This window comes from Sporosarcina sp. P25, assembly GCF_002743235.1.
GTDB classification, from domain to species: domain Bacteria; phylum Bacillota; class Bacilli; order Bacillales_A; family Planococcaceae; genus Sporosarcina; species Sporosarcina ureae_B.
Genome location: NZ_PDYV01000008.1, coordinates 1 through 115,343, shown reverse-complemented (window position 1 = coordinate 115,343; position 115,343 = coordinate 1). Strand labels below are relative to the sequence as shown.

Genomic DNA, 115,343 nt, shown 5'->3' with positions numbered 1-115,343 from the left:
TCATGGCGTCTTTACGTGAAATATGTTGATCGGCCATCGAGACACCTGCTTTCTTTCAGTCATTTTATTTATTATACCAAAAAAACAACAAATAAAAAAGACGGAATAGTAAAATAAATCAGTTTGAGTGTATATGCCCATAGAATACAACTATTTCTGAGCTGTTTTACTATGGGTACGCACTCAAAGATTAGCAAGTGAACAACTGATGCCTAAATGAAAACGCGTTAGCGGGCACCAATTGATTTTTCAAGATCATCCAATGCGGTTTGAATAGCAGAAATTTCTTTCTCTAATCGCTTCTTATTATGTTCGGTCGAGCGTTTCCAGTCCGCTACAGAAACTTTCATTTCTTCAACAGTCTCTGGTACAAGCTCTTTTGCTTCTTTTGTTAGGTCGGTTACAGAATCTTTCAGATCGGCAACTTGCCCTTTGACGTCTTTCAACTTATCCTTCAATTCAAGTGATGCATTTTTGACGCTGTCACGCAGTTCACTTCCCGCTTTTGGTGTAGAATATAGAACAGTTACCGCAGAAGTGACAGCACCTGCCGCCAGACCAATAAAGAATGTGGACGCTTTCATAATAGAGAACACTCCTTTTGTATAGTTATTATTTTATTAAAGCATGTTAGTACGTAGTTGAGCAAGAAAATGAATGAAATATTATACTGTCGAAAGTTTTATTCTAATGGTTTGGAGAAGTGGACAGAAAAGTAGGTCTCATTTCGGGTGATGAAGAAAAACACTATACTCTTCTGCCTACAACTTCCGCGTGTTATTCTTGCAGATGTCTTGAAATATTCGTAGCCAATTCAGATACTACGTCCATTGGGAACTGCTCTACTTTTGTATCGAATTCTACTTTCAGGCCATCTGATTTATCATAGCGTGGAATTAAATGCATATGGAAATGATAGACTGATTGACCTGCGAAAGATCCGTTGTTTTGTAATAAGTTCATCCCGCACGGTTGAAATTCTTCTTTTAGTGCATTAGCGATTTTTGGCGCCACTTTAAATAGATTCGCAGCTTCATCTTCAGTTAATTCATACACATTTTCACGATGTGTTTTTGGAATTAGGAGTACGTGTCCTTTCGTGACAGGCATAATATCCATAAAGGCGATAACGTGATCATCTTCGTAGATTTTTTCTCCTGGAATCGTTCCTTCTACAATCTTGCAGAAAATACATGAGGTCATTTCTACACATCCTTTCATGTTTGGATGTATTGTAGCATATTTTCAGATAGTTAACGAAGGCGGATAAAGCAATTTTACAATTTCTTTGCTAAAATAATAACAGAAGATAGGGGGAAATATAATGGCAATCCTAGAACTAGAACACGTTACGGGTGGTTATACGCGCAAGCCTGTTTTACATGACCTTTCATTTCAGCTAGAAGAGGGGGAACTGGTCGGATTAATCGGTCTAAATGGCGCAGGAAAAAGTACGACAATTAAACATATTATCGGTGTGATGAATCCGCTTGAAGGAATAATCAAAATTGACGGGGCGACGTTTAGTGATAAAGAACATTACCGCCAATCATTCAGTTATATTCCAGAGACACCGGTATTATACGAAGAACTTACATTACAAGAACATTTGGAACTGACTGCGATGGCATATGGACTGGACAAGCAACAATTTGAAATACGTACCGAACAATTACTAAAAGAGTTCCGTATGGAAAAACGTTTAAAGTGGTTTCCGGCTCACTTTTCTAAAGGTATGCGGCAGAAAGTGATGATCATGTGTGCTTTTTTGGTGGAACCGAAATTATATATTATCGATGAGCCATTCGTCGGATTAGATCCGTTGGCGATTCGCGCTTTGCTTGATCAAATCATTGAACGAAAAAATGCGGGTGCTTCTATTTTGATGTCGACTCACGTATTGGCGACGGCTGAGAAGTATTGTGATCGTATTATTTTATTGCACGAAGGGCGAGTACGTGCGAATGGGACGATGGACGACTTGCGCAAAGCGTTCGGACGACCAGATGCAACACTTGATGACTTATATATTGCAATGACTGAGGAAACTGACTATGAACAACATGCATGAAATCTGGGGACAGCGGTTCTTCCATTACATCAATGAACTACAGAAATATATGCGCTATGTATTCACTGGACATTTGGCTATCGTTTTCATGTTCGCCATTGGAGCCGGGGGCTATGCATATAGTGAGTGGTTGAAAGAAGTGCCTGTTTCGTTCCCTTCTGTCTTCATCGTATCCGTAGTTATTGCGCTCTTGTTAATGAAAGCTGCACCGACCACGTTACTAAAGCCGGCAGATATTGTTTTTTTTCTACCATTAGAAAATCAATTGCCGAGCTATATGAGACGCTCGATCACTTGGTCGTCGTTTTCACAACTTCCTTTGCCATTGATTGCTATGGTCATTGCATTGCCATTGTTGAAGGCAACAGAAGTGGGGACGGGCACTGATTATATACTCATTATGTTGATGATCGTTGCCTTTAAAGGCTTGTTTGTAAGGACTGAATACAACGTCCGTATTGCGAATCATGCTTTCGTTTGGCCGGATCGTGTTCTGCGACTGGTTTTCACATTTCTCACGATTCAATTTGCGCTTACATGGAGTACAGTGACAATCTTTATCGGAATTCTTATCGCCATGCTCTATGCGAAGTTTTGGGAAAAACAAGCTACACATTATCCGTTTCCGTATGAGCAGTTTATTGAATTGGAGCAAAATCGTATGATGCGTTTCTATCGATTTGCGAATTACTTTACGGAAGTTCCGCATCTGGTTGGATCAGTGAGTAAGCGTAGCTGGTTAAAGATGGCTATGAAACGTTCTACGTTCATGCGCAAGGATGTACAAAAGTACTTAATCGTCAGGACATTCATTCGTACAGATGATACATTTTGGTTGTGGGTTAGATTAACGGCGTTGGCTGCATTGGGTGCGTTCTTAATACCGTTACCGATTGTATCGTTCATCTTTGTAGGGGCTTTGGCATTTGCGACTGCTGTTCAGTTAATATTGGCACTTGAAGGTGGCGACGAGTTCACTATGGATCAGCTGTATCCTGAAGAACATGAAAAATCTCAAATCAAAGCAGTCCGTTCATTAGTCCGAAAGTTAATTTGGCTACAAGCAATTATTCTATTACTGGCGGCATTACCGTTGTATGGACTAAGTGTCACACCACTCCTAATCGCGGCTATAGCACTCATTATAGGTGAAGCGACGATTCGATTGACCAAAGAGCAAATGAAAGAAATATGACGATACGCAATAGTGAAGTTGTACTTAAGTCAGTAATTTAATTTTTGTCTCCATGTTGGCTGAATATATGTACCTAGTAAATATTTTTCTAACTACATTAAGATAATTCAAAAGTTCGAATAGTTAGATTAATGGTTGCAATTTGTATTCCATTGCATATATAATTACTAAAAGGTATCAGGGGTGAGAGAGATGAATAATAACAACTCATATGCTGAATTTTTGAAAGCGGTAGGTAGTAATAGCACTTCTCTCCAAGCAGAAAAGCTGCTGAACGAAATCTATTGGGATCTGTTTCTACAACACATTCATTGGGAACAAACACAATCGCGAATCATGCTATTGATTGACGATGCGCTAGATCAAAATGACAAAGAAGCATTCGACCTGTATACACAACAATTACTCGACATGTCACAAGAACATGGATATGAACTTAAAACCAACTAATTTAATTTATTCATAGACACTGCTAGGGAAAAATCCTGGCAGTGTTTTTTATTGTATAGAATGTCCTAGCTGTAAGTTTCTTTCCCAAAGTACAAGGGTACAATAAAGTACATAGAGAGTTGGCTTAAAACGTACGTTCGTTATTTCTTTAGAAAAAACAGTAGTTGTGGTAAAATAGAAGGACAGGTGTTTAAGAAGAGGAGTGGAACCATTTGAACGAAACATTTCAATTGCAAGCACCATATACGCCGCAAGGAGATCAGCCAAAAGCGATCAACAGCCTTGTTAACGGCATAAAAGAAGGTAAGAAACATCAAACATTACTTGGTGCAACGGGAACGGGTAAAACATTTACTGTTTCTAATGTACTGACGGAGATCAATAAACCTACACTGGTCATCGCCCACAATAAAACGTTGGCTGGCCAATTATATAGCGAGTTCAAAGAGTTTTTCCCAGATAATGCAGTAGAATACTTTGTCAGCTTCTATGACTTTTATCAACCGGAAGCGTATGTACCGCAAACCGATACTTTCATTGAAAAAGATTCATCGATCAATGATGAAATCGATAAACTTCGCCACTCCGCAACGAGTGCTTTATTCGAACGAAATGATGTATTAATTGTGGCATCCGTTTCGTGTATTTACGGTCTGGGTTCACCAGAAGAATATAATGACATGGTTTTTTCATTGCGCAAGGGAATGGAAATACCGCGTAATCAACTTTTGCGTACGCTAGTGGACATTCAGTACGAACGCAATGATATTAATTTCACACGTGGGACGTTCCGTGTTAGAGGCGATGTAGTCGAAGTCTTCCCGGTGGCACGTGACGAGCGTTGTATACGTCTCGAGTTTTTCGGAGATGAAATTGAACGAATCCGTGAAGTGGATGCCTTAACGGGTGAAGTCATCGGTGATCGTGATCACGTAGCTATTTTCCCTGGATCTCACTTCGTTACACGCGAAGAAAAGCTATTAAAAGCGATTGAGAATATTGAAATAGAATTGGAAGAACAGCTGAAATATTTACGTGATAACGATAAGTTATTGGAAGCGCAACGCTTGGAACAACGGACGCGCTATGATCTAGAAATGATGCGGGAGATGGGCTTCTGTTCCGGTATTGAGAACTATTCTAGGCATTTGACGTTGCGTGAAGCAGGTGCAACTCCTTATACGTTGCTGGATTATTTCCCTGACGACTTTTTGATTGTCGTAGATGAGAGTCACGTATCGTTGCCACAGATTCGCGGTATGTACAATGGAGACCAAGCGCGTAAAAAGGTATTGGTGGAGCATGGTTTCCGCTTGCCGTCCGCATTGGACAACCGTCCATTAATGTTCGAAGAATTTGAAAAGCATATTCGACAGGCGATGTATATTTCAGCTACTCCAGGCCCTTATGAAATTGAGCATACGGACGTGATGGTAGAACAGATTATACGTCCTACAGGATTACTTGATCCAATCATTGAAGTGCGTCCAATTGAAGGACAAATTGATGACTTATTGGATGAAATACATCTTCGAATCGAGCGAAATGAACGTGTCTTGATTACAACTCTCACGAAAAAAATGTCAGAAGATTTGACGGATTATTTAAAAGATATTGGGATTAAAGTGCAGTATCTCCATTCGGACGTCAAGACATTGGAACGGACAGAAATTATTCGTGAGTTGCGTGTCGGAACGTATGACGTACTGATCGGAATCAACTTGCTGCGTGAAGGCATCGACATCCCAGAAGTTTCATTAGTCACGATTTTGGATGCGGATAAAGAAGGATTCTTGCGTTCGGAACGTGCGTTGATCCAGACAATTGGTCGTGCAGCACGTAACTCAGAAGGACGCGTCATTATGTACGCAGATAAAATAACAGATTCTATGAGGAAAGCTATTGATGAAACGGAACGTCGTCGTGAAATTCAGATAGCTTATAATGAAAAACATGGTATAACGCCAACGACAATTGTCAAACCGATACGTGAATTGATTCGTGCCACTCAAGTGGCTGAAGAAACGGAATCGTATTTGCAAAAGGTGACGAACGGCAAGAAGTTATCGAAAGACGAGAAAGGCTTATTGCTAACCAAATTGGAAAAGGAAATGAAAGATGCAGCAAAAGCTTTGGACTTCGAAAGAGCTGCAGAGTTACGCGATACCGTACTAGAACTGAAAGCAGAAAGGTAGAGTCCGCATGAAAAATAAAGAACTTGTAATACAGGGAGCGAGAGCAAACAACCTGAGGGACATTACCGTGAAGATACCGCGCGATAAACTAGTAGTGCTTACGGGTCTATCGGGGTCTGGAAAATCCTCATTGGCTTTTGATACGATCTACGCGGAAGGACAGCGCCGCTATGTGGAATCATTATCCGCATATGCGCGTCAGTTCCTTGGACAAATGGATAAACCAGACGTGGATTCAATAGAAGGACTGTCGCCCGCTATTTCCATTGATCAAAAGACAACGAGTAAAAATCCGCGATCTACTGTAGGAACAGTGACAGAAATCTATGACTACTTGCGTTTATTATATGCGAGAGTTGGGAAACCACATTGTCCGTACCATGGCATTGAAATTTCTACGCAGACGATTCAACAGATGGTGGATCGTGTAGTTCAGTTGCCTGAGCGTACGCGAATTCAAATTTTGGCTCCTATTATTTCAGAACGTAAAGGGACGCACGCTAAATTATTTGAAGATATCAAAAGACAAGGGTATGTGCGTGTTCGGGTCAACGGTGAAACGATTGATTTAGATGATAATATAGAGCTAGATAAAAATAAAAAACATACGATTGAAATCGTCATCGATCGAATTGTCATGAAGGAAGGCGTTGAAACACGTTTAAGTGACTCATTGGAATCTGCCTTGCGATTAGCCGACGGTAATGTTCTGGTCGATGTAATCGGTGAAGAAGAACTGTTTTTCAGTGAACACCACGCGTGTCCTATTTGTGGATTCTCTATTGGCGAACTGGAGCCGCGCATGTTTTCATTCAACAGTCCATTTGGCGCTTGTCCTGAATGTGACGGACTTGGTATGAAACTCGAAGTCGATCCAGACTTAGTCATCCCAAATAGTGACCTAACGCTAAAAGAACACGCTATTGCACCATGGGAGCCAACGAGTTCACAATATTATCCAGAACTTCTTAAGACGATTGCGAAGCACTACAAAATCCCAATGGATGTACCGGTTAGTGAATTAGCTGACTCGGACATTGAAAAACTGATGTTAGGATCGAAAAAAGAAAAGATTCGCTTCCGCTATACAAATGAATTCGGTAATACCCGCGATAGTGATATTTATTTCGAAGGTGTTTTGCGCAACGTTGAACGTCGTTATCATGAGACATCATCAGACTATATCCGCGAGCAGATGGGTAAATATATGACGGAAAAGTCATGTCCTACTTGTACAGGCTACCGCTTAAAGCCTGAATCACTATCGGTATTAGTGAATGGCCAGCATATCGGGAAAATAACAGAACGCTCGATTGTTGAAACAACAAAATTTTTTGAGGAACTAATTCTTTCTGAGAAAGACACGCAAATCGCAGATATGATCCTAAAAGAAATCCAAGAGCGTTTAGGTTTCTTGGTAAACGTCGGTCTTGACTATCTGAATCTATCTCGTTCAGCGGGAACATTATCTGGCGGAGAGGCACAACGAATTCGTTTAGCTACACAAATCGGATCACGTTTGACGGGTGTTCTATATATACTGGATGAACCTTCCATTGGGCTTCACCAGCGTGATAATGACAGATTGATTGGCACGCTCCAAAGTATGCGAGATATCGGAAATACGTTGATTGTCGTAGAACATGATGAAGACACGATGATGGCTGCAGACTATTTAATTGATATCGGTCCTGGCGCTGGTGTAGCAGGAGGAGAAGTGGTAGCTGCAGGTACTCCCGCGAAAGTCATGAAAAACAAGAAATCGCTGACTGGACAATATTTAAGCGGAAAGAAATTCATTCCACTTCCGATTGAACGAAGAGCACGTGATGAGCGAAGTATTATCGTCAAAGGTGCTTCAGAGAACAACTTGAAGCATATTGATGCAGAATTCCCTCTCGGCCAATTTATCGCAGTCACTGGAGTATCCGGTTCAGGTAAGAGTACGTTGGTCAATGATATTTTGCATAAAACTTTGGCTCAGAAATTGAATCGATCCAAACAACGACCTGGAAAATTCGATAGTATCAGTGGTGTGGAACATTTGGAGAAGATTATCGATATCGATCAATCACCAATCGGTCGTACACCACGGTCCAATCCCGCTACGTATACAGGCGTCTTTGACGATATACGCGATGTTTTTGCAATGACGAATGAAGCGAAAGTTCGTGGCTATAAAAAAGGCCGCTTTAGTTTCAATGTCAAGGGTGGACGGTGTGAAGCATGCCGCGGAGATGGAATCATCAAAATCGAAATGCATTTCCTTCCGGATGTATATGTACCGTGCGAAGTATGTCATGGCAAACGATATAACCGGGAAACACTGGAAGTAAAGTATAAAGGAAAGAATATTGCGGATGTATTGGCGATGACAGTGGAATATGCAGTGGTGTTTTTCGAGAATATCCCGAAAATTCATCGTAAATTGCAGACGATTGTTGATGTAGGTTTAGGTTATGTTCAATTAGGTCAACCTGCAACGACATTGTCGGGTGGGGAAGCCCAACGTGTGAAATTGGCTTCCGAATTGCATAAACGTTCCACAGGTAAATCGTTTTATATTTTGGACGAGCCGACAACAGGTTTGCATGTACATGACATTGCTAAGTTACTTGAAGTTCTTCAACGTCTAGTTGATGGGGGGAACACAGTTCTCGTTATTGAACATAACTTAGATGTCATTAAGACAGTCGATTATATAATTGATATCGGTCCGGAAGGCGGAGACAAAGGCGGAGAAATTGTGGCAACGGGGACACCCGAAGCGATAGCAGAAGTCAAAGAGTCCTACACAGGTAAATATTTGAAGACCATCTTAGAAAGAGATCGAAATCGGATGAAAGAACAAATAAAAAAAGTAGTAAAGAAATAGAAAATGAAACTTTTGTTCCGCAGAACCGTATAAATAGATAGCTACTGAAAAGATTGGTCAAAACGAGGAGGAATCAGGAAATGCAAAATGAACGCATACGAATACTAACGATGCTTGAAGAAGGTAAAATCACAGCAGATGAAGCATTGAAGTTACTGGAAGCCATGGGTAAAGAATCTGAAAAAGCAACAGCAGAAGAGAGCTCATCAGCTGATGCTTTCTTCGAAGATATCCGCAAAGAATTCGTCACGGCAGGTGACCGTTTCATGCGATTTATGGATACGGCAGTACACCGCGTGAAAGAATTCGATTTCGAAGCACCATTCAGCAAATCTGTCTCCTTTACACATACTGAAAGTAAATCGGTAGAAGATGTTGAAGAAATCATCATCCATATCGATCATGGTACTGTAGAAGTTCATCCTTCAGACAATGATGAGATCATGGCGAAGTTCTCTGTAAAGCATTTTAATCATGATTCTGAAGAAGGTGCACTTAGCCAGTTCCTTGAAAAGTTATTGTTCGTAAAAGACGGTAATAAGTTGCGCATCGGAAGCGACTTGAAGATGTTACAAGTAAATGTCGATCTATACGTACCGACTTCAACACCGTATAGTAAACTCTCTGTACGTTTGTTGAACGGTGGATGTTCAGTAGAAGGCGTGGATTTTAAAGATCTACGTATTAGAACGGCAAATGGCAAAATTGAATGTGCAGATATCAAATTCGATGAAGCAGAGCTAGAAACCGCAAACGGTCTGGTACGTTTGTTAAAAGTTACTGGCGAAAAGCTAGAAGCCGAAACATTAAATGGTCGAGTTTATGTAGATGGCGCGGTAAATGATGTAGATGCAAAATCTCTAAACGGAAACGTGACATTGACGACGTCATCTGCTGATGCAAGAAGATTAGAAGCCAAGTCTATCAGCGGTACGGTTGAAATTTACTTCCCATCCTCTGTAGGTCTAAAGGGAGAGATTTCATCCAACATGGGTAAGCTAGACTTACAGTTGAAGGACGTATCACGTGTGGAAGAACAGGAACAATTCTTGCACCGTACGATCCGCTTCAGCAAGAATGTTGAGGATGCAATGAAAGAACCGTTGCACGTTACTGGTGAGTCCAAGACGGGAACTGTCATGGTTCGCTATAACACGGTCGATATGGATTGATAGCTTAATGAAACACCTGCATTGCCATTTTTGGCGGTGCAGGTGTTTTTGTGTGTTTGGTTTGCATGTAAAGTGGATAATAGCTCGTGCGCTCATTATATTGGTCTAAGCGCTCTTTGTTCTTGCGTAAGCGCTCTATGAAGACAACTACCCGCTCAATCCTGTTCTGTACTCGCTCATACTTACGCGATATCCGCTCTATCATACCCCATATCCGCTCATTGCCCCTCGTCGAGAAGACAATCGCTCGTGCGCTCATTATATTGGTCTAAGTGCTCATTGTTCTTGCGTAAGCGCTCTATGAAGACAGCTACCCGCTCAATCCTGTTCCGTACCCGCTCATACTTACGCGATATCCGCTCTATCGTACCCCGTATCCGCTCATTGCCCCCTCATCACCCTCCCCCCCTCACCCCCCACAATTCATCTCCCATACTCCCAACACAACACCCCAAAAGCTATAGCTCGTGCGCATTGGAGTTGATACGTTTTACTTTGCAATAGAGTAGCCTCTGTCTGGTTCGACATGAAACCACACTCTACTAAAATCGCCGGCATATTTGTGTCACGCAAGACCGCGAAATCTGCTTTCTTCACGCCGCGGTCGGGACGCTGGCAAGCAGATATTAAAGCTTTTTGCACTGCAGAGGCAAGCACTGCGGAACTTTTGCTTGCTTGCGGATAAATATACGTTTCAATCCCTTGTGCCGTATTCCAACCATTGCCGAAAGCATTTGCGTGAATCGAGACAAACGCATCCGCTCTCATACGGTTAGCTGAAGCCGTTCGTTCGCCTAGTGGTACGTCGCGTGTAGACGCATGTGTATATTTTACTGTTATGCCCTCTTTCGTTAAAAACTCTCCGACAAGTACAGCTACAGCTGCATTAAAATCGTATTCACGTAGTTTTCCATCAGGCGTTCTTTTGCCGGGTGTATCTGGTCCGTGACCCGCATCAAGAATGATTAGTGTCAATTCTGTCCACTCTCCTTTATCCTCTATATAGAGAAGACTTTTGAAAAGGATACAAAAAGAGAATGTAGATCAAGAAGTAATCCATTTCTTTTCAATTCCTTCATGGTAAAATAGGTTTGAATGATGTGTATATAAGCGCAAGAAACGATGATTCGGCAAAAGACTGCCGGTATACGTACATCGTAGCAGAAAGTGAGGAACTTCATGGGTGAATTAACAGTAGAAGATATTATGAACCGATTTGGATTGGAATTGATCGCTGGACACGCGGGCATTCATAAGCAGATCCTAATGAGTGATATTTCACGGCCGGGGCTTGAGATGGCTGGCTATTTTGATTATTATCCTGCCGAACGTGTGCAGTTGATCGGGCGTAAGGAGATGTCCTTCCTTGAAACATTGTCTGCCATTACGCGAAGAAAGCGTTTAGAGCGACTTTGTTCGGGTGATACGCCGGCATTCATTATTGCTCATGGCGAAGAAGGTCCAAAAGAATTGAGCCAATTAGCAGAAGAGAAAAACATTCCTGTTCTCCGGACGGATTATAAGACTACACAGTTTTCCGGAATGCTGACGAATTACTTGGTCGGACAACTCGCTCCGATGACGACGGTTCATGGTGTGCTAGTCGATGTGTATGGTGTAGGTGTTTTAATAACAGGAGGTAGTGGAGTAGGAAAAAGTGAAACGGCGTTAGAGCTTATTAAAAAAGGGCATAGACTAGTAGCGGATGACTCTGTTGAGATTCGTCAAGTATCCGATAACATCTTAATCGGAACGTCACCGAAACTGTTGAAGCATATGCTAGAAATTCGCGGTGTCGGTATTATCGATTTGATGACGTTGTTTGGTGCGAGTTCCGTGAAAGACGATAAGCGTGTACTGTTAGCGGTCGACTTAGAGATTTGGGACGATAATAAGCATTATGATCGTCTTGGTATCGATGAAGAGAAGGTAGAAATACTGGATTCGCAAATTACGAAACTATCCGTTCCCGTTAGACCAGGGCGGAATATCGCGGTTATTATTGAAGTAGCGGCGATGGATTATCGAATGAAACGTCTTGGAATTAATGCGGCAGAGGAATTTACCAAGCGTTTGGATCAAGCAATCGCAGACAATGCGGAACTATTAGAAGAAGAGGAGCGCGACTAAGTGAATGTATCTATGCTAGCGATTAACCCAGTCGCGATCAGTATTGGCAGCTTAGAAGTTCGCTGGTACGGTATTTTGATCGCGCTTGGAATTATTTTAGGGTTTATGGTAGTTCAACGAGAAATGCTGAAGCGGGGAATGCACCCTGACTTACTAACGGACATGCTTATTTGGGCGATTCCCATTTCAATTATCAGTGCACGAATTTACTATGTTATTTTCACATGGGATTATTATCGTGATCATCCAGAACAAATCATTCAAATTTGGAATGGTGGAATTGCCATCCACGGTGCGTTGATCGGTGCGGTCATTACAGCAGTGATTTTCTGTAGGAAGCGTGGGGTATCTTTCTGGAAAGTTGCAGATATTACAGCACCTGGTTTATTAATTGGGCAAATTATCGGACGCTGGGGGAACTTCATGAATCAGGAAGCTCATGGTGGACCGGTTTCAGAAGCGTTTAAAGAAAATACGATCATTCCTGACTGGATTATGAATCAAATGACGATTGAGGGTGTAACGTATCATCCGACATTCTTATATGAGTCGTTATGGAATGTGGTCGGACTCATTTTGATTTTAATTATCCGAAGAATGGTGAAGATAAAACGCGGTGAAGTATTCTTGTTTTACATCATCTGGTATTCGATCGGCAGATTCTTCATCGAAGGGATGCGGACGGATAGTCTATATGTCATCGGAAGTTTGCGTGCAGCACAGTTAGTATCTGTAACGGGAATTATCGTAGGTATTATCATCTTGTTGTATCGTAGATATGTAATGAAAGTGAAAGAGAACTATGATGACAAATCAAAATAATATCGCATTATCCAATACGTTGAAAAATGGTTTGCAAGTTGGATTCAAAACGACATGGTCACTCGGTAAGATCATCTTTCCTATTACTTTGCTTGTAACCATTTTGCAGTTTACGCCTATCTTACCTTGGCTTGTGCAATTGGTTGAACCGATTATGCATCTTTTTGGCTTGCGCGGTGAAGCAGCTGTGCCCATCGTGCTTGGCAATGCATTAAACTTATACGCTGGAATTGCCGGTATCATTTCATTAGAATTAACGGTTAAAGAAGTATTCATCATTGCTGTTATGATCAGTTTTGCGCATAATCTGTTCATTGAAACGGCCGTCGCTATAAAAGTAGGCGTCAAACTATGGACAGTACTTGTCGTGCGACTTGGATTGGCTGTGTTGGCTGGAGTGCTGATCAATTTATTCTGGACGGGCGGCAATGAAATCGCGCAATATGGTCTAACGCCGCAAGCGGAAGTTGTACCGGAAGGCTTTGTGCAGATTTTCTTGCTTGGACTTGAAAAGGCAGCATTTGGTGTCTTGCAGCTGGCATTGATCGTCATTCCATTAATGTTGTTTGTGCAGTATGTGAAAGACCGTAATTATTTAGAGCGTTTTTCTACTGGCTTGGCACCGTTCACAAAAATGATTGGTGTGAAACCCAATGCGTCGATGACACTCGTTGCGGGATTATTAATTGGTTTGGCATACGGTGCAGGCGTCATGATTCAGGCAGTGCGAGAAGATGGTGTGTCAAAACGAGATATTACATTAGCCTTTATTTTCTTGATGGCATGTCATGCGGTGATTGAGGATACACTGTTATTTCTGCCACTCGGTATACCGATTTGGCCATTATTGATAATACGGCTTGTGACCGCCATTGTACTGACGATTACAGTGAGTATTTTATGGAAGCAGCCGAGAGAGAAGGGGGAAGCCGTTATTGACTAATCAACCGATTACTACACTACTATTTGATTTTGACGGAACGCTTGCAGATACAAATGAGTTAATACTCTCTTCTTTCGAGTATGTATTGGAAAAACATTTCCCTGGACGTTTCCAACGAGAAGAGATGCTACCGTTTATCGGACCTACATTACATGATACATTTTCTTCGATTGCACCTGATATGACAGACCAATTGGTAGAAGAATACCGTGAATGGAATTTGGCTCATCACGACGATTATGTAACTGAATTCGAAGGTGTGACAGATACGCTTCGTAAATTATATGATCTAGGTTTGAAGATGGCAGTCGTTTCTACAAAGAAGCGCGATATGGTAGAAAGAGGGATCAACCTTCTAGGTATCGCACCTTATTTTGAGACGGTGATTGGACTGGATGATATAACGAATCCTAAACCGGATCCAGAGCCGATTTTACTAGCATTGAGCCGTCTTGATCGGACAGCTGAAGAGTCACTCATGATCGGGGATAACTTCCACGATATACTCGGTGGACAAAATGCAGGAACACGAACTGCGGCAGTTGCATGGGCACTAAAAGGGGAAGAATATTTGCAGACATTCAAACCTGACTTCATGTTGCAACATATGTCCGACATACTTAAAATCACTGCGGGCATTAAGCTATGAGACGCACAGAGCGGCATCCTTCCAAAGGAGATGCAAATTCACTTTGGCATATTTACCGTACGGTCTCGATTTTTAAAGTAGCTAAGAATTTTATCGTCATCCAAATTGCGCGATATACGCCGTTTGTTTCATGGAAAAACGTTCTTTATCGAACGTTCTTGCGGATGAAAGTCGGAAAACATACCGCTTTTGCGCTGATGGTTGTACCGGATGTCATGTTTCCGGAACGAATCTCCGTTGGTGAAAACTCCATAATTGGGTTTAATACGACGATTTTAGCGCATGAATATTTGATAGATGAATACCGTATTGGAGACGTGGATATAGGTAATAATGTACTGATTGGAGCCAATACAACAATTTTACCGGGTGTTAAAATTGGTGATGGTGCCATTGTTTCTGCTGCATCACTCGTCAATAAGGATATTCCGGCAGGTACATTTGCTGGCGGTAATCCAGTGCGTATCATATATACAGCCGAACAAATGGTGGAACGTGCAGCACGTGAAAGCAAATGAATGACGGATCATGTAGTTGTGATATACTAGAGGATACATTGCAGAGGGACGTCAAGTGCGTTCCTCTTACTTTTTCGGAGGAGTTCGATTGAAAAACAACCAACGTTTTATAAAAGATAAAATTATATCATTCCTGCCTGACGGTGATTTTTATCGTAAACGCGCGATGCAAGCTATGCAGCGTGAACAATTTTCGGATGCGGAAAAATATTATAAACGTGCATTGGATTTGAATCCAGATGACGCACTGACACATATGGAATACGGTGTGTTTATAATGGAAGTCGGCCGCTTTGAAGATGCCTATGAACTTCTACAAACAGCTGATGACCTGGATCCAAACAATGAAGAGACGACTTTCTATTTAGCGGAAGTTCATGCACATCTCGGTCTACTGCGTGAAGCGAAGCAGTATGCATTGAAATATGTTGCTATAGCACCAGATGGCGTATTTGTGGAAGAAGCCCATGAAATCTCTGAATTCGCGGATCAAGAAGAAATGTTCGTTGAAGAAGGCGAACAGCTCGATGGGGAAGTCATATTTCGGCAAGAAAAAGCGCGTCGCATGATGGAGCAAGGGGATTTTGAAGACGCCATTGAAGTGCTTGAGGATTTATTAGTGGATTATCCAAAAACGTGGGCGGTTCATAATAATTTGGCTCTTGCGTATTTTTATATTGGTAAAGAGAAACATGCGGAAGATATTCTGTACAATGTCTTACGTGAAGAAAAAGGCAATATCCATGCGCTGTGTAACTTGGCGGTGTTCTTTTATTACAATCGGGATGAAAAGCGTCTGAATAGTATGATGGAGCTGTTGTCGAAGATCAAACCCTATCAATTCGAACAGCGCTATAAATTAGGTGCGACATTTGCGTTGACAGGTCGTTATGAAGAAGCGTACCACTGGCTTCGTAGTCTGCAAAAACGCGGATTTGAAGGAGATGTCGGCTACTACTTCTGGCTAGCTAATGCTGCATATTTTACGGGTCACCGAAAAGTCGCGGAACAGGCAAATGAAGCCTTGTTGAAATTGGACCCTACCAAAGAAGGATTCGAACCTTGGAAGTCATTGGATGAAGAATTGGACATAGATTCTTACGAAGAGGATGTTCCGTTCTTGATCGAAAAGATTTCGAACCCTTATCGCAGTGAGCGAATGTTCGGTTTGTATTTAGTAGGAAAGTCGTCACACTTACAGGAAATCCTTTCACATCCCGGCTATATAGATGTTGAAAAATTGACTGCTGCGGAACAATTGTTTTTAGCACACAGCCTGAACTATTCATTCAAAGTGACTAATCCATTTGAAAAAGCTTTGAAAAAAGCGCTGGCTATTTGTGATCTATTGTATGAAGAGTATAAACCGCTTGATGAGCGAAGTGTACAATTCTTTCAAATGTGGTTCACGCTATGTGAAAATGCGCTTGAACAGAAATATATGTTCAGTAATGTGCAAGCAATTGCTGCTGCTGCAGATTATATGTTCCAATCTTCACATGACGAAAAAGTGACAAAGAAGTCTATAGCTGAAAACTATAGTGTATCCGTTACAACGCTATCCAAGTATATTCAGGAACTGCTTCAATTTCTGCCTTATACAAAAGAATAACTACTTGTAGATGTTGCATTTAAGTTGAAATTCGAGTGTAATTCTCGTACGATTTTATATAGCGATAGTTTTATCTGCCAGTCAGATGAAATCTTTGGTGAAGTGAATGACACCAAAGGGTGCATATTTTGAAGGAGGAAAACTACAATGACGACGGAAGAAAAGGTTTATGATGTAATCATCGTTGGAGCAGGGCCGGCAGGGATGACAGCGGCTGTTTATACATCACGTGGAAATATGTCTACACTGATGTTAGAAAGAGGCGTACCAGGCGGTCAAATGGCCAACACAGAAGAAATAGAGAACTATCCTGGATTTGAAAGTATTTTAGGTCCGGACATCTCGACAAAAATGTTCGATCATGCGAAACGTTTCGGAGCTGAATATGCTTACGGTGACGTAACGAAAATCGAAGACGGCCGCGAATTCAAAACAATTTATGTAGGCGAGAAACAATATAAAGCACGTGCAATCATCTTGGCAACGGGTGCAGAATACCGCAAGATGGGCGTGCCAGGTGAGGAAGAATTGACTGGTCGTGGCGTGAGTTATTGTGCGGTATGTGACGGCGCATTCTTCCGTAATAAAGAGATCGTCGTAATTGGCGGCGGTGACTCTGCAGTAGAAGAAGGTTCATACTTAACACGTTTTGCTAACAAAGTGACAATCATCCACCGTCGCGATACATTGCGTGCGCAAAAAATCGTACAAGAGCGTGCATTCGCAAATGAGAAGATTGATTTCATTTGGAATTCAACAGTTAAGCAAGTGAATGAAAAAGACGGCAAGATCGGTTCTATAACGCTAGTCTCTACTGAAGACGGTTCAGAACGCGAAATGGAAACGGAAGGTATGTTCGTTTATATCGGACTAGATCCTATAACAGAGCCTTTCAAAGATCTTGGCATTTTGGATGAAAACGGCTATATTGAAACGAATGATATTATGGAAACAAAAATTCCAGGTATTTTTGCTGCGGGCGATGTGCGTGAGAAATTATTACGCCAAGTCGTGACGGCTACAGGAGACGGAAGTATTGCAGCTCAAGCAGCTCAGAAGTATATCGAAGAGTTGATGGAAGAAGTAGAAGCAAAGGCGTAAACAGGTGATGAACTTGTAATGTGTCTGTAAACGTTCTGCAATATAAAAAGGGGATAATAGGTAGAAGAAAGACACCCCTTTCATAATATAGCAACTTTGTGGCTATTTACGGTATAAACTTCCGTGAATAGCCGTCTTTTTTTTTCGTTTTCAATGAAAGCATTGTATACTATACATACATACTTGAAAAGTGGGGAACAACATATGCAAAAAATTGCTAACTTGCTCATGGTGAAAGACGGTCAAGTCCTATTACTAAAAAAGCCGAGGCGTGGATGGTATGTGGCGCCGGGAGGAAAAATCGACGAAGGTGAGTCAGTCTATGAAGCAGCTACTCGTGAATTTCTCGAAGAAACCGGTGCGCAGGCGATTGCGCCACATATAAAAGGCATATATACGATGATGATTATGGATGATGAGGGAAAAGAATTATTAGACGAATGGTTACTCTTCACATTTGTCGCACATGATTATTCCGGAGAATTGATGAAGACTACCATTGAAGGTGAACTAGAATGGCATCCGCTAGAAAGTTTGCATACACTACCGATGGCGGAAGGTGATCGCAAGAATTTGCTCTTTGCGGTGAATCAGAAAGGTATGCAGTATGGAACATTCTATTATACAGAGCAATTCCGCTTCTTGCGGGAATCACTTCAACAATCAATGGAAGGTGAATAACATTTATGGATCAACCACAAGTGGTAAATGAATATGAAGTGGTAATTATTACGGGGATGTCAGGTGCAGGCAAGACCGTCGCTATGCAATGCTTTGAAGACATGGGATTCTATTGCATCGACAACTTGCCGCCCGAACTATTTGTAACATTCCTCGATTTGATGATGAAGTCGGATAATCAAATGAGACGTATTGCCGCAGTGATGGATACGCGCGGAGGAAGTTTATTTGATTCTATGATTACCGCACTCGAAGGATTATTCAAGATGGAAGATGTCAAAACAAGTTTGTTATTCCTGGATTCAGATGACGAAGCACTAGTGAAACGTTATAAAGAAACACGTAGATCACATCCGTTATCTGAAGGTGGCGTGTTACTCGAAGGGATTCGAAAAGAACGTCATTTGCTGACTGAAATAAAAGGACTTTCACGTTCTATTATTGATACATCGAAATTAAAGCCCAAGCAATTACGGGAAAAAATCACACGTGAGTTTTCTGAAGCAGGTGAACCGAACTTCACTTTGAACTTTGTATCATTTGGATTCAAGCATGGTATGCCGATTGATGCAGATGTAGTATTTGACGTTCGGTTTTTACCCAATCCGTTTTATCTGGAAGAATTGCGCCCGTTGACAGGTTTGAATCATGAAGTATCGGATTACGTATTGAAATGGGCGGATACGAAAGAATTAATTGAAAAACTAACGGACTTATTCAAATTCTTAATTCCACAATATAAACAAGAGGGAAAAGGTCAGGCAGTTATAGCGTTCGGGTGTACAGGTGGGCAACATCGTTCTGTTACACTGGCTGAGTACTTTACAGGCGTTTTTAAAGGCGATTATCCAACACATGTATCGCATCGGGATGTTGAAAAAAGAAAGGGTTGACATGAATATGCAATCCACTACGATGAAAAGTGTTGTTGTATTTGGAGGCGGCACAGGGTTATCTAATATCCTTCGAGGGTTAAAACGGTATCCGATCGAATTGACAGCTATTGTGACGGTGGCGGATGATGGAGGAAGTTCAGGTCGTTTATTCGATCAGTATAACGTCCCGCCGCCTGGAGATATAAGACAGGTTATGGCAGCGCTTTCAGATGTTGAGCCAATGATCGAGAAGATGTTTCAGCATCGATTTGAAGGATCTGATGGATTGAAGGGACATTCTCTTGGGAATTTGATGCTTACGGCCTTAACAACTATTACAGGCGATTTCGCTCGTGCAGTCGAGCAGATGGGCGTTGTTCTGAATATTAAAGGAACAGTATTACCGGCAGCAAATCAGCGAATTACCTTGCATGCCGAGCTTGAAGATGGTTCAATCATTACAGGCGAATCGAAAATTCCTCTCTATGGAAGGAAAATCCGTAACGTTTTCATCACGCCTCAAGATGTAAAACCATTACCGGAAACAGCGGATACGATAAAAAATGCAGATTTAATCGTATTTGGACCGGGAAGCTTGTATACTAGTACTTTGCCAACACTTTTAGTGCAGGATATCCGCGAAGCAATCCTTGAAAGTGCTGCAAAAAAGGTATATGTCGGAAATTTAACTACACAACGTGGCGAAACGTATCGCTATACTGCTTCTGAGCATGTTCAGGCGCTCTATGATCATGCGGGAGAACCATTTCTCGATGCAGTTCTAGTGAATAATGCAGAAGCGTTCAGACGTGTGCATAACCTCAGTGAAAATGAAGAGCCTTGGCTTGTGGAGAATGATTTGGAGATGCTACAAGCACTAGTGCCTGAGGTATTTGTACAAGAGATCGCGACCATTAACGATGGGACGATTATGCATAAAACGATGGAAGTGTCAGATATGTTGATGCGTTATATAGAGAGAACGTAGAAGGCGGATAGATATGAAAATCGCCGAAGAGGGGGAATATCATGTCTTTTGCATCTAAAACGAAAAAAGAACTGACGCAGATTGAGACGGATGATTGCTGTACGAAAGCAGAAATTGCGGCATTCATACGGATGAATGGTGTTATGTCTTTTTCAAATAAACAACTTAGTCTTGATGTTCAAACGGAAAATGCCTCTATTGCGCGTCGTCTGTATTCAAATGTGAAGGCGTTATATCCATATAAAGTGGAATTGCTTGTACGCAAAAAAATGCGTTTAAAGAAAAATAATGTCTATATTTGCCGGATTCGTGATGGAGCCAAGCACTTGTTGGAGGAACTATCCATCATGACGCATGACTTCCAAATGATTAATACGATCGATCCACAGCTCATTGAAAAAGACTGCTGTGCACGCGCATACTTACGGGGAGCTTTCCTGGCAGGAGGTTCCGTTAATAACCCGGAGACGTCTTCTTATCACTTGGAAGTCTTCTCGAGCTATCAAGAACATAGTCAATCACTTGTTGAGTTGATGAACCATTTTCATTTGAACGCAAAATCTATTGAACGTAAAAAAGGATTTATCGCGTATCTAAAAGAAGCAGAAAAAATATCCGATTTCTTAGGCATCATCGGTGCACATGTATCCCTTATGAAGTTTGAGGATGTGCGGATTATGCGGGATATGCGCAACAGTGTGAATCGGCTAGTGAATTGTGAAACCGCGAATCTGAATAAAACGATCGGTGCGGCACAAAGGCAAGTAGAAAATATTAAGTTGATTGAGCGCACGATTGGGTTAGATCAATTACCGGAACGTCTGCAAGAGATTGCTCAATTACGTGTTACTCATCAAGATGTGACGCTAAAAGAGCTAGGCGAGCTGGTAACGGGTACTCCGGTTAGTAAATCGGGTGTCAATCATCGTTTGCGTAAGATTGAAGAAATCGCAGATCGATTACGGTAAATTATTAGTAGATCCTTCTTAAGAAGAGGAAGAAAAGGAGCACACAATATGGTAGAAAAAACAGTGAAAGTAGGAATTAAACCTGGTTTGCAAGCGAGGCAGGCGGCATTATTTGTACAGGAGGCCAATAAGTATACGGCTGATATTTATTTGAAGAAGGATAATCGTCAGGTGAATGCGAAGAGTATCATGGGGATTATGAGTTTGGCGATTGCGAAGGGGACGGAGATCACGTTGATTACAGACGGGATTGATGAAGATTTGGCTCTTCAGAATTTGGCTGAGATAGTGGAAGATGAGCAGTAAGTTGAATAGGGGTGGCGATGACCTTGTGGGGTTTCGTCATCTTTTTTTGTTTTTGGCTTAGTGAGGGAAGCCGTTGATCTGCGTTTTAGGCGGACGCTTTCCTGCGGGCATGGCTTGAGCCTCCTCGTCACTGCGTTCCTGCGGGGTCTCAAGGCTCATGCTTTTCCCGCGGGAGTCGCCGCCTAAAACACAGATCACCTAGTTTACGTTTCTTTCTGGAGTTAGAAAGCCGGTACATTTGTTTGGTAAAGATTAATCCTAAACCCAAATCCATATAAGAATACAAAATAAAAAGGTTGTCACGGAAGGCCATTTGGCTTTCCGGACAACCTATGGTTATTATTTCTTTTCGATTTCGTTGCGTTCTAGAACGTGGTCGATTAGGCCGTATTCTTTAGCGCGTTCGGCAGTCATGAAGTTATCGCGGTCTGTATCTTTTGCGATGACGTCGATTGGCTGACCTGTGCGATCTGAAAGGATTTGGTTTAGTTTTTCACGTAGGTGCAAGATGCGTTTTGCAGCAATTTCGATCTCAGTTGCCTGACCTTGTGCGCCACCTAGTGGTTGATGGATCATTACTTCTGCGTTTGGCAAAGCGTAACGTTTACCTTCTGTACCAGCTGTTAGCAAAAATGCACCCATAGATGCTGCCATCCCTACACAGATTGTGCGGATGTCTGGTTTGATATATTGCATTGTATCGTAGATTGCCATACCTGCTGTGATACTTCCACCTGGGCTGTTAATGTAAATGGAGATATCTTTTTCTGGATCTTCAGCTTCCAAGAATAGCAATTGTGCAACGATAGAGTTTGCCACGTTGTCGTCACTGCCGCTCCCGAGCATGATAATACGATCTTTCAATAGACGAGAGTAGATGTCGTACGCTCGCTCACCACGGTTTGTTTGTTCAATAACTGTAGGAATTAGATTCAATTAGACTTCCTCCTTTAATCACTTCATAATATTCGTTCCGTTGAAATCATTTCGTATTTCAACTATAACTGTATTTTACCTATTAAGGTCAACAAAGGTCAAATCATTTGCCTTAAAAATACACATTGCTTTTCATTATATTCTACGATATAATGGAAGATGTCTCTTACAGAAGAAAAGCTTTTTTCTGTAGTCGAGTAAATTATAGTTAAAGCTTGATACTACACGTTTAGTCCTCGTGGTGCAATGGATAGCACGCAAGCCTCCGAAGCTTGAAATGTGGGTTCGACTCCCGCCGAGGGCATCATAGTGAAGCGTTTGAACAGTTCGCATTTTGCGATCATGTTCAAACGCTTTTTTATGTTCGGATTTCTATTGCTCACGACTTTCTATTCTACATTTTCCCCGCATAGACCTTCTTTTAAACTTCATTGTTAAATATCTCTTGGCAGTCTTTAGTCTCGTATGGGTATTCCACAGTCAGAAAATGTTCTTTCTCTTGCGTAAAATGAGGGGAGACAAACAGGCTTTCTTTGTCTAACTGACAATCATTTTAAGAAACCGAAAGCCACCACCATAACCCCGTCAGCGTAATGAGAAGTGTAGGCACGGTCAATACAACACCTACTTTAAAATAATATCCCCATGAAATGCGCACACCTTTTAACGATAGCACATGCAACCAAAGCAACGTCGCAAGCGATCCGATCGGTGTCATCTTCGGACCTAAATCAGACCCGATCACATTCGCATAAATCAAAGCTTCCCGAACATTAGGCGGAACCGAGGCATCCTGGATCGCTAACGCATCAATCATCACAGTCGGCATATTATTCATGATCGACGACAGGATGGCTGCGATAAAGCCCATGCTAATCGTTGCAACATACAAGCCATGACTTGATGTCCACTCGATCAAGCCTGTCAATATAGACGTTAATCCTGCATTGCGCAACCCATAGACGACTACGTACATCCCGATGGAAAAGAATACGATAGCCCATGGTGCTCCTTTGATGACCGTTTTAGTCTGCACCGCTTCGCTCGTCCTCGCGATCAGCAAGAATACGATCGCAATGGAACCCGCGATGAAGGAGACGGGTAAACCTAGTGATTCGCTTATGAAGTAACCGAACAGTAATACGCCGAGTACTACCCAGGAAATGCGGAACATTTTATGGTCCCGTATCGCGCTGGCGGGTGTTCGCAACAACTTTTCATCAAAACGTTTCGGTATAGATTTACGGAAATACATATACAATACGAGAATACTTGCGCCGAGACTGAAGAAGTTCGGGACAATCATCCGGCTTGCGTATTCAGCGAAACCGATACCGAAGAAATCGGCAGAGACGATGTTCACGAGATTACTAACGACAAGTGGCAGAGAAGTAGTATCCGCAATGAATCCCGACGCCATGACAAAGGGTAAGATCATCTTTTCTTTGAAATCAAGTGCACGCACCATTGCGAGGACAACGGGAGTGAGTATTAATGCGGCCCCATCATTAGCAAAGAAAGCCGACACACCGGCGCCAAGTAGGATGACTAGTAAAAACATTCGCACGCCGCTTCCTTTTGCAAAGCGCGCCATATGTAATGCAGACCACTCGAAAAATCCAATTTCATCGAGGATCAATGAAATGATAATCAGCGCGACGAATGTCAATGTAGCATTCCATACGATAGATGTTACGTCGATGACATCAGTAAAACTAACAACGCCCGCAAGTAGAGCGAGAACTGCCCCAGCGATGGCAGACCAGCCGATCGATAGGTTGCGTGGCTGCCAAATAACAAAGACTAGTGTGAGGAGAAATATAAGAGAAGCTAGTATTATTTGCATGGGTTCTCCTCCTTGCTACATTCAATAGTAGGAACCGGTAATAGTTTCAATAATTCCAGTAATAACAAGTAGCGGGGATGGGAGCTATTAAGTGACCAATATACCCAGCGTCCGCGTCGTTCATTCAGTACGATTTCATCACTTTTTAGTCTGTGCATATGCTGACTAATTGCAGGTTGTGATACATCTAGTAGAGTATTTAAATCACAAATGCATAAAGGCTTTTGCTCCAATGCTTTCAACAATTGTAATCGGGATTGATCCCCAATTGTTTTTAAGTAACGTTCCATTTGCTCAGGGTTCATAAAATTCTCCTTTATTTTTAGTATCTATATCATATAAGTCCAGACTTATATATTCAATACATGTAGACAAACAAAAAAGAAACCACAGGGGAGTGTGGCTTCCTTTTTGTCTCAAGTTGGTTGACCGAGAGGATTATCGTTCTTTGCTTAACTCATCATGGATGAGATTCATATTGTAGTTCAAGTATTTTATATACGTATCGATCGCGTCACCAGGGTTACCAATTTCATCAGAGTAGATAGGCTTTTCAGCAATTGGAACACCGGTCTCTGCGGAAACAGTTTCCATTGGGCGAGTATCTACATTAGATTCTACGAATAAAACAGGAACTTTGTGTTCTTGGATATAGTGAATGAGTTCTTTGATTTGTTTTGGGGAACCATTCTCTTCGGTATCGATTTCCCAGATAAACGCTTCTTTCAAACCATAGTGGTCATTCAAGTATTGGAATGCACGTTCACTTGTGACGAGCACACGGTTTTCTTCAGGTATCGTTGATATGCGTTCTGCGAATTCATCGTCTAATTCTTGTAGACGTTGTACGTACTCGTCACCTTGTTGTTTAATCTTTTCACTCTCTGTCGGGTGTCTTTCGATCAATGCATCGCGCATAGCTTCTGCCATCTTCACACCAACAGCTGGATCGATAAACGCGTGTGGGTTGATTTCCTCATCACTGCCGTCTTCTCCACCGATATACTTTGGTTCTACTTCTTCAGTCAAGCTATATATGTTTTCATCTTTCTGACCAACCGAATCCATCATTTTGAAGAACCAGCCTTTTTCTCCGCCTTCAAGGTTTAAACCGTTGTAGAATAATACATCTGCATCGGTTGCGGCTTTAATATCATTTGGCAAAGGCTCATATTCATGAGGGTCCGTTCCAGTTGGTACTAAGTTATATACATCCACATAGTCCCCACCGATTTCGCGTGCCATATCCGCAATGATGGTAAATGATGTAACGACTTTTAGCTTGTCGCCTGTTTCCGCCGTTTTATCATCATCCTCTGTCTTCTTACCTTCATCATTACCACATGCTGCTAACATCAATACAGCGAGCAATGATAGTGTAAGCCATTTTGCTATGTTCTTCATATACTACATTCTACTCCTTTACGAATACTAAATTTTTATTTTTGTCGAGGTGGTTAAACGTTTAATTGGTTGCCCCTGTAATCGATTTACGTTTGAACTTTTTACGGAACATCCCCACAATAACACCTTGCTTAGGTGAGAATAAAAATGCCAAGACGAAAATGGCTGTTGCTGCCAAGGCGATCACGGGTCCCGAAGGCATATTGTACAAGAAACTGAAATACAGTCCAGTGATGGAAGACACAGCACCGAAAAATGCTGCCAGTGCGACCATGACCGATAGTCGATTCGTTAACAGATACGCTGTCGAAGCGGGTGTAATCAATAAAGATACAACAAGAATCACACCGACAGTCTGTAGTGAAGCGACTGTCACCAATGTCAGTAAAAACATAATCGTGTAGTGAATCAAACGTGTTTTCAAACCGTATGCCGCAGCCATCGTCTCATCGAAACTGGAAACGAGTAGTTCTTTAAAGAACAAAACGACTACTAAAATCACAATGGCACCGATGATCAATGTCAGCCACATATCGGAACTGCGCACAGACAACACGTTACCGAATAAAATCTGCGTCAAATCTGTCGCACTTTTCGCTTGTGTGATTAAAATAATACCGAGAGCGAAAAACGCTGAAAAGACAATGCCGATAGAGGAGTCATTTTTGATTCGACTATTTTGAGATATGGCACCGATACTGAATGCTGTAAGAACACCCGTAAACACTGCCCCATAGAAATAACTAATTCCAAGCATATAAGAAATGGCAACACCTGGTAGAACCGCGTGGGAAATCGCATCGCCCATCAAAGCCATACCCCGAAGGACAATGAAACTTCCAATCACTCCACAAATGATGCCGACCATGATCGACGTAATCAATGCTTTCTGTAAGAAGTTGTACGTCATTAAGTCTTGAATGAATTCCATTACATAGAAACCTCCAAGCCGTCGATCATAAATTCACGGTTATATGCTTTTGCCATATTGCTTGACTGGAATACTTTATTCGTGGGACCTGCATCGATTAACTCTTTATTAATAAGGATAAGCCCGTCAAAATATTTTTTCACTTTTGATAAGTCATGGTGAACAACGAAAATCACTTTGCCAGTAGCTTGCATTTCACGCAATATCCCAATAATGATTTCTTCACTAGATACGTCAATTCCTACAAATGGCTCATCAAGGAAGAAGTAATCCGCCTTTTGCGCTAATGCACGTGCGAGGAATACTCGCTGCTGCTGGCCGCCTGATAACTCACCGATTTGGCGATTTGCAAAGCTTTCCATTCCTACTTGCTTTAAACACTCCATTGCCCATTCTTTATCTGCTTTACGCGGACGTCTTAGCAAGCCAATTTTCGGATAGGTTCCAAGCAAAACCGTATCTTTTACGATGATAGGGAAGTTCCAGTCGATATTGGAACGTTGCGGAACATAAGCAATTTGCTTACGCATGGAATCCACCGTCTTGCTACCGATTTTTACATCTCCATGATCTTTATGGATTAAGCCAAGCATCGCTTTCATTAATGTAGATTTACCCGCACCATTGGGCCCGAGAACACCAATCAAACTACCAGCCCCAAATGAAAAAGAAACATCTTTTACCACTTCATGGCCGTCATACGAAACCGTTATATTATTGACTGATATCGGATCTATCATCTAGTTTCCTCCTCTTTTCTTTCCCTAGTGCAACTTTCAGATAAAAGGAATACAACTTTTATTTTAGTCAAGAAGCAGTATAGTTTTTTATAAGTAATAATATAAAACAATAGTTTCCCTTACGCAACTCTAATGCATGATTGGTACTATATTGTTTCCTTCGTGCAACTTTTATCAGTATAGCGTACTCAAAATTATCTGTAAAGTAGTTCTTGAAAAAATCCTGTAAATTTTATCTACGAGCACCTGTAATTGAATAAATGCATCATATTGTATGTAGTTTATGCTTATACATAGGAAGTAAATGGGGGATAGACCCAACCATTCACTTTTAAAATATTGCTTCAGGAAGTTTGGCGAGTGAAAGAAGTAGGGTAAGTACATACTAATGAAATGATGAGAGGAGTAGTGATGTATGAAGAAATTAGCTGGCCCGCTTATAGCCATTATAGTGTTAGTAATCATCGCAGCGATTATGATCGTTCCTTCCTACAACAAGTTAGTGAACTTGGATGAAGACGTCAACCAGTCGTATGCACAGATTGAAACGCAATTACAACGTAGAGTAGATTTAATCCCGAACTTAGTCAATACGGTGAAAGGATACGCCTCACATGAAAAAGAGGTGCTTGAAAACATTGCGAACGCACGGAGTAAAATGGCGGGTGCACAAGGTCCTGAAGAACAAGCAGCAGCAGATTCAGAACTATCGAGCGCATTAAGTCGTTTATTAGTAGTGGTAGAAAATTATCCGGATTTAAAAGCAAACCAAAACTTCCAACAGCTAATGGATGAATTAGCTGGGACAGAAAATCGTATCGCAGTTGCACGTAAAGATTATAACGATGTCGTATCTGTCTTCAATAGAACCGTTAAACGATTCCCTGGTAAAATCGTAGCTTCGATCTTTGGATTCGATGAAAAAGAATACTTCAAAGCGGTCGAAGGGGCGCAACAACCGCCATCAGTCGATTTTGGGGATGACGTGAAGTGATGCACCGCGTCTGCATGTTCTTCGTAGCGCTACTAGTAGCCCTAACTGGTACGACGACCGTTCATGCGATTACAGATGTGGTAGTGGATGATGCAGATATTTTAACACCCGCTCAAGAAGCGGAAATAGAAGAGTATGGCATGCGCTTGCAAGCGGCCACGAAAGCAGAACTTGCTGTTCGTACAGTGTATTCCCTCGAAGGCGAGCCCGTTGAGGAGTATGCACTGCGCTTGCTTCGTGAATTGCAATTAGGCGATAAAGAAATGAATAATGGTGCATTGCTTGTCGTTTCCACAGAAAAAAATGAAGCGGCAGGTATTGAACGTAAGTTCTATTTAACAACTGGCTACGGTTTGGAAGGAGCACTTCCTGACGGCAAAGTAGGACGTTATATCGATGAACTCGCGATGCCATATTTAAGGCAAGAACAACCAGACCTCGCGATTATGGAAGCGTACAAAGCATTCTATAATGAAATAGCCGCGGAATACGGACTCGAAGGCGATGAGTTGCCAGTCGTATACCCCGAACAAGGTGAAGAAGACGTCGGCATTCCATCGTTTGTTATTGTGATCATCGTTCTCTACATTATCTTCCGCGTCTTTTTCGGCGGCGGAGGAAGAGGCGGTGGAGGCGGTCCACGTGGTCGATCTAGCGTCGGACCGATATTCTTCCCTGGTTCCGGCGGTGGCGGCTTCGGAGGTGGAAGTAGCGGCGGCGGAGGCTTTGGTGGCTTCGGCGGCGGTGGTTCCGGTGGTGGTGGCGGAGCAGGACGAAGTTGGTAATAGCTTGTTTCGCAGAAAGTGACGATGACTCGATTGGTGAGTTATCGTCACTTTTTTTGTGGTGTAATGGAGTTACGCATCGGCTCTATGCCCGCGGCACGATTTAGTCTTTGGCATTAGCAGCTTCCGCTCAATGAATCATGCTATCCGCTCTATATGCCTCGGCAAGTGCTCTATGCGTAGCGTTATCCGCTCTATCACGATCCGCAACCGCTCATAGTTCCACGTTGCCCGCTCTATGTAGCCTCGCATCTGCTCTATGCCCGCGGCGCTACACCTGGTATCCCGGTATTCTATCGCCGCGCCATCTAGTCTTTGGCATTAGCGGCTTCCGCTCAATGAATCCCGCAATCCGCTCTATATGCCGCGGTAAGCGCTCTATGCGTAGCGTTATCCGCTCAATCGCGATCCGCAACCGCTCATAGTTCCACGTTGCCCGCTCTATGTAGCCTCGCATCCGCTCTATGCCCGCGGCGCTACACCTGGTATCCCGGTATTCTATCGCCGCGCCATCTAGTCTTTGGCATTAGAGGCTTCCGCTCAATGAATCCCGCAATCCGCTCTATATGCCGCGGTAAGCGCTCTATGCGTAGCGTTATCCGCTCTATCACGATCCGCAACCGCTCATAGTTCCACGTTGTCCGCTCTATGTAGCTTCGCATCCGCTCTATGCCCGCGGCGCTACACCTGGTATCCCGGTATTCTATCGCCGCGCCATCTAGTTTTTGGCATTAGCGGCTTCCGCTCAATGAATCCCGCAATCCGCTCTATATGTCGCGGTAAGCGCTCTATGTTTAGCGTTATCCGCTCAATCGCGATCCGCAACGGCTCATAGTTCCACGTTGCCCGCTCTATGTAGCCTCGCATCCGCTCTATGCCCGCGGCGCTACACCTAATATCCCGGTATTCTATCGCTGCGCCATCTAGTCTTTGGCATTAGCGGCTTCCGCTCAATGAATCCCGCCATCCGCTCTATATGCCGCGGCAAGCGCTCTATGCGTAGCGTTATCCGCTCAATCGCGATCCACAACGGCTCATAGTTCCACGCAATCCGCTCAATCCAACCCCATAACCGCTCATAACCCACCCAACCCCAACCCCCTAAAAAATCAAATCCCTAGAAAAATAACCAATTCCATGTAATCATAAATAAAAACGAGGTGACCTACATATGAAAATTCAATTCTACACGAAACCTAATTGTGGACTGTGCGGAGAAGCGGAACGAATGCTTCGCTTGGTCGCGGAAGATTATCCACTCGAGTGGCAGACGTTCAATATAGAAGAAGATGACGACATCCATGAAAAATATATGCTAATGATCCCTGTCATCGAACACGAAGGACAGGTGTTGGCATTTGGAAATATCGGCTATATCGATCTTTTGGAATTAATCGAACAATGAAAACGCTTTCTCGTTGTGTTTCATTTCTGAGTATGCTATACTTCACGTATAGTATTTTTTTACCCTAGGTGGGACAATATTAATTATACGGGATCAAATATAACCCACTTGAAAAGAGGGATGTAAGTGAACTTATCATTTTATGAAGCACAACTCGCACTTATACCTGAACTTCCACTGTTGATCGAGCAACGTTATCATATGTTGAAACTAATCAAAGCGTCGGGGCCTGTTGGCAGACGCACGCTTAGTTCTATGTCTGGTTATTCCGAAAGGGAAACACGGACGATGCTCGATTTATTGAAAGAACAAGAACTGGTGCATATTGCGAAAGAAGGCGTGTCGACTACGGAAAAAGGTATAGAAGTGCTCTTTGCATTGCATGATACGATGGAGGAAAGATCGGGAAGACGACAACTTGCGAATGAGTTGGCGGAGCGCCTCGGCATTCTACAAGTACATGTAGTGGAAGGGGATTCCGATGATTCACCTTTGACGAAAAAGTTGCTCGGTATGCAAGCGGCGAAGCAATTTCGCTCCCGCATTAAGGGAAAGGAAATTGTCGCAGTAACTGGCGGTAGTACAGTAGCCGCGATTCCATCGTTTATGCAGCAAGATGAGTTGCCTGATGTGCAATTTATCGCAGCAAGAGGTGGCGTGGGGGAAGAAATTGGGCTGCAGGCGAATATGATCGCTGCTTCATTTGCAGAAACATGTCATGCAACATACAAAGCGTTTTATTATCCAGATACTTTGAGTGAAGAAGCACATGCGGTGTTCCAGCATGAGCCCGCCGCGAAAGAGATGTTGGCGTTATATAGTCGCACCGACTGCGTGATCCATGGTGTCGGGAATGCGACGAAAATGGCTGTATTGCGAAACTCTCCTGACGAAGAACAGCAGATTCTACAAGATCGGCAAGCAAAAGGAGAAGCATTCGGCTTTTATTTTAATCAACAAGGTGAAATTGTCCATCGTATCCGTACAGTTGGGATTCAGATGGAGCAATTGCAAGACGTTCCGCTCGTGCTCACAGTAGCCGGTGGGGCGAGTAAAGCGGAAGCACTGCTGTCGTATTTAGCAAGTGCACCGTCCCAGACTATTTTAGTGACAGACGAAGGCGCAGCGGAGAATATGCTGTCGTTAATGTGAAACGCAGATACAATGCCTAGAAGGCGAAAAGGTTACAACTATCTTAACGGAGGCGATTTAGTATGACAGTGAAAATAGCGATTAATGGATTTGGACGAATTGGACGATTGGTACTACGTGAAGCATTCGCAACAGAAGATGTAGAAGTAGTGGCGATCAATGATTTGACAGACGCAGCGATGTTGGCTCATTTATTGAAATATGATTCCGTGCACGGCATTTTCGATGCAGACGTGCAATCAGATGAATCTTCAATTCGTGTAAATGACAAAAAGATCAACGTGTTTGCAGAAAAAGATCCTGCGAACCTACCTTGGAAAGACCTTGGCGTAGATATCGTGATCGATTGTACAGGTGTCTTCCGTTCGAAAGAAGGATTGCAAAAACACCTCGATGCAGGCGCGAAGAAAGTGATCTTGTCTGCTCCAGCGCAAGGCGAAATGACTACACTTGTGATGGGTGTCAATGAAGGAACGTACGATCCAGCGAACGACCATATCGTATCGAACGCGTCTTGTACGACGAACTGTTTAGCACCTGTCGTGAAAGTGTTGAACGATTCATTCGGCGTTAAGCGTGGTATGATGACGACTATTCACTCGTATACAAACGACCAGAAAATTCTCGACCTTCCACACTCCGACTACCGACGTGCGCGTGCGGCTGGCGTGTCGATGATTCCAACGACAACGGGTGCAGCTTCTGCTGTAACGAAAGTAATTCCTGAATTGAAAGGGAAATTAGATGGAATGGCAGTACGTGTGCCGACTCCAAATGTTTCCCTTGTAGACTTTGTGACGGAATTAGAAAAAGACGTAACGGTAGAAGACGTCAACGCTGCATTGAAGAAAGCATCTGAAGGCGAGTTAAAAGGACGTCTATTCTTCAGTGACTTGCCGTTAGTTTCTGTTGATTACAATGGAAACACGGCCTCTTCCACAGTAGATGGTTTGTCTACAATGGTCATGGAAGGCAATATGGTAAAAGTCATTTCTTGGTACGATAATGAGTCTGGTTACTCCGCTCGTTGTATCGATCTTGCACGATATATGAACAAACAAGGCCTATAAGACGAGAAAACCATCAATTCTGTTATAAATCGTAGCCATTCCACAAGTAACCGATTATAATGAATAAATATGGGTGAGAGGAACGGAGAAACCCGTTCCTCTTTTTGTATTTATGCCGAGGAGGACTTATTGAATGAACATGAAAAAGACAATCAGAGATATTAAATTGAACGGCCAGCGCGTATTTTGTCGCGTGGATTTCAACGTACCGATGGAAGATGGAAAGGTAACGGATGATACACGTATTAAAGCGGCACTACCCACAATTGAATATATGACAAATGCGGGGGCAAAAGTAATATTAGCTAGTCACCTAGGACGTCCTAAAGGTGAAGTGCAAGAAGATATGCGTTTGACACCTGCAGGCGATAAATTGTCTGAGCTTCTAGGTAAAACAGTGAAGAAACTCGATTCATCAATCGGTGAAGAAGTGGAAAAAGCGATTGCAGAAATGAAAGACGGCGACGTGATTTTGCTTGAAAACGTTCGCTTTAATCCAGGCGAAGAGAAGAATGATGCGGAACTATCCAAGCAATTTGCCGCTCTAGCAGACGTTTTTGTGAATGACGCATTTGGAACAGCGCACCGCGCACATGCTTCCACTGCTGGAATTGCAGAGTACATACCCGGTGTTCTTGGCTTCTTACTCGAGAAAGAATTAGATGTTCTCGGAAAAGCATTGTCTCATCCCGATCGTCCTTTCACGGCAATCATAGGCGGCGCGAAAGTAAAAGACAAAATTGGCGTCATCGATAATTTGTTGGATAAAGTCGATAACTTGTTGATTGGTGGCGGATTGTCGTATACATTCACCCGCGCACAAGGTCACGAAACTGGAGATTCACTAGTAGAAGAAGATAAAGTAGAGTTGGCGAAGTCTTTCATTGAAAAGGCGAAGCAAAAGGCAGTCACTTTATACTTACCGACAGATGCAGTCGTTGCGAATAAGTTTGCTGCTGATGCAGAAACTAAAACGGTTTCAGTCGATGCCATTACAGAAGGCTGGATGGGTCTCGATATCGGACCTGAAACAGCAGAGCGTTACGAGCAAGTCATTAAAGATTCAAGGTTCGTCATTTGGAACGGGCCGATGGGTGTGTTTGAAATGGAAGCATTCGCAAACGGCACGAAAACAGTGGCGGACGCGATGGCTGAAACAGCTGCTTATACAGTAATTGGTGGAGGCGACTCTGCGGCGGCTGTTGAAAAGTTTGAAGTCGCGGAAAAAATGGACCACGTATCTACAGGTGGCGGCGCTTCACTCGAATTCATGGAAGGCAAAGAATTGCCAGGAGTAGCTGTATTACAAGATCGAGAATAAGGAGGAATTCTTTTGCGAAAACGAATCATTGCGGGCAACTGGAAAATGTTTAAATTATCTGGTGAAGCTGCAGAATTTGCGGAACACATGAAAGAACAACTCACGGCGTCAGATCAAGTCGAAGCGGTGATCTGCCCGCCTGCATTGTATCTAAACGACTTACTACAACGTTTTGAAATGACTGCGATCAAAGTAGGCGCTCAAACGATGCATGATACAGATGAAGGGGCATTTACAGGTGAAATCAGCCCAGCTATGCTTGAAGACGTAGGTGTACAGTATGTCATTTTGGGACATTCTGAGCGTCGTCAGTATTTCAATGAAACCGACGAAACGGTGAATAAAAAAGTACTTGCAGCGTTCAATCATCACCTAGTACCGATTGTTTGCGTAGGAGAAACATTGGAACAGCGCGAAGCACTTGAAACGGTTTCGATCGTTTCAGCACAAGTGGAAAAAGCGTTTTTCGGCGTCACAGCGGAACAAGCGAAACAGTCCGTCATTGCGTACGAACCTATCTGGGCGATCGGCACAGGCAAAACTGCAACGGCTGACGATGCCAATGAAGTATGTGCCGCAATCCGTCATAAGATCGAAACACTTTATTCATCAGACGTGGCAGATGCAGTCCGTATTCAATACGGCGGTAGTGTAAAGCCAGAAAATATCGCTGAATTACTTAGTAAAGACAATATTGACGGTGCGTTAGTCGGGGGAGCAAGTCTCGATCCAGCGGCATTCGTAAAATTGGTGGAGGCTGGAACTCATGGCGAATAAACCAGTCGCGTTAATTATCCTGGACGGTTTCGGCTTACGAGACGAAACGTATGGAAACGCGGTAGCACACGCTAACATCCCGAACTTTGATTTGCTGTGGGAAAACTACCCGCACGCAACATTGACGGCGTGTGGAGAAGCAGTAGGGTTACCAGAAGGACAAATGGGGAACTCTGAAGTAGGTCACTTGAACATTGGTGCTGGCCGTATCGTCTATCAAAGCTTAACGCGCATCAATAAATCCATTCGTGAAGGTGAGTTCTTTGCTAACGCGACATTGCTTGAAACGATGGAGCATGTCAAAACGAAAGGCTCTGCACTTCACGTCATGGGGCTACTGTCTGACGGAGGCGTTCACAGTCATTATGAGCATTTATTCGCTTTATTGAAAATGGCCAAAGAACACGGTATAGAACGTGTCTACTTACATGCATTCCTCGACGGTCGTGACGTAGGACCGACGACGGCACTTCCATATATTAAACGTACAGAAGATGTGATGAAAGAAGTCGGTGTCGGCCAGATCGCGACTGTGTCCGGCAGATATTTTGCGATGGACCGCGACAAGCGTTGGGAACGTGTGCAGAAAACGTATGACGCAATGGTATATGGAATCGGACCACATTGTCATTCAGCAGAAGAAGGAATCCGAGCTTCTTATACCGAAGAAATACATGATGAGTTTGTCGAGCCATTTGTCGTTCAACAAGACGGCAAGCCGGTGGCGACGATTGACAATGGAGATGCGGTGATTTTCTTCAATTTCCGTCCAGACCGTGCGATTCAATTGTCACGTGCTATTACGCAACCGGACTTTGATGGTTTCGATCGAGGCGTGAAAAAATTTACGGACTTACATTTTGTCGGCTTTACGCATTATAATGATGATGTAGTAGCGGACATTGTATTCCATAATGTCAATTTAACCAAAACAATCGGTGAAGTGCTTGAAGACCAAGGCAAGCGTCAGTTGCGAATTGCGGAAACGGAAAAGTATCCACATGTGACGTTCTTTATGAGTGGCGGACGCGAAGAAAAGTTTGAAGGGGAAACTCGAATTCTGATCAATTCGCCAAAAGTCGCAACGTACGATTTGAAGCCGGAAATGAGCGCATACGAAGTAACGGATGCGTTAGTGGCCGAAATCGAAGCGGAACGACAAGATGCCATTATCCTAAACTTCGCGAATCCGGATATGGTCGGCCATAGCGGAATGCTAGAGCCAACTGTAAAAGCGATTGAAACGGTCGATGCGTGTTTAGGCCGAATCATTGACGCTTTATCAGCAAAAGGCGGATCGGCTATCATCACAGCGGATCACGGCAATGCGGATGAAGTGACGACAATCGGTGGACAACCGATGACAGCGCACACGACAAATCCTGTACCTGTCATTATCACGAATCCTGATGTCGTGTTGCGCACAGACGGTATTCTTGCAGACTTGGCACCGACGATGTTGAAAATGTTAGGAATTCCACAACCGGTTGAAATGACCGGAAAACCATTATTCTAAGGAGAGATTTTCATGCCAATCATTACCCACATTCAAGCTAGAGAAGTATTGGATTCACGAGGCAATCCAACTGTAGAAGTAGAAGTATTCACAGAAAGCGGTGCCTTTGGACGTGCCATCGTACCATCCGGTGCATCTACTGGGGAGTATGAAGCGGTAGAACTACGTGACGGCGACGAAAATCGTTATAACGGTAAAGGCGTATTGAAAGCAGTAGATCACGTCAATGAAGTGATCGCTTCAGAATTCGAAGACAACTACTCGGTATTGGATCAAGTGGTTATCGACAGAGCATTGATCGAACTAGACGGTACGGAGAATAAAGGGAAACTCGGCGCTAACGCGATTCTTGGTGTGTCTATGGCGGTTGCACATGCAGCAGCAGACTACTTAGACGTTCCGTTGTACCAGTACCTTGGCGGCTTCAACGCGAAGCAACTACCGGTACCGATGATGAATATCTTAAACGGTGGAGAGCACGCAGATAACAACGTCGACATCCAAGAATTCATGATCATGCCAGTTCGCGCAGAATCTTTCCGTCATGCACTTCGCATGGGTACGGAAATTTTCCACAGTCTAAAATCAGTTCTTCATGGCAAAGGCTTGAACACTGCAGTTGGAGACGAAGGCGGATTTGCTCCGAACCTGGCTTCTAACGAAGAAGCACTTACTACCATTATCGAAGCCATCGAAAAAGCCGGTTACAAAGCGGGCGAAGACATCTTGCTTGCTATGGACGTAGCTTCTTCTGAGTTCTACGATAAAGACCAAAACAACTACTACCTTGCAGGTGAAGATATTCGTAAAACATCTGAAGAAATGGTTGCTTGGTATGAAGAGCTTTGTGAAAAGTACCCAATCGTATCGATCGAAGACGGCTTGGACGAGAACGACTGGGATGGCCACAAACTATTGACAGAGCGTCTTGGCAACAAAGTGCAATTGGTGGGTGACGATCTATTCGTTACAAACACAGAGAAATTATCACGTGGCATCAAAGAAGGAATCGGTAACTCGATCCTGATCAAAGTGAACCAAATCGGTACATTGACTGAAACATTCGATGCGATTGAAATGGCGAAACGTGCAGGCTATACAGCTGTCATCTCTCACCGTTCTGGTGAATCAGAAGACGTGACGATTGCGGACATCGCAGTGGCGACAAACGCTGGTCAAATCAAAACAGGTGCACCTTCTCGTTCGGATCGTGTCGCGAAATACAATCAATTGCTTCGTATCGAAGATCAACTGTTTGAAACAGCTCAGTACCTAGGCAAAGATACATTCTATAATTTGAATAAATAATAGCCACTATATAAATTGAATTAAAGATTTCAGGATATACTAAGTTGATTGGAGAGGAAGGCGGCGACTCCAGCGGGAACAGCACGAGCTGAAAGCCCTGCAGGAAGTGTAGCGGACGAGGAGATTGAAGCCGTGCCCGCGGAACGCGTCCGCCTGGAACGGAAATCAACGGTTCCCATGAGATGATTACTTTTTAAGTTCAACTTATATAGTTCAGTCAATCGGCATAATTCGTAACAAAAGGTTGTGCCGAGAGACTTGCTTTGGTAGAATAGAAATGTTGTAACTTGCTATTTTTGGAGGTGGAAAAACATGCATGCAGTTTTCACAGCATCGCTGATAGTCGTAGCTATAGCATTAATAGTAGTCGTTTTATTGCAATCCGGTAAGAGTGCGGGACTGTCAGGGGCCATCTCCGGAGGCGCAGAGCAACTTTTCGGAAAACAAAAAGCACGTGGATTAGATCTCGTTCTACAAAGAGCGACGATCGTCTTATCTGTCTTATTTTTTGTCCTAACCATTGCGATCATGAAAATATAAAATGCAAGCGCCTGACCATGTTTGAACGGTCAGGCGCTTTTCGTAGAAAGGAACGAAAGACATGCGAATTGCCCAACCGAAACCATTCTTCTTTCAACATGGAAAACGTGCGGTATTACTGTTGCATGGGTTCACAGGAACATCCGCGGATGTGCGGATGCTTGGCCGCTTCCTTGAAAAGCACAATTATACGTCATTGGCACCGCATTACCGCGGTCATGGTGTGCCGCCTGAAGAATTGATCAAGACGAATCCTGACCAGTGGTGGGAAGATGTATTAGATGCATATAATCAGCTAAAAGAGGCAGGATATGATGAGATTGCTGTGGCGGGATTATCACTCGGTGGTGTATTTTCATTGAGACTCGCAGCGCAATTTCCGCTAAAAGGCATCGTGACAATGTGTGCACCGATGACGATGAAAACGACGGACTTGATGTGGTCAGGCGTGCTAAAGTACGCACGAGACTACAAAAAGTTCGCAGGTCAATCAGACGAGCAAATCAAATTAGAAATGGACGACTTGAAAACGAAGTCTATGCCGGGCCTTGACGGTTTACAATCCATGGTCCAAAACGTGCGCGATCAAGTCGACTGCATCTACACACCATTACTCGTTGTGCAATCACGTCACGACGACGTAATCGATCCGAATTCCGCACAAATTATTTACGACGAAGCACAATCTACAGAAAAAGAACTACAATGGTACGAAGAATCAGGACATGTCATTACATTAGGTCCTGAAAAAGCACAACTTCACGAAAACGTACTACAATTTTTAGAATCCCTTGATTGGCAAGAGTGAAATTAGGGGAAGATATAACTAAAGAAGTTGAACTTCAGTCCTAACCAAAAATCGAGTTTTAAAAGGACACTCAGTTGATTTTCGTTTCAGGCGGCGACTCCCGCGGGAAAAGAAATTACTTCTGCGATTAAAAGCGAAGCGTTATGAGCATGAGCCTTGAGACCCCGGCCAGATGCCTTAATTTCTGCAAAGTACACAGAAATACGGCAAAGCGAACCCTTCGCTGTTCGCTTGGCTCAAGCCATGCCCGCAGGAAAGCGTCCGCCTGGAACGGAAATAAACGTGTATACCAACTTACTTTATAGAAGCAAAAGGAGGAGATGATTGTTTGGAACCAAATATAAAAGAGTTACAAGAACGGGTTTTGTCTTTATTAAAAGAAAAATCCTATATGCCGTCCACTGTCCACGAGATTCAAGAAGCACTCAACTTAGAACAGGCGGACGAATTTAAAGAACTAGTGAAAATGCTCGTACAATTAGAACAGAACGGGAAAATCGTTCGTTCACGCAATAACCGCTACGGCTTACCAGAACAAATGAATCTTCTTCGCGGAAAATTCATCGGTCACGCCAAAGGCTTCGGCTTTGTCGTACCAGAAGAAGTGGAAGGTGATGATGTCTTCATCCCACCTCATGAAGTAAACGGCGCGATGAATGGCGATATCGTCCTCGTACGCGTATCTGGCAGCTCATTCGGAGATCGTCGCGAAGGCGTCATCACGAAAGTCGTCGAGCGTAAAACGACGCAAGTTGTCGGAACGTATCAAGCACATGAAGGATATGGTTTCGTCTTGCCGGACGACAAGAAATTACCGATGGATTTGTATATCGAAAAAGGTCATTCATTGGAAGCGGTAGACGGTCAAAAAGTGATCGCGGAAATCACTAACTGGCCAACCGATGAAAACAATGCAACTGGCATGATCACACAGATTCTCGGGCATAAAAACGACCCAGGTGTAGACATCCTGTCGATCATTCATAAGCACGGCATAGCGATCGAATTCCCTGAAGACGTCATGGAACACGCGAACAGTGTACCGACGACAGTTCAGCCAGAAGACTTCGAAGGCCGTAGAGATTTACGTAAAGAATTGACGATGACCATTGACGGTGCCGATGCAAAAGACTTGGATGATGCGATTTCAGTCTTCAAAGAAGACAACGGATCCTATCGTCTATTTGTGCATATTTCGGACGTTAGCTATTATGTCACGGAAAACTCTCCAATGGACGTTGAAGCCGCAGACCGTGGCACGAGTGTCTATTTGACAGACCGCGTCATTCCGATGTTACCGCATCGCTTGTCTAACGGCATTTGTTCAATCAATCCAGGAGAAGACCGCTTGACATTGACATGCGAAATGAAAGTAGATGCCAATGGTAAAGTGATTGACCATGATATTTATCCGAGTGTTATCAACTCAAGTTACCGCATGACATATGACGAAGTATACCAAATCATCGATCATCAAGACGAAGAACTATCGAAGAAATACGAAGAAATTGTACCGATGCTAAACGATATGGCGAAACTAGCTAGTAATTTCCGTCAAAAGCGTAAAAACCGTGGCGCCATCGATTTCGATTTCAAAGAATCAAAAATTCTCGTAGATGAAGAGGGCTGGCCGACAGACGTTATCATTATCGAGCGTACCGTTTCTGAACGTTTAATCGAGGAATTCATGTTAGCTGCCAACGAGACCGTTGCAGAGCACTTCGACCGGATGAAAGTACCTTTCTTATACCGAATTCACGAAGATCCAAAAGAAGAGAAATTACAACGCTTCTTCGAGTTCCTTACGACATTCGGAATCGTCGTCAAAGGAACGGGTAAACAAGTAGATTCAGGTGCGCTGCAAGAAATTGTTGAATCCATCGAAGGACTGCCAGAAGAATCTTTAATCTCGACGATGCTATTGCGTTCGATGCAACAAGCGAAGTATTTCCAAGATAGTATCGGTCACTTCGGTTTAGCGACGGAGTTCTATACGCACTTCACCGCACCGATCAGAAGATATCCAGACTTAATCGTTCACCGTCTCATTCGCACGTATTTATTCAATAAAGACGTGTCGGCACAAACGATTGCCCATTGGTCTGCCGAACTGCCTGAAATCGCTCGACATACGTCTGAACGGGAACGTCGTGCAGTAGATGCAGAGCGTGATACGAACGCATTGAAGAAAGCACAGTTTATGGTCGATAAAGTGGGGGAAGAGTTTGAAGGAGTCATTTCGTCTGTTACGAACTTCGGTATCTTTGTTGAACTTGCGAATACGATCGAAGGACTTGTGCATGTCAAGAACATGAACGACGACTATTATCGCTTCGATGATCGCCAAATGATGATGATCGGGGAACGTACAGCGAAACAATACCGTATCGGGGACGAAGTAAAAGTGCGTGTGACATCTGTTAAACCAGAAGAGCAAGCAGTAGACTTCGAAATCGTGGGAATGAAAGAAAACTTCAGAGGCTCTCGTAAAGAGACACCAAAAGTCATCCAAGCTAGCAGAGGAAAAAGCAGAGGCCAAGGCGCAGGTAGAGGAAGAAGCCAAGGGTCTAATAGTAGTTCAAGTGCGGGTGGCGGAGCGAAAAGTTCGAGCGACAAGCGCAATAAAAAGTATGAAAAGCCAAAGAAGAAGTTTTATGAAGGTATGCCAAAGAAATCTAAGAAACGTCCGAAGAAAAAATAAGACTGGAGCGTGTCTCCGGTCTTCTGTCAGGGAGGAAGTTGCATGGCCAAAGGAACTGGAAAAGTACTTGCTGTCAATAAAAAGGCGAACTTTGATTACGCAATTGAAGAAACGATTGAAGCAGGAATTGTGTTAAAAGGAACGGAAATTAAATCGATCCGCAAAGGGAAAGTCCAGTTGCGTGACGCGTTTATATTAATCCGTAATAACGAAGCATGGCTGTCGAATATGCATATCAGCCCTTATGAACAAGGGAATATCCATAACCATGATCCGGTTCGTGTGCGAAAATTACTGTTGCACAAAAAACAGATTGCTTCACTCGCAGGCACGATGAAAGAACAAGGTTATTCAATCATCCCGTTGAAAATGTATATTAAAAACGGCTTCGCTAAAGTATTGATCGGCGTAGGTAAAGGGAAGAAACTCTATGATAAGCGCCAAGACTTGAAAGAAAAAGAGCATAAGCGCGATATGCAACGAGCATTCAAAGCCAATCAACAAGATTGATAATCCTGCCGATTTATTGTATACTAGATGAAGTATCAAGTACGACCCGCCGTTTTAAGTGAAACGGGCCTGGGTTCCGAACTTTCCTTCGGGGACGTTACGGATTCGACAGGGGTGGTCTGGGCTTGAGCCGCGCGTCGGAGGGATCGTCTCCGTCAGAAACGACAGTTAATAATAACTGGCAAAACAAACAACAACCTAGCATTCGCAGCATAAGCTGTTGAATCTACCTTCCGTTTCCATCGCTCATGTGGAGGCGTAAGGTTCACTTATAGTGAGCTACGATGACATCTGCATTCTGAGGCTGTCATAAGAGATTCCCGGAATAGCGCACAGGAAGCCCTGATTGATGGCATAATGCTTGCGCGAAACCAAATGATCAATCTACACGCGTAGACGCTGAAGTAGCAGAGCCTTTGGACGTGGGTTCGACTCCCACCGTCTCCATTATGAGATTAAGGTGTAATAAGATGTAAGGGATATTGTACAAGAGAACCTCTTGTGTGATATCCCTTATTTTTAAAATAAAGTAAAACGATGTTTAAATCATCATGCTCATTACATACTTAAACATATACATAATCTGAAAGGATGTGGTATGTGTGGATGAGAAGGAGGAAAATGAAATGGCCATTTTAAAAGACAATCAGGCAGATAGTAAAAAAATACTGACAGAATCTATAAAAGAAGTAGACCAAATGAGAAAGGGAAAGCTACCCAAACATTCATATAAGGATATGATGAACCGAGTGAGGAAGAGCTTAGAAGAAAAATAATGGAGTATAAAGTGCTTGGCGTTAAAGCGTTCGAAAAAGAGCTTTTAAAAATCGCTAGAAAATATCCAGTAGTGGTTGATTTAGTCGATTCCCTTTTTGCGGATTTTGAAGAAGGTAAATTATATGGGGACCGAATTCCCAGAACCAAAGGAAATGTCGTATATAAAACCAGATTGAGTAATCCAAATGCAAACAAAGGAAAGAGTGGCGGATTTCGTGTAATATGGTATTTAGTCACAGCCGACTTAGAAATATATCCGTTAACCATTTACTCTAAAAACGAACAAGAAGATATATCTGTAAACGAAATCATACGAATAATAGATCGAATTTTAGAAAATGAATTGTAGTGAAGCAGCTATACGAAGACGTTGAATACATCTGAAAATATATCCAGTGATGAATCGGTTTTCTATACTTTTTCGATGAAGGGATATTGTACAAGAGTGAGCTCTTGCACAATATCCCTTATTTTAATAAAGGGGATGTAACCTGTGATAGAAAAAAACGGATCGACTTTCACTGTTAAAAAAGAATGTCGATCAACGACGACCAATTTCAAAAGGGCTTATTCGTAGCTTGAAAGAAGACTTTTTAATTAAAAATACATATCACTCCAATGCGATTGAAGGAAATAGGTTAACGATTTATGAAACGAAAGCAGTGCTAGATGATGGCATAGTCATTGCCGGAAAATCCATGAGAGAGCACCTAGAAGCTATTAATCATAAAGAAGCAATTTTAGTTGCCGAAGAAATGGTGCAGCGAGATCAACCGTTTTTGGAAATAGTGATTAAAGAATTGCATGGCATCGTCTTGCATTCAATAGACAGAGCAAATGCCGGGAAATATAGAGAGCAGAATGTGATCATTTCAGGTGCCTCTCATACGCCACCTGATGCTGTAGTAGTTCCGCAGATTCATGATGAACTAATTCTACTTGCCATCGACGAAGGGCATATCAGCGATGAATATGTCGCCTTCGATGCCACACATTTTGAGGCAAGAGATCGAGTCCAAGCCGCCAAAAAGAAAAAGAAGCAGGTACCGAAAAAGCGCGGACGGAAGCCGAAGGTCGAACGTGAACAATGGTTAAAGGAAAAGCAGGCTGAAGAAGACGCACGTCCGATTAATGAGAAAGAGATTGAAATAGGAAGAATTAAAGGTTTTGCCTTTTTGAATTTGCATCCGTCAAAGGAGTAATATTAATATTGTATTTTATCTTAATGTCCATCTTCTTGAAAAGTTCAATCCATTTTTTTTCATCCATTGGTTTTGAGAATGGCTTTAATGTATGAATGCCTAGCTGTAATGGATCCACATTCAATTCTTGCATCTTTTTTACTAGTTCTTGTGTTTGTTTTTCAAGATTGGATTGGATATCTTTTTTAAAAACTTCTAAATCCTTTGGGTCAAATAATTGCTTTTCTCCCCGGTATTCTTCAATTCTTGAGTCTATATTCACTGTATAGGTCATTGTAGACAAGCTTTTATTGATATCCACTTTCGTTTTAGACCTAACATGACCTAGAACAACTTGTAATTCTGGGATCGGTAAAACTGCTAAGTAGTGATCGTTGTGTAACAGTTGGAAGATACGATCATCATAAGTTGTTATTATTTCAACTAGTTTATCATTTTGAAACAGGGCTGTACCTTCATAGCTGATAGCGTCATTTTCTATTTTGAATACAGGTAAGAAAGGATCTGAATAAGGAGTATATAACAATTTTTTAAATTCATGTAGATTAACGACACTTAATTCTCCCTGATTTTTTTCCTCATAGTGCTTCAGCATTCGGTAAAAAGAGTAATCAAGATTTTCTTGTTTGTCCAATTGATTTTCCAAGTATTCTTCAAAATTTCCTTTTACGATAACTAAATAGATTCTCAAAGAAATATCCGGATCAGTCAATAACACATTAATAATGGACATAATCCCCTCGTTTCTTCCGAGGTCTTCATTAATTATCAGCATTCGCATTTGCCCAAATTTCATTTCCTGGTAGAAGTTTAAATTAAAACTCCTTAGTACCTCCTTTATTAAGCTTACTTCTTGCGTTATTACACTCTTTTTTTCTTTGCTTAGAGAAGGCAAAATCGTACTGATTTTTATTTTACCTTCATCCCCTTTACTAAGTGATAAAAATGTGACTGGAGTAAGCTCTTCAATAATATTATTTTCAGTAAAAGGGGCACATCCAGTTAACCATAATGCCATAAATATGATTGACAATTTTTTAGCCATCTTCTTTCGTAGTCTCATGTTTATTAACCCCCTTTATCTTCATCACTACGATCATAGTAATTGGAACCACTAAGTAACTTAAGCTTCCTGCTAAAATTTGAAGATTAAGTAAAATAATCTGCTTTTCATCTGACTTCCAAATCCATTCATTTACAAGAATCATTCCAATTAAAATAATGAATACACTGAATAAAAAGCCTACTCGACTGGGTGGTCTCTCCATTTTCCCACTAGCTATTTTAGATGCTCCATAAAACAACAGTAGAAAAATTGAAACCGCAAAGACGATGTTAAATAATTCTAAAGAAAGCATGACCATATCAATACGTTCAATTACTGGATTTTGAAAATAACGAGCCATAGTGACAATTGGAAATTGACTTTTGCTTAAATAATTGGAACCGAAATAGAATAAGGACGCCATATATAAGAATACATACTCTATAACGGTTAGAGCATTGCCATAAGACAAATAGCGAAATGTCTTATTATTTGTTTTAAACCAAGGTCCCAAAAATACCAGAAATTCAGGCCCTGAAAATGAAGATAAAATTAAAAATATTCCTTTCCAGGAATTCACACTTAATTCCATTGGAATAATTGGATACAAATCACTGAGTTGAGCTATTGGAGGAAAGAAGAAAAAAGCAAAGAATAAGAACATCCAAAATGTACACAAAAATGAAATCACGACAAAACGTATAGTTTTTTCAACGCCCTTCCATGCTACATACAAACAAGACAACAGAATAAAAAAGATCAGCCAATTTGAATCTGTAGCTGGAAACATAAATATTTGAACCATTTCCGAGAATCCTAACAAAATCACGAAAAGTTTAAGCAGGATAAAGAACAACCCGATGAATGAGAGGAGACGTACAAGTTTTTTTCCGAATAATTGGACAAATCCGTTGTATCCTTCGCTAGAAATCCGGGTTAAAAACCATTTGGATAAAAGAAGAATGTTTAGTTGAGACAATATACCAACCGCTATAATCACCCAAATCATATATGAATGGATCAAAAACCTTGGCATAATCAAAAAAAAGTAAAGCATTTGGAGGCGATTTACCATCAACATGACATAGAACCCATTATAGGTTTCATTCTTATTAAATAATTGAAGGGCTTCCATCAGTTCATCTCCTAGTTTGATATCTCTTCATCTTCAGCGGTTTAAGATGTTCTGGACGCTCTTTCATTTTGACTAAAGGCCCTCGAATGAATAGGTCAAGCCAATCTTTTCCGTAGAAAGGGGCAACAGGAGATAAATATGGCTGCTTGAGTGAAGACAAGCCATTAAGGTGGGCTAAAATTACAATCATTGCCAAAACAATCCCTACTATCCCAAGAAACGAAGAAAATATAAGAAGAATGAATTGAATCAATGAATTTGCCTTTGTCACAAGGTAATTAGGAACAAGAAAAGATCCGATAGTTGAAATCCCTACCATGACAATTAACACCTGACTTGCCATACCAGCCTCAACTGCTGCTTGACCAATTACAATGCCCCCAATAACCCCAAGCGTTTGACCAGTCTTTGTTGGCATCCTTAAACTTGCTTCTTTTATAATTTCAATAAAAATCAACATGATAAATGCTTCCCAAAAAGGAGTGAACGGAAGCTTGCTCCTTGACTCCACCAAGACGAAAAGTGTTTGTAAAGGAATCATTTGATAGTGATGAGTTGTTAATGCCACGTAGAATGGGATCAATGTGATAGACAGAATAAAACTTACATATCGGATGATGCGCAAAAAACTGGCAACTACCCATCGATTAATATAATCCTCTGGTGATTGGAACAAATGAAAAAAAGTAATTGGGGCAACGAGAGCAAAAGGTGTATTGTCTACCAGAATCGTAATTTTTCCTGATCCCAGAGAATAAGCAACAACATCAGGTCGGTCAGTTTGCTGAAACTGAGGAAAAATACTATCTTGATGTTCCTCCATGAATTCCGCTACTTGAGAAGAATCAGATAAGAGATCATAATTAATTTCCGAAATCTTCTTTTTGGCGGTTGAAACAAATTCTGGATTGGTCAGCCCTTCTATGTACAATAAAACCACATTTGTCCTACTTAAAGAACCAACGGTGAACTTCTCTGTTTTCAGATCATGTGTTGGAAGACGCCTACGAATGAGCGTAATATTTTGTTCTAGCTGTTCACTGAAGCTGTCTTTTGCTCCTAAAAGGATGGTTTCAGTATCGGATGGTTCAATTGCACGTCCAAGTGGATTTTCTAAAGGGATAGCGAACCAAAGATTTGACGAAGAGTCAAATAACAAAACAGAACCTTTAAACAGCTGCTTTTTTGCCTCATTAAAAGTGGAAATGGGGTTTATTGTTGAGTGAACATTGCATTCCTGAATGGATTGTTTGGAACAGTTAGATAAAGGTTTTAGAATGCTTTCATTTAATCTTTCTTGGTCAATCAGAGTTCTTACGTAGATAAGATCAACATGTTGATTTTCAGAAATGTTAATTTCCACAAATTCCGCATCATCCATTTGAACGAGGGCTTTTTTTAGAGTCTCTATTGATATTTCTGATTCTGCGTTAGATTGAGAAACAGGCTTATTTTCATCCTGTTGTTTTTTCCAAAACATGTACATTCCTCACTTCTATATGTTAAAAAGCATTTTTGGAAGAACGGTAAAATTCGGTATTAATTCCATTGTTGGCTTTTTAAGCTTTAAATATACGAAACTAAATTAATAAGATGCAGAGGCACAAGTAGACATTAAAGAAGCGATAATGTGAGCGGACTCGATTGAATTGGAGTTGTTATTGTCTAATATTTTCGGTTATGAATCTGTGGAAGATGTTTGGAATTATATTCAGTAAGGGTTTAGATGAGAGTTCTTTTATGAAAAACAAGTAACCGATCTATAGTTGTGTACGAAGCTGCAATTCTCCATAGCGGGTTGGAAAATACCTTCACTGATGGCAATGGAGCTCGTTTGTTGTTGAGGAAGGTATTTGTGCTTTATTAGATAGAGCTCAACATAATTAAAGGTACCTGTATAACACAGGTACCTTTTTGTCGTTAAACCTCTATCCCCGCAATCCCAAATCCTCCAGGACCAGAATGTGACGAAATCATAGCGCCCGCTTCCATCCAAAGAATATTTTCGAATCCTTTTTCCGATGCGATTTCATTGATTCGTTCTTTGATAGTTTCACTAAGTCCGATTGAGTATATGAAATATATTTGTTGTCGATCAATATCGTATTGCTGTAAATAATCATGCAGTAAAGTTTCAGCAACTTTATTCATTTTCCCACGATATTTTTTAGTGGAAACGAGCTTTCCTTCCACTAATTCAATACATGGTTTGATTTTTAACAAAGCCCCGCCAAGATACGCCATATTGCTGACTCGTCCGCCAGCTCGTAAAAAATCTAAGCTACCCGGAAGGAAGGCAAGTCTCGCTTTTGGAACCTTAGCTTCGATTTTTTTTAGCAAGTGGACAGGATCCATTTCAGGTTCTTCCTCCAGCAAAGCAACCGCATACATAATCACCGCAGTTAATCCGCCTGTAACGTTTAATGTATCGATTAAATAAATATCCTCTATATCTTCCGCTGCTGTTAACGCATTTTGATAGGAAATAGATGCTTTTGATGTGTAGCCTATATGAACGATTGTACGATCAGGAAATTCCGTTCGAATCCTTTTGAAGAACTCTTGGTACTCGTGAGTATTCGTGGCAGCGGTAGAAGGTATTTTCTTTGTGCGATCATAAAAATCAAATATTTCTTGTACAGGCAGATGACCATCTAAGTAGTCCTGGCCATCCATGATGACGTGCATGGGTACTACATGGATGTTGTGTTTCTTTGCTAGAAAATCCGGTAAGTCGGCACCGCTTTCGGTTGTTAGGATGATTTTATTCACTGTGGGTCGCCTCCTGATTATGTTTTATTGGTTGTGTGGTTATTGAGTTTAGTTTAACTATACAGGATAGATGGGTGATGTATGCTTAGATTAATGGAATATGTAAAACGTTTTTTGTTCAATATACTGATTATTTTGTAAAAAACAGTACCTATTATATGAAACTTTCATGTCTGTTTCTAGTATAGGTATTTTGATTTTGAAACTATTACACCATTTCCGCGTCTATACGTTGAATACACGAATAGATTCTATAATTTAGAGAGGATGAGAGTAAATGAAAAGAAAATTACTGGCGATAGTCGGTGCATTGTTGATTGCGTGCAGCTCGCCTTTATCCAGCGTGGCCGCAAGCAAACAACCATTTCCTGATGTGCCAGCGACGAAGCACTTTGCGAAAGCAGTCAATGAATTGGCAGAGCGCAATATTATAGGAGGCTATTCGGACGGTACGTTTAAGCCAGGGAATAATATTACAAGAGGACAGGCTGCCGCGATTATTGCGAAGATGATTAAACTAGATATGAACAATGTGAAAAATCCAGGCTTTAAAGATGTAACGAAGGCAAATGGCTACTACAACGCCATTGCCGCACTTGCGGAAGCCGGGATTATCGGCGGATACGAAGATGGACGCTATGGACCCAATGATCCTGTTAAACGAGGCCAGTTTGCGTCCATTCTCGTCAAAGCGTTTGATTTGCCGCGTTATAGTCCATTTGAAATCCACAACCCATTCAAGGATGTCAGTTTCCTGCAATCCCATGGCCAAAACATCTTGATTCTTTATAAAATGAAGATTACTACGGGCACGTCGCCTGACAAATTCAGCGTGAATGAACCTGTGACTAGAGGACAGGCTGCGAAATTAATCAAAACGACAGAAGAGGTAAAACCCGCGATGACGACTATAAGCGCTGCCGATGTGGGAGTGGATATACTCTATGATGTGATATGGAAGACGGACACGGATTTGTACGAGTCGATTACCGTCTATGGCAAGCCCGGTTACACCAAAACGAAAATTCAACTCCTTCCGTTGAAAGAAGGAAAAGGAACACTTAATATTACGGGCGCCATGTTGCAGAATGACTCTTCCACAAGCAATGAAAAAAGAGTCGATAAAAAATTCTTCGTGCACACTAAACTAGTGAACGGTAAACTGCAACTCACATTGGAAGAGACGGAGGATTATTTGCCGACAGAAGCGGAGCTGGAAGTGGATACGGGTGAAAAAGTTAAAAGCGTCCGTCTTTCCACTGTAGAAGGAAAATTGATAGCTACTGATGCCACTTTCAATAAATGCTCCTCTAGCGATGAAACGTGCATCAAGATCAATCAGCCAGGAGAATATATTGCAACTGTGCGCTTCGCTGGAGGCAATGAAGTACGCTATGCCATTGAAGCCAAACTACCAAAATATAATTACTTCAATTATGAGATCAAGACATTAAGAGAAAGATTGTCTTATACATTTGATGCAGAAAAGATATTTGAACACGACTATTCCTATGATCACGAAGCCGCAAAAAATATCGGTAAGCATACGATCTTGACAAAGAATGCGGAAAGTATTGCTACGGTGACCCGAACGCCTGGCACAAATGTGTTTCATGCTACAGCCAAGAGTATAGGTACCGTTGAAATTAAGTTTGAAAACATCGTTTCGGGTATTCTAGGACAGCCGGGTGATGGATTGGCTGGTTATACAGAGGGGATGTACATTCATGTTCAGGAAATGTATGGCATAGTGAATGTTTCTGCGGAGAAAGTATTTGTGTATTATTCTGATCAGTGAATGAATTCGAGTAGGTAAATGATGTATCTGTGTGGGAAACAAACGTGAATGTTTGTTTCTTGCATGGGTATTTTTGTTTTACTAATATAGTAGGATATTTTGATATGGTATCATAAGGATAGATGGATTTTACATCAAAAGACAGAAAAACAATTACAGAAAAGCGAGGAACAAAAAATGGCTGAATTGAACACGATATTATTTAGTGCTGCCGACAACTTGCGCAGTAAAATGGACGCATCAGAATACAAAAACTATCTATTAGGCTTAATCTTCTACAAATACTTGTCCGATCGTTTGTTGGTAAAAGTAGTGGAGCTAGCTGATGAATCACTAGAAGAATACGATACAGCAGATAAGCAAACTCAGTTATATAGAAATCTACTGGTAGATGAAGACGTAAAAGATGACTTGATTGAAACACTGGTGGATACATTAGGTTACGACATTGAACCGGACTTCCTGTTCAACGTCCTCACCAATCAAGCGAAACAAAACACATTCCAATTAAACGACTTGAACAAAGCGTTTATCGACTTGTCTACAAAGTACGAACAATTCAATGGTTTATTCGATGACGTAGACTTGACGTCTAAAAAGCTTGGATCAGATCCACAACAACGCAATATTACGATTACAGAAGTGATCAAGAAGCTGAATCCAATCAATCTATTGGGACATGGTGGAGATGTAATTGGGGATGCTTATGAGTTCTTGATCAGTCAGTTCGCTTCCGAAGCGGGCAAGAAAGCAGGAGAATTCTATACACCACACGAAGTATCCGTCATGATGGCACGTATTGCGGCATTTGGACAAGAGGAAAAAAAGTTATTCAGCGTATATGACCCGACAATGGGATCCGGCTCGTTGATGTTGAACGTCCGGAACTATATCAATCATCCCGAAAGCGTCAAATATCATGGACAAGAGTTAAACACGACCACATACAACCTGGCAAAGATGAACTTGATCTTGCATGGCGTAGACAAGGAAGACATGCGTTTAAGCAACGGGGATACGCTGAACAAAGACTGGCCAACAGAAGAACCGTATACGTTTGATTCAGTGTTAATGAATCCACCGTATTCAGCGAAATGGTCAGCAGATGAAACATTCCTGGATGATTCTCGTTTCAATCGATACGGAAGACTCGCACCGAAATCGAAAGCAGACTTTGCGTTTTTGTTACATGGATTGTATCACTTGAAAGATTCAGGAACCATGGCGATCGTTCTTCCACATGGCGTGTTGTTCCGTGGCGCTGCGGAAGGTGTTATTCGTAAGAAGTTATTGGAAGACGGCAATATAGATGCGGTAATTGGTATGCCAGCAAATATGTTTTTTGGAACGAATATCCCAACAACAGTAATTATTTTAAAAAAGAACCGTATTAAACGTGATGTATTATTTATTGATGCGAGTAAAGAGTTTGTAAAAGGTAAGAATCAAAATAAACTTAACAATGAAAATATTAACAAGATTGTTGATGCGTATAACAAAAGAGAAGACATAGAGAATTATGCATATCTTGCGGAGTTTGAAGAAATTGAAGAAAATGAATTCAATTTAAATATACCTAGATATGTTAATACTTTTGAAGAGGAAGAATCGATAGACATGGCGCTAATTGGTTCAACTATCAGCGATATTAGGAAAGAAAAATCAGAACTTAAACATAGTATACATGAGCTGATTTCTACACTTGACTTTGATTTAAAGAATGAAGATTGGATTAAAGGTGCAATAGAGGTGTTTGATGATGAAGAATAATTTATCCCCTGAAATAAGATTTCGAGGCTTTACTGATGAGTGGAAGAATCAGAAATTAGGAGAAGTGTTTGAACAAACTTCGGAATATGTTAATCCTAAAGTAGAAAATTTAGAGCTGTGGAGTCTTACTGTTGAAAAAGGACTAACGCCAAAAACTGCACGCTATAACAGAGAGTTCTTGGTGAAAAAAGAGGATCAGTTTAAAGCTGTTTCAGAAAACGAGTTTATTTATAATCCAATGAATGTGACGCTAGGCGCAGTAGATTTGAATCTAACGGGTAAAAAGGTCGCTGTATCAGGATATTACATCACTATGAAAAGTATTATCAACTACAATAAAGAATACTTTAATATTTGGCTTAAGTCACCTTTAGCGATAAAGAAGTATAAATCTTATGCGACTGGCTCGTTAATTGAAAGACAGAGAGTACAATTTCCAACATTGGCACAAATAAAAGCTTCGATACCATCACTAGAAGAACAAACTAAAATAGGAGAGTTCTTCAAACAATTAGATGACCTTATTGCGCTTCAACAGCAAGAACTAACCATCCTCAAACAAACAAAACAAGGATTCTTGCAAAAAATGTTTCCAAAAGAAGGGGAAGCAGTGCCGGAAGTTCGGTTTCCGGGGTTTACTGAAAGTTGGAAGTATAGCAGAATTGGAGAAATTACCGAATCATATTCTGGTGGAACGCCTAGTGCAAAAAATAAATTATACTATGGTGGAATCATTCCATTTATAAGATCGGGAGAAATTAATGCAAGTAATACTGAATTATTCTTGACAGAAAGTGGATTTAATAATTCTTCAGCTAAAATCGTTGAAAAAGGTGACATATTATATGCATTGTATGGTGCTACTAGTGGAGAAGTTGGTATATCACAAATAAATGGAGCGATTAATCAAGCTATTTTAGCTATTAAGCCAAGGTCAGACAATAATTCGAATTTTATTATGCAATGGCTTAAAAGACAGAAAAGATCAATTATTAGTACTTATTTACAAGGCGGACAAGGAAACCTATCAGGTTCTATAGTAAAAGATTTAATAATTCCAATACCGCAAAATATTGAAGAACAAGTGGTTATCGGTACCTTCTTCAAACAACTAGACAAAGTAATCACCCTACACGAACAAGAACTAGAAGCCCTACAACAAACCAAAAAAGCATTCCTGCAAAAGATGTTTGTCTAAACAGCTAGAAAGGAGGAACAAGCATGACGAAAATTCCTCATAACGATGAAGAAGAAGTAGAACGTCGCCTGATTGAAGTCTTGGGAGAAGGACACAACCAATGGAATTACCGTCCGGATCTCAAGTCGGAAGACGATCTATGGAAGAACTTGCGGCAGAAGATTATCCAGAACAATTTAGCGGAGATCGGTGGAACGCCGTTGACCGATACGGAGTTCGATACGATCAAGACCGAACTCCTGCTAAAAACGAAGACGCCTTTTGAAGCGGCGAAGTGGCTGAAGGGAGAGAACGGCATTGCCCGTATTACGATCGAACGTGAAGATGTTTCGATCGGGGCGATGTCATTGGTTCTGTACTCCAATCAAGATATAGGAGGCGGGATCTCTACATACGAAGTCGTTCATCAGATTGCGAAAGGGAAAACGAGTGTAGAGGACCGGGACCGTCGATTTGATGTCACGTTGTTGATCAATGGATTGCCGATCGTGCAAATTGAATTGAAACAAGCGACTGCGAAAGATGGTGTCTATCAAGCCTATAATCAAATCAAGAAGTATGCAGAAGAAGGACTGTTTCGTAATAATATCTTTTCTACATTGCAGATGTTTGTCATATCGAATGAACAAACGACGCGTTACTTTGCGAATGCCATGCCAAAAGATATGCACAAGAAGTTCGTCTTCAGTTGGCGTACGACAGACAATCGGAAAGTGGACAATCTCTATGAGTTCGTCAAGCAAGTTCTCAATATACCGGACGCTCATCGGTTAATCGCGAACTATACGATCGTTAGTGAAGACCAGGACAATAAAGCGTTGATGGTGCTGCATTCGTATCAAATTCATGCGATTGAGGCGTTGTTCACGTCGGCAATGAAGCATCAATCGGGCTATGTCTGGCACGCGACAGGTTCGGGGAAGACGTTGACGAGCTTTGTATCGACCAAGCTACTAGCGAGAAAAGCGGGCGTCGATCGTACCGTTATGTTGATTGACCGGAAAGACTTGGACAATCAAACGACAAGTGAATTTACGAAATTTGCTTCGGAATATAATACTGGTATTTCATCCGGTACGGCGAAGTCGAATAGTTTAATTGTCGGGACAGGCAGCTCCAAAGAATTGAGTGACACGTTGCTGTCGAGTGCCAATTCCAATACGGTCATTATCACGACGCGTCAAAAGTTGGAAGCGGCTTTGCGCTATGCGGAAAGACAAGAAGAACAGAAAGGGTCGCAACGTTTCAAGAAACTGATGGGCCAACATATCGTATTCATTGTCGATGAATGTCACCGTGCATTAAGTGCTGAGGGAATGGAAGCGATCAAGGAATTCTTCCCTAACTCTACATGGTTCGGCTTCACGGGCACCCCGATCTTTGAAGAGAACAAGAAACAAGCAAAAGGTCGGTTAGCGCGTACAACACGTGACCAGTACGGTGAAGTGCTGCATACGTACACGATTAAAAATGCCCTCGATGATGGAGCAGTGTTGGGCTTCCAAGTCGAACATGAAGACACGATTGAGCCTGTCTCGTTGACTAACTATATCTTTGCCCAATTGCGTGCGAAAGATAAATACGCAGCGCTAAGCGACAATGAAGTGAATGATGAAATCGATAAAATGACCGGAATCGAAAGGGAAACGTATATTGAACCTTCATCTTATGAACAAGACGAGCATATTCAAAAGGTCCTGCATAAGATATTCCGTCCCGATAATGCCTACACGAAATTTGATTTTGAAAACGGGAGACCCCAGAAGTCTGCCATTCTAACAACTAGCTCGATTGCGATGGCGAAGCGATACTATCATGCGATCAAGGACATGACGCGTGATCCGGATTGGCTGACGAAGGAGTTCGCTGGGCATCCGATCCGAACAGGTCGTACCATTGACGATCCTGATTTCCCGCGAGTGGCGATCACGTATTCATTGCAGGAAAATGAAGAGGATTCCAAAGAGAATCAAGACGAGATGAAAGAGATCATCAAGGATTACAACGCGTATTACGGAACTTCTTGGTCGATAGAAGACATTAATCGGTACAATGGCGATATCAACAACCGACTGGCACGCAAGAGAGCTGAATTTAAACAGTTGGGAAAACAGGTCGATTTGGTCATTGTCGTCGACCGACTGTTGACCGGTTTTGATGCGCCTACGGTCCAAACGTTATTTGTAGATCGCAATCTCAGCTATGCGAATTTGATTCAAGCATTTTCCCGTACGAATCGCACCTATCCAGGGAAAAAGAAGGGCTTGATTGTCACATTTAGAAAGCCCGCGACGATGGAATACAATGTGAACGAGGCAACAAAGCTGTACTCGCGAGCACAAGAAGAAACCAACCTGGTGTATCCGTCGTACAAAGACTCGAAGAAACGCTTCAAGAAAGCACATTCGTCCTTCACTGCTTCAGTACCGAATCCTGAAAGTATCGACGAGCATTCACCGATTGCAGAACGCATTGAGTTCGTAAAAGCCTTCCAAGAGTTGAACAATGCCTATGAAGCGCTGGTTACCTACGATGACTACAATGACGATATGGAGAAATCACAAGCACTTCAAGATCAAGTGAAAGTGCTGGTGGAATATGTCGGGATCTACAATACCGTAAAGGGTTCATTGACAGATGAAAGGGAACCGGGAAATCCCGATGACAATCCCGACTTTTCAGGAATCGAGTTCTATGGAGATAACGCGATTAAGTTGTATGACATCGACTCGACCTATATTGACCGCTTACTGGAAACCTACGCAGCGAACAGCCCAGACATCCGGGAAGAAATTGAAAAAGCTCTCCAGAAACTAAATAAGACGGATGTCGTAAAAAATGTCTATATGGATATTCTAAATGCCATTGACGCCAAGGAAGTAGAAGAAGATGAAGACATTTTCGCAGTCAAGCGACGCTATTTCACATCGGCATATGACGAAGCGATAGAAAATCAATCGAATACATGGTTTGTAAAAGAAGATCAACTTCATTTATCGGCCCTTCAATACACCGTTGGATCAGACACCATTCCAAATATCCGGGGCATCCTCGATAGTAAGGAATTTGATAAGTATAAAGCTGAAAATCCAGGCGCAAAGCCGTTGAAGTACGGTCCGGAAATGAAGCGTGATTGGATTCATGTGTTGAATGAGGTTATTGTTCCTTTGGGGGATGAGTTGAGGTAAGTGGTGAATGTATAGATGGGGTGCCCGTGCTAAAAACTAACGTGTATGTGTAAACGATCATAAATTTTTCGTGCGCAGATACTTTTGTTTTAGACAATCAATATAATCGAAAATGAAGCTGTTAACTAGTATACAAAAGTTTTAGGTGAAAATCGTAAAGTCTTCACACTTCAATTCAGTCTAATTGACGGATTCAATTGCCAATCACCTGAATTATGTTTTTTGAAGGAGTCAAAGTCTATGTAATTTTTAATAGTATGTCCGAAAGAGATAGACTTCAAAAAAGCTTCCAATTTATTGAGGAGCTTTTTTTGATTAAAAGTGAGAGGATGAATAGATATAAATAGAAATATAGGGGGATGCTCGGATTGAAAGTTGCAAGAAATTCTATTATTGGTTACTCGTATCAAAAACTAGTGGCCTTTTATATATTAGCTCTGATGGATGTAGAAAGAGAAATTTTAGGGATAGAAATAGAAGCAGATGTTGAACATAAATTTGACGATTTAGTAATCGTTAATAAAGATGGTACTAAAACTTACTGCCAAATGAAAGATTTTAAAGCAATACAGATATCTGACATTACTGTAAGTGAGGGAATAGCAAAAATTAAATCCAGTCCTCACTCAATGGCGGATACTGGAAATATTATCTTTGTTAAGCAAATTGATATTGAGTGTAAATCTGAAATACTAGGCTTACCAAGCTATTTGATTGATAATGTTTATATAATTTCTTTATCTAGAGAAGAAATTAGGGAAAAAGTGGAAAGACTCTATGAAATAGACTTACCGAGGATGACTCTTATCGAATCATTTTTTGAAAAGAGATTTGATGAAAGAGAACTTGTAATAAATCTTCACGATCTACCTGTTTTACAAATCTATTCTAATCAACTAGTAGATCCAACTATTGAGGTCAGGGAATTTCATATTGATAAAGAAAAGGCATTATTTATTGAAGGAAAGCCTGGTATTGGTAAAAGTCACTTAGTTAATAATATAAAGGTAAATGGAGAAAAAATAATCTATAGATTTTGGATATCGAATCAAGATTATGATTATCAAAATAGATTACTCTATGACAATTTTATAAGTGATTTAATAAAAGGAATTTTTGAGAAGCTAGTCAAAAAAGACATTTATGAAATTATTTCCAAATTAAGAATTAACAATATAACCTTAATTCTAGATGGGTTAGATCATGTAGAAAATTACAATCCTTATGAATTGGAAAAGTATATTCAATTTATAAATAGTATGGAGGCTGACGGGGCTAAGGTAATAATACTATCTAGACCATTAAAATATACCGTGAATTGGGAAATCTATAAATTACAAAACTGGAATTTTGATCAAACTTGTCATTTTTTAAATGAGCAGTATCATTTATTTGATTATACAGTGTGTAAAGAAATATATAGAATAACTCAAGGCTATCCGATTTTAGTGAGGTTTACGGCTGATTCATATAAAATAAATAAAACATTACCAGATTTACCCCAATTAGATACTATTAATGAATACTATGATGTCATAACAAAGAAGTACAGTAATAAAGAAACCTTAGGATTGTTCTTATCATCCAATTCATATTTTATGATGTCAGAATTGAAGATTTTATTAGGGCATTTTTCCATTTTTATTAAGCAAATAATAGATGAACATCCATATTTATTTGAAATCAAATTGAATAGAATCTCCTTGCTACATGATAGTTTGAATACTTATTTAAGACTTTCTTTATCTGGAAATACTAATGTCGAACAAATTATAGATGAAATTAAAAATAAGGTTTATGAATCTATTATATCGGGGGAAAAACAATTTATAAGCCGATATTTATATTTTTCTTTTGACGAGAATGAAAAATTAGGTATTATAAGAAAATATGCAGACATTAATTTCTTTGAAAACTGGTTTAAAGGAACAATTGATATTGAAGCGGTTCAGGAGTTCTACACTCAATTGAGATTTACATTGAAAAATATTGTTCCTAACGAATTAACAATAAATAATTATTATGATATTAGTTTAATTATAAATATATTGGCTAGGGATCACATCACTAATTTAAAAGAGTTTTTACATATTTATATTAAATCTTTAATATTTAATGGTTACACTGAAGAAGATATTACAAGTACTGGCTATCTTTTTGGAATGCTATATTTTGTTAAGGAAGGAAACTATGTTTCCCTTGAAATTGTTGAGGCTAATAATCACTATGATACTTCAGATTTTTATTTAAATATTATAGATGAACTTGAGTCAGAAGATCGATATTTTGATGTATTTAAAAATTCATTTGATTTTAATAAAGCACAAATGTTACTACATCAAAGTAGTGAATTACAATTTAAAGATTTAATAGAAAAAATATTTGTAGCACTTTATATTAATGAGATTCCAAAAGAATCGGAATTTGAGTTATGGAGGAACAAAATACACGACTACATTGATCACAAAGAAGATATAACGACATTTGTAAAAAGAGTCTTTAGTGACTACGGTCATCGGGAATTTTTTGCTCTATCAGTAATGCAATCTGTAAAATATCAATTAAAAACATTGGGTTTACTAGAAGAAGAGAATGAATTATTAAACCTTTCATTAGAAGAATTTATCATTCACTTTAAAGAAGAGGATTCATTTCAATTAATAAGCTATATAAAAGACTATTTAAGGTTGAACTTATTTTTGAAAAAATATATAGATGTTAACTCTATATATAGACTGTTTACGAGTTATTATGCGAGGAAAGATTATACAGTTAATAATATTTGGAAGCCTCTAATTGTTTTTCAAAGAAAAGGATATTTGAAAATCAAAAAGAGTGTTGGAATTATTAAAGAGTTCCAATCAAAATCAGAAAAAGGAATAAGGGATATTCTTAATGATTATGTGGATAATTTAAATAATCAAGACTTTAGTTATTTTATTCAAGAAATATATCCTAAGAATGAAGATTTAAATTTGAATATTTTTCAATTAGCACCAGAAAAAATAAATATGCTGAATTCTGAGCTTGTTGAGAGAGAGTTTTTTGAATCATTACGCATTCATAGTTATAGTAAAAGTTTTGAATATTACAAATTGAAGAATCTGTTATATTCTAAGTATTCAAAGGAAGTATTATGTTTATTAGAAAAACATCAATATAAAGTATTGGTGCAAAATGGAACTTTTGATATCGAAGATTTTAAAGAGTATAAAGGGGTTTTTCAAATAACTGGTAAAATAGATTTTGATGAAAAAAATCATGCCGTTAGTAATTATGAAAAAGGTTATTTAACACAACAAGATATACAATTTATAATCAATGAAAATCTATCTCCGATAGAAATAGCAAGTTTACCAGATGGATTTCATGATGCTTTTAGTGAATTAGAATTATATCAACATTTTAATCAGGAAATATTATTAACTAATGTGCATTCTATTTTACACGCTGCAATATGTAGTAAGATTTACAGTATAGGGATGCCTTCGAATTTATTTGAAATGCTAGGAAACGTTCCTATATTTCTTGATGAATTAGATATCGCTAGTGAGAATTTTGACGAGATTTTTTCTAGTTTTTCGAAATTTATAGAAATATCGGGAGTTTAATGCGAAGACTTATACAAATATAAAATGGAATCTACAATCTATATTAAATTAGAAAAATGATGATTACACCCCAAGGTACTTTGCTGATTTATAAAATTTAAACAGAGTTCCCACTAGCGTTGTAAAGATTATAATAAAACCAATTTAATACAAAATAATACTTTTATAAAAACAAAAGGTCTATCACTCTGCTAATTTAAAATTGTTAGATTTTTAACACTATTTTTCCTTGTTCAAATAATATTCCTTACTTTTAGGCATCACGATGGCAAAGTCTTCACCATATTCAATCATGATAGGAATGCATTCTGGAAACTTCTGCCTACCTTTGCTTTTCTTTAAACGACCATTACAAATTCTCAGTAATTGACTGATTGGCTGAAAAATATATAGGCGGACTTTAAGAAGAAAACCCCAAACAGATCTTTGTGGTTGATGTATTAATCGAATGATTTAAATCAATGCAAACGTGATTAAAGTGATAAACATTTGATTCCAAATGCCCTTAGGAGAGTGGCTGAACAGATGATTCACTCTCAAATGCTGCTTGATCCATTTAAAAAACAGCTCGATATACCAACGATTCTTGTACGTTTCTAGTATTTTAGTTTCGCTTAAATCCAATCGATTGGTGAGCAGGTGGAATGTGGTTCCTTCCTCATCTACAAATTCAATGTATTGACAGATTTCTTTTCTTGTTAGGATAGAAACCAAATTATTTCGTTTCACATAGGGATGTGTAGGTTTATAGGCCCTTATGGTCTCCACACGAAATGTTTTCCTTACACGTAAGAGAAATTGAATGTTCCTTTGAAGCTAACCACCTATTTTTGTTTTGTGTGCATATCCCCGATCCATAACATATAAAGCATCCTCATCGATGATATGATTCACGGCATCTGAATCTGCTAAATCCGCTGTATTTAGATTAATCAATCGACGACTAAGTTGTGAGTAGCTTATGGATTTCAGCTCTAGTTCTCTCTGCATTGGTTTTTTCGAACGAAAGCCTTCTTCGATTTCACGAAGGCTTTCCCATTTGCATAAAGTGCTTATGACAAATATTTTGACCAAGTTAAAGTCTGTTAACTTTTTCTCTTCGTAATTCATCAAAGGACACGCTAATCTGTTTTCTGGCAGTAAGGATAGATATTGACGAAAGACTAAGTTGTGGTATGTTATTTTCGTAAGGAGTCTCCTTTCTGTAGATTAAAAGCTAATTAGTCGTCAGTTCTAATTTTACAGGAAAGAGCTCCTTTTTTATTTTTCAAACAACTCTCATCAATTATTTTTACTATTTACCACATATTTTACAGCTATGCAACGCTAGGGGGCACTAAGATAATTAGATAGCTTATATGCAACTACTCCGACTGGACGTGCTATGTTGCGGATGCTTGTCGTCTTTGCCGAATTTGAGCACGATATTATTCAGCAGCGTATAAAAGCTGGATTGGAGGCTGCTCGTAAGCGCGGGCGCATGGGTGGACGACTTGCCATAGATGCCGACACGAAACGACATGTTGTAAAGTTGTTCAGCAGTGGCGAAAGTGCCTCAGATATTACGAAAGAGTTTGGGATTGGACGTAGACGATTTATAAAATTTTGAACAAGGGAGAGAGATGATTAAGGAAAAACATCTCCCTGTGGACTGATAATGTTGCACTCACCGTAAAAATATTGCCGATTTCTAATGAAATTAAGCATACGCAAGCAGACTAGTTTATTTAATAAGAGAATAGGTGAATATACATGATTTCTAGTTTCAAGGATTTTACTATTGGCGTCATTGCTTCTTTATTCGCTTCATTCCTAACTACATATGCTCTTCAATTTATCCAGCTTGGTAAAGAGTTCAAACTAAAAGAATTTTTAACCACAATTGTTAACTATAGATTTTTCATATATTGGGGTTTGTTATTAGTTGTTTTTATTTTAATACGTTGGTTTATTAGAAAAAAGATTGAGCAGTTACAAATGCCCTACCCAATGGTTAATAGTATCGGAGGTAATTATGATTTAGAAGCTGATGTAGAAGGTTATGGATTTAAATGGAGAGTACATGCTTATGTTAGGCGTAAAAACAATGTCTCTAACGAAATTTTAGATATTAACGCAGGGATAATAAATGGACCATATTGTAAAAATGATTACAGAGAAATGAAAGTATACAAGACATACTTTGGAAGATATAAGTATAAGTGCCCCAAATGCGGTTATAAAAGGATTCTTTTAAAAAACGCTTGGACATTAGAGTGCGAAGTTAAAGATGAATTGGAAGCTGAATATAGAAATAATAGAGGTAACAGTTAGTTTGCAAATTTTAGAAACAGATATCTGTGTGAAACAACCGAGAATGTTTAAACAATCATGAAGTTTTCATAGCATTGAAATAGGGTATATTTCTCCAAAATTACGTAAGAACCGATTCTACTTGATGGTTACAGTGCCTTTATAGCATTTAAGTAAAAATTAGTTATATCGCTCTTTCGTAAGTAAATGCGTGCTTTCGCATGAACGATAAATTGTAAATTATTTTATCAGCCTAAACCTTTTTAAAAATAAACTACTTAGCCTTAATTAAAAGTAGGAAATTAAAATGCTAAAGATATAACATCACTCTGTTAATATAGTGAAAAGTAGAGGAATATCACTTTACTTGACGAATATTGTAAGGGGGGTGATGATATGAGTGAAAATAAATTAGTGGCTGCCAAGCTTTTGGGTGAAATTTATCGAATTCAAAAGAGGTTGCCAGACAATGCTTGTTTCGTGGGTAATGATGTTATTTACGGTTTACTAAATGGGGTTGAACGTGTGGTTAATTCCGAACTAGAAGATTTAGGTTTCATTTCTCAAGGAAAAGAAGATGCTGCAATTGAGGTTCTAAACGAGTATTTTACTGATAATAAGATGTTAAGTGAACTTAAGGGTTATTATGATATTGAGGATAAACTTGAAGAATGCGGAATTGATAGAAGTGACGCAATAAGAATATTTACGTTACTCAAAGCCGAAGGTAGATTTGAAAGAGTGATCGAGAAAATGGATTCCTCGCACTCTCCTAGTGAATGTAGAACGTTTGATATTTCACATTGGGATATTTAATAAGTCTGCGTTAAAGGTCGTTCTTAATTGAACGGCTTTTTCTTTGCGGGAAATTACGGAAGTGTTAAAGTATGAATGGAGAATACATCCAGAACGATGCCATAGTGAAAAGATTGTCGGTATGTAAACACCAAAGAAGTTAAATACTTATAAAGGAGCTGATTTGAATGAAATGGCGACATGACTTGCCAGGGAAGACTATGCAGCAACGGGTAATCATTGATAAACAAAATAAGGCATCTCGGGTCGAACCGAACACTAAAGATCCTGTACCTCCAAAAGAAGTAATGCAGTTGTATGATCACGCGTTTGAGGTTCTGGTTCATCGTGAAACCACATCAATAAATGAGAAGTATCGTGCGACTGTTAATTATGAAGGCTACCCAGAGCTGATCTCGATTAAGATGGGCAGCACAAAAGAAGAAGCGGTAGACAATGCAGTTAGAAACTTGTTAGAAGAGAACCCTTTTGATAGTGTCAAAAATCTATGATTCAAAACGAGGTACCTGTGTGATGAGAAAAAAACGTGAATGTTTATACAATCATGAAAGTTTCACGCACAGGTACCATTATTTGACGCAGGGCATCTATAAAAACAGACAGAAATTCTACAATCCAATACGGCAGAATTACGGTCATATTGAAGCGCTCAAAAGCCTTCTTAACTTGTCTAAGAACAACATTTGATTGCGGCATGAAGCTAGGTCATCTTGTATTCTCTTTTATTTCTTAATTTATGGTCACAAATTAGAGGAAGAGTGAAATGAAGAAATCTTTAAGGTGATTAGTTAAAAAAGCTTGTACTATCACCGATACGATTTGATATGTATACGATAGCTAACATATGTACGAGTGTTAAATAGAGGTAATTCATTTTCTTTGCCGAATGTTGTCAGATGGAGGTGAATACTTTGAAAAAAAATACTAGAGAAGAAGATGGCGCAAGACAATTAAAAGCTAACAAAAGAAAAATGCTCAGAAAGATGTTACTTAACGAATTATATGATAATCATTTCGATTCGGAAGGAAAAGCGAAGGAAGTATCTAAAGAAAGTTTAGATTCTGAATGTGCATTGGCGTATGATTATTTAAGAGATCGGGGTTATATTACTCTTGTTTCAAGAGGTGATGGAGTTATCGCTTTGAAAATAACAGCTAGTGGAATTGATTCGGTAGAACGACCCTGATATAAAAATAAGGTACCTGTGTAAAAAACAAAAATAACTGTTTAAACAGTTATGAAATTTACACAGGTACTTATCATTGATGTACATGACCAACCCACCAGCATACAGTTGCTGGTGGGTTTTTCAATCTGAATTAATACATGAGGGAGATCTAGTATGCAGTAGATGGTGGGGTTCTAGGGAGGAAGAAAGATTCACGCAATAAGCTGTAGCCCCCGGTCCAACGTGATGGAATAGATAGCGAATATCCAATAATCCATCACTTACGAACAATAATCTCATTAGAAAACTGAAGAGTGATATCAATAAAGTCTTGAATAGGAGGGGGGAGATAGCGTTCAGGCTGATAGACTAAATATACTGTTCTCTTGGAAGCGAAGTCTTTTATGAAGACTACGTTTCTTCTTTTCGATGGATTTAGGGCGAGAAAGCTTTCTGGAACAACGGATATGCCCAGTCCATTCTCCACAAGGCTGCATGCAGTTTCTAAGCTTTCTGTTTCGAATTCTACTGACGGTGAAAAGCCTACATGCTCGCATGCTTTGATAAATGTTTCTCTAATTTTAAAACCTTCCAGGCTATGAATAAATGTTTCGTTTTTCAAATCGATGATTTCAATACTGTTCAGGTTTTTAAATCGATGGTCTGGAGGTGTTAGTAATACGTAATTTTCCTGGAAGATAGGTATATATTTGAAGTTGTTGTGATCATTAGCTATAGAAGTGATTCCTAAATGAATGTCATAGCTTTCTAAACTTTTTACAATATCGTTCGGTCCTAATTCCCGCACTTTCATCGATACAGCAGGGTATTTGCTCTTGAAAATTCCAATCATATGGGAAATAAAGTAGCGGTATGATTCAATCATTCCTAGATTGATCTTGCCTTTACCTACATTTCTTGCGTCTTCCATCTCTTTATAAATTTTATCAAATAACTCCAATACATCCTCCGCATGTTTATACAAAATCTCTCCTGGTTCGGTCAATTTCAAACTTTTCGTACTTCTTTCAAACAATGTACAACCCAGTTCTTTTTCTAATGATTTGATGGTATTGCTCAAAGCTGGCTGTGAAATATGTAACTGTATCGCGGCTTTTGTAAATTGTCCGCATGCTGCAATAGTATGAAAATGCTTTAAAGAGCGAATGTCCATTTTAACACCTCTTCTTTATAACTATAAGTTATCAATTTATAATATTTCGATATTAGACATTATATATTTACTATTATACAATTTCAACTAGATGGAGTGTTTAGAAAGTTCTAATTCATTTAATTTCATTTTTTATGAAATTATCTTTAGCTCCTGAGCAAAAAGCGATGTTTAGCGTCAAATTGAAAGGAGGAACTGCTATGTCATCGAGTAGAAGTGAGAATGGAATGCTAATCCTGGATGTCGATATGATTACGTTTACTGCTATCGGGGCAGTGTTACTAATCTTGGGAACATGGATTGTAAGGAGATATGAAATTCTTTGGAAGTATTCCATTCCAGGGCCTGTAATTGGAGGTTTTGGATTTTCACTATTAATGTGGGGAGCTTATGAATTAGGGCTTTTTGAGTTTCAATACGACAATACACTCTACGATTTATTCATGTATGTTTTCTTTGTAACCATTGGATTGTCTACCGGCGTGTCGATTTTGAAAAAAGGCGGTAAATTGCTTTTGATTTACATGTTGGTTTGTTGGTTCCTGGCTATTTTGCAAAACGGTATTAGTGTCGGTGCAGCATGGCTGACAGGCATTAATCCACTCTCTGCATTAATGGCAGGACAGGCATCTATGCAGGGCGGTCATGGCATGGCAGCCTCACTGGCTCCATTAATTGAGTCATTCGGTGAATCAAATGCACTGACAATTGGTATGGCGGCTTCAACCTATGGACTCATAGCAGGCTCGTTAATCGGAGGACCTGTCGGCAATTGGCTGATCACTAGAAAGAATTTGAAAATCCAAACTGACACGGATGATTTGAATGCGCTTGCAAGTGAGATTGAAGAGAAGAAGACGGCGATTACTTGGCAAAATGTGCTCATAGAAGGTTCTTTAATCTTTGTAATATTGTCCATCGGTTTGCCTACAGCACAGTGGATTACAAATGTCACTGGCTTCTCCATCCCAGGTCATATATTTAGTCTTTTCCTAGGAATTATTTTCCGTTCAATCAATGAGCGAACGTCATGGGTGCCTATGACAGACACGGCAATGGATATGATTTCAAATGTTTCATTGAATATGTTTTTAGTAATGGCCATGATGAAACTGAAATTATGGGAACTGTATGATCTGGCTCTTCCTTTAGCTGTAATACTTGTTTTGCAAACATTAGCGACAATGGGAGTTGCAGTATTCATCCTATATAGATTACTTGGGAAGAACTATGACGCGGCTGTGATGTCAGCAGGATTTATTGGACATGGATTAGGAGCCACGCCAAATGGATTGGTTGTAATGAATGCGATTTGTACGAAATATGGCGTCTTTTCAAGGAAAGCGTTTATCATTATCCCGGTGGCGGGGACAGTTTTAACAGATATCGTCGGAGTACCTATATTTGTATTTCTTGCAAACCTTTTAGGAAATTAAACTAGTAATGGAGGAATAAAGAATGGAAAAAATTAATATGCCAATCACAGGAATTTGTTCTTTTGCTAAGTATCCAATCTGCACGGACTGGGAAGAAATTGATGCAGACATCGCAGTTCTAGGGGTTCCGTATGATACGGGCGTCGGCTTTTTAAGCGGCTGTCGATTTGGGCCTAGAAGAATTCGAGAAGTGTCCACGCATTACGCACGTGGCAGTGCAGGGTTTTACGATCCAGAACGGGATGAAGTATTTTTAGGCGGAGACGTAAAAATCGTGGATGCAGGAGATGCGGATGTTATCCATGGAGATATAGAGCAAGCATTTACTGCAATTGAATATGCTGTAGCAAAAATCCGAGAAAAAGGTGCCATTCCTGCAATTATGGGAGGAGACCATTCGATTTCCATTCCTGTTGCACGCGCATTAAAGGATGAAGGAGATATCACCGTCATTCAATTAGATGCACATTTAGACTGGTCAGATGCACCAGGCGGGCAAACTTTAGGAAACGGCAGCCCTATGCGTAGAATGTCTGAGATGGATCATATTAAAGATATGGTACAAATCGGTTTGCGTGGATTAGGGAGTAGTCGAAAAGAAGATTTTGACGCGGCAAAAGCTTACGGAAGCGAGCTAATCTCAGCACGCGATTCCGCTAAGTTGGGCGTAGAAGGCATACTTAATAAAATTCCAAAAGCCGATAAGTACTATGTGACGATCGATATTGATTGCTTTGATATATCATTGGCTACGGGTACAGGGTCTCCTTCACCTGGAGGTTTCTCATTCGATTTCCTAAATGATATTTTAATTGGAATTGCTGAAAAAGGAAACGTGGTTTGTTTCGACCTAGTTGAAGTTGCTCCTCAATATGATCCTACTGGTGCCACAACTCGGGTAGCCGCTATGACGATGTTGAACTTTATGGGTCATATTCTTAAAAACAAAGAATAGCATACTAACTGATAGAAACTACTATAGCCATGCAGCGAATATATTTTATTCGTTGCATAGCTTTTTTGTGTGGGTACCAGGTCCTGATACAAATCATAAACAATTCTGAATTGAACTAGAGTTGTGTGCGGACCTGGTACCCGTTATACGATAATCCCGCTAACCTCATTCCACCTCAAACGGTACAGCATCCACTCTGCCACACTGAAGTCCCGCCAGGAATGTAGAAAAAAACATCTTGCTCTCGGCATCTAGATTGTACTCTTTGCCCAAAGATAGCCAATCATACAGCAGTCCGCGCATACATCTTGAAAGCATGCGGATCAAAACTTTATTATTGGTGTCTTCCGGCAGATCTCCTTCTTCGATTGCCGTGACGATAAAATCATCCAGAATGGTATACAATTCTCTGTCGTGAATAGAAAAGAAATTGCCTTCTCTTTCCATAAGACCGCTGACATAGACCGTCCGCATCATGTCTTTTCCCAACTCGAATTCGAGGTAATGCATTTGTCGTTTTACTAAATACAGCACTTTTTCATTGAACGTTAATGCTTCCGGCATAACGGAAACAACTTTTTTGTAATATTGGTCAATCTCTTTGAATTTTTCCATGAAGATATCATATTTTGAACCGAAATGGCCATAAAAGGCACCTTTGGAACTTTCACTTTTCTTCACAATTTCATCTACGGTTACATTATCGAATCCCTTTTTCCGAAACAACTCCAGCGCAGTCTCCAATATGCGCTTCTTCGTCTGCTCCGCCTGGATTTGTCTAGTCGATTTCTTCATTGCAATACCCCCGATTATATTATACCTAACATAAAATAAAACTATTTTTCAGAATATATTGACAAACTCGTGAACATTCAATTAATATATAGACTATAGTCTAAGACTACAGTCTATTCAAATGAACAGGAGGGATTTAATGGATTGTGTAGGCGAAAGAACACTTCGTGACCTGTTAAATGAGAAATTGCATCAGCATCCTGACAAGACATTGTTTTTATTCGAAGACGCTGATCGTCATGTCTCACAAAAAACCTATAGAGAATTTGAGGATGAAGTGGATCGGCTGAGTCGATATTTCCTCCACTTGGGAATCCGAAAAGGAGAGCATGTTACATTACACATGCCGAATAACTTGGAATTTTATACAATTTGGTTTGCTTTGGCGAATATAGGGGCCATCATGGTGCCTACGAATATTTTATCTCCTACGAGTGAGATGAACTACATTATCTCTAATTCCGATTCTGTGATGTTGATTACAGAACAGCCTTATCTAGATAAGTTCACGGATTTGGGAAAACACTGCCCGGCCATCCGTTACAGAATGCTTACAAGAAGCCAGCCTGTTGATGGTTATTTCTCCTACGATGATGCGCTGATTTTTGAAAGCGGTTGCAAGCATGCGTTGCCTGAGCTTCATAATGAAGATACCGTCGCCATTCTATACACATCAGGCACTACTTCAAAACCTAAAGGTGTATGTGTCACGCATGCCAACTATTTATTCGTCGGTGAACAGATGGCGTTAAACTTACAGCTGACTGCCAACGACCGGACCTTTATCGTGCTTCCGCTGTTCCACGGTAACGCTCAATATTATTCTACCATGTCGGCTTTAACCGTTGGCGCTTCAATAGCTTTAACCGAAAAGTTCAGCGCATCCCGTTATTTTGAGCAAGCCAATCAGCTGCAAGCTACTGTCGGTTCACTATTTGCTGCGCCTATTCGCATGATCTTAGCTAAAAACGAATCAAAAAACGTAATCAAGAACACTCTCCACACAATTATCTTCGCACAAAATGTCGCGGCAGAACAGTTGAACCGCTTTAAAGAACTCGCCGATGTCAGATTAAGTCAGCTGTACGGGATGACAGAAACGATAGGTATTCCGCTAATGAATCCGCTACACAGCGTATGCAAGAATGAAAGCATTGGCAGACCGACTCTCGCGTACGAAGTGAAGTTGGTCGATGAACAAGGTAATGAAGTTCAAAAAGGCGCTTCGGGACAGATCTTGGTCAAAGGCCATCCGGGACGCACCATTATGAAAAAGTATTTGCGGAATCAGCTGGCAACCGAAGAAACGATACAGGACGGCTGGCTTCGCACAGGCGATAATGCCCGTATTGGAGAAGATGGATACTATTATTTTGTAGATCGCGTAAAAGACATGATCAAGCGATCCGGGGAAAATGTGGCTACCATTGAAGTGGAAAGTGCTTTAGCCTCCCATCAAGCTGTGTACGAAGCAGCAGTGATCGGTGTGCCGGACGATATGCGCGATGAGGCGATTAAAGCCTTCGTTATTTTGAATGAAGAAATGTACGTTACGGAGAATGAGCTGCTGGCACATTGCCAAGCACAGTTGGCTAAATTCAAAGTCCCTGATTCCATTGATTTTTTAGATGATTTTCCACGAACTTCCGTCGGCAAGATTCAAAAAAATAAGTTGGTAAATTACATTCCAGTTAAATAGAAGGGGGACTTTTCATGAAAAAGATTAAAATATTGTTGGCAAGTTTGTCAGGTTCCATTATTGAATGGTATGACTTTTACTTATACGGAACAGCCACTGGAATTGTATTTACCACACTTTTCTTCCCGAATGAAAATCCCGCCGTTTCCATTCTGATTGCATTTGCCACATTCGGAGCGGGATATGCAGCACGACCGCTAGGCAGTATTATATTTGGCCATGTGGGAGATCGGATTGGACGGAAAGCTTCCTTGATGATCACGCTCATCGGGATGGGCGGTAGTTCTTTCTTGATTGGATTGCTGCCGACCTACGCGGCAGTCGGTATCCTGGCACCAGCCATGCTTGTCATACTGCGGTTGATTCAGGGAATTTCTCTTGGGGGAGAATGGGGCGGAGCTGTCCTTCTTGCTACGGAGAATGCCAGCAAAGGAGTACGCGGGTTGTTCGGTTCGATCCCACAACTAGGCGTACCGATCGGGCTAGTGCTTGGCACATTCAGCTTCACACTTATTAACAGCTTCACTACGGAAGCGCAGTTCATGGCATGGGGCTGGAGAATTCCGTTCCTGTTCAGCGGAGTACTCATTGTACTTGCCCTCTGGATACGAAGTAGCATCGAAGAAACCCCAGAATTTCAGCAGCGTAAAGAATCTGGCAATATTGAGAAGATGCCTGTACTGACGCTGTTCAGAAACAATTCCAAGGATATGTTCCGAATCATCGGTCTTAAACTGGGCGACGGCTTTTTCAACGTATTCCTAATGTCATTTATTCTGGTGTACGCTACAACGTATATCGGCTACTCACGGGACACGGCACTGCTTGCACTTTCGCTGAGCTGTGCGACGATGCTGATCACAATACCTGTTGTTGGATACCTGTCTGACTTCATCGGACGTAAAGTAATTTATATTTCTGGGTTGATCGGCATGCTGGTGCTGGCAATTCCGTATTTCATCGGCATTTCAAGCAGTACGTCCACATTCTTCATCATGCAGATCGTATTGCTCGGTGTCGTCTGGGCTGCAATTTTTGCGACACAAGGGACATTTTTCTCAGAGCTGTTCCCTGCGAATGTCAGATATACAGGGATGTCCCTCGGGTATCAAATAGCCGCTGCGATTGTCGGGTTCGGACCGATGTTATGGACTGCCATGGCGGCTAATTACGGCCCATCTCCATGGATTTTCGGCGGATTCATGATAGTAGCCCTTCTCGTTTCGCTAGTTTTGGCCATATTCTCACCAGACACGAGAAAAGTTTCGCATTACGATGAAACTGTCCATGAAGAAGAGGTCAAACCGCGCGTGTCCGCGGAACCATTGCTCACTACTGCAGCAGAGGTACGCGAATAATCAGTTTCTACGAGCTCCCGACAGATTGACTGTTGGGAGCTCTTATTCGTTAGATGAGGTAACAGATTCCAACACAACTCAGAAAAATTCAGGTGTTACTTCAAGTACTATATTGTCATTAAATTGAAATTGTATCAAGACACGGAACTCAAGTGGGGCTCCGTGTCCAGTTCGGCATTGAGTAAACAAAGTTTATTAAATAGTTCTCTTTTATTATGCATATGTACCTTGCGCCAATCATACATATATAGGGTGTGCAAAAAATGAATTTATGGGGGGCATCTATTGTTGAAAAAGTGGATTGTGGTGTGTGTGATGTTTCTAATGGCTGTAACAGGAACGATGCAGAATGTACAAGCTGCAAGTTTTAAAGACATGAATAAGAATACGTCGTCGCTGTACGTGGAAGTCAATTACTTGGCAGACCGCGGAATTATAAGCGGGTATCCGGACGGGAAATTTAAGCCGAATGAGCCAATAGCAAAGAAGCATATTGCTGCAATGCTTGTTCAGGCATTGGATCTTCCAATGACGAATTTGCGGGATCCTAACTATAAGGACGTACCCAAATCCCATCCCTATTACAATGAAATAGCGGCTGCGTATAATGCGGGACTGTTTTCAAATGCGGTGAACTTCAAACCCGAATCCAGTATTTCTCGCGCATTTATGGCAAGGTTGATGAGTAAAGCATTTAATTTGAAGGTGCATAAAAAGGGAGCAGAAAGTCCGCGGTACAGTGACGTCCCTCCTCATTCTGAGTTTCACACAGATATTTTGAGAGTGTCGTCCAACAATATCGCCACTGGATATCCAGAGGGTACATTCAAACCGAAACAGCTCATTACACGTTCGCATTTCTCGGCATTTCTAGCCCGCGCACTTACAACGAGAGCGATGAATATTATGCCCGATCCGAATTATACGTATTACTACACAGACGGCTCTAGTAATTATCGCTATGAATATGATAGAAAAGAAGAAAATGGCTTGGCTTATTGGCGTATACACAATGAAACGAAACATGAATCAATTCCTCGTCTAGGCTATATGCAAAACTCCTGGTCTTACGCAGAAGCTTACGATGATTGGTTCCACTATGATCAATACATTCCGTCTCCTTTTGTTGTTACTCAGATCCACAGTGCAAACGATATCGGGCCGGTTAGCTACGGGAATATTTGGATTACAGACACGAGTGCTGTGAAGACTGTTCGTAAAATAGAGTACCGTGACGTGCTAGTAATTGAGAATTATATGCCATGGGATAATAAAACAGTATTCGAATACTACGCGAAAGATATTGGACTGATTCAACGAGTGGATAGTTCGGGGAAAGAGCTGTATGGATTGGTGAAACGTGTAAAAAAAACTAAGTGAATATACGAGGTCCCGGAACAATTCCTGATTGTTTCGGGACTTGTTGATTTTTAAAATGGTAGCTACCAGGCCGAACCGCAATAATAGTTGGCGCATTTCCAATAATCCATCACTTACGAACAATAATCTCTTTAGAAAATTGAAGAGTGATTCAATAAAGTCTTGAATAGGGGGAGATGCCGTTTGTTTCGACCTAGTTGAAGTTGCTCCTCAATATGATCCTACTGGCGCCACGACTCGGGTAGCCGCTATGACGATGTTGAATTTCATGGGCCATATTCTTAAAAACAAAGAAAAACGTACGAACTGATAGAAACTACTATAGCCATGCAGCGAATATATTTTATTCGTTGCATGGCTTTTTGTGTGGGTACCAGGTCCCGATACAAATCATAAACAATTCTGAATTGAGCTAGAGTTGTGTGCGGACCTGGTACCTTTTGTCCCTGTGCATACATAATATATTCCTATAATGTTTATTAGAGTACATATGAGGTAATAGAACAATAACGCATGAATGTACTGCATGATATATGAAAATATAACAGGAGTGAGAATGAATGAAACAAGTACCCGAAACAAAAGTTAAATTAACCGATGTGAAGGAACTGATGAATTCAGGATATCATCTTTTAGGTGAGCTGCGCGAAGACGTGGGGGCACCCGTTGTAAAAGCTAATTTTTTAACGAAGGACATAACGGTCATTTACGGGGAAGAAGCTGCTCGTACATTTTATAATCCGAAGTATTTTAAACGAACTGGAGCTATGCCTAAACCGGTGTTGAAAACTTTGTTTGGTGAAGACGGTGTCCAGACGTTAGATGGAGAAGAGCATCATCACCGCAAGAACTATTTCATGGATTTGATGACACCCGATAGAATGGAAGCGTACCATGAGTTGTTAGCGGAAAATGTGTCAAAGGAGTTAGATAAACAGCACGGTGAATTTGAGTTGTTTGACCTCGCGAATAGAGTGTTGTTTACTACCATCTCGGAATGGGCTGGTATTAACTTGGAAAAATTTGATGCAAAACTGGTAGAAAAACTTGCACGAAACCAAATTTCCATGATTAGTGGCGCGGTTACTTCGCCTGTTGATCACGTAAAAGGAATAGCGGATCGTAAGGAGTCCGAAAAATGGGCTCAGGATCTCATAGAAGAAGCAAGAAAGCACCCCGTTCCAGGAAAAGAACATTTGGCTTTATATGCTTTTGCCAATGCGACCCAACTTGACGGAGAGTTGTTACCGGTGGAGGTAGCAGCAGTTGAGTTGTTAAATATCATCCGCCCAACTGTAGCATTAACCGTCTGGGTGGCATTGATGGGGCACGCACTTTTCGCTAAGAAAGATGTTTTTGAAGAGTTAAAAGCTGATTTTGACAACTTACAAGATTCTTTCATTCAAGAAATGCGTCGTTACTATCCATTTTTCCCTATGCTACCTGCGATTACTGTGAAGGATGTAGAAGTGGATGGGTACTTGATTCCGAAAGATAGCTGGGTAGTGCTAGATCTTTACGGAAGTAACCATGATGAGCGAACTATCGCTTCTCCAGAACAGTTTGACAGTAGGCGATATGTAGGGAAAGCGAAAGATATTTCTTATGAAGAGCAATATGAAATGATTGCACAAGGTGGCGGGAAGTTCAGAGAAATGCACCGTTGTGCGGGCGAATGGATTACTCTTCACAGCATGCGCGTCTTTTCTGACCAGTTAGTGAATAAATACGAATTTACTGTACCGGAGCAAGATTGGACGATTCCGATGAATCAGTTCCCAACTTATCCGACTAGTAAAGCATTGTTGTTCAAAGAGTAAACCGTTTATCTGTTTATTACGTAAAGTAGGTATTAGTTGAATCAAGTAAATAGAGGAGCTTTCTGATCGAATTGGATCAGGAAGCTCTTTTTTGATTGGAAGAAAGCGAGTGCCAGGTCCTCACACAACTCTGTTTGAATTCAGAATAGCTTCCAAATTGTGTGGGGACCTGGTACCGTTTGTTAAACCTGAATACACGGGAACCGGTACACTTGTTTTAGAACCTACGTTCAAGCATATTTTGCTACTGGATGTTGACGAGTGGGATCAGTCACTCGTCATTGAAGACGGACTCTTTTTAGCTTGTGATTCAGGATTAAAACATAAGGCCGTAATGCGCTCAAATCTTTCTTCTGCTGCACTCGGTGGGGAAGGTCTTTTCAATCTTGGACTTACTGGACAAGGAACAATTGCACTGGAATCTTCCGTTTCGAGAGAGGAACTTATAGAAATCGAGTTAGAAAATGATGAGTTGAAAATCGATGGGAATATGGCGATTGCTTGGTCAGGCGGTTTAGAATTTACTGTCGAGCGCTCTGGAAAAACACTTATGGGTTCGGCGGCTTCAGGCGAAGGATTGGTAAATGTCTACCGCGGAACAGGAAAAGTATTAATGGCGCCGTTCCTTCAATAAATTCGGAATACAGGATTCTATTAAAATAAGGTACTTGTGTGAGAAACAAACATGAATGTTTAACCATTCATGGAAGTTTCACGCGCAGGTATTTTAAATTTCAAGCAATATGTTAGGATAAAGTAAAAATGGAAGGGGAGTTTGAATTGAAAAAGATGAATCATGCATTGGGATCGTTTGTGATCCTTGGGCTATTGTTAGCGAGTTGCGGAACGGATGACGAAAAAACGCAGCAAGTCGATTCACCAGTGCAAAAAGTCGAGCCGGCACAAGACAATGAGTCAAAAGTCGAAGTGATGGAACGTCCACCAATGGTCAACGAATTCAATGAAGAAACCGACGACTTGGAAGAAGCCTTCTTCTCGGAATATTCAAGCGTGAAAAGTTTCGTTGAAGACTCCGTAAATAGCATGAAAGAGGGCTCTGACTATCGAGAGAATTTTGCGCACGCTGAACAATTTCTTGCTAAATCTACAATTACATATATCGGATATTTCCACAAAGAAATTGAAGAACTTGGCATGACTGAAGACTTCGAAAAACTAAAGACGGCCGCAGCAGAAGTAGTGGAGAAGTTTGGGACAAGCGGTGAACATCTTGACGAGTATGAAACGAAGTATATCGAATTCGAAAATAAAATGAAGGACATCTATTCAAAAATGTAAATAGACGTTCTGTTTAAAATAAGGTATCTGTGCAAGAAGCAAACATGAATGTGTAAACCATCATGAAAGTTTCACGCGCAGGTACCTTTATTACTTGGGAAGATTCAAAACCCCAATGATAAGTTTTTTAAAAAGAAATCTCCAAAAGATTGAAACTTTTTCCAGACATCTCCGTCTGTACGATGAATCGACAAACAGATCCATGATGGGGAGGATAACAAATGTGAAGAAGAAAATTATAACGATGTTTGGCGCATTGGTGCTGGCGTGCAGTTCTCCATTTGCTGGCTATGCGGCTGGAGAACAAATATTTTCTGATGTGCCGGCGAGCAAGCATTTTGCACAAGCGGTGAATGAACTAGCGGAACGGCATGTCATTGGTGGCTATCCAGATGGAACATTTAAGCCCGGCAATCCAGTGACACGCGGACAGGCTGCTGCAATTATTGTGAAACTGACAGGTATGGACACTTCAAACGTGAAAGATCCGCATTTCAAGGATGTGGCAAAAACAAACGGTTCTTATCAGGCAATTGCCGCACTGGCGCAGGCAAATGTCATTGGCGGTTATGAAGATGGCCGGTTTGGTCCGAATGATCCAGTGAAACGGGGACAGCTCGCTTCTATTCTTGTAAAAGCTTTCGATTTGCCGCGTTATGATTTCTACGGAATGAAAAATCCGTTTAAAGACGTCGCGGGCAACCAGTCTCACAGTGCCAGCATTTTGATACTTCACCAGTTTGGAATTGCGGGCGGCATTGCGTCGGACCGTTTTGGTGTGAATCAGCCGGTGACGAGGGGACAAGCAGCTAAGATGGTGAAAGCAACAGAAGATGAAAAACCTGCGATGGTTTCATTTAAACCGGAAGAGCTTGGGATGGACGGAATATATTCAGTGATTTGGAAAGAGGATCAGGACGTGTACGAGTCGATTGTCACTCGCGACACAGCGTATGGACCGGGTAGACTGCAACTTATTGCACTGAAAGAAGGGACTGCGACACTGAATGTCAGCGGATATAACGGGGACTCGCCGATGAATGAAGATGAGGAGATCTACCGGAAATATTATGTGCATGTAAAAAAAACAGCTGACGGACTGAAGCTATCGATTGAGCAAACAGATGATTACTTGCCGACAGAGGCGCCGTTGGAATTGTCTAAAGCTGAGAAAGTCAAGAAAGTCAGATTGTATTCAGTAACTGGTGATTTGCTAGAGGACGACGCAGCTCTCCATATGTGCAAAGAAGATCAAAAGACTTGTATCACGATTCGCCAGCCGGGTAACTATTATGCCGTTGCTCAATTGGCGAGCGGTGAAGAAATCCGCTATGCGATTCATATGAAAGAGCCGGAGCATGCTTATTTTCATTACGACATGGATGTGCTGAGAGAGCGTCCGTCTTATACATTCAACGTGGAAGAGCTGTTTGAAAAGAATGGATATTATGATAAGATAGCGGCACGAAATATCGGGAAGCACACTGTTGTCACGAAAAATGCGGAACATATTGCAAAAATTACAAGAGATCCCGGAACGAATGTATTTCATGTTACAGCTAAGAAAGTCGGCACAGTTGAAGTGAAGTTTGAAAATCCCGTTTATTTTACGGGTGAAGTGGGGGACGGGGTATCAGGTATGATCACTGGCATGGAAATAAAAGTTCGTGATCTAAATGGCCTGATTCAGGTTTCTGCTTCACAAATTTATGAACTTAATTATTAAATAAGGTACCTGTGCGCGAAACAAACGTGAATGTGTAAACCATCATGAAAGTTTCGTGCACAGGTATTTTTATTAAGATATTATCAAAAAGACCAACTTCTGAGTACTATCTTTTTTACATACACTCGTACCAAAATCCCCCAAAAGACAAAATCCGCAACTTTCAAACACCTCCATCGTCTATACTATGCTGTATACTACCAATAAAAATCCGCAGCATAAAGCAGGTGAAACCTATATGAAAAGATCCGAATATAAAGAACAACAGCGTAAAAAAACGCCAATAAAGAAAATGAGTCTGAAGAAAAAGATCATCCGTTTCGTATCCATCAGTGTACTGCTTGCCGTTCTTTGCACACTACTCGTACTGAATGTCTTCATAACGTTCAGCGATGTAAGTAAACTTGAAGGGCCCGCACCTAGATCGACGGTTATTTACGATCCGAACGGAGAAATCATCAGTAAGGTTTCGAACTCGAATATTGAAGGTGTATCGATCGACCAGATTCCGAAGCCGTTGATCGAAGCCGTCGTCTCCGTGGAAGATCAACGATTCTACAAACATCACGGGATTAATTATTTGAGGATGGGACGCGCCTTACTCGAGAACGCGTTCAAAGGCAAAATCGTGGCAGGGGGCAGTACGATTACGCAGCAACTTGCGAAAAATGCATTTTTGACGCAGGAGCGTACGTACTCGCGTAAATTTAAAGAACTGATCCTCGCAAAGAAGATTGAACGGGTGTATTCGAAAGATGAGATCATGGAACGTTACCTCAACCAAATCTATTTCGGCGACGGGGCGTGGGGCGTTCAACGTGCGGCGCAGACCTATTTCGGTAAAGATGTCAGTGATTTGACGTTAAGCGAATCTGCGACAATAGCAGGCATCATTAAAGCACCTTCGTATTTATCGCCTACGAAAAATATGGAAAAGTCGATAAAACGGCGCAATCTGGTGTTGTCGTTGATGCTGCGTGAACAGTATAGTAGTCAGGAAGAATACGATGAAGCGATAGGACAGAAAGTAGAACTGGCTGATTCGACAGTGCCAGATTATAAAGGGAAATATCCGTATTATATCGACCGTGTAGTGGACGAGGCGGTCAATACGTACCATTTGACGAGAAATGAAGTGCTGTCGGGCGGTTTGCATATTACGACAGAAATCAATCCGGTAGTCCAGAATGCGCTGGAAGAAGTGTATGCGGATGATAGATTTTTTCCGAAGAGTACCCCAGATCAACTTTTGCAGAGCGCCTCTGTTTTCCTTAACCCTAAAACAGGCGGGATCCTAGCGTTAGTCGGTGGGAGAGGAGAGTATACGCAAGAACGCTTCAATAATGCGACTGACCTCATACGGCAGCCTGGATCTGCGTTAAAGCCGCTTGCCGTCTATACTCCGGCACTTGAGAAAGGGTACCATATGTCGGATTTGCTTGTGGATGAACCTATCGATATGAATGGCTACTCTCCGAAAAACTTTGATCAGAAATATAGGGGGCACGTGACTATGTACGATGCACTCGCACAATCGTATAATATCCCTCCCGTTTGGCTATTGGATCAGATCGGCATCAAAAATGGAATCCGTGCTGTTGAACGGTTTGGCATTCCATTAGAAAAAAATGATCGTACACTTGGATTAGCCTTGGGAGGAATGGCCAAAGGCACTTCTCCTTTGCGGCTGGCTCAAGCGTTTTCTGCGTTTGCGAATGATGGAGTGATGGAGGAAGCGCATGCGATCACAGAAATTAAAGATTCGGAAGGAAAAGTGCTTGGGAAGTGGCGGGGTGAGTCTGTACAGGTGACAGATCCGGAAGTTGCCCAGCAAATGACCTATATGCTGCAAGGGGCTGTAGAGCAAGGGACTGCCAAAAGAGCACAAATTTCTGGTGTGGACGTGGCGGGGAAGACCGGCACCACACAGCTCCCGTTTGAAGGAGTGGACGGTTCAAAGGATCATTGGTTCGTTGGCTATACACCGGATATTGCCGGTGCGGTCTGGCTCGGATATGATCAAACAGATGCCGACCATTATTTAACCTCCACCAGTAGCGTTACCGCACCGCCCATTTTTGCGCAAGTTGTTTCAAAATCATCCAGCGAATGGACTGCGAAGAAATTTGATTTGTCGTTAATTGATAAAGAAATAAAAGAGCTGAAGAAGCAGAAGAAAAAGACAAAAGAAGAAAGAGAAAAGAAAGAGAAGAAAAAAGAGTTTTGGGAAGAAATTGAAAAGTGGGGACGGAACTGGTTTACAGGTAAAGAGGACTAAAGGCAACGGAAATAAGGTGCTTGTGTGAGAAACAAACATGGTCATTTAAACCATCATGAAAGTTTCGTGCACAGGTACCTTTATTGTTATCATGAACGTAAAAATGTTATAATGTTTGATTTTGTTAAACCAACTGTTTACAATTATTATCAGTACATATCGCGATTGAAATTCGGTTTCGGTCAAACGATTTTATTGAATGCCAAAACAACAACAAATAAATTGCTCGAAAAGAAGATTGGAAATCCGATCTTCTTTTTAGCGTGAAAAATGATAATCGCTTAGAAATGAACATGAAGGGACTAATTATTATAAAAAAGACATTTGCTTACGAAAATGAATTACCCTCTTTACCAATACCGCCATTAACGAGTACAAAGGAGAAACTGCTTGAATGGGTTGAACCTCTTTTAAACGATGAACAACTTAAAGCAACTACGAAGGCTGTTAACCATTTCTTCAAAGTCGATGGAGACGCAGAAAGACTTCAAAAAAAATTGTGCGAATGGGATAGCAAAATGGAAGGTAGTTGGCTCAAGCCTTTATGGGATAATATGTATTTGAAATTTCGCGACCCTTTGCCAACGGGCATGCATTTCAATATTTTATTAGATAATAAAAAGCATGAAAATCGATATACACGTGCGGAACTTGCGGGAAGGATAAGCCGTTTAGTCACGGAGTTATATCATTTAATAATTGATGGCGAAGTAGCGCCAGTCATACAAAATGGCGTGCCCCAGGATATGAGTCAATATAAGAAGTTTTTTAAGTCCATTCGCATTCCACGAGTCGAAAGAGATGAATTTAGGCTAGCGGCATTCGAGAAAAGAAATAACCATGTCATTATTTTATATAAAAGAAATGTTTATAAAGTGAACGTAACCAATAGTAAAGGGGAAATGTATCATAGCAGTGAAATCGCAAATGCTATTGAAAGATCCTTTCAAGAAGAGCAAAGTGAAGGCAGCAACGTAGGAATTTTTACAACTGCCAAAAGAGACGAAGCTGCGAAGATATATGATCAACTCACCGTATCTAAAGTGAATGCGGATATTCTACAAACGATAGCGGATTCGCTAATTGTCTTGTCTATGGATGAGGAAAGTAGTAATTCGGAAGAAGCGATTGAGAACTTAATGTTAAATGGAACGAACAAATACTTTGATAAAACCATCCAAGTAATCCTCACTAAAAAAGGTGAGTTGGGTTATAGCATCGAGCATTCTTCGGTTGATGGTACGACGATATTTGCTGTCATCAGCTATGTAAATGAAGGCCTGGAAAGTGAAGAGCCTGAAACAATATATACAACTGAACCCACTTTAATGGAAAAACAACAATGGGAATTATCTGCGGAAATTGAGAAGTCGTTAATGAAATTCGAAAAAGAAAATGCGAGAGCCAAAAAAGCGTTTTCTATTAAAACGAGAACTTTCAACAGCTTTGGTTCAGATGAAATCAAAAACATGAATATTAGTCCGGACGCTTTTTTTCATATGGCCTTACAAATTGCACAGTACAGAACGTTTGGCGTATGTAGAAGCGTTTATGAACCCGTTTCAGTCCGTGCATTTTATGAGGGAAGAACAGAATGTGCGAGAGCGACCAGTATGGAGAAGCTGAACTTGGTGAAAGCGCTAGAAAGCGGTGCAGAAAGTAATGAAGTGTTGTATGCCTTAATGCAAAAGGCGAGCGCGGCTCATACAAATCGAATCATAACGTGTCGTAAAGGATTCGGTGTTGAAAGACATATGTATGGCTTGGAGCAAATGTATAAGTTGCACGGTGGAGACATCGGTATGACGGATACTCCTGCACTTTTTACCGACGCTGGCTATTTGACAATGCGTCATGATTTTATTTCGACGAGTGGTATGGCTTATGACAATGTAAAGTATCGGATATTCGGCCCAGTCGTTGAAGGCGGTTTTGGACTCGCTTATATTTTATTGGATCAAACGATTTCTATTAATATTTCCTCCAATGCTGATGAAGCAGATCATGCGCAGAAGTTAACCAATCATTTGGTAGATGCATTTTTAGAATTAAGACAGATTGCGAAACGTATTCTTTAGGTACCAGGTCCCCACACAATTTGGAAACAATTCTGAATTGTACTAGAGTTGTGTGGGGACCTGGTACCGTTTGTGGTACCGTTTGTAAAAAAACTCTCCGAACCGGTTACGGTCAGGAGAGTTTTTTGTTTTGCATAGTCACCTCATTCATCATCCCATGCTGTGCCGTTCACACGTTTTTCATTCATCAGTTCACTGACGGTCCCCAGACGAAAACCTTTCTCTGTGATTTGTGTAATCATATCTTCCATTCCTTCAGCTACAGGTTTAGTCGGGTGCATTAAAACCATCGAGCCGTTCTCCACTTGAGATACGACCCTGTTCACCATTTCATTGGTCGCCGGCTTTTTCCAGTCGACTGTATCAACCGTCCATAAAACCGTATGCATTCCTAGCTGGCTTGCGGTTTCAACCGTTTGCTGATTAAAGCTGCCGCTTGGAGGGCCGAACCACTTGGGCGATGTGATTCCGAGTGTTTTCATGATGACATCATTTGTTTTTTTCAGTTCTTCCATTGTTTCAGCTTCTGATTTCTGCTGTAAATCGGGATGGCTGTAAGCATGGTTCCCAATTTCATGCCCCTCATTGTGAATCATTTTAGCTAAATCGGGATTTTTACTCACCCAGCTACCGTCGAAGAAGAAGGAGGCTTGGATGTTATGCTTCTTTAATACGTCCAAAATTTCAGGAATATATTCATTCCCCCAGGCAACATTAATTAAAAAAGACACCATCGGTTTATCAGGATTTCCTTTGAAAATGGGGTGGGGGCCTAGATCTTTCAAATGAACAGAGGGGGAAGTTTCTTTGTACACGACTTTTGCTTCATCCAATTTACCAATCGCTTTCATTTTTTTGTAACTGGCTTTCAGATCCACTTCCAGTCCATTGTAACCGGGGATGGCTTTCCAGACTCTGTCGACCTTTGCATCCACCGCGGGGATATGATGCGCCTTGCTGAATGATTCTAATTCTGTCGTCAGTCTGTCATTGCCATTTTTAGTTGCGGCGACAGTGCTTACTCGATTCGGGTTTGTTCCAAAATGATTGGTGAAAAGAACCAAGTAAAGTATTCCTATACAAGCAATAAAAGAAATAAGCCAGAACCGTTTCAGTTTATATCACCTCTTCTCTAGTCAGTAGTGTTTCCTGTACTTGAATAAGTATGCTGATTTGGGTACCAGGTCCCCACACAATTCAGAAACAATTCAGAATTAAACTAAAGTTGTGTGGAGACCTGGTACCTTTGGTGAAGGAGGTCTTGATTAATACGAACAAACTATATAGTATAGAACGTATTCGTTTGCCGTAATTGATGGAATCTTTTCATTCTTGAAACTCCTGTTTACTGCGAATGAATAGAAAGGAGATAGGTAACAAGAAAAATAACATCAAAGTTCTAGACTCCAAAAAACATGTGTGATGAGTCGTTTGAATGGTAAAAAGGAGATACGTTTTAGTGAAAGAAAATGAAGTGAAAAGTGAAAAGAAGAAATTCTCCATGCCTCATATTTTCGTTGTCCTATTTATGATTATTATCTTGGCTTCCCTTGCAAGTTATATCGTACCTGCGGGTGAATACGAGCGTGTGACGATGGAAGACGGTAGGGAGGTTATTAATCCCGATACTTTCGAATTGGTTGAAAGAACACCGGTTGGTCTATTTGACTTTATGTTTGCCATTCCAACTGGGTTGATTGAGACAGCAGAAATTATTTTTGGAGTGTTAATGATTGGCGGTATGTTCGCAGTCATTGAACGAACTGGAATTATTAGTATCGGCGTTGGAAAATTAGCAAATATGTTTTCAACTAGAGGACTATGGGTGATTCCGATTTTGATGATCCCTTTTGCCATTATTACTACGTTTACGGGTCAAGTGGAATTGTCCTTAATTTACTTGCCTGCTATTTTACCACTTATGCTTAAATTGGGTTTTGATAAGGTTACAGCAGCAGGAACAGTACTTGTAGCCACAATCTCCGGATTTACTATCGGACTTACATCTCCTCCAAACTTAGGTGTTTCCCAGACGGTTTCTCAACTGCCGTTATACTCTGGAATGGGTTATCGAGTTGTTATTCTTGCTACTATACTTTTAGTTGGTATATTATTCGTCGTTCGCTACGCTAAAAAAGTGCGAAGTAATCCCGAGTTAAGTATTACATATGATGCTTCTGATGTAACTCAGAGTGAAGCAATGCTAGTTACGGATGAGCTGAAAGCAACAACCAGGCAAAAACTTGCTTCTGTTATTGTGTTGATTGCATTTGGCGTTTTACTCTGGGGCTTGTTCGAACACGGCTGGTATTTCCGGGAACTATCTGGTTTATATATTATGACCGGGATCGTTGTGGGTCTGGTTGCAGGTCTCGGAGTATCTCAAATTTCGGAATCATTTATAGAGGGTTTTAAAAATATCCTTTTAGGAGCGTTAGTCGTTGGTGTTGCACGTGGAGTCGCAGTTGTGCTAAATGATGGAAATATTATGGATACGATCACATATGCAGCTGGGAATCTAGTAGCAGCAATGCCAAGTAGTGTTACCGCCACGATTATGTTAGTCGTCCAAGCGTTACTGAACTTCCTGATACCATCGGGAAGTGGACAAGCGATGGTTACTATGCCCATTATGTCTGGGCTTGCAGACTTGTCAGGTGTATCTAGACAAACGGCAGTCCTTGCATTCTTATTCGGAGATGGTTTCTCCAACATCTTCTACCCGACGTCAGGATACTTTATGGCAGCTTTAGCAATTGTCGGTATCCAGTGGAGCAAATGGGTGAAATTCATTTGGCCACTCCTTTTAATATGGTATGGGCTTGCCATTGTATTCTTAGTCATTGCTCAACTGATTAATTATGCTTAAGGGATAGGCGAACTATCGCTCCTCGAACAGATCAAAAAGCAGGTACCTATGCAAGAAACACCCATGAATGTTTAAACCATCATGAGAGTTTCAAGCGCAGGTACCTGTATTCATGTTCTCTTCGAATTCCACGCTTCTTATTTCAGGAAATCATCAGTTTTGAAACGAGTAACAGGTCCCAACACAATTCAGAGACTATTCTGAATTGTGTTTAAGTTGTGTGCGGACCTGGTACCTTTTATAAAAAGGAGTACAATGCAAATGAATGAAAATTACCAACCAAGAAAACCATTCACTCCGCAACAAGCAAAAACAATTGTCGAGCAGCTTTTCATTCAAGCGGAGCGATTGGACGATACGGCGCTTGGGCAAATAACAAGGTCGCTGCTCTCTGTGGATGAAATTCGCCCACAAACCGTCCACATCGTCTTTGATCGTGCGTTTGCGGGAGCTCTACGACATGCATTCCGCAAAGAGCCCTTAAAGTCAACCGAGCAAATCATATCACTACCCGACATCCTATCAATCGGTCCAGTTGAATCACTCCATACAGATGAGGGAATCAAGAATCGATTCTGTTGGCTTCAAGAACATCTTCGTGGTGACATCCAAGAACAAGAGAACGAATTCCGTTGTGCGGTACAGGATATCAAACGCATTCCTCCACACTTACCAATCATCCTCTGGGCAGGTAATAACGCAGCAGAACAAACTGGCCTGCGATTTGCCACTTACCTCCTGAGTGGTCGGCCAAATGAAATCAGCGAACTCAACACGACCAAAGCATTCGAATCTCTGTACAGAACCACAAAGCATAGCGAAGAAATTCACATCCTACGTTCTAGTGAACTGTCGCCTGAACAGCTGCTCGAACTGTACGCGCACTACGAACCATGGAAATGGAATCCAGCCCGCCGCATAGCAATTGAACAGGAAGGCAAATCACTCATGTATGATGGGTCTTACTTACGAACTTGGCAATACGACGAACTGTGGAGCTCGGATGAAGATCGCCACGACTCGTTCATCATGGAATGTGCACGTCAGCTACAATCGGAGTATCCCGGTGAATATTACAACGTACTGCGTCTCATTGGACAAGTATATGGAGAACTAGAACAGTACACAGGTGATACGTGGATTGAATACCGTGTAAAGGAACTGATCCGGCACGGAGAGCTCGCGTCCAAAGGGGATCTTGGGGACTGGCGGAAATATGAGATCGGGGTAATAGAAGATCATCGTACTATTCCTAACATAGATCGTGATGGATTTTGAAATAATCCTGATCTGATACTTACAAACCAAACGATAGAAAAACTGTGAAAAACAGTTGCTCTATCGTTTTTTTATTTCTCGAAAATAAAATGAAACTATATACACTAACCTACGTCTATACCGCGAACAAATACATAAAAACATTAAAAGACAGGGGAGATCAGACGATGAAAAAGAAATTATTAGGCGGGTTGTGTGCGCTACTACTGGCGTGCAGCCTACCTTTATCCGCAGCACACGCAGAAAGTAGCCAGCCGTTCAAGGATGTGCCGCCGTCAAAGCATTTTGCGGATGCAGTGAATGAGTTGGCTGAGCGTAACATCATAGGTGGCTATCCAGACGGGACGTTCAAGCCGGGGAATTCGATTACGCGAGGACAAGCAGCGGCGATTATTGCGAAGATGAGAGGTCTGGATACATCGGATGTAAAAGGACAGAAATTCAAAGATGTACCCGCGTCTCATGGTTTTTATAAAGCGATTGTGAAAATGGCGGAAGAAGGAATGATCGGTGGTTATCCGGACGGCAGTTTCAAACCGAATGAGCCGATTAAGCGTAAAAATATGGCTGCGATTCTTGTGAAAGCATTTGATTTACCACGTAGTGTAGATGTAAAAAACCCGTTCAAAGGGGAAGTCGGCATTACAAATGACGTACTTGTGATTTACCAGCTCGGCATTACTTCGGGTACATCTCCTACAACATTCAGCCCGAACGCATCGATTACACGAGGGCAAGCCGCGAAAATGCTTGCGGCGACAGAGCAAGTAATGATGAAGAATGCCGTGACAGTGGAAGTGGGCGATTTAGGATGGGATACCATCGAATCGATTCTCACAGATGAAGTGAATCCGGGCGTATTCCGAGCAGTGAAAGGGAAGAAAGATGGCATGCAAGATCAAGTTCAACTAATTCCGATCAAGGAAGGAAAAGGTGGATTTGTCATTGCGGGAAGAGCGGGAAATGAATGGATGTATCAGAAGTATTATGTTCATGTGAAAAAAGAGGGCAGCGATCTACGTTTGACGTTAGAAAAGACGGATGATTCACTGCCAACAGAGGTAGCGCTCAATACGAAATATAAAACGGTGGAAAATATAGCTCTCGCCAAAGTAGATGGTGAGAAAATCTCTGACAACGTAAAAATAGAAAGAAATGAATACAATTTTACGTATATTATGCTTGAAAAGCCAGGTGACTATATCGCGACAATCCGCTTTGCGAATGGAGAAGAAGTTCGATACAGTGTGACAGCTTTTGAAGTTAAGGACAGCTTTTTCTATGGCGCATATGCCATGGAAATAGGGCCGGCTGATTGAAGCGAGTACCAGGTTCCGACACAGTTTGGAAACTATTCAGAATTGTGTCGAAATTGTGCGTGTACCTGGTACCTTTTGTAATTCAACGAGTGGACAGTTCGGGGAAAGAGCTATATGGATTGGTGAAACGTGCGAAAAAAACTAAGTGAATATACGAGGTCCCGAAACAATTCCTGATTGTTTCGGGACCTGTTTAATTTAAAGTAAGTACCAAGTCCCCACACAACTATGTAAGTGGAAATATTATTTTTAAAAATGCCTATTCGGAATAGTGAAAATTCTCTTTTGGTTTTCTTAACATTGGAATATTTTTTCTGTGTTATGGAATTGGTTACTTATTCATTAGAAGGAAATCAATAAGACTGTATCGGCATATTATACAATGAACAACGATTACATTTGAATAGGAGAGATTGAGGTTAAAGGCAAACGTACATTGTTGGATATGAAAATGGGAGATGTCAACGGGGATGGTATTTTGGACACCGTTTATTTGTATGGTCAGTTCGATGGGCCACCAGGTATTTATGCTGATAACATTACGATTGTGATTCATGATGGACGGTCAACTAAAAGTACAACCGTCCATCTGAAAAATAACGCGGGCTATAATGCGCGCTTGTTTCTTGGCGATTTTAACAAAGATGGTGTCCTTGACATTATGGTAAGTATGGACATGGGCGGCAGTGGGGGATATCGTATTTTTTATATCTATTCCTTTAGAAATGACAGGTTACAGGAATTGTTCAACAGTGATCATTACGATGAAAAGTATGAATTCGAAGCACATTATGAGGATTTTTATAAAGTGCGTGTGGAAAGTTCACAGCTTAACGTTTTATTCATCATAGACATAGGCAACAGAGGCATTGATTATTTATCCCAGTTTTATAATGGTAATGGGATATTAAAAAATCCAGTTCAAGGCGGAGTTCTTGGGATAGGAGCCTTATTTCCAATTAATACAACAAACACTAACAATTATTTTGATTCATTAGCTTTGCAACGTATTATTGGGCCAACTAATTCAGATACATTAGGATATGTTGAAAATCTATTGACGTGGCAAGACGTCGAATTTATTTCAAATCGATTGACTGTGTCTGTATTTGGTGTGAATCTTAACTGAGGTGCCAGGTCCCAACGCAAATCGGAAACAATTCTGAATTGATCTGGATTTGTGTGCGGACCTGGTACCTTTAAAACTAATACTCCTCAGTATACTTTTTCTTAGCTTCATCGAAAATTTTAATTTGAGCAGAAAATGTTAGTGCATAGATCGTGATGACTATTGATAATAAGCTGACTCCATTAAATAAGGTGATGGAATCCTGGTTTTCTAGCCAAGCAAATAAACTTTTTAATGCCTGAGATTCTTCAAATTCTACTTTGGACTTCCACTTCTTCATACCAAATAAAGTGAAATATGCTATGAGTATGACAGATAATAAACTGTTCACAATGGTGATATTCAAATACTGCTTTTGTCTATCCAAGTCCATAGTTTTTGAGATTTCTTTCAAGCTCAATTCCTCTACTTCATCCTCATTGTTTTCCTTTTCTGAAGGAAACACTCGCTTAAGTACAAGGAAGTAAATGAAGTTAAATAAATAAATCAGTAAAATATATACCGCTGACAGATAAGCAAAGAAGCCTATCACGTAGCCATATCCTGCTGCGTTTAAATTCGGAGTAAGTAAAGAATAAAAAGCGGCAATGGAGACTGTTAGAAAAAACGAGAGTGAAATTCCGTAATATTTTGGATAAGTTCTCTCCTTGTTATGTTTGCGATACCATATGGCTAAAAATAAGACGATCGCAAATACCATATAGAAAATAAATAAAATCGGTAATTTGCTATGAAAGGTCAAGCTTATTGGGACGGCAAAAAACATCAAGATATATAGTGGAATCTCCATACCACTCAATTTTCTAAAGTCTGCTAACTTCCAAGCTTTTCTCACTATCATCCCTCACTTGTACTAATAAGTAGTATATTCTTAACAATCGTTACCTTTAGTATATCAGTAAAGGAAGCACTATATATGGTTCTATTTTGAAACGGGTACCAGGTCCTGACGCAATTCAGAAACTATTCTGAATTGTTTTGAAGTTGTGTGCGGACCTGGTACCGTCTACGAAAAAACAGCGCATTTCTTGTTTACACACAAGAAATGCACTGTTTCCATTTACTTCTCTTCAATTAACCCACTATCCACCAAGAATTCCTTGGCGACGAGTTCAACCATAATACCGTCATTATCGACTTTTCCATTCATGACTTGCATGGTTTCTTCATCGATTTTACCTTCGAGAAGGCCGAGGATTTCTTCAAGTTCTGGGTATTCTTTGAGTGTTTCATCCCGTACTAACGGCAGTGCGTGGTAGGGAGGGAAGTACGATTTGTCATCTTCTAACACGCGTAGATTCGCAATCGCCAGCTGTCCATCTGTCGTGTAGGAGTTAATGACATCTACTTCATTTGCACCAATCGCGCGATACATCATGCCGTGGTCCATTCCTTTGACATCTTTAAACGCAATGTCATATTCCGTTTGGAAACCAGGTAATCCATCTGGCCGGTCAATAAATTCGAACACTGCGCCCAATGTAAAGTCTTTCGAAACTTTAGCGAAATCACTAAACGTCACAAGGCCGAGCTCTTCAGCTTTCGCCTCATCCAATGCTAGTGTATACGTATTATTGAATCCGAACGTACCAAGTGCGGTGATATGGTCACCCGCGACAAGTCGTTTGGTCGTTGCTAATGTTTCTTCAGCTGTCCCGGGTTCTTCGTGGTAATACGTCACCACAATAGTTCCCGTATAGTCAGGGATGACATCGATATGGTCATTTGTCATGGCGTTCCAAACGACCGACGAGCCACCCAGGTTTTCTTTGTAGAGAATATCTATACCTAATCTATCCTCAATTAATTGTCCCATTACGTGAGACAAAATAATACTTTCGGTATTATTACGAGAACCGAGTCTAAGGGAATCTTTTTCATTGAATATACAGCCTGAAAGTAGGCTGGCCAGTAAGATTGTGACAAGCAATAGTGTAAGTTTGTTTTTTAACATCATTTCAATCCTTCCGGCGTCGTCCAGCGTTCAACGGCGCTAAAGAACGTTTCAAGGGCAATCGCAAGGATCGCCGCTGGAATGGCTCCAAGTAAAATCAATCCGTCAATTCCACGTGTAATTCCGAGGAAAATGAAGTCGCCGAGCCCACCTGCTCCGATGAATGCTGCCAGTGTCGCGTTACCGACGTTAATGACCGCAGCTGTTCGAATTCCGGCCATAATAATAGGGACTGCAAGAGGCAATTCTACTTTAAACAAAATTTGCATGCTCGTCATACCCATACCTCTCGCGGCTTCGATTGTGGCGGGATCCACATCTTTAATTCCTGTGTATGTGTTTCGCATAATAGGCAGTAAAGAGTAAAGGAATAACGCAGCAATTGCGGTTTTCACGCCAATTCCGAAGATAGGAATCATAAAACCCAGTACAGCTAAACTAGGGATGGTTTGCATGATGCCTGCCGCGCCAAGGACTCCAGTTTTAAGTTTTGGTACGCGCGTAATGAGAATCCCGAGCGTTACAGCAATGAGCACCGCGAGGATCATCGAGAAGAATACGAGTTGAATATGGATGGACGTTGCTTCGAGCACTTCCGGCCAGCGCAATTTGGTTTGTTCCACCAGTTGTTGCCATATATTTAAATCATTCATGTAGATCGGCCCCCTTATCTGTCCATTGACTAGACATCGCAGAGAGTAAGGAGCCGCGGTTGACGAGTCCTACCAGTATATGATGTTCATCAACAATTGGAATCATGCCGAACGGTGAGGTATCCATCATGATAATGGCATCTTTCGCTGTTGCCGTATCCACTAAAAAAGGTACGGCTGGCTTCATCACTTCATCAATGGTTTTAATGCCATCTACATTTTTAATTAAATCGTAAGCAGAAACAATCCCGAGTAGCTTCTTATGATCATCTAAGACGAGAAGATCTGTTATTTTTCGTTGACGTATAAGCGAAATGGCTCGTTCTGGAGAAATGTTGGAACGGGTAGTGACAACCTTCTCTGCCATTATTTCCGTAACAGGCATCAGTTCAGGGTTTTGGATAATTCGATGCTTACCCATAAATTCTTCTACAAAGCCGTGAGCGGGTTCGTGTAGTAATTTCTCTGGAGTGTCTAACTGAAGTAAATTGCCGTCTTTCATAATAGCAATACGATCGCCCATCTTTAACGCTTCGTCCATGTCGTGTGTAACAAAGACAATGGTCTTCTTTAACTTTTTGTGTAGCTTAAGTAATTCTTCTTGCAGCTGTTCACGTGTAATGGGATCAAGCGCACTAAATGGTTCATCCATTAAAATAACATCCGGATCCGCTGCAAGCGCTCTCGCAATTCCGACACGTTGTTGCCCACCTGATAATTCTTTCGGATAACGTGTAGCATATATTTCGGGATCAAGCCCGACTAATTCGAGTAATTCTATTACACGTGTTTTAATTTCTTTTTCATCCCAATTTTTGAGTTGGGGTACAATAGAAATATTCTTTTCAATCGTATAATGAGGAAAAAGACCGATTTGCTGAATGACATAACCAATATTTCTGCGGAGTTCAGCGGCGTTGTAAGATTTGATATCTTTGCCGTTGATAGAAATTTTCCCACTGGTGTGTGGAATAATCCGGTTAATCATTTTCATTGTAGTAGACTTACCTGAACCACTAGGTCCTATCAGAACTAGTAATTCACCTTCAGCAATCTCGAAGTTGACAGATTTCACGGCTTGAAATCCACCTTCGTACACTTTGGTAACGTTTTCAAACTTAAGCATAAGTACCTCCTGTATGTAATTAAAAGCAAATCCTGATTTCTAAAAGATTTTGAAAGTAGGATTTAAAAAATAGACGTCACTCCTTAATAAATTAAGAAAGTCGTCTGAGATAATATCTTAACATATTAGTAAAGTTTGTTCAAGAATCGATTAGGTGCCAGGTCCTAGCACAAATTAGAGACAATTCAGAATCGTTCTAGAATTGTGTGTGGACCTGGTACCTTTTGTATTTGATTTCACGAGTAAATACGTATAAAATATACTTCTGTACTCTTATAAAATACTGAAGAGGTACGAGTGTACATATGAATAAATGTTTTAGTGGAGGGTCTTTATGAAATATAGAATTAGTAATAAGCAAGTATTCGAGCAAGCACAGTTGCGATCGGTGTCTGATGTGCCATTCACTGAAGAAGAACTTCAAAACGGTATGAAGTTGGCGGTCGCTAAGGAAGATTCTACATTGGCGCTGTATTTAGTAGAGGTTGACGGTCAAAAGAAATTTGAAGTTCGTTGGGATGATTCGCACGAGCTCTTCACCGGCTGGTATTCGGCGTGGGAAAATTTCACGTGGTGTTTAGATATCGTAGGGGACTGATTTCACAGATAGTTGTGTACAAAACTAAGCATCCAAATACTCTAAAAAAGACTCCGCAGGTTTATGCAAAACTGGCGGAGTTTTTTGTGTTTTCAAGGTACCAGGTCCCCACACAATTCGGGAACAATTCAGAATTGTACGAGAGTTGTGTGGGGACCTGGTACCGTTCGCAGGTACCGTTCGCAACCGTTTTCGTTCCCCTGGTACCGTTTCCAGTCCCCAAAAAAGCCACACAAACATATGCTAATACAAAAGAAAAAGTTTGTGCTACTGACAAGGGGAGAGGAGCTACTAGTTCATGACTACGAAACCGCAACAATTAAAAAGAGGCGACACAGTAGGCATTGTAACGCTTGGAAGTCCGCTGGCGGCTAATCGCATTACGGAAGGGATTCGGATGTTGCAAGGAATGGGATATAAAGTCGTGGTGGGAGAGCATGTGTATTCCGCTAATGGATTTCTTGCAGCGACTCCTCGGCAAAGGGCTTCGGATTTAATGAAGATGTTTAAAAATCCAGAAGTGAAATGGATTTTACCTACTCGCGGTGGAGTCGGGGTGGCAGGGGTTTTACCATATCTTGATTTCAACGTCATTAAGCAAAATCCTAAAATTGTTTCGGGATATAGCGACATTACGATTTTATTGAATGTATTGTTTGAATATGCTGATCTGATCAGTTTTCAAAGTTTGTTATTGTTAGACTTTAGTCCAGGAACGCCTTCATATAATTTCAATCAATTCTTTACAGCGACATCAAATGTTAAGGCGCCTTGGCAGATTATGAATCCGCCTGAAGTTCCGTTGATTGGATTAGTTCCAGGAAACGTTACAGGACCGATTGTAGGCGGGAATCTCACGTCATTCGTGGGCACATTAGGCACATCGTTTGAGATTAATACAGAAGGCCGAATTCTTCTGTTGGAAGAAACGCACGAGCCGGTCAATACAGTGTATCGATACTTAAATCATTTGGCGATGGCAGGGAAATTTGATGATTGTGTAGGCATCATTATGGGACAATGCACGAACTGTCAATCTGCCTACGGGAAAAGCTACGTGGATTTGATCAATGAATTTCTAGTTCCACTAGGCAAACCTTTATTGACCAACCTAGCCAGCGCACATAGTTTCTATAAAGCCACAGTTCCTATTGGGGCGAGTGTTCGGATGGATACGGTGAATCGAACGTTGACGGTGATGGAGCCAGTAGTAAAGTAGGTGTCACGTCCATATACAATTCTTCACATACATTATTTATTTTTTACTATTATCCGTAAGATTTAGGGTATACTAATAAAGTAAGAAGGTCTGTTTGGTAAAATAAGGTAGCGTGTATAGGTTGAATAGATGTTCTCTCAAGACGACAAGAATAGTAGGTGAATCATATGGGAAAGTATCAATTGGATAGCAAAGGCAAGGCGTCTGTAGCGAAGTATCATGAAAAGAACAAGCCAGCGCAATTTGATAAAAAGAAGCATCTTGAAAAAATACGTACGGCGTATTTGGAAAAAAAGCAAAAACAAGCAGATGAATAAGTTAAATTAAGTGCTCGTATAACTCGAGAACTATTTTGAATGGTACTGGCACGGATCATATGCATACGTGGAGAACTCTCAGCATTTATTGCTTGGAGTTTTTTGTATTCATCTAACACAATCCTTACGGAAATATGTTATAAACGATCCGATTTAATATCGTAAATCCATAATTATTGTTATGATGTGTTTATATTCTGAAGAAAAGATAGTTGCCATCAGAAAATACTTAAGAAGGTGTGAATTCCATTGAATCTTTTAAATGTTAGAAAAGGCCAATTTGTTTATTACCAAAATAAGCTGCATCAAGTCTACTCTGTGAAAGCTTTTTTTAAGCAGTCGGTTCACTTGGTTCGACTAGAAGATTTTGAACAACAACTGGCAACGGCTAAAGAAATTACATTGTATAAACCAAAACATATGGACAGTTTTGTAGTGAATCATAAACGGTATACATTGCATAAGGACGAGAAGGCTAAAGTGGGCGATTATATTTTAATCATCAACCCTCAGCCAGATTCTTTAGATTATCACTATCTCCACGCGATTGAAATGGTGTCTTCCATTGAACGAAACGGCGTCATCAGCAATAAATCCAATGGAATTAAACATAATGAATATTGGGTGATGATCCCTGGGTTTAAGGAAGGTGCGAATATTATTGATTTGGAAGTACCAGATGTCAATTATATAACTGAACATGGAAACGAACAGTTGGAAATCCTCACACCTGAAGCGCATATACCTAAAGTAGGTGATATCTACCAATCTAACAACAGTGTTCCCCCTCTACAGGCGATGGTTATCGCAGTACAAGGCGAAACACTTTATTTAGGCGGAGATATTGAAGTGAAAATGAATGAATTGACGGATAGTAATTCATGGAGTTTAGTTCACAGCATACCGAGTCTGTAATCTCAGGTAAGTGCCAAACAATAAAAAGAGTGGACCAGGTTTCCTACCTGATCCACTTTTTCTATAATTTATATAAATTACTGTTGCATATTACCCGCGGTATATCCGCCATCTACTGCAAGTGTTACACCACTAATGGATCTTGCAAGGTCTGAGCATAGGAATACGACGGCATTTGCTTGTTCTTCTGCGGTAGACATTCTTCCAGCTGGAAGGGATGCAAGTACTGCCTCGTATTGCGCAGGGGAAGTTTTAGACCAGTTTTCAATCGCTGGTGTAATCGTAGCACCTGGGGCAATTGAGTTAATCGTAATTCCTTTTTGACCGTACTCCAATGCAACTGACTTAGTTAAACCGGTAATAGCATGTTTGGATGCAGTATAAGGTGCCATATTTGGAGAGCCTTGAAGACCCGAACCTGATGATGTGTTGACGATTGCACCACCGCCAGTTTTCAGCATAGCATTTACTTCATGCTTGATGCAGTAAAATGTGCCGTACAAATTGACTTTCAATGTAATATCCCAGTCTTTTGAATCCAATTCACCAATTGGCTTTTGCCCTTTGTTAATGCCCGCGTTGTTATGGGCAAAGTCGAGCTTGCCAAATGTTTCAACCGTTTTATTGACGAGTTGAATTACTTGCTCCTCGTCACTTACGTCACATTTGAAAAAGGCTGCTTCACCGCCAAGGTCTTTAATAATTTGTACAGTTTCGTGCCCTGTTTCTTCACTCACATCTGAAATCATGACTTTCGCACCCGCTTTTGCCAATGCGACTGCAGTTGCTCTACCTATTCCTGACCCCGATGCTGTAACTAATCCTGCTTTACCTTCCATAATTCCTATCATGAAAACACTCCTTTTATGTCAGTATTTATTAATTTGTACAAGGCCAATATACGCCCTAATTAAAGTTGAATCAACTATATAGTTTAATGTCTAACTAAGCGAAGTATACTACGTGCCAATAAAATGTTAAAACCATGTTGAATGGATGTAGCACAGCTGGCAAATGTGATCTACCTTTTAGAAGGTGAGGAAAAGCAATAAGGGAAAAGCTTCAAAAAGCTTTTCCCTTATTTGAGTTACTTACTACTGCTAGTCGAGACGGGGAAAATGGTCTGATCATTGACTATCGTTTCATGTACACGGATATCCTTGATTTTTTCAGGCTTGACCGTTAGTGGATTTTCATCCAAAATCACGAAATCTGCTAGTTTTCCGACTTCAATTGAACCTTTCTTCTGTTCTTCGAAGTTTTGCCAAGCCGCATCGCTTGTTACGGACTTGAGTGCTTGCATAGGCGTGATTCGTTGTTCAGGCCCAATGATTTCACCACTTCTTGATGTCCGGTTCACTGCTGACCAAATAGCCTGTAGCGGAGACATCGGCACAACGAATGTATCTAAATGGATAGAAAACTTGATGTCTCTGTCAATTGTCGATTGGAGAGGGCTCATCCTAGAAGCGCGCTCTGGGCCCATAAATGTGTCTCGATGCTGATCACCCCAATAATACGTGTGGGAGACGAAGTAGGATGGGGTGATCCCGAGCTCTTTCATGGAATCCAGCTGATCTTCTCTAGCCATTTGTGCATGTTCGATTCTATGGCGGGCATCAGGGCGCGGAAATTCTTCTTGAGCGATCCGGTATGCTTCAATAATATCGTCAATGGCCGCATCGCCATTTCCGTGAACTGCAATTTGGTATCCAGCTTGATGGAGAGTTTTCACGCGTTCGATCAGTACTTCTTTATCCATTCCAGGATACCCTTTATAATCAGGGTCATTAGCAGGTGTCTTATGATAGGGTTCTGTTAAATACCCCGTGTACCCTTGGATAGAGCCATCATAAGAAATTTTTACTGGTCCCAGTTTGAACCTGTCGCTACCGAATCCTGTTGTGAATCCACCTTCTTCACCAGGCGATATCATTCCACCCCAGCCAGCTCCCATGGCGGTGATTCGAATAGGAATTACATTGCGTTCTATAAGATTTTGAAGGTATCTCATAGCGGCTTTATCTACACCTGCAATAATGGAAGTCGTCACACCTGCTGAGGCATATTGTTCCACGGCATGAATTGTAGCGCTTTCATTTTGTTCTTGTGTAATAGGAGGAATGATCTTGCTCACTAGATCCGTCGCATGCTCCTCTAAAATTCCATTTGGTTCTCCTGTTTTCGGATCTCTGACTATCGTGCCGCCTTTAGGGTCGGCTGTTTCTTTCGTAATTCCTGCCAATTGTAATGCTTTCGAATTTACGACAGCTAAATGGCCGGATGAATGCATGATGTGGATGGGATGCGTAGTTGAAATCTTATCCAAATCCTCGCGTGTCGGATGTCTTCCTTCTTTCATGAGCGTTTGATCATATCCTTGACCTTGTATCCAATCACCTTCTGCAGCATCTTTCCCCCACTCTTTCATAACATCAATCAAATCTGCGATGCTAGTAATCTCGCCGACGGGTGGGCTGTTCAAATCAGCAAAGACGATGTCATGTAACCCGGAAGCCGGGAAATGACTATGCGTATCATAAAATCCGGGAAGTATCGTTTTTCCTTTTACGTCTTTCATGACGGTATCCCGTCCTTGCAATTGACTCATCTCTTTGTCAGTACCGACTGCAATGACTTTGCCGTTTTTTACAGCGATGGCTTCAGCCGAGGATTCATCGCTGTCCATCGTCAAGACGGTTCCGTTATGGTAGATGGTGTCGGGAGCAAGGGGGTCCAATTTCTTCGGTAAAGTTTTTGCAGAAAGACCTAGTAGAATTACACTAGCGAGTACAAGCGTGGTGGTGATCATCAGTTTGTTAGCCATAATCCATCCTCTTTTCCATATATGTAAGTAAGTTTCTGCTTTTTATCCATTTTCTCCTTTCCTGGAAAAAATATCTTGCTAGTAATAATTTACAGAGAATTCTATATATTGTCAACGGTCAAGATGTACTATGATTGTGAGTAGCGTGGTGATTTGTTATGTAGAAGTGTGAATCGAATAGTTCTTTCAACCGGTTTACAATGGTTGAGCAGTTCCTACCTTTTATTTACAATAATACATACTATTAAGCTGTAAGCATGCATATAATTTACATGCAAGCTTAAAGGCGACTAGATTACTAGACCGGTGGAGTTGCCTACATATAAACATGGGAAGTCATAAACAAAGGGGGATTTTTATGAAGTGGGATTACGAATATGATGTAATTGTAGTCGGTTCTGGAGCATCTGGGTTTACGGCCGCAATCACAGGAAAGAAAGAGGGCTTGAAGACGATCCTAATTGAAAAGGAGTCACGATTCGGAGGGGCGTCGGCACTTTCGGGAGGCGGGATATGGATTCCGAACAACCGCTATTTGGTCGAAGGGGGAGTAAAGGACAGTTTTCAAGAGGCCAAGACGTATTTGGACGCGACGGTCGGCGACAACACTTCGGACGAGATGAAAGAGACCTATTTGAATAAAGGAATCGAGATGCTTGACTATCTCCATGAAACTTCCGAGCATATGCGGTTTACGTATGCAAAAGACTACTCGGACTACTATCCTCATTTGGCAGGCGGAAAGGGAGAAGGGCGTTCCATTGAGCCCACGGTCTTTAATCTTAATCAGCTAGGCGATTGGAGAGAGCGGATGAAGCCGCCCGCGATGGATACGAAAGGATTTGTCATGACAGGTCAAGATTTCCGTCATATTAATATGATTACTAGAACGTGGAAAGGAAAGACGAGAAGTCTGACGCTCGGTTGGCGTCTAGTCAAGCACTTGATCTTTAGAGCCAACTATTCAGCTTTGGGCCAAGCGTTGATCGGTAGACTCGCGTTGACGTACAAAGAATTGGGTGGCGAGCTTTGGCTAGATAGCCCGTTCATCGATTTTATTATTGAAGACGATTTAATTGTCGGTATTACGATTATGAAAGATGGCAAGGAGACGCGTGTGAAGGCATCGAAAGGAGTCATTTTCGCGTCGGGTGGTTTCTCTCAGAAGCAATCGTATCGTGAGAAGTATCTTCCAGCTCCGACGGATAAAAATTGGACATCCTCTCCACCAGGACAAACGGGAGATTTATTGGATCCGGCCGAGAAGCTTGGCGCGAAATTCGGCTTCATGGACAAAGTTTGGGGAGCGCCATCTATAATTGATCATACAGGAATGCCTTTCTTCTTAGTGGCTGACCGGGCAATTCCATCGATGATTATCACAGATCAAGACGGAAACCGCTATATCAATGAGCCGACGCCATATCACGAATTTGTGGATACGATGTATGCACACAATGACAGAACCGACGGAAAGGCCATTTATTCGTGGATCATCCTCGATCATAAAGCGAAGAAACGGCATTTATTTGCGGGATTGTTTCCGGGACAGGATTTTCCTAAAGCCTATTATGAACACGGTGTGGTTCTAAAAAGCGACACGATTGCAGGATTGGAAGAGAAATTAGCGATACCGAATGGAAATCTCGTGAAGACAGTGGATCGGTTCAATGGCTTTGCGGAGACAGGAAAGGATTTGGATTTCCATAGAGGTGAAACCCAGCATGATCTGTATTACGGCGATCCTACGCTGAAAAATCCCAACTTAGATGAGCTGAACAAAGGGCCATTCTACGGATTAAAAATATATCCCGGTGATATTGGAACAAAAGGCGGAGTCGTCATGGATACTCAAGCCCGCGTGTTGAAAGAGGATGGCACGCCAATCAAAGGACTGTATGCATGCGGCAATTGCTCAGCTGCCATCATGGGAGAATCCTACCCGGGACCTGGCGCGACAATCGGACCTGGAATGACATTCGGTTATATCGCAGCCCTTCATTGCAAAGGGAACTAGTGGTATGGAGTTACACTGTGCGACAAGATAAAGTGCCAAGTCATCACAAAATTGGCTTAGGAGAGGCATTATGTATGCTTCTCTATTTGCTATAGCGTGACTCTAGTAAAACAGACTGTGAAGAAATTACCCGGAAGTATAAAAAAACATACAGGATACTTGCGTCAAGTTGAGTTCAGAGCATGGTCTTGCGCAGTGGGTATAGAGATAAGAAGTCAGCATCGCTTTCAATCGGGATTAACCGATTACTAGATGAAATGATAGACTTATAAGTTCAATGGATATAGACTGAGTTAACAGAAAAATCTGTATGAAAATTAAGGATAGGGGAGGGGTAGTATGAAACTGTTAACTAGATGGTCTAACACATTAATGGAGCGGTATTTACCAGACCCGTATATTTTCGTTGCCATTTTAACGCTGGTTGTATTCGCGCTCGGTCTTGGATTCACCGATTCGGGTCCACTCGACATGATTGTTCATTGGGGAGATGGCTTCTGGGGGCTGTTATCGTTCACGATGCAAATGGTGATCGTGCTAGTTGCGGGATACGTTTTGGCTATTAGCCCTATATTCAAGAAACTATTGAGCACGCTGGCAGGGGTTGCAAAATCGCCTGGCTCCGCAATTATACTTGTTTCCGTTGTCGCACTGATCGCTTGTTGGATTAACTGGGGGTTCGGTCTGGTCATTGGTGCCCTTTTCGCGAAGGAAATTGCAAAGAAAGTACCCAATGTTGACTACCGTCTTTTAATTGCAAGTGCTTATTCCGGTATGATTATTTGGCATGGTGGTCTAGGTGGAACCATTCCACTTTCGATCGCGACTGCAGATCATCCATTCGCTGACATAATGGGTGTCGTTCGCACATCTGAAACAATCTTTTCAACGTATAATATGATTATTGTCGTGGCGCTACTCATTGCCATTCCGATTTTGAATCGTTTTATGATGCCAAAGCCTGAAGATACCGTTACTGTCGATCCGAAACTATTAGAAGAACATATTGAAGTGGAGAAAAGTACAGATAACACGCCGGCTAGCAGACTGGAAAACAGTGTAAGTATTTCCATGCTGATCGGCGCACTCGGTCTCATTTATCTCATTCAGCATTTCCTAACCAAAGGATTCGATTTAAACTTAAACATTGTGAATTTTATTTTCCTAGTACTCGGCATTATTTTCCACGGGACACCGAAACGTTTTCTTGCCGCGGTTACAACTGCAGTTAAAACAGCCGGTGGCATCATCATCCAATTCCCGTTCTATGCAGGAATTATGGGCATGATGGTTGCTTCAGGACTTGCTGGCGTCATGTCCGAATGGTTTGTTTCCATTTCGACGGAAAGTACGTTTCCATTGTTTACGTTCTATGCGGCGGGCCTAGTGAACTTTTTTGTACCATCAGGTGGCGGTCAGTGGGCAGTGCAAGCTCCTATCATGCTCGATGCCGCGCAAACACTTGGCGTTAGCTATTCGAAAACAGCTATGGCTATTGCGTGGGGCGATGCATGGACCAACATGATTCAACCGTTTTGGGCTTTGCCAGCACTCGCCATCGCGGGACTTCGCGCAAAGGATATTATGGGCTACTGTCTTTTCATACTGTTAGTGAGTGGGGTTATTATTAGTATCGGTTTGTATTTCTTCTAAGTGAACTTGAAACGACTGGGCTAGTGTCCAGTCGTTTTTTGATGGTGTGCAGGGAGTTTGTTGCATAGAAACGGAGGGATCAAGGGCTACTGTATTCCTGTCGTAACAGAATGTTTCCCATTTCAGCTATCAATCGTTATACTAGAAAAGACGGAACGAATATACGTTCTGAATTCGACCGTACACTATACAGCTAGAGAGGTTTACATATGAAAGGCACTTCACATTTATTTATCGGCACAACGGTCGGCGCCATTGCGGGATACGCTGTGCAGCCGGACATCCAGACTGCGTTGATTGGCGCGGCAGTTGGCGGAATATCCGGAGTCGTTCCGGATCTCGATACGAACGGACTCGCGAGCAACAGCATCACACTTAGTAAGAAAGTGAGCAAATGGCTTATGGAAACTGCTGGCATCGTTATTCTGCTGACGCTCATCTATCAAGTATTTACAGAAGGACTGAGCCAAGATATTTATCTGTATGGAGGTATCGGACTTCTGTTGCTCATTGTGTCGCGACTCATCACACAGCGACGGATGCTCACCATTACCGGTATCCTCGTCATGCTTCTCGGTTTTGTCCTTGACCAGTCGCTAGGTATTTTACTCGCTGGTAGTTATATTATTATTGCGTCGTTCTTGCCACATAGATCGTATACGCATTCTATTATAGGGATTGTCTTTTATGCGTATATTTTGAAGCATTTGTATATGCAGTGGCCGATCGACGGTCTGGTTGCTGCAGGGCTTGCGGGTTATGTTAGTCATCTGCTTGCGGATATGAAGATTCTTCCTGTTAATCGGCGCGGGGTTAAATGGTTTTTGCCTTTGTGGAATCGGGAGTTTTAAGGTCCCGACACAACTTAAGAGCAATTCAGAATTGTGTTAGGATTTGGTACTCACCTAAGAGAAGCGCTACACACGCTTCTCTTTTTGCTATATGATTACAATAGTAGAACTTAATTTAAACAATCCATAGGTGAAAAAATGAAAAAACTAAATAAAAAGCCGATTAGTATGCAAGTATGGTTAACGGCTTTGGTGTGTATGGTTGTTCTTGTTTCTCTGTCAGTAGCCGGTTATTTAATTGGTAGCAATGCAGCTGATCAAGCAAGGATATCTCAATCGGAAAAGGCGATGAATATTGCCGTTACTATCAGTCATGCGCAGTCAGTGATTGATGGCTTGACGGGAAAAGGACCAATTGAAGATATCCAGACGTTCACTAAATCTGTGCAAAACGACACACAAGTTGAATACATCGTAGTAATGAATAATGAACGTATCCGCCTGTCCCATCCAGTAGCTGAGCGCATCGGCCAATACTTTGTAGGTGGCGACGAAGACAAGGCATTTGCGGGAGAGCAGTACACGTCTATGGCTACAGGAACATTAGGTAAGTCAATGAGAGCGTTTGTACCGATCATGTCTGAAGGTCAAATTATAGGTGTGGTTGCTGTTGGTATTATGATGGATAATGTCCGCACTAGTGTTTTAGCTAGTATTAATGCGAGCTTTATCGGGATTGGCTTTGGATTATTGATTGGCTTATTTGGCGCCATTTTATTAGCGAAAAAAGTGAAGCGTACTTTATTTGGACTTGAACCAAGGGAAATCGCTCAACAACTTCGTGAAAGGGAGTCGATGCTTGAAGCGGTCAGCGATGGGATTGTCGCCATTAATGACAAGGCAGAAATTGTCTTAGTGAATCAAGCAGCAATCACGCTTTTCCGTAATGCAGGCGTGGGAGGTAACCCCGTTGGAAAGCCTATTCAGTCCTTTATTCCTTCGCTACCACTTCAGCAGATGCTCGAACATAAAAAACCTCAGTATGATCAAGAGCTTAAATTAAATGGACTGGATGTCGTGGTTACCCAAGTACCTGTCATTTCTAACGATAGCTTAGTTGGAGCGCTTGCTATATTTCGTAATAAATCCGAATTAACCTCGCTGGTGGAACAGCTATCTGGGGCTAGGGTATACGCTGAAACGCTGAGGTATCAAACGCATGAGTTTATGAATAAACTGCATATTATCATGGCGATGGTTCATACGAAATCCTATGATGAGTTAAAAATGTATACCGCCTATATTTCAGATGCTTACCAAACGGAAACAGGCATCGTTTCAAGACTAGTCAAAGATCCCGTCATTGCAGGCTATTTAATGAGTAAGTTAAGCGAATTACGCGACTCAGGGATAAAGATTAAGTTACATGGAGATCATCCGCTACCTCCGTTAAAAAAGGTTGAGCATATGGATAAGATTATTACGATACTAGGAAACTTAATAGACAATGCTTGTGAAGCAGTGAGTGATCGTGTCGATGGCGAGTTACAATTGACACTTAATTATGAAGAGTCCCGATTAGAATTCAGCGTATATGATAATGGACCTGGAATCCTCGTAGAGAATATTGAAGAAGTATTTGAACAGGGGATGTCTTCAAAAGGTGAAGGACGCGGTTATGGGCTGTACCTAGCTAAAATTGCATTGGATGAATTGGATGGCATTTGGTCTATATCTTCTACGAAAGGAAAAGGCACACAATTTATTGTAAGTGTTCCATACAAAGGTGAAGAATCATGATACAAGTATTAATTATAGAAGATGATCCAATGGTAGCGAAATTCAACGGAATTTATTTGGAAAGTATTCCAGGTTTCATGGTTGCTGGTTTTGCAAAAAATGTAGCAGAAGGTCGGAAGTTTCTTGAGTTGTCAAAAGTGGATCTCATTTTACTTGATGTCTATATGAAAGGACCCACCGGACTAGATCTGTTAAAGGAGCTTCGAAAAGAGGGCGACCCGCTAGATGTTATTCTAATTACAGCTGTCAATGATAAAGAGTCTGTGCAACAAGCGCTACGTTATGGAGCGGTTGATTATCTTATAAAACCATTTACTTTTGAACGCTTTCAAAACGCTTTGTTGCAATTTAAAAAGCAATATCATTTGATGAATCAGCATGAGAAAATCAGTCAGGATGAAATTGATAATTTACTTCAGACGATAGATAGAAAAAAAAGTGAAGCAATTGAATTGCCAAAAGGTCTAACGAAAACGACATTCACACGTATTGCGAAGCAGATCATTGGAAGGCAAGGAACTATATTTTCTACAGCAGAACTCGCAGAAGATGTCGGAATTTCAAGTGTATCCACACGAAAGTATTTACACTATCTGGTTGAACATAAACTAATCGATAGCCATATAGTTTATCAAGGAACAGGTCGTCCGTTAACAAATTACCAACTGTTGCCTGAAAAAGCAGATATCCTTCAGTCGTTGCTTAAAAATTAATATACATGGTGTATTAATAAGCTTCCGGGCAGTTTGGCGACAGAAATAAGCAACTGCTTGAGTTGCTTATTTTAGTTACAAAAGTATTTGTTTGATTACATAATATATAATTTCTGAATAGTCCCTCTTATAGTTGAACTAATAAGAAAGCGTTTTCGGAGGGATGACAATGAAGGAAGTCGCATCAACTACCTGGCAGAAATTATGGCGTTCACATGACCAGGCAAAAGATTTACTAAATTTCTTTTCGTATAAGAAAAAACTAACGGCAGCAAATCATCATGAAGCTGCAGAAGGCGAACAGATTTCACCCCAACCCCCTAATCAGAACTCAGGTAAAAGTTCGTCCTATTCTACCGTCCAATTGGTAGGTCTCATTCTGGGTCCGCTTTTATTTATCATTATGATGTTCTTTTTATCTCCTGAAGGCATGAATCCAGAAGCCAAATCAGTACTGGCTGTGACACTGTGGGTAGCGACATGGTGGGTTACGGAAGCGATTCCAATCCCGGTCACATCGCTGCTTCCCATTTTTCTATTACCAGTGACAGGTGCTATGGAAGCCGATGTGGTAACGTCTTCCTACGGCAATGACATTATTTACTTGTTTTTAGGTGGTTTTTTCATTGCTACAGCAATGGAGAAATGGAACTTGCATAAACGGCTGGCATTGGCCATTATCTCTTTCATTGGTACAGGGACCCAAAGAATCTTGCTCGGTTTCATGATAGCTACAGCATTCCTATCTATGTGGGTTTCGAATACAGCAGCGGTTATGATGATGATTCCTATGGGATTGGCGATTACAGCCCAGGTAGCTACTGCGTTAAAAGGCACTCCGGAAGAAAAGGAATTGCCGAAGTTTGAAAAGGCACTTATTTTCGGAATTGGTTATGCGGGAACGATTGGCGGGCTCGGGACGCTTATAGGTACACCGCCCAATATTATTCTAGCGGCACAAGTTAAGGAATTATTCAATGTTGAGATTTCCTTTGCGGGCTGGATGCTCGTCGCAGTACCGATTGTCATAGTACTTTTGTTTTCTACTTGGATTTATCTTGGGCGCTTTGCATTTAAGATGAATATCAAAGGTCTTCCCGGTGGAAAAGAAGTAATTACCGAAGAACGAAAGGCATTAGGGAAGACATCGTTTGAAGAAAAAGCGGTGAGTGCAGTCTTCGCTTTTGCAGCGTTTATGTGGATCACACGTGAATTTCTTTGGATTAACATTCTTCCAGGTTTAAAAGACGGCATGATTGCGGTAGTAGCAGCGGCATTGCTATTTGCTATACCCACTTCCAAGAAAATCGGCAAACGAATTCTAGCATGGGAAGATTCAAAAGAAATTCCATGGGGAGTATTGCTATTATTTGGAGGAGGACTTGCCATTGCAGCAGGTTTTCGAGAAACGGGACTTTCTGAATGGATTGGATCACAACTGACAGCTTTGGATGGGTTCCATATAATCACTATTATTACTGCTTCCTCTTTACTGGTGCTGGCATTGACGGAGTTTACATCTAATACGGCAACAGCAACAATGATTCTTCCTGTATTGGCAGCACTTGCACTGTCTATGCATATACATCCATATGCTTTGATGGTACCAGCTGCTATGGCTGCAAACTGTGCTTTCATGTTACCGGTCGGCACACCTCCTAACGCTATCATTTTCGGAACGAATAAGCTCCGTTTAGGAGAAATGGTACGAGTCGGATTCATCATTAATGTGTTTGTACTCATACTGATTGTATTGGCTGCCTACTTCCTATTACCTCTGCTTTGGGGAATTGATTTACAAGTAGTGCCAGAAGAATTTTATACGAATTTTAAGTAAGAGAGAATTTGAGTACGCGGTAAACACACAATTCTTGAATCATTCAGGATTGTGTCACGACCAAGTACTTAAAACTAGCTTCGCTGTAGATTTTTGATAGGCGCTAGATTCTTGACAATGCTAAATTGTTTGGGATCTGGTGCTTTATTAATGGATACCAAATTATTTATTTTCCATCATTTCTTTTATTGAACTTTGTGGAAAACGTAGTCATCAATACTATAAAAATAGGTATTAAACTCCATAAAAAGAACCCCCAATTCTTTGTCAGTAAAGACAATGCTAAGAAGAAAGCAAGTGCGACAATTGAAATATAAACAGTGCGTTTTTGAAATTTATTCATTTTACACGCTCCTTTTCGTGGTACCAGTTATATGTATCGACGAACATGTTGGCAATATTGTGTATACGCCTCGCCGTAAATTTTTACTAAAGATTGTTCTTCGAGTATAACTTGTCGATTAAATAACCAAAAACCTAAGATCAAATATACTAATACAATCCAATTCGGATAAATGAGGAACTCACCCAATAAGACCATCCCAAAAGCAGTATATATTGGATTTCGACTGATGGAAAAAGCGCCAGTAGTAATCAAAGAACCTGGATTCTCTTCATCTATGCCAACTCTAAAGCTTTTGCCAAATGAAAGTAAACTGTAAACGAATAACAAGAGCCCACCGAAGCATAAAACCACACCAATCCAACTGACCACTTCATAGTAAAATAGCTCTGTTCCTAGCCTTGGGAAATGGAAGACGTTTGAAATAATTACATATAATAAAAGCAAAGCAAAGGGCGGTATGATGAAATCTTTTTTGTCCATTTTGCCGAATTTAAATACTTTAATACCGAATTTCTTTAACTGGATTGACCGAATAATCACCAGTATGATGAATATGATGATTGTTGTTACAGCAATGTATCCTTGCATTCATATCCCTCCTTTTAATCCCCTGTTTCCTTCATTATCTATAGATATCTTACCATGTTTAGGTACCAGGTCCACACACAACTTAGGCGCAATTCAGAATTGTTTAGGGACCTGGCACCTGTAATAAAGAGAAGAAAGTAGAAAAGAAATAGGAAGAGATCCAAGAATCTGCAATGAGTGTTATTGCGGAAAAGGGATATCATGCCACTACGATGGAAGATATTGCAGCCAAGTCGCTTCAGGTCGAAGATATCGAGATGTAGCGGTCAATTCGATTTATGCTGGTACTAATGAAATTATGAAAGTGATTATCGCGAAGAATATGGGGCTTTGAAGAAAGGTAGGTGAGTGGGGATCTTCAATCAAATATATATAAAGCTGTTAGTGAATAGCCTATTATTTATACTTAAAAACGCGATGAACCAACCATCGCGTTTTTATAGTTTACGGTTGGATAAGTACTTTGATACAACCGTCTTCTTTCTTATCAAAAATGGCATATGCATCTGCAGCGTCTTCCAATTTTACTTTGTGGGTAATAATATCTGTCGGATCGAATTCTTTTGCTTCGATTTTTTTATATAGCTCAGGCATTAAGTGAATAACGGGTGCTTGTCCCATTTTTAAGGAAACGTTGCGTGTGAAGAAATCGCCAAGTGGGAAGTTGTTCGCATCCGTCGCATAGACACCTGTTAATTGCACCGTACCAAACTTCCGTACCACTTGTGAGGCGGTGATAATCGGGCTGATCGTTCCGAATTGATTATCTCCACTGGACCCAAATGTTTCACCTGGTTGCACCGTTCCATCCATACCTACACAATCAATGACGACGTCTGCGCCGCCTTTCGTTTCTTCATGCAATAATTTGCCAATATCGTCATGTTCTTTAAAATTATAGGTTTCTACTTTATTAGTTTTTTCCGCATGCTTCAAGCGATAATCGACATGGTCTACCGAAATGACTCGTTTGGCACCTTGCATCCATGCAAATTTTTGTGCCATTAATCCAATTGGACCGGAACCTAAAATAATGGCTGTATCGCCTTTTTTCAAGCCGCTATGAAGGACACTCCAATAGGCTGTAGGAATGACATCAGATAGTAAAGCGAGATGCTCGTCATCTAGCTCGCTATTTTCTGGAACTTTAAATGACGTGAAGTCCGCATATGGAACACGTAAATATTCAGCTTGGCCACCTGGGAAGTTTCCATTTGGCTCAGCAAATCCGAATAGTCCTCCAACTTCTCCATGTGGATTGGATTCATCACATTGACTTTCCATTTCATGTTGGCAGAAGAAACATTCACCGCACCCTATATTAAACGGAATGACGACCCGGTCGCCTTTCTTTACGGTTTTCACTTCAGAACCTACTTCTTCGACAATCCCCATCGGCTCATGACCCACTACATAATCTTGCTCGGGCACAATCCCGCCATGATACAGATGCAAATCCGATCCACAAATACCACTTGTCGTAATGCGTACGATTACATCACTAGTTTCTTGGATACTCGGAGCTTTCACTTCTTTAGTGACCATCGACTTCTTTCCTTGAAATGTTACTGCTTTCATACCATCACATCCTTTTTGCGTTGTGTTTATTTTGTACCCGTCTACTTTCTATGTAAACTACATAAGTAGGAATATGATGATTGATACCTAGTAGATGAAAGAATGGTAAACATAACGATGTAAGTATGTTAAAAGAAGTGCTATAAAGGGAAGTGAAGAATAAGGAGGGATTCATTCATGTTACAAGAAAGCGAATTGAAGCATGTACAACGATCTGTTGAATTAGCAGAAATGGCGCTACGTAAAGGAGATCAGCCATTTGGTTCGGTGTTGGTTTCAGCGAGTGGTGAAGTGTTAGCTGAAGACCATAATCGTACAAGTGGTGGCGACCCGACGCAACATCCCGAATTTGCTTTAGCGCGATGGGCGGCAGATCATATGGACGCAGAAGACAGGGTGAAAGCGACAGTATTTACGTCAGGTGAACATTGCCCGATGTGTGCGGCAGCGCATGGTTTAGTCGGTTTGGGACGAATTGTCTATGCGAGTTCATCGAAACAGTTAATGCAGTGGAAGAAAGAAATGGGTGTGACTACGCCTACTTCTGTAAAGAGTTATCCAATTCAAGAAATGGTGCCTGCTATCGAAGTAGTGGGGCCGGTAGAAGGGTATGCGGAGCAAGTGCGAGAGTTGCAACGGCAGTACTATCAGAAGAATAATTGAAGTAGATTATGGGAAGAGAGCCGTTTGTTTAGGCTCTCTTTTTATCTCGCTAGTTTTTTCAATACTTTATTAAAAAGCAATGAAATGTGGAAAAATAGTAAAGAGGCAAAAACACCCAGTATGAATATATTAGATAGCAGCAAACCTGAAATGTCTCCATCTATCAATAATGAAGTGAGTAATAGTATCCCCACAATTACTAATCCACCTACTATATAGATAAGGAAGTACATGCTATATTTTTGAACTTCATTCCGAAACGTGAACTTGTCAAAATATATATCTACATAATGCGAATACGGTATCCCAGCAACTATATATATGGGTATTGAATAAAGAAAATAGAGTACGAATAATGCGTCATAAGGAAAGTACCCAACGTCGGCTTGTTGTTTCGCTAAGGGGGTGTATTCGTTAAAAGCTAAGGATAAAGAAAATACGATTGCGGAAAGTATAGCGATAAGAAGTTTTCTCGGAAATTTCATATACTTCACCTCTATTCATACTACATTTATAAAATTAGTGTCTTGACATTGAAAGGGATGCGATTGCGGTTGGAACCCGTTGATCTGCGCTACAGCCGGACGCGTGTCTTATGGGAGGGCGGTGAACCACATCCCTCCGCTTCGCCGGGGTGTTTCACCTGTCCCTCTGATCCCCCCCAGAGCCGGCTTCCGCTCCGATCAACTATGTGAATATTTCAAACATTATTCTGTAAACGCCCCCGATTACGGAGGAAAGTTGGGACTATATGATGCCGAGAAACCGCCATATATTAGTCAGTTATTTTGGAACTACATCTATCTTTTCTATTCCACGTTGAGGGGGATCAGAATCTAATTGAGCTCCGTCCCAATAAACAATTACGTGGGCCCCCACTTCTAATTCTTTGTACTTACTAGTTTCAAAACCGTAATATGCTCCCTCTTTTTCTTGAGCAAGGTTTAGTAACTCATCTTCTTTCTTATTAGATATATCTTCTTCACTGATATTTGGTACAACTAGTATTTGGCTCCGCCCATCTTGAGTCTCTCTTATATCAACAATAATGCCTTCTTGTTGTTTCGAAGTACTATCCTGATCTTCCAAGTCATTTGCTTGTTCTTGCCCGCAACCAGCTATTAGGAAACTCCATGCGACGAATAAAGTAAGTAATTTTTTCATTAACTTCCCCTCCTATCGTAGTAGACTGTTCTTTTATAGTTTAGTTACAACACTTTATTCAGCATTGGTATAAAAAAGCATTGGGTATTTCAATGCTTTGTTTGTTAGCTACACTAAAATTAGAGGGAAAATGAGTAAAAGTTACATTTATCTGATTATAAAATGTGGCTTTAACAAGTTATTAATAGCTTTTATTCCATAATTCATTTTCATTGTCATACATAATCGATACATATGCATGTTCGATTTTCAATTCATTCTGCAGATAATTAATAAAAGATAAAAACATTTTTTCGCTTACTTCTTCTTTATTGTTATTTAACCTAATATTAAGCGAAGGTATACCTCCTACCTCATAAGATGCCGTAAGAGATATCCCTTTTGCTTCACCGAATTTTTGATTTATATAACTATCAATTTTTGGTTTTACTTGTTTAAGGAATTCTTCTTCTTCCTGAATTGATATATCATCTTCCATTTTTCCAGTTTTTCTGTTTTCATAAACCATAAACGATTTTTGTGTCTCTGTATCAATAACCATTGCAGCATAATCGTAATTTCCGGATTTCTGTTCACTATTATAATAGACATCTGAAATTTCGTATTTCATTTCTGGATATTTTGTTTGGAGGTATTGTTCTGCTTGTTCAGTTGCCTTTTCCATTTCTTTTTCATCTGGTACCAATGACGCTCTAAGTTCCATGAATAAAAAGACAGTCCCCAATAGTAGTACTAACAATATCCCTGAAACTATCCATATAAATTTGCTCCAACCCTTTTTCAAATTCATCATTTCACCTCCCTATAATAAGTATCACTTTAATACGAAAACAATTATATAAATAAGACTTCGAAGAGAAAAAAGGTTTTTCGTCATAACTGATTGAATTGCAGACTGAGGAGGTGGTATCCTTCCTGTGTAATAATAATCTCTGTGTTATGATAGCAGGATAAATTAAAACTTGTCGGTGGAAGGGGAAAAGCGTCTCCAAACCGCAGATTAACTATATAACAAGGGGAGGAATCATAAAGTGATTATTCAACCAATTAAAGCCTTTTCCGATAATTATATATGGTGCATTCAAGAAGAAACAGAGGTAGTGGTGGTGGATCCAGGTGAAGCGAAAGGTGTCCTTGATTACCTGGAAGAAAAGCAGCTTCGTTTGGGGGCCATTCTTTTAACTCATATGCATGAAGATCATACTGGCGGGGTACGGGAGATTCTTGTGAGTCATCCGGAAAGTCTTGTTTATGGACCGAAAGAAACGAAAGACTTGGTGAATAGTGTTGTAAAGGAAGGGGACTCCTTTAACTTGTTGAGCCAAACTTTCCAAGTCTACGAATCAGGAGGTCATACGCATGGCCATATCAGTTTTTTAATGGGAAATCATCTCTTTTGCGGGGATGCCTTGTTTTCAGCAGGATGTGGTCGGGTTTTTACCGGCGATTACGAATCTCAATATGAAACTTTGCAGAAATTTAAGCGCTTGGATGATGATATACAAGTTTATCCGGGTCACGAGTATACCGAAACTAATTTACGTTTTGCATACGAAATGCATCCCAATCATAAAAAAATCTCCAACTCATTGGAAGAAGTTCGGGAATTGCGTGCGAAAGGACAGCCAACGCTTCCGACAACGATCGGCAGGGAGAAGGAAATTAACCTCTTTCTGCAAGCGGAAACATTGGAAGACTTTATCGAATTACGTAACGCCCGTGATGAATTCTAGAACAATTAACTTTATTCAATCGCATAAAGTGAACTGATATAGTATCTATGATAAGATAAGGTCAATAAAATGATGGAGGATGATAGTGATGAACCAAGTACTCGTTGAAATTTGTTTACGTGTTAGAGACATTGATGCTACTTTAGATTTTTATACGGAGCTTTTTGATTTTGAAGTAGCCAGTCGCAGAGAATTCCCTAATGATAAATTTGATTTAATCTATCTAAATTCACCAGGTTCTTCCGTACAAATAGAACTTACGTATAATTATGATGCAGAACCATATGTTATAGGAAATGGTTTCAGTCATTTAGGCGTAACAGTAAATGATTTAGAAAAAATGCATGAAATTTGTAAAGTTTCTTCTTATGAAACAGGTGAATTAAAAGGACTTTCAGGCGAAGCACCTTCTTACTTCTTTGTTACTGATCCTGATGGCTATAGAATCGAAGTTAAGCGTAAGCACTAAAATGTTCTAAATACAAAAATGATTGTAAAAAGCCTAACCTCCAGCCTCTACTTACAAAATAGAGATTGAGGTGTAGGCTTTTATTTTGGTTCTATAATACATGTTGGGGTCTTTGAATTTATGAATTCTGAGATTTTTATCTGAATGTCAGGGGAAGGACTAACATTTTCCGGATGAAGATTGTGCAGCACTCTTCTAAATTCTTTTGATTCGAGATTCAATGCCTTCATATAATCAACACCTTTATCTTTATCAGTATAATTTTACCTTATAGTATACAGTTCCAATGGATTAATTGCTAATTAGGTGTGTGACCAAATACTTGTTACTGCAATCGCACCCGTTAGCTCGGATAGTGGTTGAAACTCGTTGATCTGCGCTCCAGCCGGACGCGTTCCGGAGGGCGGGCGGTGAACCACACCCCTTCGCTTCGCTCGCTGGGTGTTTCACCTGTCCCGCTGATCCTCCCGGAGTCGCCGGCTTCCGCTCCGATCAACTAAGTTGCTATGAATAACCATGTTAAACAATCGCGCCCGATTCTTGCACAATCTTGGTCCCTTTAAGCCATCTTTTGAAGAAAAATTAACCTTACTTAATGGCTTTTTGAATCGACTGGAGTTTCTTTAATTCTCAAAACAACAACCGATATCAAAGACAATAGATTCAGACAGAGTAATATCCAGTTATATAAGTTAGTCGAACCCTCTAGAAGATAGGTTCC

General features: G+C 40.9%; 104 protein-coding genes, 1 tRNA gene, 1 other RNA gene and 3 pseudogenes (1 of these 109 running past the window's edge). 78 read left to right on the top strand and 31 right to left on the bottom strand.

Going from position 1 to position 115,343, the window contains the following annotated elements:
- The 3 genes and pseudogenes from CSV70_RS09120 to CSV70_RS09110 all read right to left on the bottom strand — a co-directional run.
- Nucleotides 1-37 (bottom strand): annotated as a pseudogene (locus tag CSV70_RS09120) (HTH-type transcriptional regulator Hpr) (it extends 526 nt beyond the left edge of the window).
- A 190-nt stretch (nt 38-227) separates the two neighbouring features.
- Nucleotides 228-584 carry a YtxH domain-containing protein gene (locus CSV70_RS09115; RefSeq protein WP_085131599.1) on the bottom strand — a complete coding sequence of 119 codons (357 nt, stop codon included), beginning with the start codon at nt 582-584 and terminating at the stop codon, nt 228-230.
- Nucleotides 585-777: 193 nt separating this feature from the next.
- Nucleotides 778-1,203, bottom strand: coding sequence for an HIT family protein (locus CSV70_RS09110; protein WP_085131598.1), 426 nt, complete (start codon nt 1,201-1,203; stop codon nt 778-780).
- Nucleotides 1,204-1,324: 121 nt separating this feature from the next.
- Here CSV70_RS09110 and CSV70_RS09105 point away from each other — a divergent pair, with 121 nt between their 5' ends.
- From CSV70_RS09105 to CSV70_RS09080, 6 genes are all read left to right on the top strand, one after another.
- Nucleotides 1,325-2,071: an ABC transporter ATP-binding protein gene (locus CSV70_RS09105; protein ID WP_085131597.1), complete on the top strand. Its 747-nt coding sequence runs from the start codon at nt 1,325-1,327 to the stop codon at nt 2,069-2,071.
- Nucleotides 2,055-3,266, top strand: coding sequence for an ABC transporter permease (locus CSV70_RS09100; protein ID WP_099628621.1), 1,212 nt, complete (start codon nt 2,055-2,057; stop codon nt 3,264-3,266). The genes CSV70_RS09105 and CSV70_RS09100 overlap by 17 nt, the downstream gene beginning before the upstream one ends.
- 192 nt (nt 3,267-3,458) lie before the next feature.
- The gene (locus tag CSV70_RS09095) at nt 3,459-3,716 is read left to right on the top strand and encodes an IDEAL domain-containing protein (protein ID WP_085131595.1); all 258 of its coding nucleotides are present in this window, start codon (nt 3,459-3,461) and stop codon (nt 3,714-3,716) included.
- 212 nt (nt 3,717-3,928) lie between these two features.
- On the top strand, nt 3,929-5,911 hold the full coding sequence (gene uvrB, locus CSV70_RS09090; protein WP_099628620.1) for an excinuclease ABC subunit UvrB: 1,983 nt from the start codon (nt 3,929-3,931) through the stop codon (nt 5,909-5,911).
- A 7-nt stretch (nt 5,912-5,918) separates the two neighbouring features.
- Nucleotides 5,919-8,786, top strand: a complete 2,868-nt coding sequence (uvrA, locus tag CSV70_RS09085; protein WP_099628619.1) for an excinuclease ABC subunit UvrA — start codon at nt 5,919-5,921, stop codon at nt 8,784-8,786.
- Between the two features lie 80 nt (nt 8,787-8,866).
- On the top strand, nt 8,867-9,958 hold the full coding sequence (locus CSV70_RS09080) for a DUF4097 family beta strand repeat-containing protein (RefSeq protein ID WP_085131592.1): 1,092 nt from the start codon (nt 8,867-8,869) through the stop codon (nt 9,956-9,958).
- Nucleotides 9,959-10,381: 423 nt separating this feature from the next.
- On the opposite strand, the gene CSV70_RS09075 is transcribed toward CSV70_RS09080, so the two are convergent.
- Nucleotides 10,382-10,933, bottom strand: a complete 552-nt coding sequence (locus CSV70_RS09075; RefSeq protein ID WP_099628618.1) for an N-acetylmuramoyl-L-alanine amidase — start codon at nt 10,931-10,933, stop codon at nt 10,382-10,384.
- Nucleotides 10,934-11,137: 204 nt separating this feature from the next.
- Here CSV70_RS09075 and hprK point away from each other — a divergent pair, with 204 nt between their 5' ends.
- The 12 genes from hprK to CSV70_RS09015 all read left to right on the top strand — a co-directional run bounded on the left by hprK (nt 11,138) and on the right by CSV70_RS09015 (nt 21,551).
- A complete protein-coding gene (gene hprK, locus CSV70_RS09070) occupies nt 11,138-12,088 on the top strand; it encodes an HPr(Ser) kinase/phosphatase (RefSeq protein ID WP_085131591.1) in 951 nt (316 codons plus the stop codon).
- Nucleotides 12,089-12,910, top strand: a complete 822-nt coding sequence (gene lgt, locus CSV70_RS09065; RefSeq protein WP_233191790.1) for a prolipoprotein diacylglyceryl transferase — start codon at nt 12,089-12,091, stop codon at nt 12,908-12,910.
- Complete coding sequence (locus CSV70_RS09060; protein ID WP_099628617.1) at nt 12,894-13,853, top strand: nucleoside recognition domain-containing protein; 960 nt, start codon at nt 12,894-12,896, stop codon at nt 13,851-13,853. The genes lgt and CSV70_RS09060 overlap by 17 nt, the downstream gene beginning before the upstream one ends.
- Nucleotides 13,846-14,502, top strand: a complete 657-nt coding sequence (gene ppaX / locus CSV70_RS09055) for a pyrophosphatase PpaX (RefSeq protein ID WP_099628616.1) — start codon at nt 13,846-13,848, stop codon at nt 14,500-14,502. The genes CSV70_RS09060 and ppaX overlap by 8 nt, the downstream gene beginning before the upstream one ends.
- On the top strand, nt 14,499-15,020 hold the full coding sequence (locus CSV70_RS09050) for an acyltransferase (protein WP_085131588.1): 522 nt from the start codon (nt 14,499-14,501) through the stop codon (nt 15,018-15,020). The genes ppaX and CSV70_RS09050 overlap by 4 nt, the downstream gene beginning before the upstream one ends.
- A gap of 88 nt (nt 15,021-15,108) precedes the next feature.
- On the top strand, nt 15,109-16,632 hold the full coding sequence (locus CSV70_RS09045) for a tetratricopeptide repeat protein (protein WP_085131587.1): 1,524 nt from the start codon (nt 15,109-15,111) through the stop codon (nt 16,630-16,632).
- Between the two features lie 147 nt (nt 16,633-16,779).
- Nucleotides 16,780-17,733, top strand: coding sequence for a thioredoxin-disulfide reductase (trxB, locus tag CSV70_RS09040; protein WP_085131586.1), 954 nt, complete (start codon nt 16,780-16,782; stop codon nt 17,731-17,733).
- Between the two features lie 204 nt (nt 17,734-17,937).
- A complete protein-coding gene (locus CSV70_RS09035; RefSeq protein WP_099628615.1) occupies nt 17,938-18,414 on the top strand; it encodes an 8-oxo-dGTP diphosphatase in 477 nt (158 codons plus the stop codon).
- A gap of 5 nt (nt 18,415-18,419) precedes the next feature.
- Complete coding sequence (rapZ, locus tag CSV70_RS09030; RefSeq protein WP_085131584.1) at nt 18,420-19,307, top strand: RNase adapter RapZ; 888 nt, start codon at nt 18,420-18,422, stop codon at nt 19,305-19,307.
- A gap of 7 nt (nt 19,308-19,314) precedes the next feature.
- Nucleotides 19,315-20,277 carry a gluconeogenesis factor YvcK family protein gene (locus CSV70_RS09025; RefSeq protein ID WP_085133564.1) on the top strand — a complete coding sequence of 321 codons (963 nt, stop codon included), beginning with the start codon at nt 19,315-19,317 and terminating at the stop codon, nt 20,275-20,277.
- A gap of 41 nt (nt 20,278-20,318) precedes the next feature.
- The gene (gene whiA / locus CSV70_RS09020; RefSeq protein WP_085131583.1) at nt 20,319-21,245 is read left to right on the top strand and encodes a DNA-binding protein WhiA; all 927 of its coding nucleotides are present in this window, start codon (nt 20,319-20,321) and stop codon (nt 21,243-21,245) included.
- Nucleotides 21,246-21,293: 48 nt separating this feature from the next.
- Nucleotides 21,294-21,551, top strand: a complete 258-nt coding sequence (locus tag CSV70_RS09015) for an HPr family phosphocarrier protein (RefSeq protein WP_085131582.1) — start codon at nt 21,294-21,296, stop codon at nt 21,549-21,551.
- Between the two features lie 339 nt (nt 21,552-21,890).
- Here the strand turns inward: CSV70_RS09015 and clpP are convergent, their stop codons facing one another.
- Nucleotides 21,891-22,487: an ATP-dependent Clp endopeptidase proteolytic subunit ClpP gene (gene clpP, locus CSV70_RS09010; protein ID WP_099661009.1), complete on the bottom strand. Its 597-nt coding sequence runs from the start codon at nt 22,485-22,487 to the stop codon at nt 21,891-21,893.
- A gap of 232 nt (nt 22,488-22,719) precedes the next feature.
- Here clpP and CSV70_RS09005 point away from each other — a divergent pair.
- A tRNA-Arg gene (locus CSV70_RS09005) sits at nt 22,720-22,791 on the top strand.
- Nucleotides 22,792-23,040: 249 nt separating this feature from the next.
- On the opposite strand, the gene CSV70_RS09000 is transcribed toward CSV70_RS09005, so the two are convergent.
- The 5 genes from CSV70_RS09000 to CSV70_RS08980 form a co-directional block, all read right to left on the bottom strand.
- Nucleotides 23,041-24,333 (bottom strand): arsenic transporter, encoded by a 1,293-nt coding sequence (locus CSV70_RS09000; protein ID WP_099628614.1) that lies wholly within the window; start codon nt 24,331-24,333, stop codon nt 23,041-23,043.
- A complete protein-coding gene (locus CSV70_RS08995; RefSeq protein WP_099628613.1) occupies nt 24,324-24,638 on the bottom strand; it encodes an ArsR/SmtB family transcription factor in 315 nt (104 codons plus the stop codon). Before CSV70_RS08995 ends, CSV70_RS09000 begins: the two co-directional genes overlap by 10 nt.
- Before the next feature lie 133 nt (nt 24,639-24,771).
- Complete coding sequence (locus CSV70_RS08990; protein ID WP_099628612.1) at nt 24,772-25,737, bottom strand: metal ABC transporter solute-binding protein, Zn/Mn family; 966 nt, start codon at nt 25,735-25,737, stop codon at nt 24,772-24,774.
- 61 nt (nt 25,738-25,798) lie between these two features.
- Entirely contained in the window at nt 25,799-26,668 is an 870-nt protein-coding gene (locus CSV70_RS08985; protein ID WP_085131577.1) for a metal ABC transporter permease, read from the bottom strand.
- On the bottom strand, nt 26,668-27,408 hold the full coding sequence (locus CSV70_RS08980) for a metal ABC transporter ATP-binding protein (RefSeq protein WP_099627864.1): 741 nt from the start codon (nt 27,406-27,408) through the stop codon (nt 26,668-26,670). Before CSV70_RS08980 ends, CSV70_RS08985 begins: the two co-directional genes overlap by 1 nt.
- 415 nt (nt 27,409-27,823) lie before the next feature.
- On the opposite strand from CSV70_RS08980, the gene CSV70_RS08975 reads away from it, so the two are divergent.
- The gene (locus CSV70_RS08975) at nt 27,824-28,402 is read left to right on the top strand and encodes a LemA family protein (protein ID WP_085131575.1); all 579 of its coding nucleotides are present in this window, start codon (nt 27,824-27,826) and stop codon (nt 28,400-28,402) included.
- Entirely contained in the window at nt 28,402-29,187 is a 786-nt protein-coding gene (locus tag CSV70_RS16840; RefSeq protein WP_099628611.1) for a TPM domain-containing protein, read from the top strand. Before CSV70_RS08975 ends, CSV70_RS16840 begins: the two co-directional genes overlap by 1 nt.
- Nucleotides 29,188-30,079: 892 nt before the next feature.
- Here CSV70_RS16840 and CSV70_RS08965 read toward each other — a convergent pair.
- Nucleotides 30,080-30,274, bottom strand: coding sequence for a hypothetical protein (locus CSV70_RS08965; RefSeq protein ID WP_099628610.1), 195 nt, complete (start codon nt 30,272-30,274; stop codon nt 30,080-30,082).
- An 84-nt stretch (nt 30,275-30,358) separates the two neighbouring features.
- Here CSV70_RS08965 and CSV70_RS08960 point away from each other — a divergent pair, with 84 nt between their 5' ends.
- The 15 genes from CSV70_RS08960 to CSV70_RS16920 all read left to right on the top strand — a co-directional run bounded on the left by CSV70_RS08960 (nt 30,359) and on the right by CSV70_RS16920 (nt 44,274).
- Nucleotides 30,359-30,592, top strand: coding sequence for a glutaredoxin family protein (locus tag CSV70_RS08960; RefSeq protein ID WP_099628609.1), 234 nt, complete (start codon nt 30,359-30,361; stop codon nt 30,590-30,592).
- A 126-nt stretch (nt 30,593-30,718) separates the two neighbouring features.
- Complete coding sequence (locus CSV70_RS08955) at nt 30,719-31,744, top strand: sugar-binding transcriptional regulator (protein WP_085131571.1); 1,026 nt, start codon at nt 30,719-30,721, stop codon at nt 31,742-31,744.
- Between the two features lie 62 nt (nt 31,745-31,806).
- On the top strand, nt 31,807-32,814 hold the full coding sequence (gene gap / locus CSV70_RS08950; RefSeq protein WP_099628608.1) for a type I glyceraldehyde-3-phosphate dehydrogenase: 1,008 nt from the start codon (nt 31,807-31,809) through the stop codon (nt 32,812-32,814).
- A gap of 133 nt (nt 32,815-32,947) precedes the next feature.
- Nucleotides 32,948-34,135: a phosphoglycerate kinase gene (locus CSV70_RS08945; protein WP_099627439.1), complete on the top strand. Its 1,188-nt coding sequence runs from the start codon at nt 32,948-32,950 to the stop codon at nt 34,133-34,135.
- Between the two features lie 12 nt (nt 34,136-34,147).
- Complete coding sequence (gene tpiA, locus CSV70_RS08940) at nt 34,148-34,912, top strand: triose-phosphate isomerase (protein ID WP_099628607.1); 765 nt, start codon at nt 34,148-34,150, stop codon at nt 34,910-34,912.
- Entirely contained in the window at nt 34,902-36,428 is a 1,527-nt protein-coding gene (gene gpmI, locus CSV70_RS08935; RefSeq protein ID WP_099628606.1) for a 2,3-bisphosphoglycerate-independent phosphoglycerate mutase, read from the top strand. The genes tpiA and gpmI overlap by 11 nt, the downstream gene beginning before the upstream one ends.
- 12 nt (nt 36,429-36,440) lie before the next feature.
- Nucleotides 36,441-37,736, top strand: a complete 1,296-nt coding sequence (eno, locus tag CSV70_RS08930) for a phosphopyruvate hydratase (RefSeq protein WP_099628605.1) — start codon at nt 36,441-36,443, stop codon at nt 37,734-37,736.
- A gap of 312 nt (nt 37,737-38,048) precedes the next feature.
- Nucleotides 38,049-38,276 (top strand): preprotein translocase subunit SecG, encoded by a 228-nt coding sequence (gene secG, locus CSV70_RS08925; protein ID WP_029054061.1) that lies wholly within the window; start codon nt 38,049-38,051, stop codon nt 38,274-38,276.
- Nucleotides 38,277-38,337: 61 nt separating this feature from the next.
- The gene (locus tag CSV70_RS08920) at nt 38,338-39,084 is read left to right on the top strand and encodes an alpha/beta hydrolase (RefSeq protein ID WP_099628604.1); all 747 of its coding nucleotides are present in this window, start codon (nt 38,338-38,340) and stop codon (nt 39,082-39,084) included.
- Between the two features lie 328 nt (nt 39,085-39,412).
- Nucleotides 39,413-41,785 (top strand): ribonuclease R, encoded by a 2,373-nt coding sequence (gene rnr / locus CSV70_RS08915; protein ID WP_099628603.1) that lies wholly within the window; start codon nt 39,413-39,415, stop codon nt 41,783-41,785.
- Between the two features lie 42 nt (nt 41,786-41,827).
- On the top strand, nt 41,828-42,295 hold the full coding sequence (gene smpB, locus CSV70_RS08910; RefSeq protein ID WP_099627435.1) for an SsrA-binding protein SmpB: 468 nt from the start codon (nt 41,828-41,830) through the stop codon (nt 42,293-42,295).
- Between the two features lie 90 nt (nt 42,296-42,385).
- Nucleotides 42,386-42,745: a transfer-messenger RNA gene (gene ssrA / locus CSV70_RS08905) on the top strand.
- Nucleotides 42,746-42,921: 176 nt separating this feature from the next.
- Nucleotides 42,922-43,071, top strand: a complete 150-nt coding sequence (locus CSV70_RS16485) for a hypothetical protein (RefSeq protein WP_156890526.1) — start codon at nt 42,922-42,924, stop codon at nt 43,069-43,071.
- Nucleotides 43,071-43,421, top strand: a complete 351-nt coding sequence (locus CSV70_RS08900) for a type II toxin-antitoxin system RelE/ParE family toxin (protein WP_099627434.1) — start codon at nt 43,071-43,073, stop codon at nt 43,419-43,421. Before CSV70_RS16485 ends, CSV70_RS08900 begins: the two co-directional genes overlap by 1 nt.
- 229 nt (nt 43,422-43,650) lie before the next feature.
- Nucleotides 43,651-44,274, top strand: a complete 624-nt coding sequence (locus CSV70_RS16920) for a Fic family protein (RefSeq protein ID WP_199171607.1) — start codon at nt 43,651-43,653, stop codon at nt 44,272-44,274.
- Here the strand turns inward: CSV70_RS16920 and CSV70_RS08890 are convergent.
- The 4 genes from CSV70_RS08890 to CSV70_RS08875 all read right to left on the bottom strand — a co-directional run bounded on the left by CSV70_RS08890 (nt 44,231) and on the right by CSV70_RS08875 (nt 49,226).
- Nucleotides 44,231-45,337, bottom strand: coding sequence for a Ger(x)C family spore germination protein (locus tag CSV70_RS08890; RefSeq protein WP_099628602.1), 1,107 nt, complete (start codon nt 45,335-45,337; stop codon nt 44,231-44,233). The two genes, CSV70_RS16920 and CSV70_RS08890, sit on opposite strands and share 44 nt — an antisense overlap.
- Nucleotides 45,312-46,454, bottom strand: coding sequence for a GerAB/ArcD/ProY family transporter (locus CSV70_RS08885; RefSeq protein ID WP_233191789.1), 1,143 nt, complete (start codon nt 46,452-46,454; stop codon nt 45,312-45,314). Before CSV70_RS08885 ends, CSV70_RS08890 begins: the two co-directional genes overlap by 26 nt.
- Before the next feature lie 4 nt (nt 46,455-46,458).
- Nucleotides 46,459-47,934: a spore germination protein gene (locus CSV70_RS08880; protein ID WP_233191788.1), complete on the bottom strand. Its 1,476-nt coding sequence runs from the start codon at nt 47,932-47,934 to the stop codon at nt 46,459-46,461.
- Nucleotides 47,935-48,374: 440 nt separating this feature from the next.
- Nucleotides 48,375-49,226, bottom strand: coding sequence for a DegV family protein (locus tag CSV70_RS08875; RefSeq protein ID WP_099628599.1), 852 nt, complete (start codon nt 49,224-49,226; stop codon nt 48,375-48,377).
- Nucleotides 49,227-49,503: 277 nt separating this feature from the next.
- On the opposite strand from CSV70_RS08875, the gene CSV70_RS08870 reads away from it, so the two are divergent.
- The 5 genes from CSV70_RS08870 (at nt 49,504) to CSV70_RS08850 (ending at nt 60,791) form a co-directional block, all read left to right on the top strand.
- On the top strand, nt 49,504-51,024 hold the full coding sequence (locus CSV70_RS08870; protein ID WP_099628598.1) for an S-layer homology domain-containing protein: 1,521 nt from the start codon (nt 49,504-49,506) through the stop codon (nt 51,022-51,024).
- A gap of 177 nt (nt 51,025-51,201) precedes the next feature.
- Nucleotides 51,202-52,794, top strand: a complete 1,593-nt coding sequence (locus CSV70_RS08865; RefSeq protein ID WP_099628638.1) for a type I restriction-modification system subunit M — start codon at nt 51,202-51,204, stop codon at nt 52,792-52,794.
- Entirely contained in the window at nt 52,784-53,992 is a 1,209-nt protein-coding gene (locus CSV70_RS08860; protein ID WP_099628639.1) for a restriction endonuclease subunit S, read from the top strand. The genes CSV70_RS08865 and CSV70_RS08860 overlap by 11 nt, the downstream gene beginning before the upstream one ends.
- A gap of 23 nt (nt 53,993-54,015) precedes the next feature.
- On the top strand, nt 54,016-57,180 hold the full coding sequence (locus CSV70_RS08855; protein ID WP_099628597.1) for a type I restriction endonuclease subunit R: 3,165 nt from the start codon (nt 54,016-54,018) through the stop codon (nt 57,178-57,180).
- A 368-nt stretch (nt 57,181-57,548) separates the two neighbouring features.
- Nucleotides 57,549-60,791 (top strand): NACHT domain-containing protein, encoded by a 3,243-nt coding sequence (locus CSV70_RS08850; RefSeq protein ID WP_099628596.1) that lies wholly within the window; start codon nt 57,549-57,551, stop codon nt 60,789-60,791.
- Between the two features lie 453 nt (nt 60,792-61,244).
- Here CSV70_RS08850 and CSV70_RS16915 read toward each other — a convergent pair whose 3' ends face one another.
- Nucleotides 61,245-61,595 (bottom strand): transposase, encoded by a 351-nt coding sequence (locus tag CSV70_RS16915; RefSeq protein WP_099628595.1) that lies wholly within the window; start codon nt 61,593-61,595, stop codon nt 61,245-61,247.
- 12 nt (nt 61,596-61,607) lie between these two features.
- On the bottom strand, nt 61,608-61,901 hold the full coding sequence (locus tag CSV70_RS08840; RefSeq protein WP_099628594.1) for a hypothetical protein: 294 nt from the start codon (nt 61,899-61,901) through the stop codon (nt 61,608-61,610).
- 274 nt (nt 61,902-62,175) lie between these two features.
- Here CSV70_RS08840 and CSV70_RS08835 point away from each other — a divergent pair, with 274 nt between their 5' ends.
- The 6 genes from CSV70_RS08835 to CSV70_RS08810 all read left to right on the top strand — a co-directional run bounded on the left by CSV70_RS08835 (nt 62,176) and on the right by CSV70_RS08810 (nt 65,086).
- Nucleotides 62,176-62,400 (top strand): recombinase family protein, encoded by a 225-nt coding sequence (locus CSV70_RS08835; protein ID WP_233191787.1) that lies wholly within the window; start codon nt 62,176-62,178, stop codon nt 62,398-62,400.
- A 143-nt stretch (nt 62,401-62,543) separates the two neighbouring features.
- Complete coding sequence (locus CSV70_RS08830; protein WP_099628593.1) at nt 62,544-63,104, top strand: hypothetical protein; 561 nt, start codon at nt 62,544-62,546, stop codon at nt 63,102-63,104.
- 375 nt (nt 63,105-63,479) lie between these two features.
- Complete coding sequence (locus CSV70_RS08825) at nt 63,480-63,899, top strand: hypothetical protein (protein WP_099628592.1); 420 nt, start codon at nt 63,480-63,482, stop codon at nt 63,897-63,899.
- 167 nt (nt 63,900-64,066) lie between these two features.
- A complete protein-coding gene (locus tag CSV70_RS08820) occupies nt 64,067-64,390 on the top strand; it encodes a hypothetical protein (protein ID WP_099628591.1) in 324 nt (107 codons plus the stop codon).
- A gap of 22 nt (nt 64,391-64,412) precedes the next feature.
- A complete protein-coding gene (locus CSV70_RS16910; protein ID WP_369822352.1) occupies nt 64,413-64,586 on the top strand; it encodes an NERD domain-containing protein in 174 nt (57 codons plus the stop codon).
- A gap of 224 nt (nt 64,587-64,810) precedes the next feature.
- A complete protein-coding gene (locus tag CSV70_RS08810; RefSeq protein WP_099628590.1) occupies nt 64,811-65,086 on the top strand; it encodes a hypothetical protein in 276 nt (91 codons plus the stop codon).
- A gap of 259 nt (nt 65,087-65,345) precedes the next feature.
- Here the strand turns inward: CSV70_RS08810 and CSV70_RS08805 are convergent, their stop codons facing one another.
- Entirely contained in the window at nt 65,346-66,242 is an 897-nt protein-coding gene (locus CSV70_RS08805; RefSeq protein ID WP_099628589.1) for a LysR family transcriptional regulator, read from the bottom strand.
- A gap of 200 nt (nt 66,243-66,442) precedes the next feature.
- Between CSV70_RS08805 and CSV70_RS08800 the strand changes: the two genes are divergently transcribed.
- Complete coding sequence (locus CSV70_RS08800; RefSeq protein ID WP_099628588.1) at nt 66,443-67,678, top strand: sodium/glutamate symporter; 1,236 nt, start codon at nt 66,443-66,445, stop codon at nt 67,676-67,678.
- 22 nt (nt 67,679-67,700) lie between these two features.
- Entirely contained in the window at nt 67,701-68,633 is a 933-nt protein-coding gene (speB, locus tag CSV70_RS08795; protein ID WP_099628587.1) for an agmatinase, read from the top strand.
- Between the two features lie 165 nt (nt 68,634-68,798).
- On the opposite strand, the gene CSV70_RS08790 is transcribed toward speB, so the two are convergent.
- Nucleotides 68,799-69,428, bottom strand: a complete 630-nt coding sequence (locus CSV70_RS08790) for a TetR/AcrR family transcriptional regulator (RefSeq protein ID WP_099628586.1) — start codon at nt 69,426-69,428, stop codon at nt 68,799-68,801.
- 139 nt (nt 69,429-69,567) lie between these two features.
- On the opposite strand from CSV70_RS08790, the gene CSV70_RS08785 reads away from it, so the two are divergent.
- The 3 genes from CSV70_RS08785 (at nt 69,568) to CSV70_RS08775 (ending at nt 73,865) form a co-directional block, all read left to right on the top strand.
- Complete coding sequence (locus CSV70_RS08785; protein WP_099628585.1) at nt 69,568-71,127, top strand: AMP-binding protein; 1,560 nt, start codon at nt 69,568-69,570, stop codon at nt 71,125-71,127.
- A gap of 14 nt (nt 71,128-71,141) precedes the next feature.
- Nucleotides 71,142-72,485: an MFS transporter gene (locus tag CSV70_RS08780; protein ID WP_085131547.1), complete on the top strand. Its 1,344-nt coding sequence runs from the start codon at nt 71,142-71,144 to the stop codon at nt 72,483-72,485.
- Nucleotides 72,486-72,770: 285 nt separating this feature from the next.
- Nucleotides 72,771-73,865: an S-layer homology domain-containing protein gene (locus CSV70_RS08775; protein WP_099628584.1), complete on the top strand. Its 1,095-nt coding sequence runs from the start codon at nt 72,771-72,773 to the stop codon at nt 73,863-73,865.
- A 24-nt stretch (nt 73,866-73,889) separates the two neighbouring features.
- On the opposite strand, the pseudogene CSV70_RS16905 reads toward CSV70_RS08775, so the two are convergent.
- Nucleotides 73,890-73,961: pseudogene (locus CSV70_RS16905) on the bottom strand (hypothetical protein); the annotation flags it as partial.
- Nucleotides 73,962-74,031: 70 nt separating this feature from the next.
- Here CSV70_RS16905 and CSV70_RS08770 point away from each other — a divergent pair.
- The 7 genes from CSV70_RS08770 (at nt 74,032) to CSV70_RS08740 (ending at nt 83,066) form a co-directional block, all read left to right on the top strand.
- Nucleotides 74,032-74,175, top strand: a complete 144-nt coding sequence (locus CSV70_RS08770; RefSeq protein WP_233191791.1) for an arginase family protein — start codon at nt 74,032-74,034, stop codon at nt 74,173-74,175.
- A 250-nt stretch (nt 74,176-74,425) separates the two neighbouring features.
- Nucleotides 74,426-75,685: a cytochrome P450 gene (locus tag CSV70_RS08765; protein ID WP_099628583.1), complete on the top strand. Its 1,260-nt coding sequence runs from the start codon at nt 74,426-74,428 to the stop codon at nt 75,683-75,685.
- 91 nt (nt 75,686-75,776) lie between these two features.
- A complete protein-coding gene (locus tag CSV70_RS08760; protein WP_233191786.1) occupies nt 75,777-76,319 on the top strand; it encodes an AIM24 family protein in 543 nt (180 codons plus the stop codon).
- A gap of 146 nt (nt 76,320-76,465) precedes the next feature.
- A complete protein-coding gene (locus CSV70_RS08755) occupies nt 76,466-76,984 on the top strand; it encodes a hypothetical protein (protein ID WP_143560409.1) in 519 nt (172 codons plus the stop codon).
- Nucleotides 76,985-77,207: 223 nt separating this feature from the next.
- Nucleotides 77,208-78,710, top strand: a complete 1,503-nt coding sequence (locus tag CSV70_RS08750) for an S-layer homology domain-containing protein (RefSeq protein ID WP_158232402.1) — start codon at nt 77,208-77,210, stop codon at nt 78,708-78,710.
- Between the two features lie 292 nt (nt 78,711-79,002).
- Nucleotides 79,003-80,988, top strand: a complete 1,986-nt coding sequence (locus CSV70_RS08745; protein ID WP_483315631.1) for a transglycosylase domain-containing protein — start codon at nt 79,003-79,005, stop codon at nt 80,986-80,988.
- A gap of 293 nt (nt 80,989-81,281) precedes the next feature.
- Nucleotides 81,282-83,066 (top strand): choline/carnitine O-acyltransferase, encoded by a 1,785-nt coding sequence (locus CSV70_RS08740; RefSeq protein ID WP_158232401.1) that lies wholly within the window; start codon nt 81,282-81,284, stop codon nt 83,064-83,066.
- Nucleotides 83,067-83,209: 143 nt separating this feature from the next.
- On the opposite strand, the gene CSV70_RS08735 is transcribed toward CSV70_RS08740, so the two are convergent.
- Entirely contained in the window at nt 83,210-84,130 is a 921-nt protein-coding gene (locus CSV70_RS08735; RefSeq protein ID WP_233191785.1) for a polysaccharide deacetylase family protein, read from the bottom strand.
- A gap of 395 nt (nt 84,131-84,525) precedes the next feature.
- On the opposite strand from CSV70_RS08735, the gene CSV70_RS08730 reads away from it, so the two are divergent.
- From CSV70_RS08730 to CSV70_RS08715, 4 genes are all read left to right on the top strand, one after another.
- A complete protein-coding gene (locus tag CSV70_RS08730; RefSeq protein WP_233191784.1) occupies nt 84,526-85,935 on the top strand; it encodes a YfcC family protein in 1,410 nt (469 codons plus the stop codon).
- Nucleotides 85,936-86,196: 261 nt separating this feature from the next.
- Complete coding sequence (locus CSV70_RS08725; protein WP_158232400.1) at nt 86,197-87,213, top strand: DUF1835 domain-containing protein; 1,017 nt, start codon at nt 86,197-86,199, stop codon at nt 87,211-87,213.
- Nucleotides 87,214-87,380: 167 nt separating this feature from the next.
- A complete protein-coding gene (locus tag CSV70_RS08720) occupies nt 87,381-88,532 on the top strand; it encodes an S-layer homology domain-containing protein (RefSeq protein WP_158232399.1) in 1,152 nt (383 codons plus the stop codon).
- A gap of 445 nt (nt 88,533-88,977) precedes the next feature.
- Nucleotides 88,978-89,661, top strand: a complete 684-nt coding sequence (locus CSV70_RS08715; protein WP_099628637.1) for an FG-GAP repeat domain-containing protein — start codon at nt 88,978-88,980, stop codon at nt 89,659-89,661.
- Nucleotides 89,662-89,737: 76 nt separating this feature from the next.
- Here CSV70_RS08715 and CSV70_RS08710 read toward each other — a convergent pair whose 3' ends face one another.
- The 4 genes from CSV70_RS08710 to CSV70_RS08695 form a co-directional block, all read right to left on the bottom strand.
- Complete coding sequence (locus CSV70_RS08710; RefSeq protein WP_099661008.1) at nt 89,738-90,496, bottom strand: hypothetical protein; 759 nt, start codon at nt 90,494-90,496, stop codon at nt 89,738-89,740.
- 225 nt (nt 90,497-90,721) lie between these two features.
- Nucleotides 90,722-91,615: a glycine betaine ABC transporter substrate-binding protein gene (locus tag CSV70_RS08705; protein WP_099628636.1), complete on the bottom strand. Its 894-nt coding sequence runs from the start codon at nt 91,613-91,615 to the stop codon at nt 90,722-90,724.
- Nucleotides 91,615-92,268, bottom strand: a complete 654-nt coding sequence (locus tag CSV70_RS08700; protein WP_099627384.1) for an ABC transporter permease — start codon at nt 92,266-92,268, stop codon at nt 91,615-91,617. The genes CSV70_RS08705 and CSV70_RS08700 overlap by 1 nt, the downstream gene beginning before the upstream one ends.
- On the bottom strand, nt 92,261-93,394 hold the full coding sequence (locus CSV70_RS08695) for a betaine/proline/choline family ABC transporter ATP-binding protein (protein WP_099661007.1): 1,134 nt from the start codon (nt 93,392-93,394) through the stop codon (nt 92,261-92,263). Before CSV70_RS08695 ends, CSV70_RS08700 begins: the two co-directional genes overlap by 8 nt.
- 334 nt (nt 93,395-93,728) lie before the next feature.
- On the opposite strand from CSV70_RS08695, the gene CSV70_RS08690 reads away from it, so the two are divergent.
- The 4 genes from CSV70_RS08690 (at nt 93,729) to CSV70_RS08670 (ending at nt 96,443) form a co-directional block, all read left to right on the top strand.
- Nucleotides 93,729-93,992: a hypothetical protein gene (locus CSV70_RS08690; protein ID WP_085131531.1), complete on the top strand. Its 264-nt coding sequence runs from the start codon at nt 93,729-93,731 to the stop codon at nt 93,990-93,992.
- Between the two features lie 298 nt (nt 93,993-94,290).
- Nucleotides 94,291-95,211 carry a S66 peptidase family protein gene (locus CSV70_RS08680; protein WP_099661005.1) on the top strand — a complete coding sequence of 307 codons (921 nt, stop codon included), beginning with the start codon at nt 94,291-94,293 and terminating at the stop codon, nt 95,209-95,211.
- A 167-nt stretch (nt 95,212-95,378) separates the two neighbouring features.
- Nucleotides 95,379-95,528, top strand: a complete 150-nt coding sequence (locus CSV70_RS16575; RefSeq protein ID WP_099628573.1) for a hypothetical protein — start codon at nt 95,379-95,381, stop codon at nt 95,526-95,528.
- A 249-nt stretch (nt 95,529-95,777) separates the two neighbouring features.
- Nucleotides 95,778-96,443, top strand: a complete 666-nt coding sequence (locus tag CSV70_RS08670) for a hypothetical protein (RefSeq protein WP_099661004.1) — start codon at nt 95,778-95,780, stop codon at nt 96,441-96,443.
- 77 nt (nt 96,444-96,520) lie between these two features.
- On the opposite strand, the gene CSV70_RS08665 is transcribed toward CSV70_RS08670, so the two are convergent.
- Nucleotides 96,521-97,294 (bottom strand): SDR family NAD(P)-dependent oxidoreductase, encoded by a 774-nt coding sequence (locus CSV70_RS08665; RefSeq protein ID WP_099661003.1) that lies wholly within the window; start codon nt 97,292-97,294, stop codon nt 96,521-96,523.
- Between the two features lie 236 nt (nt 97,295-97,530).
- Nucleotides 97,531-99,270, bottom strand: coding sequence for an amidohydrolase (locus CSV70_RS08660; RefSeq protein ID WP_099661002.1), 1,740 nt, complete (start codon nt 99,268-99,270; stop codon nt 97,531-97,533).
- A 358-nt stretch (nt 99,271-99,628) separates the two neighbouring features.
- On the opposite strand from CSV70_RS08660, the gene CSV70_RS08655 reads away from it, so the two are divergent.
- From CSV70_RS08655 to CSV70_RS08630, 6 genes are all read left to right on the top strand, one after another.
- Entirely contained in the window at nt 99,629-101,287 is a 1,659-nt protein-coding gene (locus tag CSV70_RS08655) for an FAD-dependent oxidoreductase (protein WP_099661001.1), read from the top strand.
- Between the two features lie 339 nt (nt 101,288-101,626).
- Complete coding sequence (locus CSV70_RS08650) at nt 101,627-102,940, top strand: short-chain fatty acid transporter (RefSeq protein ID WP_099628571.1); 1,314 nt, start codon at nt 101,627-101,629, stop codon at nt 102,938-102,940.
- A gap of 209 nt (nt 102,941-103,149) precedes the next feature.
- On the top strand, nt 103,150-103,791 hold the full coding sequence (locus CSV70_RS08645) for a metal-dependent hydrolase (RefSeq protein ID WP_099628570.1): 642 nt from the start codon (nt 103,150-103,152) through the stop codon (nt 103,789-103,791).
- Nucleotides 103,792-103,929: 138 nt separating this feature from the next.
- Nucleotides 103,930-105,531, top strand: coding sequence for a DcuS/MalK family sensor histidine kinase (gene dcuS, locus CSV70_RS08640; protein ID WP_099628569.1), 1,602 nt, complete (start codon nt 103,930-103,932; stop codon nt 105,529-105,531).
- Nucleotides 105,528-106,244, top strand: a complete 717-nt coding sequence (locus tag CSV70_RS08635) for a response regulator (RefSeq protein WP_099628568.1) — start codon at nt 105,528-105,530, stop codon at nt 106,242-106,244. The genes dcuS and CSV70_RS08635 overlap by 4 nt, the downstream gene beginning before the upstream one ends.
- 169 nt (nt 106,245-106,413) lie before the next feature.
- The gene (locus CSV70_RS08630) at nt 106,414-108,081 is read left to right on the top strand and encodes an SLC13 family permease (RefSeq protein WP_099628567.1); all 1,668 of its coding nucleotides are present in this window, start codon (nt 106,414-106,416) and stop codon (nt 108,079-108,081) included.
- A gap of 370 nt (nt 108,082-108,451) precedes the next feature.
- On the opposite strand, the gene CSV70_RS08625 is transcribed toward CSV70_RS08630, so the two are convergent.
- Nucleotides 108,452-109,015, bottom strand: coding sequence for a methyltransferase family protein (locus CSV70_RS08625; protein ID WP_099628566.1), 564 nt, complete (start codon nt 109,013-109,015; stop codon nt 108,452-108,454).
- A 173-nt stretch (nt 109,016-109,188) separates the two neighbouring features.
- Between CSV70_RS08625 and CSV70_RS16900 the strand changes: the two genes are divergently transcribed.
- The gene (locus CSV70_RS16900) at nt 109,189-109,278 is read left to right on the top strand and encodes a TetR family transcriptional regulator (RefSeq protein WP_099628565.1); all 90 of its coding nucleotides are present in this window, start codon (nt 109,189-109,191) and stop codon (nt 109,276-109,278) included.
- A pseudogene (locus tag CSV70_RS16755) lies at nt 109,257-109,349 on the top strand (acyl-CoA dehydrogenase family protein); the annotation flags it as partial. The gene CSV70_RS16900 and the pseudogene CSV70_RS16755, both read left to right, overlap by 22 nt.
- A 110-nt stretch (nt 109,350-109,459) precedes the next feature.
- On the opposite strand, the gene CSV70_RS08615 reads toward CSV70_RS16755, so the two are convergent.
- Entirely contained in the window at nt 109,460-110,593 is a 1,134-nt protein-coding gene (locus CSV70_RS08615) for an alcohol dehydrogenase catalytic domain-containing protein (RefSeq protein ID WP_099628564.1), read from the bottom strand.
- 177 nt (nt 110,594-110,770) lie between these two features.
- Here CSV70_RS08615 and CSV70_RS08610 point away from each other — a divergent pair, with 177 nt between their 5' ends.
- Complete coding sequence (locus CSV70_RS08610) at nt 110,771-111,256, top strand: nucleoside deaminase (protein WP_099628563.1); 486 nt, start codon at nt 110,771-110,773, stop codon at nt 111,254-111,256.
- 783 nt (nt 111,257-112,039) lie between these two features.
- Here CSV70_RS08610 and CSV70_RS08600 read toward each other — a convergent pair.
- Nucleotides 112,040-112,420 carry a DUF3221 domain-containing protein gene (locus CSV70_RS08600; RefSeq protein ID WP_099628561.1) on the bottom strand — a complete coding sequence of 127 codons (381 nt, stop codon included), beginning with the start codon at nt 112,418-112,420 and terminating at the stop codon, nt 112,040-112,042.
- Between the two features lie 181 nt (nt 112,421-112,601).
- A complete protein-coding gene (locus CSV70_RS08595; RefSeq protein ID WP_099628560.1) occupies nt 112,602-113,210 on the bottom strand; it encodes a YfjL-like protein in 609 nt (202 codons plus the stop codon).
- Between the two features lie 241 nt (nt 113,211-113,451).
- Here CSV70_RS08595 and gloB point away from each other — a divergent pair, with 241 nt between their 5' ends.
- Together gloB and gloA are read left to right on the top strand one after the other, a co-directional pair.
- Nucleotides 113,452-114,153 (top strand): hydroxyacylglutathione hydrolase, encoded by a 702-nt coding sequence (gene gloB / locus CSV70_RS08590; RefSeq protein ID WP_099628559.1) that lies wholly within the window; start codon nt 113,452-113,454, stop codon nt 114,151-114,153.
- Between the two features lie 88 nt (nt 114,154-114,241).
- Nucleotides 114,242-114,622, top strand: a complete 381-nt coding sequence (gloA, locus tag CSV70_RS08585) for a lactoylglutathione lyase (protein ID WP_099628558.1) — start codon at nt 114,242-114,244, stop codon at nt 114,620-114,622.
- The last annotated feature ends 721 nt before the right edge of the window (nt 114,623-115,343 follow it).

Bases quoted from the DNA above. Each gene is read 5' to 3' on its own strand.
- CSV70_RS08690 (WP_085131531.1), top strand. From the start codon at position 93,729: ATGAAATATAGAATTAGTAATAAGCAAGTATTCGAGCAAGCACAGTTG.
- CSV70_RS08865 (WP_099628638.1), top strand. From the start codon at position 51,202: ATGGCTGAATTGAACACGATATTATTTAGTGCTGCCGACAACTTGCGC.
- CSV70_RS08995 (WP_099628613.1), bottom strand. From the start codon at position 24,638: ATGAACCCTGAGCAAATGGAACGTTACTTAAAAACAATTGGGGATCAA.
- CSV70_RS09115 (WP_085131599.1), bottom strand. From the start codon at position 584: ATGAAAGCGTCCACATTCTTTATTGGTCTGGCGGCAGGTGCTGTCACT.
- CSV70_RS09000 (WP_099628614.1), bottom strand. From the start codon at position 24,333: ATGCAAATAATACTAGCTTCTCTTATATTTCTCCTCACACTAGTCTTT.
- CSV70_RS08595 (WP_099628560.1), bottom strand. From the start codon at position 113,210: ATGAATTTGAAAAAGGGTTGGAGCAAATTTATATGGATAGTTTCAGGG.
- CSV70_RS08630 (WP_099628567.1), top strand. From the start codon at position 106,414: ATGAAGGAAGTCGCATCAACTACCTGGCAGAAATTATGGCGTTCACAT.
- CSV70_RS08720 (WP_158232399.1), top strand. From the start codon at position 87,381: ATGAAAAAGAAATTATTAGGCGGGTTGTGTGCGCTACTACTGGCGTGC.
- CSV70_RS08830 (WP_099628593.1), top strand. From the start codon at position 62,544: ATGATTTCTAGTTTCAAGGATTTTACTATTGGCGTCATTGCTTCTTTA.
- CSV70_RS08645 (WP_099628570.1), top strand. From the start codon at position 103,150: ATGAAAGGCACTTCACATTTATTTATCGGCACAACGGTCGGCGCCATT.
- CSV70_RS16485 (WP_156890526.1), top strand. From the start codon at position 42,922: ATGGCCATTTTAAAAGACAATCAGGCAGATAGTAAAAAAATACTGACA.
- gloA (WP_099628558.1), top strand. From the start codon at position 114,242: ATGAACCAAGTACTCGTTGAAATTTGTTTACGTGTTAGAGACATTGAT.
- CSV70_RS09110 (WP_085131598.1), bottom strand. From the start codon at position 1,203: ATGACCTCATGTATTTTCTGCAAGATTGTAGAAGGAACGATTCCAGGA.
- CSV70_RS08890 (WP_099628602.1), bottom strand. From the start codon at position 45,337: ATGAGACTACGAAAGAAGATGGCTAAAAAATTGTCAATCATATTTATG.
- CSV70_RS08635 (WP_099628568.1), top strand. From the start codon at position 105,528: ATGATACAAGTATTAATTATAGAAGATGATCCAATGGTAGCGAAATTC.
- CSV70_RS16900 (WP_099628565.1), top strand. From the start codon at position 109,189: ATGAGTGTTATTGCGGAAAAGGGATATCATGCCACTACGATGGAAGAT.
- hprK (WP_085131591.1), top strand. From the start codon at position 11,138: ATGGGTGAATTAACAGTAGAAGATATTATGAACCGATTTGGATTGGAA.
- CSV70_RS08860 (WP_099628639.1), top strand. From the start codon at position 52,784: ATGAAGAATAATTTATCCCCTGAAATAAGATTTCGAGGCTTTACTGAT.
- CSV70_RS08855 (WP_099628597.1), top strand. From the start codon at position 54,016: ATGACGAAAATTCCTCATAACGATGAAGAAGAAGTAGAACGTCGCCTG.
- CSV70_RS08920 (WP_099628604.1), top strand. From the start codon at position 38,338: ATGCGAATTGCCCAACCGAAACCATTCTTCTTTCAACATGGAAAACGT.
- CSV70_RS08885 (WP_233191789.1), bottom strand. From the start codon at position 46,454: ATGGAAGCCCTTCAATTATTTAATAAGAATGAAACCTATAATGGGTTC.
- CSV70_RS16910 (WP_369822352.1), top strand. From the start codon at position 64,413: ATGAGAAAAAAACGTGAATGTTTATACAATCATGAAAGTTTCACGCAC.
- CSV70_RS09060 (WP_099628617.1), top strand. From the start codon at position 12,894: ATGACAAATCAAAATAATATCGCATTATCCAATACGTTGAAAAATGGT.
- CSV70_RS09025 (WP_085133564.1), top strand. From the start codon at position 19,315: ATGCAATCCACTACGATGAAAAGTGTTGTTGTATTTGGAGGCGGCACA.
- whiA (WP_085131583.1), top strand. From the start codon at position 20,319: ATGTCTTTTGCATCTAAAACGAAAAAAGAACTGACGCAGATTGAGACG.
- smpB (WP_099627435.1), top strand. From the start codon at position 41,828: ATGGCCAAAGGAACTGGAAAAGTACTTGCTGTCAATAAAAAGGCGAAC.
- CSV70_RS08945 (WP_099627439.1), top strand. From the start codon at position 32,948: ATGAACATGAAAAAGACAATCAGAGATATTAAATTGAACGGCCAGCGC.
- CSV70_RS09105 (WP_085131597.1), top strand. From the start codon at position 1,325: ATGGCAATCCTAGAACTAGAACACGTTACGGGTGGTTATACGCGCAAG.
- CSV70_RS08705 (WP_099628636.1), bottom strand. From the start codon at position 91,615: ATGTTAAAAAACAAACTTACACTATTGCTTGTCACAATCTTACTGGCC.
- CSV70_RS08765 (WP_099628583.1), top strand. From the start codon at position 74,426: ATGAAACAAGTACCCGAAACAAAAGTTAAATTAACCGATGTGAAGGAA.
- CSV70_RS08960 (WP_099628609.1), top strand. From the start codon at position 30,359: ATGAAAATTCAATTCTACACGAAACCTAATTGTGGACTGTGCGGAGAA.
- eno (WP_099628605.1), top strand. From the start codon at position 36,441: ATGCCAATCATTACCCACATTCAAGCTAGAGAAGTATTGGATTCACGA.
- CSV70_RS08805 (WP_099628589.1), bottom strand. From the start codon at position 66,242: ATGGACATTCGCTCTTTAAAGCATTTTCATACTATTGCAGCATGCGGA.
- CSV70_RS09095 (WP_085131595.1), top strand. From the start codon at position 3,459: ATGAATAATAACAACTCATATGCTGAATTTTTGAAAGCGGTAGGTAGT.
- CSV70_RS08725 (WP_158232400.1), top strand. From the start codon at position 86,197: ATGAATGAAAATTACCAACCAAGAAAACCATTCACTCCGCAACAAGCA.
- CSV70_RS08835 (WP_233191787.1), top strand. From the start codon at position 62,176: ATGTTGCGGATGCTTGTCGTCTTTGCCGAATTTGAGCACGATATTATT.
- CSV70_RS08665 (WP_099661003.1), bottom strand. From the start codon at position 97,294: ATGATAGGAATTATGGAAGGTAAAGCAGGATTAGTTACAGCATCGGGG.
- CSV70_RS08900 (WP_099627434.1), top strand. From the start codon at position 43,071: ATGGAGTATAAAGTGCTTGGCGTTAAAGCGTTCGAAAAAGAGCTTTTA.
- CSV70_RS08975 (WP_085131575.1), top strand. From the start codon at position 27,824: ATGAAGAAATTAGCTGGCCCGCTTATAGCCATTATAGTGTTAGTAATC.
- CSV70_RS16840 (WP_099628611.1), top strand. From the start codon at position 28,402: ATGCACCGCGTCTGCATGTTCTTCGTAGCGCTACTAGTAGCCCTAACT.
- CSV70_RS08695 (WP_099661007.1), bottom strand. From the start codon at position 93,394: ATGCTTAAGTTTGAAAACGTTACCAAAGTGTACGAAGGTGGATTTCAA.
- CSV70_RS08700 (WP_099627384.1), bottom strand. From the start codon at position 92,268: ATGAATGATTTAAATATATGGCAACAACTGGTGGAACAAACCAAATTG.
- CSV70_RS08610 (WP_099628563.1), top strand. From the start codon at position 110,771: ATGTTACAAGAAAGCGAATTGAAGCATGTACAACGATCTGTTGAATTA.
- speB (WP_099628587.1), top strand. From the start codon at position 67,701: ATGGAAAAAATTAATATGCCAATCACAGGAATTTGTTCTTTTGCTAAG.
- rapZ (WP_085131584.1), top strand. From the start codon at position 18,420: ATGGATCAACCACAAGTGGTAAATGAATATGAAGTGGTAATTATTACG.
- CSV70_RS09035 (WP_099628615.1), top strand. From the start codon at position 17,938: ATGCAAAAAATTGCTAACTTGCTCATGGTGAAAGACGGTCAAGTCCTA.
- CSV70_RS08625 (WP_099628566.1), bottom strand. From the start codon at position 109,015: ATGCAAGGATACATTGCTGTAACAACAATCATCATATTCATCATACTG.
- CSV70_RS08600 (WP_099628561.1), bottom strand. From the start codon at position 112,420: ATGAAAAAATTACTTACTTTATTCGTCGCATGGAGTTTCCTAATAGCT.
- CSV70_RS08655 (WP_099661001.1), top strand. From the start codon at position 99,629: ATGAAGTGGGATTACGAATATGATGTAATTGTAGTCGGTTCTGGAGCA.
- dcuS (WP_099628569.1), top strand. From the start codon at position 103,930: ATGAAAAAACTAAATAAAAAGCCGATTAGTATGCAAGTATGGTTAACG.
- CSV70_RS08980 (WP_099627864.1), bottom strand. From the start codon at position 27,408: ATGATAGATCCGATATCAGTCAATAATATAACGGTTTCGTATGACGGC.
- CSV70_RS08615 (WP_099628564.1), bottom strand. From the start codon at position 110,593: ATGAAAGCAGTAACATTTCAAGGAAAGAAGTCGATGGTCACTAAAGAA.
- CSV70_RS09050 (WP_085131588.1), top strand. From the start codon at position 14,499: ATGAGACGCACAGAGCGGCATCCTTCCAAAGGAGATGCAAATTCACTT.
- CSV70_RS08745 (WP_483315631.1), top strand. From the start codon at position 79,003: ATGAGTCTGAAGAAAAAGATCATCCGTTTCGTATCCATCAGTGTACTG.
- CSV70_RS08985 (WP_085131577.1), bottom strand. From the start codon at position 26,668: ATGGAATTCATTCAAGACTTAATGACGTACAACTTCTTACAGAAAGCA.
- CSV70_RS08785 (WP_099628585.1), top strand. From the start codon at position 69,568: ATGGATTGTGTAGGCGAAAGAACACTTCGTGACCTGTTAAATGAGAAA.
- CSV70_RS08840 (WP_099628594.1), bottom strand. From the start codon at position 61,901: ATGAATTACGAAGAGAAAAAGTTAACAGACTTTAACTTGGTCAAAATA.
- CSV70_RS08790 (WP_099628586.1), bottom strand. From the start codon at position 69,428: ATGAAGAAATCGACTAGACAAATCCAGGCGGAGCAGACGAAGAAGCGC.
- secG (WP_029054061.1), top strand. From the start codon at position 38,049: ATGCATGCAGTTTTCACAGCATCGCTGATAGTCGTAGCTATAGCATTA.
- CSV70_RS09100 (WP_099628621.1), top strand. From the start codon at position 2,055: ATGAACAACATGCATGAAATCTGGGGACAGCGGTTCTTCCATTACATC.
- CSV70_RS09080 (WP_085131592.1), top strand. From the start codon at position 8,867: ATGCAAAATGAACGCATACGAATACTAACGATGCTTGAAGAAGGTAAA.
- CSV70_RS08870 (WP_099628598.1), top strand. From the start codon at position 49,504: ATGAAAAGAAAATTACTGGCGATAGTCGGTGCATTGTTGATTGCGTGC.
- gap (WP_099628608.1), top strand. From the start codon at position 31,807: ATGACAGTGAAAATAGCGATTAATGGATTTGGACGAATTGGACGATTG.
- CSV70_RS08680 (WP_099661005.1), top strand. From the start codon at position 94,291: ATGACTACGAAACCGCAACAATTAAAAAGAGGCGACACAGTAGGCATT.
- CSV70_RS08740 (WP_158232401.1), top strand. From the start codon at position 81,282: ATGAAGGGACTAATTATTATAAAAAAGACATTTGCTTACGAAAATGAA.
- uvrA (WP_099628619.1), top strand. From the start codon at position 5,919: ATGAAAAATAAAGAACTTGTAATACAGGGAGCGAGAGCAAACAACCTG.
- CSV70_RS08990 (WP_099628612.1), bottom strand. From the start codon at position 25,737: ATGAAGAACATAGCAAAATGGCTTACACTATCATTGCTCGCTGTATTG.
- CSV70_RS08660 (WP_099661002.1), bottom strand. From the start codon at position 99,270: ATGGCTAACAAACTGATGATCACCACCACGCTTGTACTCGCTAGTGTA.
- CSV70_RS08800 (WP_099628588.1), top strand. From the start codon at position 66,443: ATGTCATCGAGTAGAAGTGAGAATGGAATGCTAATCCTGGATGTCGAT.
- CSV70_RS08780 (WP_085131547.1), top strand. From the start codon at position 71,142: ATGAAAAAGATTAAAATATTGTTGGCAAGTTTGTCAGGTTCCATTATT.
- CSV70_RS08880 (WP_233191788.1), bottom strand. From the start codon at position 47,934: ATGTTTTGGAAAAAACAACAGGATGAAAATAAGCCTGTTTCTCAATCT.
- CSV70_RS08715 (WP_099628637.1), top strand. From the start codon at position 88,978: ATGAAAATGGGAGATGTCAACGGGGATGGTATTTTGGACACCGTTTAT.
- CSV70_RS16575 (WP_099628573.1), top strand. From the start codon at position 95,379: ATGGGAAAGTATCAATTGGATAGCAAAGGCAAGGCGTCTGTAGCGAAG.
- trxB (WP_085131586.1), top strand. From the start codon at position 16,780: ATGACGACGGAAGAAAAGGTTTATGATGTAATCATCGTTGGAGCAGGG.
- CSV70_RS08825 (WP_099628592.1), top strand. From the start codon at position 63,480: ATGAGTGAAAATAAATTAGTGGCTGCCAAGCTTTTGGGTGAAATTTAT.
- CSV70_RS08820 (WP_099628591.1), top strand. From the start codon at position 64,067: ATGAAATGGCGACATGACTTGCCAGGGAAGACTATGCAGCAACGGGTA.
- gpmI (WP_099628606.1), top strand. From the start codon at position 34,902: ATGGCGAATAAACCAGTCGCGTTAATTATCCTGGACGGTTTCGGCTTA.
- CSV70_RS08650 (WP_099628571.1), top strand. From the start codon at position 101,627: ATGAAACTGTTAACTAGATGGTCTAACACATTAATGGAGCGGTATTTA.
- CSV70_RS09015 (WP_085131582.1), top strand. From the start codon at position 21,294: ATGGTAGAAAAAACAGTGAAAGTAGGAATTAAACCTGGTTTGCAAGCG.